The sequence below is a fragment of the Opitutus sp. genome (genome assembly GCA_024998815.1).
In the GTDB taxonomy this organism is placed as follows: Bacteria; Verrucomicrobiota; Verrucomicrobiia; order Opitutales; family Opitutaceae; genus Rariglobus.
This window is the reverse complement of sequence record JACEUQ010000002.1, coordinates 803,187-918,529: the sequence shown is the minus strand read 5'-3', so window position 1 is coordinate 918,529 and position 115,343 is coordinate 803,187. Positions and strand designations below refer to the sequence as shown.

Sequence of the window (115,343 nt, the reverse complement as noted above, 5' to 3'; positions counted from 1 at the left end):
ACACCGTCAACCGCGACGCCGAGAAGGAACGCGCCCAGTTCCTCGCCGCCGGCATGACCGCCGAGGCCGCTGAGGTAAAGACCACGACCGTCGATTTTAAGGCCGAGCTGGCCCCCCTGGTTGGCGTCACCCCGGCGTATGTCGAAGCCGCCAACGGCGTGGCTGCCGCGATCAAGGAGTTGCTCCCTTCGCTGCCAAAGCTGCCCGCTTCCACCGCCGACCTCGCCTTGCGCCTGGAGCGCTTCCAAGAGCTTAACCGCCAGTACTTAGCGACGTTCCAAGAAACCCAGAAGAAACTGGAAACCTGGGACTACCAGAAGCCGGTTCCAGCGATCGACACGTTCACCGGGTTTATTTTGGGCAAGGACTGGAAGACCGCGAGTTTTTGGCAGGACTGGTATGGCGTGGTCCCGCTGTTTGTGGGCTCGCTGATGGTGTCGGTCATCGCCCTGTTTTTGGCGGTGCCCCTCGGCGTGGGTGCGGCGATCTATATCAACCAATTTTCCAGCGCCCGCGAGCAGCGCCTGATCAAGCCCGCCATTGAGTTCATCTCGGCGATTCCCTCGGTGGTTTTGGGGTTTTTCGGCATCGCCGTGCTCGGCCAAGCCTTGCGCGCCCTCTCGCAAATCGAAGCGCTGAGCTGGGTTCCGGGATTTCCCTTCTCGGAGCGGCTCAACGCCCTCACTGCCGGGTGTCTGCTGGCGCTGATCGCCGTGCCGACGATTTTCACCCTCGCCGAAGATGCGCTCAACAACGTGCCGCGTGCCTTTAAGGAGGCCTCCTTCTCCCTCGGCGCCTCGCGCATGCAGACCATTTTGCGCATCGTCGTCCCCGCCTCGCTCTCGGGCATCGTTTCGGCGATCCTGCTCGGGCTGGGCCGGGTGATCGGCGAGACGATGGTCGTCTTGCTGTGCGCGGGTAACCGCATCGCCATCCCCGATTTCACCCAAGGGCTCACCGCCTTTGTGCAACCGGTGCACACCATGACCGGCATCATCGCCCAGGAAATGGGCGAAGTGGTGCGCGGCGAAATCCATTACCGTGCGCTCTTTATGGTGGGCCTCGTATTGTTCTTCATCGCCCTGCTCATCAATTTCCTGGCGCAAAAAATCGTGCGCAAGTACCGCGTTTCCATCGGCTGATTTGTGCGTTTACCCATGAGCAATCCAACAAATCTCACCGCGCCCAAGCCGGCCAACCCGTTTGCGCATCGGCCCAGCCGCAGCGGCGCCATCGAAAAGGGCGTGCTCGGCGTGTTCCGTGCCGCCACTTACCTCATCCTCCTGTGCGGCGCCATCGTCTTCGCCGACATCGTCTTTAAAGGCGTGCCCACCGTGGTGAACGGCTTCAAGACCACCGCCAATTTTCCCTACGTCACCAATACCTTCCTGTTCACCGCGCCCGAGTCGCTTTATGTCTTCGATTTCGAGGGTAAAAGCCGCGAAATGGGCGACCAGGAATTCCGCGCTTTTCGGGCTACCGAAGAGGCCAAGGCAACCGCTGCGGGCCAGCCCGTGCCCGCGTTCAAGGCCACCAGTTATGTGTATTCGGCGGGCGGTATCTGGCCGTGCATCGTTGGCACCGTGCTGCTCGTCGTCGGTTCGATGACGATCGCCCTTTTTCTCGGCGTGAGCAGCGCGATTTTTTTAAACGAGTACGCCAAAGACGGCCCCGTGGTGCGTTTTATCCGCCTGGCCATTCTCAATCTCGCCGGCGTGCCCTCCATTGTCTTCGGCCTGTTCGGTTTCGGCATGTTTGTGATTTTCTGCGGCTGGAACGTCTCGCTCCTTTCCGGCTGGTTCACTTTGGCGTTCATGGTGTTACCCGTTGTCATCACCGCCTCCGAAGAAGCCCTCAAGGCCGTTCCCAAGGGGTTCCGCGAGGGCTCGCTGGCCCTCGGGGCAACCAAGTGGCAGACGATCCGCAAAAACGTGGTTCCTTACGCCCTGCCGGGCATCTTGACCTCGTCGATTTTGGGCATCGCCCGCGTGGCCGGCGAGACCGCGCCGATCATGTTCACCGCTGCCTACGTCGTGCGCGACAAGCTCCCTTGGGACGTCGAAAAGGCCAGCGACTTTTTCTTTCAAGGCGTGATGGCCCTGCCGTATCACATCTACGTGGTGTCCTCCAAAATCCCGCAAAACGAGTACACCGCCCGCGTCCAATACGGCACCGCCTTCGTTTTTCTCGGCCTCGTCGCCCTCATTGCCACCGCCTCCATCATTTTGCGTAACAACCTGCGGGGCAGATACAAATGGTAGTCGACCCAGCCGCCACTCAACTTTTCCCGTTCCTCCCGTCCATGGAAACCATCTCGACCTCACCCTCCGCTTCCGCCTCCACCTCCGCCGCCGGCGCCACGCCCGCTTCCCGTGCCTTTAAGGTCGCCGCTGGTCACACCGACTCCCAGGCCGCCGAGACGCTCATCAACATCGAGAACTTCGATTTCTACTACGGCGCCAAGCAGGCCCTTTTTGACATCAACCTGAAGCTCGATGACAAGCGCGTGACCGCCTTCATCGGCCCGTCGGGCTGTGGCAAATCGACGCTCCTGCGCTGCCTCAACCGCATGAACGACCTCATTGACGGCACCAGCGTCAAACGCGGCAAGGTCACCGTGCGCGGCATTGACATCAACGGCACCGACGTTGACCCCATCGAGTTGCGCAAACGGGTCGGCATGGTTTTCCAGAAGTCCAACCCGTTTCCCAAGTCGATCTACGAAAACGTGATCTACGGCCTGCGTATCCAGGGCGAGACCAACAAGGCGCGCCTCGACGAGGTGGTTGAAAAGTCCCTGCGCGGGGCCGCCCTCTGGGACGAGGTCAAGGATCGCCTGCACGAAAGCGGCCTGGGCCTGTCCGGCGGCCAGCAGCAACGCCTGTGCATTGCCCGCACCATCGCCGTGTCGCCCGAGATCATCCTCATGGACGAGCCCTGCTCGGCGCTCGATCCCATTGCCACCGCGAAGGTTGAGGAACTGATTCACGACCTCAAAAAGGAGTTCACCATCATCATCGTCACCCACTCGATGCAGCAGGCGGCGCGCTGCTCCGACAAGACCGCGTTTTTTTACATGGGCAAACTCGTCGAGTACGCCGACACCCGCACGATCTTCATGAACCCCGCCAACCCCCAAACCGAAGCCTACGTCTCGGGACGTTTCGGTTGAGTTACGGCCTATCTACGACACCGATTTTTAACCACGAACTGAATCCACTAACGATATGCGGAGACTCCGGAGGTTGTTTAACTTTCGTGTGTTCCGTGTGTTTCGTGGGCACTCCTCCTCCCCTTTATGAAACGATTTTTTGACACCGAACTCGAAACCTTCCGCTCGCACCTGATGCTCATGGGCGAACTCTCGATCCGCCAAGTGCGTGATTCGTTAAAAGCGCTGGTTGAATCCGACGCGGCGCTGGCCCAACGCGTGATCGACGCCGACGACGAAATCGACCGCCTGGAGATGGAAATCGACGACGAAGCCATTCGTTACATGAACCTGCGTTCGCCGGTGGCCACCGAGTTGCGCCTGGTGATTGTGGGCATGAAGGCCTCGCACGATTTGGAGCGGGTGGGGGACGAGTGCACCACCATTGCCAAGCGTGCCATTCGCCTGGCTGCCGAACCCCCGCTCAAGCCCTACGTCGACATCCCCCGCATGGCCGAAATCGCCATCGAAATGCTGCGTGATGCGCTGGATTGTTTTCTCCATGGCGACACCGACAAAGCGCTTGCGGTGGTGCGGCGCGATGCCGAGGTCGATGCGATCAACAAGCAGCTTTATCGCGAGCTGAGCAGTTACATGATTGAGAATCCGGCGACGACGACGCGGGCGCTGGAGCTCATGTTTATTTCCAAGTCGTTGGAGCGGGTGGCCGACCACGCCTGTAACATTGCCGAGGAGATGGTCTTTTTGGCCAAGGCCCAAGACATCCGCCACCGCGAAGAATTCAAAAAAGGCTGATACCAATGATAGAATTATTTTAGACTTTTCCCCGACATGGGCGAGACGCCCAAGCCACGCGCGGAACTGCTCGACGTGGCACAAACGTCTCGCCTGTGCGATTTAAGTCTAAACGCATTCTGCTGCTGGTATGAGTCTCGCCAAACGCCTGCCGTTCATTGGCAGGCGCTTGGGGGCAGGTCAGTGGTGGGAGGTGGGATTGCGAGGCTGCGTTGACAGGGGTGATGTAGGCGCGGGAAAAGGCTCGGCCCGCGCTGATCCACCCGAAGGCCCGCGTTAAGCGGACGCAACTCGGGTGCGGATCATGCCAATGAGAACCCCCTGGCATTCCAGTCCTGAGGCAGGGATGATGTCGGCGTAGGCTTTGTTTTCCGCGCGCAGGATCCGCTTACCCTGAATCTCAACAAGGCGTTTCAAGGTGACGGTGGTTTCGTTGACCAAGGCGGCAATGATGTCGCCGACGCGGGGTTCCCGCTTCTCAAAGATGCCGATGTCGCCGCTGCAAATCTGGGCGTCGATCATGGAGTCGCCCTTGATTTCGAGGCCCCACAGGAGGTGTTGGCGTGAAGCGCGAACGCCGAAAATGGCGGGATCAATGGGGATGGAGCGCTGGTTTTGTTGCTCCTCGGGAGAGGGGACACCGGCAGGGATTTCGCCGTAGATAGGGAGCGAAAAAAGCGACTGGATTTCGTTGGTTTTGGCACCCCAGGCGCCATCGGCGAGCTGCTCGACTGCACCCTTGAGGGCGAGTCCGGCCAAGTGGCGAACCACCGTGGTTTGGGAGCTAAAGCCGAAGTGCTTTTTGATGATGCGGGTGGAGGGCGGGATTTTTTGTTCGCGTTGATAGTCGCTAACAAAGGCGAGGATCTCTTCTTGGCGTTCAGTGAGTCGCATGGTGTTGGGTACAGATGAACCGAGTTCAGGTGAACGCTATTTTGGTGCTCGCTGCCAGCTTTGTTTTTCTCGGTGTTAAATTTAATTTCAGCACCGCCTCTGTTTAGGTTCCTCGAAGTTTCCAGTGGCACACCGCGGCGGAGCGCGGGCAAAGCAGAAAAGTAACGGCTCGAAAAGTAGCGCAGACTTCCAGTCTGCTCAGGGTTGCCGGGCCGGGATTGCGTCAAAGCCGACTGGAAGTCTGCGCTACTTCCTGCGGCTAAATCCGGAAAACTAAATATTTATAACTTAAGTGTATGGTTTTTATTTATTTTCGTTTTTTTTACTGTTGGGTTAACTTGCTCTGTTCGAAGTGGTTTGGGGGATGTAAAAAGGATGTTAACAGGGGGAGGTAGGTGAACACCTACTCGGCGAGGCATTACGTTTTCTATACAGTGCAGACGAATGACATATCGATGGTTCAGTCACCCCCGAATTTGGTGAATAACCGCATTTTTTCGGATGATCTTATGAAAAAACGCCAGGGTATAGCATTTCCAGGCAGCGCCGATTTTTCGGGTGTTTTCCATCGGCCGACACGGGTGCGTCCGCTGTTTGATGCCGATTACAGGCGCGCGCTAGGCGAGTATCTCGCGCACCGTGACGAGGCGCATTTGGGGGCCGCCTGTGAACTGGGTTTTTTGGCGATGCGTCGGGGGATGAGTATTTTTGATCTGGTTCGTTTGCATGAGGATTCTTGGCCGGTGATGGTTGCTTCAGGTGGGGCGCGCTACGAGGCGACGCAGCAGTGCCGTGCGGCGCGGGAGTTTCTGCTGGATGCGCTGTCGCCGTTTGAAGCAGGCTTGCGTCGCCTGCCGGCCGCCCAGGCGCGAGTGGGGGATTTGGAACTGGCTTTGGCGCGGCGCGGGCAGGAGTTGGCGGATCTCGTGCCCCGGCAGCTTCAACTCGAGGCCGCCTTACGCTGTGGAAAGGCGCGCACTTTGAAGCTTTGCCAGCAGGTGCGTCTCCTCAAAACCGAGATCCTGACCCATCCCGATAAGTTGGTTCAAGTTCACGAGGCGGAGCGCAAGCGGGTGAGCCGTGAGTTACACGATGATATCGGTCAACTGCTTGTCGCTTTAAGCGTTCGCTTGGAGGCTTTAAAGAAGGAAGCTGCGTTGGGGGAGGCGTTGCAGCGTCAAGTCGAGGCGGCGCAGGCGTTGGTCTCGCAAACCATGGAGTCAACGCACCGAATTTGTCGCAACTTACGCGCCGACGCGCTGGACCGCCTGGGGTTGCGCGGGGCGATCGCTGACTACGTTCGTACGTTTGCCGAACGGGCGGGGATCAAGGGCTTCATGCAGGACACGGCGGATCTCTCCGGGCTGGGTGTCGAGCAGGAGGTTGTGCTCTATCGAATCGCCCAGGAGAGCATCACCAACGTGGTTAAGCATGCGAATGCGACTCGGCTTGACGTGCGTTTTCTGCGCTTACCGAGGGATGTTTGTATGGAAGTGGCCGACAACGGGCGGGCGTTTAACGTCGAGGATACGTTGGTGGAAAAATGCGGCATGCGACTTGGCCTGCTCGGAATGCGGGAACGCGTGCAACTCATGCGCGGAGATTTTACGGTCGAGTCCGTGGTTGGTCGCGGCACAACGGTGCGGGTGCGCTTGCCGCTGGCGGCACGATCGGTTGGACCTTCTGAAGTGCGCAGCCCGAGCCTGCTGGCGAGTGCGCACAGACCTTCTTTTAGTCGAATTCTATTTCATGAAAAAAATAACTATACTTCTTGTTGATGATCATGCCGTACTGCGGCAGGGACTAAGGGCGCTATTATCGATTGAGCCCGACCTTGAGGTTGTGGGCGAAGCGGAAAATGGGCGCATGGCAGTGCAAATGGCCAAAAAGCTCACACCCGATGTTATCGTCATGGACATCGCCATGCCCCAGCTCAACGGCCACGAGGCGACCCATCAGATTTGCAAAGAGGCGCCGAACTCGAAGGTGCTCATCCTGTCGTGTTACGGCGACGACGAGTATGTGCATAAGCTGACGGAGGCGGGCGCGGTGGGTTACTTGATCAAGGATACGGTGGCGAGCGACTTGGTTAAGGCGATCCATGAGGCCTATAAGGGAAATGCTTACTTTAGTCCGCCCATCGCCAAGCGCCTGCTGGACCGCTACCGCGAGACGTTTATCCGGGGTGGCAAGCCGCTCAATATGAAGCCCTCCGTGCGGCTGACATCGCGGGAGCAGGAGGTCTTGCAATTGGTGTCCGAGGGCAAAGGCAACAAGCAGATCGCCTCCGACTTGTGCATCAGCATCAAGACGGTCGAAAAACACCGCCAGCAGGTCATGAACAAACTCAATATTCACGACGTGGCCGGTTTGACCCGCTATGCCATCACGCAGGGTGTCATCGAGATGGCCCCCCGGTTGGTCTGATGGTGTGGCCTGGACTGCGGGGCCAATGCACGATTAGCGATGTGGCTGGGTTAGACTACGGGGCTATTTCGGGCGAGATGCAGGAGGTGTCGCGCCTCGGTGAGCGTGCACAAAAAAGGCCGGCCTAAAAAGGCCAACCTTGAGAGATAGAGCGGACAGGGCGCAATGCCTGGCTCAGAGCTTGTTGATATCGATCTTCTTAAGCATCTGCTTAAGCACCTTGCCGGCTTTGAACTTAACGACGGCGCGTGCGGGGATGACGACCTCGGCTTCGGGCTTGTTGGGATTGCGGCCGATGCGGGACTTACGGCGTTGCACTTCAAGAACGCCGAAGTTGCGCAGCTCGACATTACGTCCCTCGGCCAGAGCCTTTTGGATGATGTCGAGGGTCAGTTGGACCGTGGCGACAACTTCCTTTTGGGGGAACGAGGTCTTTTCGTAAATGGCTAGGACGATTTCGCGTTTGGTGAGGTTGTTGGACATGATTATTTTTTTAATTCAGGTGTTGGTGTTGGGTACTGGGTGTAAGCTACTCGCCGCTCATGGATTACGTCAACTACGGGAGTCGATTATCTCAGGCGAAAACAATTGGATCCAGGGGTGATAATTTATTTAAGTATATGTTTTTAAGGTTTTTACGTTTTAATTATCGCGTTTCTTTTTGTTTTTGGGTTCGAGGTTACGACTTAAGCATTTTCCATGAGTGATGCTAAGTTGCGCCATGCATCGGCACAAAGTGTAGTCCAGTAAAGTGCTTCGGGTACATTTTGTGAAAATAATCGAATTTAAGGTGGTGATAGTTTAAAAAGTGCCCGCGCTCATTCCTGAGTATCGTAGCGACAAGCCCCGTTCTTAGCCCTAGCACTCGTCATCGTCATGCCCGATCCCATTGCTGTTAATTCTATGTTTGCCCGCATCGCCCGTCGTTACGACGTGGCCAATCGTTTGCTCAGCGGGGGCGTTGATGTGTGGTGGCGGAACCGGCTGGTCGCGGTGGTGCGTCGTCAGGCGGTCACCGACGTGCTCGATTTGGCTACCGGCAGCGGCGATGTGGCCTTCGCCTTAAGCAAGGGGCTCTCCGAGACCACCGCCATCACGGGCATGGATTTCTGCCAACCGATGCTGGATGAGGCCGTTATCAAGCAGCAAAGCAGCGGAATGTTTCCCAATGTGGTCTTTCGTCAAGGCGACGGCATGGCACTGCCCTTGGCCGACGCATCATTCGATGTGGTGACTATTTCTTTCGGGTTGAGAAACATGGCAGATCGCCACCGGGCCCTCTCCGAGATGTTCCGCGTGCTCAGGCCTGGCGGAAGGTTGGTTGTGCTGGAGTTTTCCCAGCCCTACGCATGGTTTCGCCCGCTCTATTATTTCTACCTCAAGCGCATTCTACCGTCGATTGCCGCAGTCGTGACGGGCGATCGAGGGGCTTACGAATACCTGTGCGGCTCGATTGAGCGTTATCCCGGGCACACAGCCATGACGGCTGAAATCGTTCAGGCTGGGGGCCGATCCGTTGAGGTGAAGCGCATGACCCTGGGTTCGGTCGCGCTGCACATCGCGGTCAAATAAGCGGTCTGGCCCGCCGCTCACCTCCGACCCTTCTGTGGCAACCAAACTCAGGTTGCCTCATGGGGAGCGCGGGATAGAGGTTAATTAAACGACTTGCCGCAGCCGCAGGTGCTCTGGGCGTTGGGGTTCTTGATCTCGAAGCCCTTGCCGTGGAGTCCGTCGTCAAAATCGATGTTGGAGCCGTCCAGGTAGGCGAGGCTGGTGGGGTCGATGACCAGCGCAATCCCCTCGCTCTCAAAATGCGTGTCATCGGCCTTCGGCGCGTCGAACGACAAGCCGTATTGAAAACCTGAACACCCGCCGGTTTCGATCAGCACCCGCAGCGGTTGCGGCGCGCTTGTTTGAGCGGACTGCATCACACGGACTTGGGCTGCGGCGCGAGGACTGAGCGTAATCATGGGCGCAAACTACCGCTCGGGCCCCGTCGCTGTCAATGGGTGTAGCAATTCTCATGCTAGGGGCGATTTCCCCTCTTGCCAGCGCCAGATGTCTCACATTCTATTCGCCCCCGTGGCTGCCATAAAACACATCTTTAACGAACTCCATTATGAGATGACCCGCACTATCGCAGAAGGCGGTATGGGCGTGGTTTACGAAGCACTCCAGCGCGGTTCTGGGGGCTTTACCAAGGTCGTCGCGGTCAAACTGATTCGCGAGGAATACTCGACGATTCCCGAGTTCCAGAAAAATTTTATTGGGGAGGCCCGGTTGGTCGCCAACCTCATCCACACCAATATCGTCCAGACTTATCACCTCGGCATGATTGGCGGACAGTACTTCATGGTCATGGAGTACGTTTCCGGGGTGAATTTGGAGCAACTCATTGAGCGCCAGACCGCACTGGGGCGGCTGATGCCCGTTGATATCGCCGCCTTCATTATTTCCCGCATCGCCCGCGGGCTGACCTACGCGCACCAAAAGCTCGACAAGGACGGGCGCCCGCTCGGCATCGTGCACCGCGATATCGGCCCGAAGAACGTCATGATCGCCTACGAGGGCGACGTTAAGCTCACCGACTTCGGCATCGCGAAGGCCCTCGACCTCATGCACAACGAGGAGGGCAAGGTTATCGCTGGTAAGGATGATTACCTCTCGCCCGAGCAGGCTAATTTCGCCGTGACCGACGCCCGCGCCGACCTCTTCCCGCTGGGAATCGTGCTCACCGAGCTGCTGTTGGGGCGTAATATATTCCGCGATACAGATCGCTTGGTCTCGCGGCGGAATATCCTCGAGTTGCCGATTCCCGTGTTTTCCGAACTGCGCGCGCAGATCGACCCCAAGTTGGAGCGCATCATCCAGAAGTCGCTGGAGCGTGACCGCGAAAAACGTTACCAGAGCGCCTTCGAAATGCTCCACGACCTTGAGGTCTACCTTTACAGCGACGGCTACGGCCCGACCAACGAGAAACTGGGCGCCTACCTCAAGACCCTCATGGCTGAACCCCTTCCAGCCACCGAAAAAACCTCATGAGCGCCCAGGGCTTCAGTCAGGATATCCGCCAGCGCCAGAACCAATCGCTGGTTCTCGCCCCGCAGCTGCGGCATTCGCTGAAGATTTTGCAGGTCGCGGCGCTCGACCTGCGGTCCGTTATCCAAGAGGAGTTGCAGAGTAATCCGACTCTCGAGGAACTCCCGATGGATGGCGTCAGCCTCGATCAGGAGCAAAAGGACAGTGCCTCCGAAAATAACGAGAGCGGCGAGGGCGCCGACAACCGCGAGGAGATGGATTTCTCCAAGGAATACGACATCCTTAGCAAGCTCGACGACGACTGGAAGGACTACATGTCCCAAGCCGGTGGCGCCCAGCCCTACACCGCCGAGGATGCCGAGCGTCGTCAGCATTTCTTCGACTCACTGGTCACCGAGACCTCGCTCCAGGAGCATCTCATGCGCCAGGCCGAGCTCGCCGACACTCCGGCGGACGTGCTGCAGGCGATGAGCCACCTCGTCGGCAGCCTCGACGACCGCGGTTTCCTCACTCAGAGCCCCGCGGACGTGGCGCTGCAGACCGGCATTGCGCTGGCTTCCGTGCAAGAAGCCGCCCGCCAGATCAAAACCTTCGAGCCCGCCGGCATCGGTGCGGCCAATCTCGGCGAGTGCCTCCTGCTTCAACTCGCCGTCAAGGGCCGTGCAGACTCCCTGGCTGCGCGCATCATTCGTGACCATTTCGCGCTGCTCACCCGGCGCCGGATTCCCGAGCTGGCGCGCAAGCTCGGTATCCACACCGATGATATCCAGGAGGCCATCGAGGAGGTCGGCACGCTTGATCCCGCCCCCGGACGCCGTTTTGCCGATGATAGCAACCGGGTTGTTGTGCCCGATGTGACCGTCGAAAAAGACGGAGACGAGTGGAAGATCCACCTGAACAGCGACTACATCCCGCGTCTGCGCATCTCCAGTACCTACAAGGATCTCATCGCCAAGGGTTCCCTCAACAAGGAGGAGCGTGACTACGTCCGTGAGCGTATCCGCTCCGGCAAGTTCCTGATCAACTCCATCGACCAGCGCCAGCAGACGATCGAGCGCATCACCCGCGAAATCCTCAAGGCACAGCACGAGTTCTTCGAGTCCGGCGTATCCAAACTCCGCCCGCTGACCATGACGCAGATCGCCGACCTGGTTGGCGTCCACGAGACCACCGTCAGCCGCGCCATCGCCAATAAATACATCCAGACCCCCCACGGCGTCTTCGACTTCAAGTTCTTCTTCACTCCCGGTTACCAAGCCGACGGCGGCGCCTCGGTCTCCAACACCAGCGTCAAAGACATGATCAACGACCTAGTTGAGGGCGAGGATCGCAGCCAGCCGTTGAGCGACCAGGAAATCGTGAAAAAACTGCAGGAAAAGGGCATCAACATCGCCCGCCGCACCGTGGCCAAATACCGCGAGGAGCTGGGGCAGTTGCCCAGTAACCTGCGCCGCGAATACCTCTGACGTGAACGCCGCCTGGGACACGCTCAAGCTGCTCTCCGACCCGACCCGCCTGCGCCTGCTCGCGCTGCTGCTTCGCGAGGAGCTTTCGGTGGCCGAACTCCAGGAAATCCTCGGCATGGCCCAGTCGCGCATTTCCTCGCAACTGGCCCAGCTCCGCCAGGCCGACTTGGTGGTTGACCGCCGCGATGGCAAAAAGGCGTTTTATTCGCTTCGCCCCACGCTCGACGCCCGCAGCCTGGCCTTGTTGCACGCCGCCTGCGATTCGGTGGCCGAATTGCCCGAGCTCGCCGAGGACCGCTCCAACCTTGCGCGCATCCTCAAAAAACGCCGCGACCACCAGGAGCAGTATTTTAACCTGATTGCCGGCAAGTTGGGGAAAAACTACTGCCCCGGACGCTCCTGGGAGGCGATCGGCCACCTCGCCCTGCGGCTCACGCCGCGGATAGTCATCGCCGACTTGGGCGCGGGCGAGGGGCTGTTTTCCCAGTTGCTTGCCCGCCGAGCCAGCCATGTTTGGTGCATCGACAACGCCCCTCGCATGGTCGAAGTCGGCACCGAGCTGGCCGCCAAAAACGGGCTCGCCAATCTCACCTATAAACTGGGCGACATCGAAAACGTTCCCCTACCTGCGCAGTCCGTGGATTTGGCCATCCTCAGCCAGGCCCTCCACCACGCGCTGCACCCTGAATCTGCGGTTAAGGAGGCCTACCGCATTCTCAAACCCGGAGGCCAAGTCCTGATCCTCGACCTCAAGGAGCATACCTTCGAAAAAGCGCACGAGCTCTACGCCGACGAATGGCTTGGATTTAAGGAAAGCGCCCTGCACGGCTTTTTGAAAAAGGCCGGGTTTGTGCAGGTCGACGTGTCCACGGTCGCCCGCGAGGAAAAAGAGCCCAAGTTCGAGACCCTTTTGGCCAGCGGCATCAAACCGGAATCCCGAGGGTAAACGAGGCATTGGGCCTAGCCCTTGGTGTTACGCCACCAATCGAGCTGCGTAACCTCCGTCGCTGCGGAGTGATTGGATCGACTGAGGGAGGTAAAAAACCGACGACTTTCGTCTCCCCTCGTTTGACATGGGGTGAAAACTTACGACCAATCTTGGCCACATGTCCAAGCGCGCTGTCCTTCTCGTTAATCTCGGTTCACCTGAGTCCACTTCGGTTCCCCACGTTCGCCGTTACCTGCGCGAGTTTCTAGGCGACGAGCGGGTCATCGACATCAAGCCGCGTTGGCTGGCCAAGCTGCTCGTCAACTGCGTGATCACGCCCACGCGCGCGCCGAAATCCTCCAAGGCGTACCAGGAAATCTGGACCGCCGAGGGTTCGCCGCTGGTGGTCACCTCGAAGCGTGTTCGCGAAAAACTCTCCGCCGAACTCGGCAGCGAGGCCCCGGTTTACCTGGCGATGCGTTACGACCAGCCCTCCATCGCCTCCGTCCTCGCGCAGATGGTCGCCGACGGCGTGACTGACGTGCTGCTGTTCCCCCAATATCCCCACTACGCGATGTCGTCGTGGGAGACCGTGGTGGTTAAAGTTCAAGAGGAAGCCGCCAAGCTCGCGCGTCCCCTTGTCATCGCCACCGTCCAGCCGTTTTACGAGGACGCCGATTACATCGAGGCGCTTTACCAAGTTTCCGCCCCCTATTTGGCGATGCCCCACGACATGCTGCTGGTGAGCTACCACGGCATCCCGGTGCGCCACCTGCGCAAGGGCGACTCCTCCAATGCCCACTGCACGCTGGTCAACGATTGCTGCAACACGTGCAGCCCCGCCCACGCCACCTGCTACAAGGCTCAGGTGCTTAAAACCACCCAGGCTTTCGTTAAACGTGCCGGCATCACCGCCGAAAAGCACACGGTGTCGTTCCAGTCCCGCTTGGCCGGCGAACCGTGGCTGACCCCGTACACCGACTTCGAACTGGAGCGCCTGCCCAAGGAGGGCAAAAAACGCCTTCTGGTCATGACGCCGGCCTTTGTCACCGATTGCTTGGAAACCCTTGAGGAGATCGCCGGCGAGGGTAAAGAAGAGTTCCTGCACGCCGGCGGCGAATGGTTCCAGCATGTGCCCTGCTTGAACGACCAGGCGCCCTACATCGACTTTCTCGCGGGCCGCGTCCGCGCCTGGCTCGGTGGGCGCACTCCGGTGTCGGTCCAAGCCGGCCAGCGCGCGCAGACCCTGGTTCCCGTGGTTTGAAGCCCCTCGTATGCCTGGCCTGCGTTAGCCGCAGGCTATGGGCATCGGAACGAGGCCAAGTAGGATAAAGAGAACGAGAACGATCCGGAATTCAGCGGTGCCACGGGCAGGCTGATTGGTGGAAGGGGGGCGAATCGTTCTTGATCTTCAGTTGAACGCTTGGCTGTGGTAACCAAGCTCGGCAAACACAACGCCGACCGTTTTTCGACTCACTCTGCACGCTTGCCCGTGCGTGCAAATGACGGCAGATCTTTGCGTTTCATGCCGTGGATCGCCGCCAGTTTATTATCCGCTTTGTTCCTTGGGTTATATGATCTGAGCACCAAGCACGCGGTGCGCGACAACGCTGTGCTCCCCGTGCTGTTTTTGGCCAATGTGTGCAGTTCGCTGGTCTGGCTCACACTGCTTGCGCTCGATGCGTCCGCTTTCGCCGGACTGACCGCCGCGCTCAAGGTTGATCCGCTTACAGGAGCACAACACCTGCTACTATTCCTCAAATCGCTCCTCGTGGCCGCGTCGTGGTTGTGCAGCTACTTTGCGCTCAAGCACCTGCCTCTGTCGCTAGCCGCACCGGTGCGAGCTACCGGGCCCATGTGGATGTGAGCGGCGAGCGGGAAAGCGTCTATTTCTGGCGGTTAGGAATGCACTTCTTCTTCGGTGGATCTTCTTCCCCTTAAAAAGAGTAATACTCTTCTTCCGTGGGTGGGTTTTCTTCCCTGTCCGGCTGGGGATATGAGGGGTGCGAATGGGTGGAGATTGAACCGGCGGGACGCTTGGCGGATGCACAGCGATGCATCCAACCGGTTCACGCAAGTGTTTGCACTGTGCCGATTTCTTTCTGCCCGACGCGCATAACCGCGAGCGTCAGCGCTACTGCGGGAAGCCGGGATGCCGACGGGCGAGCCGGGCGGCCAGTCAGGCCAAATGGTTGGCGAAGCCGGAGAACCTCGACCACTGGAAAGGCCCAGAAAATGTCCAACGGGTGCAGGAGTGGCGGAAGGCCAATCCGGGGTACTCAAGGCGGAGGGGGCCGCGACGGCGGGTGGCGTTACAAGACATCCCAACTACGCAATCCGTTGTGCGCCAGCCTAAAGCCGAGCCGGTCGCCGAGGTGGCGTTACCGAATCCCTGCGTGCCGTTACAAGACAGATGGGAGTCGCAAAACCCTGTGCTCGTGGGGCTTATCGCGCAGTTCGCCGGAGTGACGTTACAAGAGGACCTCGAACCCATGCTGCGACACCTGCAATCCCGGGGGCGGGTGATCCTGGGCATCGACGTCCAGCCGCCCGATTATGCAAAAACAACCGATCGATCGCGAACAACTCCGGCGCACGCCGGCCCAGTTTAGCTGGCTGGACCACCGGCTGGTGCGGGGCAATTACCTGGGGCGGGCCAGTGCCCCCGCCTGGGGCCTCTATCTGGTCCTGGTCACCGTGGGCGACGCCGACGGGCTGAGTTACTACGCCACGCGCACCCTGGCCCGGCTGCTCACGCTCAGCGAGGACGGCCTGGTCGAGGCGCGCCGGCAGTTAATCGAGGCCGGGGTGATCGCCTACGCCGCGCCACTTTACCAGGTGCTCTCCTTGGACCGGGGCAGGCCAACGCACACGCTGGCGGCAACGCCGCCGCCGAGCCGGGAGGTGGGCGCGTGATCGATTACGAACTGTATTGCCGGATAAAACAGGCGGAGGCGGCCGGTCACAGTGCGCCGCAAATCGCCCGCTCGCTCCAGTTGCACGTGCAGACGGTGAGGCGCTGGCAGGCGCAGGAAAAGTACGTGCGCAGCCAGGCCGCGCAGGTGCCTAGGCCAAGCAAGCTCGACGTGCACAAGCCGGCGATCGCGCGGTGGCTGGAGGCCCATCCGTTCACCGCCATGCAGCTCTGGCAAAAGGTGCGCGAGCGGGGGTACACGGGCGGGTATTCAATTTTGAAAGACTACGTGCGGCGGGTGCGGCCGAGGAACCTGGAGGCGTTTCTTACCCTCAAGTTTGCCCCCGGCCAGACCGCGCAGGTGGACTGGGGCAGTTTTGGCGCGGTGGAGGTGGACGGCACCCGGCGGGCTTTAAGTTTTTTCGTCATGGTTTTGGGGTACAGCCGGTTCCTGCATGTGGAATTTACCCTCGGGCAGGGCCAGGAGTGGTGGCTGGGCTGTCACCGGCGCGCCTTTGAAAAACTCGGCGGGGTGCCGCGCGAGGTGATGGTGGACAACTGCAAGACGGCCGTCCTCTCGCATGTGCCCGGGACCGACCCGGTGTACAACGCCCAGTACCTGGACTTTGCCCGGCACTACGGGTTTACGATAAAAGCGTGCGGGCCGGGGCATCCGCAGTCCAAGGGCATGGTGGAAAACGCGGTGGGTTACGTGAAAAAAAGCTTCCTTGGCGGGAGGCAGATGAATGGGTTTACCGAGCTGGGGCCGGCCGCCAGCTTGTGGCTGGAAACGGTGGCCAACGTGCGCGTTCACGCTGAAACCCAGGGCCGGCCGGTGGACCGGCTGCCCGAGGAGCGCGCTGCGCTCCTGCCGCTTAACCCGGTGGCCAGTCCGGCGGTGCGCACCTTAAGCGTGCGGGCGTCGCGGCGGTGCCGGGTGAGTATCGAAACGAACCGCTACTCGGTGCCCACGAAGTTTGCCGGGGCGCTACTCACCGCGCAGATCGAGGGGGCGCAGGTGAGGTTTTATGCGGACCGCACCCTGGTGGCCGAGCACGCCCGCAGTTTTGCCCGCCGCGCCGATGTGGAAAACCCCGAGCACGTGCGCGAACTCGAAGAGCGCAAACGGCAGGGAGCGCGGCAGCGCCTGCGGCTACGGTTTTTGGAACTGAGCCCGGCGGCACCCGCCTACCAACGGGGGCTGGAGGAGCGCCGGCTCAACGCGGGACACCACCTGGCGACTATCGTGGGTTTGGTGGCCCTGTATGGAACGGAGGCAGTCGGCCGGGCGATCGAAAGCGCCCATGAACTCGGCGCCTACTCCAGCGATTACATCCTCAACTTGCTCGAACAACGCGCGCGGGCCTTGCCGCAAGCCGGGCCGATCCACCTCACCCGCGCCGACGCGGTGGCCGCGTTGGAACTCGAACTGTGTCCCCCGGATTTAAGCCCCTACACTCTATGAAAACAGAACCCGAAAAACCCGATTTATTAAAAGACCAGCTTAAGTATCTGAAACTCGGTTACCTGTTGCGTCACCACGGCGAACTGACCGCCGAGGCGGCCAAGGCGCGCTGTTCGCACGCCGAATTTTTACGCCGACTGGTGCAGGCCGAGACCCAGGACCGCCAGATCCGGGCGCTGGAGCGGCGCATCCAGGCAGCGCGCTTCCCGGTCAAGAAAACCGTCGACCAGTTCCAGTGGGACTGGCCCAAGGAGTTGAACGAAGCGCAGGTACGCCACCTCTTCGAACTGGGTTTTGTGAAGGAGCGCACCAACGTGGTGTTTTGCGGTGGTGTGGGGCTTGGGAAGACACATCTCGCGAGCGCGTTGGGCTACGCGGCCTGCCAGGCGGGTTACACGGTGCTGTTTACGACGGCGGTGGACGCGATCAACGCCCTGGTCACCGCCCAGTCCCTGCACCGGTTGCAAGCCGAGTTGAAGCGTTACATGACCCCTGCGGTGCTCGTGCTCGATGAGGTCGGCTACCTGCCGCTCGACAAGTCGGGGGCCGACCTGCTCTTCCAGATCGTCAGCCAACGCTACGAACGCGGCTCGCTGATCGTCACCACCAACAAGGCCTACAAACACTGGGCAGGGATCTTTAACAACGACGCTGGCATCACCGCGGCGATCCTGGACCGCCTGCTGCACCGCGCTCAGACCGTCGTCATCGAGGGCAAATCCTACCGCATGAAAGACCGCCTAGCCGACGAACCTGCAAGCTGACCGGGCCTGATGATCGGCCCCTGGCGGGGCCGGTCATCGGCTTTTACGACAGGTGATTTTGTAACCGCCAGAAATAGACGGTGTTCGCGCCGCCGCTCACAGCGGTCAGCAGGCGTGGATCAGCTGGCATGCTTTTGGGCGCGGGCGCTGGTGCTGGAGAGCTTGTCTCGAAGTGAAATCAATGCGTTGAGGTCACCGTCTTCCCATTTTCTGGCGTAGACTGCGGCTGCAGGCTCAATCGCAAGCAGTCGTTTGATCTGTTCGATCAGAAATTCCCGGGTATCCTCGATACTGACTTTAGAGGTTGCAGCACGAGTAACCGTAGCGAGGCGCTCACGTCGCGCAGTTTCCAATTTCAATCGACCTCCAGCAGCATCCAGCAGCTTTTTGGTTTTCTGCCATGCGGCCTCGGGATCAATGCCTGATTCACGCAATTCCTGTTTTAGTTCCTGCTCGGTCTTGGGTAAATCGATGTCTTCTTCTCCGGTAATGAGCTTAATGGCTGAATCCGAGAATCTGATACGCTTTTTACCTGGTGTTGTGTTATCAACGCTCATTTCAATTTTTTTCGGATTGGATGAATCGACGCCCTGCAGACAGCATTCTCTTTTTAGCAATGTAGATGTCATTTACGGTTACGTCCAGCCGGTCTGCAACGGCCTCGGCCGGTTTGTAAATATCTTCGTCTCGAGCTAGAATGATCATTGCATGGACAAGAGGGTCATCGGCAACGAAGTCCAAGAAACGATCAATTCGCTCGGCCATAGCCGACCGAGATTCGTGTTCGATCTTCTCAGTTTTATCCCTGAACAGGGCGTCGGAATCAAAAACCGAATTGGCAAAACTTTCTTCAGATTCGTCCTTAGCCAAGTCTGTTTCGCGTCGCAGAGTGCGATTTTCTCTCGATTCAAACAGGGCGCTGAGCTTGCTGCGAATTTGCATGCGCAGAGCTTTCCCGATTTCGACATCTTCCGGTAACCTGCGTCTTGTCGGGGACTTAATGTCCTCTTCCAGGAGCTGTGCCACCAGCTCTTGAACAACATCCGAAGGCAGATTTGCCATCGGCATGGACAGGCTTCGAGAGGCGAACCAGTTGTATCTTGATGCCAAATTCGTGGTGTGGCGCAGCAGGTGAAAGTAGTTTTTCGTGTCCGCGAAATGTTCGTGAATCCGAGTGATTTGGTGGAATACCTCGTCGTCCATAAAGGGAAATCAGGGATTGACCCTCGCCTGAAAAGTGAGGGCGGCGATGTTTTCGTAATCAGTTCCATGTACTCCTGATACCGTTTGGGTGGGTGAATTATCCATTGATTCTGTTTTTTTGAAGATTTTTTCCGATAAGGGTTTTGTGGGGATTTCTGCTGTCGTTATGGCTTCTTCCCCGAGCCAAAAGGAGGTTTCTAAAAATATGCCGTAGTTATGAGTTAGGGCATTTTCAGGCGAAAATTTAAGGCTAAATTTACAATTTTGAACCTTCGAGGGATTTTCCTGTAAATTCAGCCCTATGCCAAGCTGTAAAATGGTAGTGATGGGAGTAGGCTTTTTATTTTATATTTTATTCATGAATATTGGTTTATGGTGTTAATGGGTGTCGCTTCTGTCGTTATGGCTTGGGGTTGGTCGTTATGACTTCTGCCGTCTTACACGTCTTACAGGTATCATTACCGGTTTTGTATTAAATTTAGTGAAGTTATCTTGACCGGCGTGGGGGTTAGTGGGTTGAAATGGGGTGTAATGGGGGGCTTTCCCTTTCATGGCTTCATGGCTCAATCCGGCAACTCTTACACTGGCCTTTTTAGGCACACCCTCGACGACAAGAATCGGGTCACGATTCCGTCGGGGTGGCGTGCTGCCCATGCAGAGGGAGAGCAGTTTTTGGCGACCCCGCACCCTGATGGGTACATTGCGGTATTGCCGCCGGAAGAAATTGCCAAGTTGCGCACCAAAATTGAGGCGATCGCTTTGTCCGACGGTTCCGGCCAGGATTTTGCCGCCCGGTTTTTTGCGCAAACGCAGACCCTCGGCTTCGATAAGCAGGGGCGCATCATGCTCAATGCTGAGTTGTTGACGCATGCCGGTATCGCCAAGGACGCCGTTCTGGTGGGATCGCTCACCAAATTCAGCCTCTACAGCCCCGACCGCTGGACCCGTGTGGAGCAGCGGACCGCCGGCGAGAATTTCGGCGATCTCATGCGCCGACTCGGTATATAATTTTATGACAACGCGCCGTCTCCCTCTTCCGATCCGCTCGCTGGAAATTCCGGCCCGACTCGGACGCCGCCAGCGTTTGGTCGCTTCCGTGGGCTCCTCCACGGCAGCTTGCGTCCGATTTGTTAAGAGCAACCTTGCCGCCGCCCACGCAGCACGACCGGTCTGGTTGGGCGGCCCGCTCTTCTTGCACCCCACGTTACGCGCGGTGGTCGCTGACGCGCGCTAGGCAGTGTGAATCAATTTTCGATACCATGCTGTCCGGCCACAATCCTGTCTTGTTAAGCGAGACCCTCGAGGCTTTAGCGCCTCGGGCCGGCGGCCGCTATCTGGACGCGACCTTCGGTGGTGGTGGCCACACCCGGGCGATTTTGGAGTCCGCTTTGGAGGTCAATGTGGTCGCGCTTGATCGTGACCCCGCCGCCCAACCTCGCGCCGAGGTGCTGCGTCTTGAGTTTGAGGGCCGTTTCTCGCTCATCGACCGTGATTTTGGGCATCTCGCTGAATTACCACTTGGGAAGTTCGACGGTATCCTCTTCGACTTCGGGGTTTCTTCCTTTCAACTCGATGAAGTCGAGCGGGGCTTTTCGTTCCGTAATGATGCGCCCGCCGACATGCGCATGGATCCGCGTTCGGGCGTGCCTGCCTCGGTTTGGTTGGAGACTGTGCCCGAGGAGGTACTCGTTCAAGCCATCCGCGGTTATGGTGAGGAAAAGAACTGGCGCCACGTGGTGCGGGCATTGGTCGCCGCACGTGGCACGGGGCAGTTGGCGCGCACCGCTCAATTGGCGACACTCATAGCGGAAGCCATTCCGCCGCGCGATCGGTTCACCTCTAAAATTCATCCCGCTACGCGGTCCTTTCAGGGCATTCGTATCGCTGTCAACGACGAGCTCGGCGCCATTGAGCGCGCGCTGCCGGCCGCCTTTGAGCGCCTGGCCCCGGGCGGCGTCCTGTGTGCGATTAGCTTTCACTCGCTGGAGGATCGGATCGCCAAAAACTTTTTCCGCCACCTCGCCGGCCTGCCCGAAGGCGAGGACGACCACCGTCCGCAGGACTTGCGGGTTAAACACGCCGACCTGCTTTTCCGTCGCCCGGTCACTCCTTCCGCAGAAGAGATCGTCGCCAATCCCCGCAGCCGCTCCTCCAAGCTGCGCGCCCTTCGTAAACTCTAGTCCAAACACCTTTTCAGAATGAAGAAGAATTCCTCCCAGGCTTTCGTGAACCAGCTTCTTGTTTATACGCTGGTTATGATCTGCTTCAGCGGCTCTATCGGCCTCGGCACGGTATGGCTGCGTCACCAGATTTCGCTTACAGCCAATAATACCAAGCAGCTCGAACAGCGTATCATCGAGTCCGAGCGGCATCTCGCCGAGCTCAATACCCAGATCACCGCCGAGCAGTCGATCGACGTGCTCGCACGGCGCAACAGCGAGTGGAAACTGGGTTTGGTACTGCCCAAGGAGCCCCAGGTGGTTCGGGTGAGTGAATCCCCTGAGCGTCTTCTAGCCTCGCGTAACAACGCCGAGGTTTTTTCGCCGGAAGCGGTCGTTAGCGGTACCGTGGCCCCGGTGCGTTTCAGGGTGGTGAACAACTATCGTTGATCGCTGGAAAATTAACCCCATGTCGAAAGGCTTCGCCTCCAATTATCGCATCGTTTTACTCGGAGTCGGCGTAGTTGCCTGCTTTGGGTGCATCGCCGTGCGCTTGTTGGATCTGCATGTTTTCGAGCGTGAGCGGTTGATGGGTTACGTTGACCGTGCGCGTCGCCAAATCACTGTGGAGCCCGCTAAACGTGGCGATATTCTCGATGACAAGGGCGATCGTTTGGCGACGTCTCGTTCGCTGATCGTTCTAGGCGTTGACCCGCAGGCTTTGCTTAAAGCGGACGAGTCCAAGTGGCCTGAATTGGCCAAGCTGCTCAACTTGCCTCAGTCCGAAGTGCGTCGAATTCTTACGACCAAATCACGCACTGCTCCATTGGCAAAACCCGTTGCAGTCCAAATGTCTGTCGCGGCCGCTTCGGCGACGCCCGAGGATAGTACCGCAGACGAGACGTTACCCTCCGGTGAAAAATTGATCCGTTGGGCCAAACTCAGCGACACCGTTGAGGAGTCGACCTATGACCAGATCAGACGCCTCAATATCAAGGGCGTCTACGGCAACCGCACCTACACGCGTGCCTACCCGCATAATCAACTGGCCGCCCACCTGATTGGTTTCGTCAACAAAGCCGGTGAGCCCGCCGCTGGACTCGAGGCGTTTGCGGATTTTTATCTGCGCGGCCAGGATGGTTGGCGCGAATCTGAAAAAGACGGCCTTCGCCGTGAACTTGCCCAGTTTCGCAATCGTGAGGTGAGTCCGACCGCCGGATACACGGTGCGGCTCTCCATCGATGCCGCCATCCAACACATCGTTGAGCAGGAGATCGATGAAATCGTCAAAAAGTTCAACCCCGCCAAGGTCACTGTGATTGTCAGTGAGCCGCACAGCGGCTTCGTGCTGGCACTGGGAAATTACCCCACGTTCAACCTCAACGAATATAACGAACTCTCGAAAGAGGCGATGGGCACGATGCGCAACCTCGCCATCACGGATGTCCTCGATCCGGGCTCGACCTTCAAAATCGTAGCGGCCTCCGGTGCCATTAATGATAAATTAGTCACGCCTGCCTCGCGGTTTGATTGTTCGATCGACTCTATTGAATACAAAGGAAAGCCGCGCCGTTTCATGAAGGATGATCACCGCTTCGATCACCCGTTGACCGTCGCCGAGATCATCAGCCATTCGAGTAATGTGGGTGCGGCGCAGCTCGGCATGAAGCTCGGGGAAGAGACGCTCTACCGTTATGCCCGTGCCTTTGGTTTCGGTGAGAAAAGTGGGTTTCCCTTTGGTGGCGAAGTTTCGGGATTCCTTAATCCAGCGGCCAAATGGAGCGGCGTGGATATCACCCGCATTTCCGCAGGCTACAGCATATCGGCCACTCCAATGCAGATTCATTACGCCATGGCGACGATCGCCAGTGGCGGCGCGTTGATGCGCCCGCAGGTGATTCGCCAAGTGGCCGATAATAACGGTGAGGCTGTGTATAATTTTACGGGTTCGGTTCGCCGGCAGGTTCTTTCAACGAAGACGGCTGAGCAGATGGCCCGCATGCTTGAAGGCGTGGCATCCAAGGAGGGAACTGCGCCGATGGCCGCCATTCCAAGCTTCGAGGTCGCAGGCAAAACCGGGACCGCACAAAAGCTCATTAACGGTCACTATTCCGACCGTAATCACGTGGGTTCGTTTGTTGGCTTTTTCCCGGCTAGCCGCCCTCGTGTGGTCATTAGTGTCATCGTCGACGATGCTAGGGTTCCCAGTGGTCGTATCGCCTATGGTTCCACCGTGGCAGCCCCTAGTTTTAAGCATATCGCCGAGCAACTTATCCAGTATCTGGATATCAAGCCCGTGATTGTTCCAGGTCGGAACTTGCTGGTCATGGAGGGCGGCCATCGATGATCGGCTATCTCACACAGAATCACGCCTTGATTCATGCGTTTAGACAACCGCGTCAAGCGGCGACCCCGCGTCACTCCACTGATTCAACCACCAACCGCGTCTTCAAAATGGCCCCCCAACTCTCCGATTGTTTCAGTGAGAAAGAGGCGATCGCCGTCAAGGGATCGCTCGATCGCCCCATTTCGGGTTTGGTCATGGACAGTCGGCGTGTCGTTCCCGGCACACTCTTTTTTGCTTTACCAGGTCTGCGTGCGGATGGCGCTTCCTACATCGATGAAGCCGTCAACCGGGGCGCGGTTGCGGTGGTGACCCAAAAGATCCCGACCCCAACGCCGGCAAAAGTGACGTTTATCCAAGTCGCCGATGCTCGGGCCACGCTCGCACGCGTAGCCCAGCGGTTCTATAAATTCCCCGATCGTGATCTTCAGGTTGTTGGTGTCACAGGTACAAATGGTAAGACCACCGTGACGCATCTGGTTAAACATCTCCTCAATGACGGGCCGCGCGTGGGTTTGATCGGCACGATTAACTACGACCTTGGTGCTCGCACCGTGCCGTCTTACAAGACTACACCTGAGTCGCTGGACATCTTTGGCATGCTCGCGCAAATGCGCGATGCGGGTTGCAAGCAAGCCGTGATGGAAGTCAGTTCGCACGGTATCGACCAACAGCGCGTGCTGGGACTTAATTTTGGTGCCGCCATTTTCACCAATCTCACACGCGACCATCTCGATTATCACAAGACGATGGAGGCTTATTTTGAGGTGAAGACGCGTCTCTTCACCGGGCACACCGGAGCAGAACCCAAGGTTGCCATTGTCAACACCGACGATCCTTACGGCGTGCGCTTGGTCGATTATATCCACACCAGTGTGCCGGGGGCAAAGGTGGTTACCTACGGTGAAAACGCCACGGCGCAGGTGCGGGCGGAGCAGGTGTCACTTAACTTCAAAAACACCACCTTCAAGCTGGTCTGGCCCACAGGGGAAGCGCTGGTCGATTCACCTCTGATTGGTCGCTACAATGTGAGCAATCTGTTGGCCGCCTTCGCCACTGCCTGGGGCTTGGGACGCGATCCCAGTATGTTAATTGCACGCCTGCGCAATTTTTCCGGTGTGCCGGGTCGCATGGAGCGCATCGAGGAAGGTCAGTCTTTCAATGTTCTGGTGGACTACGCCCACACCGATGACGCTTTGAGCAACGCGCTCGGGATGCTGCGCACGATCACGCCCGGCCGTCTGTTGGTCGTGTTTGGTTGCGGCGGAAACCGCGACCGCGCTAAGCGCCCAATGATGGTCAAAGCAGTCCAAGACTACGCGGACTTTGCCCTCGCCACCGCCGACAACCCGCGTGGCGAGCCGCTCACGCAAATTTTCAATGACATGCAGGCCGGCGTAACGGCACCGCTCAAGATGACCTGGATCGAGGACCGACGCCGCGCCATCAGCCTTGCTCTCGACATGGCCAAGCCCGGGGACTGCCTGCTGATCGCCGGCAAAGGCCATGAAACGTATCAGGAGTTTGCTGACACCGTGAGCCCTTTCGACGATCGCCAGGTCGTACGTGAGCTCATCGAGATTAAAAAAATTAAACGCTCAGTTTGATTCACCGTGCCTGATTTTTCTCCAGATAAAATTGCTGCCTGGGCATCCGGCAAATGGACGAGCCTTCCGGGGGCACCACTCACCAGCTTCACCACGGATACGCGCCAGTTGCGCAACGGGCAGGTGTTTGTCGCACTGCGCACAGAGAAAAGGGATGGCCATGATTATTTGCTGGCGGCTCAGAATGCGGGTGCCAGTGCCGCGATTGTCACTCGGGCTAATCCTGATTTGGGATTGGCTCAGCTTGTCGTCGCCGATCCTTTGGTTGCGTTTCAGTGCATTGCCCGTGCGCATCGGCGGGCATTTCGCGGGCCGGTGATTGGTATTTCCGGAAGCGCCGGAAAGACCTCCACCAAGAACCTTCTTGCGCTTTTATTGGGTGGCGAACGCGGCGGTGTGCTTTCGACTGAAGGTAATCTTAATAACCACCTCGGTGTCCCCCTCACGCTTACCCGGCTGGATCCATTACGGCACAAATTTGCGGTAATTGAGGCGGGGATCAGCGGACCGGGCGAAATGGAAGTTCTGGCCGGAATGATTGAGCCGGATTTCGCCATTATCACCTTTGTGGGGCCTGCTCATTTGCAGGAGTTAGGCGGGCTTGAAGGGGTTGCCGCAGCCAAGGCGGCGTTACCTGCTGCGGTCCGCACCGGAGGCGCGGCGCTGTTTCCTCAATCCTGCTGCCAATTCGCCGCGTTTCGTGACCTTCGCGTAAATGCTTGGCGGCTGGGACGTGCGGATTTACCCATCCCGGCAGACCAGCCGCTGGCGAATACATTTTTCACGTTAATCCAATGTGCGGATGAGACGCTCATTGCCATGCGTGATTCAGTCTCGGGCAAAGCGTTGAATTTTGTCCTTCGCCGGGTGTCGGATGGCATGGCGCAAAACGCAGCACTCGCGATTCGAGCTGCGTTGTTGCTTGGGGTGAAGGCCGAAACAATTCGCGAGCGTCTGGTGAGTTGGCAGCCTGCCGCGTTGCGCGGTGAACTTCGGCGCGAGGAAGGCCGCATGCTTTATATCGACTGCTACAATGCCAACCCCGCTGCCATGGGGGATGCGTTGGATGCGTTTTATGCGGTCGCCCCAGAAAGCGACCCTCGATTATTGGTGATTGGTTGCATGGAGGAGCTTGGGGTTGAATCCCCGATGTACCATCGCGCACTGGGCCGTTCGATTCGCTTGCGCCGTCAAGATCAGCTCATGGTGATCGGCGATGCCGCCGAATCCGTTCGGGAGGGGGCGCTCGGCCATTTGGCAGTGGCTTCACAGGTCGAGGTTGTCGCAACCCTCGATCCGGTCCGTGAACGACTCGCAGCATTTCGGGGTGCGGTTTTCATCAAGGGAAGCCGCCGTTATAAACTGGAAACCATTTTAAGCGGTACGGCTGCAACCGACGCGCACTAATCCAACGATGTTCAGCTATCTGGCCGACTACGAAAATGTATGGGGACCGCTGCGTGTGCTGCGGTTCATCACGCTGCGCACCCTAATGGCGGCGGGCACGGCCACGTTGATCGGCTTTGTGATTGGGCCCTGGCTCATCCGTAAGCTGGGCGCACTCAAGTTTGGGCAACATTACGACGATGATCGCACCGGTGATCTTGCGCAGAAATTCGACAAGAAAAACACCCCGACTATGGGTGGGTTGCTCATTTTTTTTTCCGTCTTCTTCAGCACGGTTCTCTGGGCCCAACCGAATATCTGGGTCCTGGTATCGCTCTTTGTTTACACCGCGCTGACTGGGGTTGGATTTCGCGATGACTACCTCAAGGTGGTCAAAAAAAACCGGGACGGCATCTCCTCGCGCGAGAAAATGGGCTGGCAGACGCTCATCACCATCATCGCCTTGGCGGCCTTGGTGCTGCATCCGACCAGCTCGGATAAAATCCGCGAGTTATGGGTCCCGTTTATTAAGTATCCGATTCTCACTGCTATGCCGGTGGCAGTGCTATTTGTATTAGTCTTTTTTTGGGTGGTTGGGTTCAGCAACGCGATCAACCTCACCGACGGGCTCGATGGTCTGGCGATTGGTTGCACCATCACCGTCGCGTTGGTTTACGGCATCATGGCGTATGCGGCCGGCAACGTGAAGATTGCCGAATACCTGCTCATTAGCCACGTGCCGGGGACCGGCGAACTCGCGGTGATCTGCGGCGCGCTGGTCGGCGCGGGTATGGCGTTTTTATGGTACAACTCCTATCCGGCTGAGTTGTTCATGGGCGACACGGGCTCCCTGGCGCTGGGTGGGCTCATCGGGATGATCGCCTTCATGGTGCAACAACCCCTTACGCTCGTCATCGTGGGAGGTGTTTTTGTGGTCGAGGCGATCTCGGTCATGATTCAGGTCGGTTTCTTTAAGTATACACGCCGCCGCTACGGTGAGGGCCGCCGGTTCTTTCGCATGGCACCCATTCATCACCACTTTCAAAAAGCCGGTTGGCCGGAGACAAAAGTCGTGCTGCGTTTTTGGGTTATCTCACTCATGTGCGCCCTTGCCGGTCTAGGAACGTTGAAAATCCGTTGATGAACCTCGTCGTACCTGAATTCATCCAGCCCTTATTGGCTCATCCGGTCGCTGTTTTTGGCGGCGGTGTGAGTGGACGGGCCGTGTGCAACCTGATCGAAAAAATCGGCGGCACTGCCGTGATATTTGACCAAGGCGGCAAGGCTGGCGCGCTGAGTGAGTTCCGGGGCGCAGCTGCAACCGCGCACCAACTGGTGATTTATTCACCTGGATTTCAGCCGACTCATCCCTGGATAGCTGAGGCGCTCGCGGCGGGCTCAGTGTGTTTGGCCGAGCTCGACTTTGCCTCGCTGTTTTGGCGTGGTTCACTGGTTTCCATTACAGGGACAAATGGGAAAACCACGTTGACCGAATTCCTCACGCATGCCCTGCGTTCGGTCGGTCGCGACGCGTATTCAACCGGCAATATCGGCTTTTCATTTTCACAGTTGGTGGTTGATCGCGACGGCGGGGCGCCTGATTCGATCGCGGTGTGCGAGGTCAGTTCATTCCAAGCGGAAACACTTAGGCATTTCCGGGCCGATGCGGCACTTTGGACCAATTTTGCCGAGGATCACTTGGAGCGGCACGGCACCATGGAATCCTATTTCCATGCCAAGTGGCGCTTGTTTGAGCGCAGCGTGGGCGGGTATGTTTTTGCAGGAAGCAGCGTGCAGAGTTACGCGGTGAAATTGCGCCAGACTTTGCCCGCCGAGGCGCAGGTGGAAACCGAAGGCCAGCCCGGCGACGTGTTGTTGCGCGGCACGGTTTTCGCCCACTATCCGCAGCAGGAAAACTTCATTCTCGCGGCTGCCTGGTGGCGTAGTCAGGGACTGCTGGAGACTGATTTGTATGCCGCCGCGCAGAGCTTTCAGCTGGGCGCGCACCGGCTTGCGCGGGTAGCAGTTAAGGACGGAGTGACGTGGTGGAATGATTCCAAGGCCACCAATTTCCACGCCGTCGAGGCGGCGGTTGCTGGATTTGGTACGCCGGTGATTTTGATAGCAGGCGGGAAGTCAAAAGGCGGCGACGTGGCTGCCTTTGTCCGCAGGTTGGTGCCGCAGGTGAAACATTCGTTTTTGATCGGGGAGACCCGTAATGTGATGGCGACGTTTGCCGGAGTCGCCGGTATGCCGCACACCGTCTGCGTTGATCTCGCCGAAGCGGCCCGCCGAGCGGCCGAGATGGCCGTAGCAGGTGACAATATTTTACTCAGTCCCGGGTTTGCTAGTTTTGATCAGTTTAAAAACTATGAGGATCGGGGACTGCAGTTCATCGCGCTGGTGAATAACTGCTCAGGCGCTTTCGTTAGCTAAGACGGATCCTCACCATTCAATTTCCGAATCCATCCATCATCCTATGAAACTTGTTAAAATCTTCGGCGTAGTCATGGGCGTCCATGCTGCCGTTTTTGTGTGTATCTTCGCTGTTCCGGGCTGCCGTTCTACCGGTAAAAAAACCGTTGCCGGCGCGCCTGTTGCCGGTGCCGCTACCGATTCTCCAGTTGCTGCAACCGAGATGAATTCACCTGTAGGCGCCACCACGGAAGCCCCTGCTGCCGACGTCGCCGCAGTGCGCTTTAGCCCTACTCGCCCTGGTTCTCCCGTTGCTGTTGAGGCGACCGCGCCTGCCGCAACGGCTCCGGCCACCTACTCGGTCGCCAAGGGGGATAACCTTTGGACCATCGCCAAGAAAAATGGCGTCACCGTCAAGCAACTCACCGCAGCCAACAACCTCCGCGCCGATTCGCGCCTGAGTTTGGGGCAGAAATTGGTGATCCCAGGTAAGGCCTCATCGCCAGCCGCCGCCCCCGCGGGTGTTGAGGTGAAACCCGTGGTTCCTGCCGCCGCAGCCCCCGCTGCCGTTCCGACTGCAGCGACCGTTCATGTCGTTAAGTCAGGAGAGTCGCTCGGCACCATCGCTAAAAAATACCAGGTAAAGGTCGGTGATATCGCCACCGCCAACAACATTGCCGACCCCACCAAGCTGCGTGTGGGCCAGTCGTTGAAGATCCCCGGCAGCCACAGCGCCGCTACCAAGTCCGCGACTTCTACGGTCAAGCCCGCTACGACCACGGCCAAACCCGCACCCAAGGCTGCCGCCCCCGCACCTGCACCCGCGCAAGCGCCCGCCCCCGCGACGGCACCCGCCGTCGCCCCGGTCTTCACTTCACCCGTGCTGGACACTGCGCCCGCCGCAGCACCGGCAGCAGGCGAGTCGCCTTTTATTGCACCGGCTTCGTCGACCACCGATGCCCCGGTCATTCGGGTAGAGGAGTCGGGTGCCGCCAAGGCCCAGTAAGTGTTGTTCCGTCTTTAAGCTAACGGAGTAATCCACGAATTCCTGGAAGCCACCTCGATGGTTAATGATGTCCCTGCCCCAGATCTCCATCGAGGGCGCTTCACGTTAAACGCAGCGTCGATCATCGTCGTGTGCGCCATCGGGTTGGCCATGCTCGGATTGTCGATTCTGTTCAGCGCGACGGTCTCCTTCAAGGGCGGTCCGTATTCATATCTTAATAAGCAGATTGTCGGTGTTGGACTCGCGGCGTTTGTCGCTTTCGTGGTCAGTCGCGTCGACTTGGAATACGCACGCCGGCACGTGTGGATTGTGGGCGGTGTAGCCGCTTTCTTGCTCCTCCTGGTGGCCATTCCAGGGATCGGGATTTCGGTAAAAGGCAGCCGTCGCTGGCTCGGGTTTGGGCCTATTCGCTTTCAGGTCTCCGAGCTGGGTAAAGTCGCGATGATGTTCTGCCTCGCGCATTATCTGGCTATTAACCAGATGCGTATCGCGGAGTTTAAACGGGGTTTTATTATGCCCTTGGCCCTCATCATGGCCTTCGTCGGACTTATCCTTCTTGAACCTGATTTTGGTACTTCTGCACTGGTTTTGGTGGTGGGATTAATCCTGCTGTTTCTCGCGGGTGCACGCTGGCGCTACATTTTGCCTTCGCTGGGACTGGCGGTGGCTGGTTTCACTGTGCTGGTGCTGCATAACGAAAACCGACTTCGTAGGTTTCTCGCCTTCCTGGATGTGGAGGGCAACAAGCAGGCCGGCACTTATCAACTTTGGCAGTCGCTGCTGGCCTTTGCCGTCGGTGGCACCGATGGCGTGGGGTTGGGGCAGGGGCGTCAGCAGCTCAACTTCCTACCTGAAGCGCACACGGATTTCATTTTTGCGGTGATCGGTGAAGAGCTGGGTTTGGGCTTCACTCTCGGAGTGGTGAGCGTGTTCACCATCATGTTTATCGCCGGATTTTTGCATCTGCGGCGTGCGCCCAATCTCTTTCAATACCTGCTGGTGGCGGGCACGATTTTGATGATTTGCCTGCAGGCGATTATCAATCTCGGCGTCGTGACTGGTCGCTTACCGACCAAGGGCATGTCGCTTCCGTTTATCAGCGCGGGCTTATCCAATCTTCTGCTCATGGGTGGGCTGATCGGCATTATTATTAATACCCAGCGCACCTGGTCGCGTACCGGGTTACAACGTGAAGGCCGCTCGCTTCAGGAAATCGCATGAGTAACTACATTATTTCTTGTGGTGGCACTGGCGGACATCTCTCCCCAGGTATCGCATTGGCTGAGGGCCTCGCTGAACGCGGGCATAGCGCCACGCTTCTGATTAGTCAGAAGCGGGTGGACGCCCGCCTGATCGAAAAATATCCGCACCTGCGCTTTGTACCGATTCCCGGGACGCCGTTCACCTGCGCCCCGGTGGGTTTGGTGCGTTTCCTCGTCTCGCAGACCAAGGGCTTTTTTGTGAGCATGAGGCTCGTGAAAACCCTGCGGCCCGCCTGCATTTTTGGCTTTGGAGGGTTTACCACCGCCGCGATCATTCTGGCGGGTAAATTACGCGGCGTACCGGTGGCGTTGCACGAGGCCAATCGCGTGCCCGGTCGGGCAATCCGCACACTCAGTCGCTTCGCCAATCGGGTTTATCTGCCTCCCGGCATCGATTTGCCCGGAATAGCCAAAGAGGTGATTCGGCATGCGGGTCTGCCTGTGCGCCGCGAGATCGCTCGTATGCCGCGTGACGAGGCTTGCCGGAAACTGGGACTCGATCCCGCTCGTAAAGTTTTGGCGATTTTTGGCGGCAGCCAGGGTGCAACCGTGCTCAACGATTGGGCCCGTCGTGAACTCCCCCAATTGGCCAATGCGGGCATACAACTTTATTGCGTGACTGGCCTAGGCAAAGGCGTGGCGGAAGTTATGAATTTAACAGCGGCCGACCGCTCGCCTGTCGCCGCTGTTTTTATCCCTTTTTGTGATCAGGTGGCGGTGTTGCTCTCCGCAGCCGATCTGGTGATAGGGCGTGCCGGTGCCGGTTCGATTGCCGAGCTCATTCGCTGTGAAACCGCGGCGATCCTGCTTCCGTATCCACATGCTGCGGACGATCACCAGCGGGCCAATGCCGCTTGGTTTGAGCAGCAGGGCGCCGGCCTGGTTATCGACCAAAATAAAACCGTCGAGTTGAGCCGCGAGGTCTTTGAGTTGCTTGGGGATGATGCCAGGCGCCAAAGCATTCGGGCGCATCTGCACCGCTTGGATCACTCGGCTACGCTTAAATGCATACTCGACGATTTGCAGTCTCTGACTTCTCCGCGCAGCGCATGAGTAATGTCCTTCCCAAACTATTTGGACGCGAGGTCACTGCGGTGCATTGCGCCGGAGTGGGTGGCATGGGCGTGGGCCCGCTTGCCATTTATCTGGTTCAACGCGGCTTTAGCGTAAGTGGTGAAGATGATTCGATGAGCGATGCCATGCGCAGCCAGTTGGTGCGTGTCGGCGTCGTCATCACTGCGCCGGGGGTAATTCCAGCGGGATGCCAATTGGTCGCCTTTTCCTCTGCTATTTCGCCGCAGCATCCTGCGCGCGTGACGGCTCTGGCGCGTGGTTTACCGATGGTGCGACGTGGCGAATTACTCGCCGAGGCTACCCGCGACCGCAAGTTGGTTGCCGTGTGCGGTTCGCATGGAAAAACCACGACTACTGCGATGCTGGTTTCAGCCCTGCTTTCGGCGGGTTTCCCTGCCGGTTACGTGTTGGGCGGACTTTTTAATTCAGAGGCGCTGCCGCCAGCTTCCGCAGGTGGAAATGAATGGGTGGTCGCCGAAATCGATGAAAGCGACGGTACGATAGGCCAGTTTTCGCCGACGATTACCTTAGCGGTGAATCTCGATTGGGATCACCCTGACCATTACCGCACAGCGGAGGAATTGGAGGCGACGTTCCGCGCATTGTTTGGGCGCACGCAGCAGGCGGTATTGGTTAACAGTGGTTGCGAGGTTTCAACGCGCATCGCTGCCGCGCTTTCCCGTCCGGCGCTGACCTTTGGTTCGGCTGGGGATTATCGCGGTTCAATCACCACCGAGCTCGGCGCAACTACGCATCTCGCCCTCGGGGGTTTGTTTGGTTTTTCCACGGCCGAAGTGCGCGCGGTGGGTGGCTTTAACGCCATCAACGCCATGGCCGCGCTCGCTGCGGCTCAGTTGATGGGCGTGGGGCAACTGGCCAGCCATTCGCTCGCCGGATATCCCGGGGTTCGGCGCCGCCAGGCGGTGTTATATACTGCGGGGGATTTAACCGTGATCGAAGATTACGCGCATCACCCCGCGGAGATTCGTGAGTTGCTCGGTAGCCTTCGAGTTCGCGCGCGTGGCCGGTTGATTGCCGTGTTCCAGCCGCACCGCTACAGCCGTACCGCCCAGTTCAAAGTCGAGTTCGCCGCGTCCTTGGCGCAGGCCGATGCTGTTTATCTGATCGATGTTTATGGCGCTGGCGAAGCGTCCATTGCCGGTGGAACAACTGCGGATGTGCAGGCCGAGTTATGCCGACAGGCTGCGACGCTCCCCGTGGTTTATCATGCGGATTTGGCCGCTGCTTCACTGGCCGAGTTAACGCGTGATTTACGCTCCGATGACTTGGTCGTTTTTGTGGGTGCCGGTGATATCGATGCGCTGGCGCGCGAATGGATCACCGCGTTAACCATCCAGAAATGGGATACGGCGGCCGCGTTGTTGCGTGGTGTGGTTTCGGCTGCGACTGCGGTTAAGCGGGAAGAGTCGCTGGCGGCCAAAACCACCATGCGTTTGGGCGGGGCCGCGCGTCTCTATGCTGAGCCGTCATCCATCGAAGATTTACAGGCGCTCGTTCGTGCGGCGAAAACCGCCAAGCTTCCGGTGATCGTTTTGGGGCGCGGTTCGAATCTGATCGTGCCCGACGAAGGCGTGGACGGTCTTGTCATCAGTTTGCGCCAGCCAGCGTGGGAGAATTTTGCGCCGCAGGCCGATGGCCGAGTCTGGGCGGGGGCAGGGTTGAGGTTGAAAAACCTGTGCGGTCTCGCCGCCAAGGCCGGTTTGGTCGGCTTCGAGTTTTTGGAGGGAATTCCCGGTAATCTCGGTGGGGCGCTGCGCATGAACGCCGGGGCGATGGGTGGTTGGATGTTCGACGTGGTCGAGGAAGTGAAACTCATGACGTTGGACGGCGAGCTCCGCACGTTGAAAAAAAGCGAGATGCACGTGGACTACCGGCATTGCGCGGAGTTGCACGAAGCGGTTGCCCTTGGCGCGTTACTCAAACCGGCTTCGCAGTCCGAGGCCGCCTCGATCGCCCAGCAGATCGATGCTTATAAGGAAAAGCGCCAGAAGTCGCAGCCGCGTGAGCCGAGCGCGGGTTGTATTTTCAAAAATCCGCCCAACGACTCTGCGGGGCGTTTGATCGATGTGAGCGGACTCAAGGGTGAGCGGGTGGGGGACGCAGAAGTGTCGACGGTGCATGCCAATTTTATTGTTAATCGCGGCAACGCCACGTCTGCGGATGTGATTGCTCTGGTCCGTCGTGTTCGCGCCCGAGTTGAACAAAGCCAGGGAGTGAAACTGGAGCCCGAGGTGCTGCTATATGGAAAACTGTGGAAGGACGTTTTATGAAAAATTGTGACCCAATCATCGCCGTTCTTTGTGGCGGTACTTCGTCGGAGCGTGAAGTTTCAATCGGCTCGGGCGCAGCCTCCGCATTGGCGCTTGCCCGCGTGTTTCCCACGCGCCTGTTCACGGTGGATGCCGATGAAATCCCGGCTGGCCTCGACCCCAGTCGGCATGTGATTTTTTCGACGTTACATGGAACGTTTGGTGAGGACGGTGGCATGCAGCGTTTGCTCGATGCCGCTGGAGTGACCTATGCGGGCTGTGATGCGGCCGGCAGTGCGCTCGCCATGGATAAGGCTGCGACTAAAGCCGCATCCGCCGCGTGCGGTATCACGGTGGCGGCCGGGCTGAGCTTCGCCGCCGCGCAAAAGCCCACGGCGGACGAGGTGATCGCCGCCCTTGGCGTTCAAGTGGTTGTTAAGCCCAATGACCAGGGCAGCAGCGTGGGGTTAACCATTGCCACCGATCGGGCGATTTTGGCGCAGGCGCTCGCTGCAATAACTGATGGTAACTGGCTGATTGAACAACGTCTTGTGGGGCGTGAGCTGTCCGTCGGCGTGGTGCAGGGAAAGGCTATGGGCGTGGTGGAAATTAAGCCGAAATCCGGAGTTTATGATTTCGCGAGTAAATACACGAAAGGGGCGACCCAGTACTTTGCGCCTGCACCGCTCAGCGAAGAGCTCGCGTTGGCCGCTCAAAAAGCCGCCGAAATCGCCTATGCCGCCTGCGGTTGCCGGGATTACGCCCGGGTCGATTTCATCCTGTGTGAGCAAAATGTGAATAACCCCCTTTATTTACTGGAAATCAACACGCTCCCGGGCATGAAAGAAACCAGTCTTTTGCCCATGAGCGCACGCTGTGTCGGGCTGGATTTTACCGAGTTGGTCCGCGAGTTGGTGAATCCGGCGGTGCAGCGTTTTCGTTTAAGGGCAGCAGCCGACCCTATTTGAGATGAGCGAGTCCAATCCACACAACGTGAGCACGCGCAGCTGGAGAGATATTCCCCAGCAGGTGAAACCGCGCACGATGGGGAGGGAGGGCAAGAAGCGTTTGGTTCTGGGTGTCGGCAACATCGTGGGTATCTTGCTGCTGGTCGCCGCATCGGCTTGGGGTGTTTACGAGCTCGTTCACTTGTGGGACACCAATCCTGCGCGTATCACCTCGCCCACCAAGGGCGTTCCGGTACGTGATTTCACAGTGCGCACCGACGGTGTGCTGGATAAAACCTGGGTTCAGCGGACGTTGGATTTGTCCAAGTCGGCCAGCCTGATGGAGCTCGATTTGATCAAGCTCAAGGGGCGGCTGGAGGAGAGTGGACAGGTGAGTAAAGCCGTCATCGAGCGCCGCTTCCCCGACATCCTAGTGGTGACCCTGCAGGAGCGCACCCCGGTGGCGCGTATCATGGCGCGGATTGGCGACGCCAGCCCCGTGGTTTTTGTCGTCTCACGAGACGGAGCGGTGTATTCAGGTTTCGGTTATAATGTGGAAATGACTGATGCGTTACCCTTCATCGACGGGGTGAAGCTGGTTCGCGAGGGTGCGGGCTTTACGCGTATTGAGGGAATGGATGTGGTGGCCGACTTGCTTGGCACCGCGCAGGTTTCGGCCCCCGTGTTGTACCGTTCATTCAAGGTCGTTTCACTGGCGCGGTTCGGGCTCGATCGCACGCTCATGATCAAGTCGGCCGAGGTCGAGGCCATTACGTTTGGCTCATCGCAGGACAGCTTTTACAAGCAGTTGGCTCGCCTTGATTATATCATCGCAGAGACGCGCCGGCAGAACGCACCGGGGCAGCTCAAATCAGTTAACCTTTCCATCGGCGACAAGCAGGTGCCGATTTCCTTTGAACCCCCCACGCCCGTGAATGAACCGAAGCGGGGCTCGGGTCTTAACTTTTTTAGAAACGCTGCGCCCACCAGCACTCCCTCTTTTTTCGCTCCTTCCCGTAATTCTTCTCCTTCGAAACGTGAGTTCTAGAACCAAATTCATCGGTGCCGTGGAAATCGGCACATCCAAAGTCAGCGTTCTTATCGGTGAGCTTACCCAAGGCTCCCTGCACATCATTGGTGTCGGTGAATGTCAGTCGCGTGGGGTGATCAAGGGCGCGGTGGTGGATTTCCGCGCGGCCAGCGAGGCCACCCACACTGCACTGATGGCTGCTGAGCAAAAGGCCGGCACGCGCATCGACGAGGTATATCTCGCTCAGACCGGCGGCCACCTCGAGGGCTTTTACAACGAAGCCTCGGTGAACGTCTCCTCCGCGGACAATCTCGTAAGCGCCCCCGACATCGATACGGTTTGCCGTCTGGCGAAGGCGAAAAAACTACCCGATGGCCGTTTGGTTGTTCACCACCTGCGCCGTCCGTTCCGCTTGGATGGTCGCAATGTCCCCGACCCCGAGCACTTGGTTGGCCAGCGTCTTGAGGCGGGTTATTGGACCGTGCACGGCGTTGAGAGCATGATCGCCGCCCAGCTCCATGTCATTCGCGGCTTCAACGTCCGCGTCGCCGAGTTGATTCTCTCCAGCTTGGCATCGGGGGCCATGCTCGCAACGGCCGAGGAAAAGCAGAACGGCGTATTGGTGATCGATGTCGGTGCAGGCACCACGGATTTTGTGCTCTACCGCGACGGCTGCGCCCAGATCACCGGTGTGGTTCCGGTTGCCGGCAGTCATTTGACCAACGATCTGAGCCTCGGGCTGCGTGTCACCGATGGCCAAGCCGAAAAGCTTAAACTGCGTTTTGGCCGGGGCACGGTGACCAACAAGGATCGCACCGAGAAGGTCTGGCTCAATGGCGATTTCGCCATCGGCGATCGCCAGTTTTCTCGGCACTCAATCGAGCAGATCACGGCGGCTCGCACGACCGAACTTTTTGAGGTGGTGCGCAAGAAACTCGGGCCGGCCTTTTCCCCAGAGAAGACTGCCGCAGGGATCATCCTCACCGGTGGTACGGCCAACTTACCCGGGCTGGATGAGGCGGCGGCGCGCGTCTTTGGTGTTCAAGTCCGGTTGGGCGAGGCGCCGAGTTGGGTGACCGAAAATCTTCGCGATCCATCCTTCACCAGCGTGTTGGGACTTTTGCACTACGGAATCGGTTCTCGCACCGAATTGTCCGCTCCTCGCCGTCGTTCCCGGACTCCGGGTTGGGTGCAAAAACTGTTCGCTTCCGCTTAAACCTTCGCTGTGGACCAAGCCATGACTCCTTCCGAACTTCCCCTTGCTCACGGTATCCTCACCGATCGTACGATTGCGATTAAAGTGATTGGTGTTGGTGGTGCTGGATCCAATGCCGTGGACCGCCTCAAGATGGAGAATCTCGACCGGCTCCAGATGGCGGTGATCAACACCGACCATCAGGCGTTATCCAACTCCCCGGTGCAGGATAAGATTTTTATCGGTTCGACGGTGACCCGCGGTTTGGGGGCCGGTGGCGACCCTGATCTTGGCCATGATGCGGCAGAGGCAGACCGCGAAAAGATCACGGCGGTCGTTAAGGGTTGTGACGTGGTTTTTCTGGTCGCTGGAATGGGCGGTGGCACGGGGAGCGGTGCGGCTCCAACGGTTGCCGAAATTGCCGCCGAGTCCGGTGCGCTGGTCATCGCCTTTGTGACCTTGCCCTTCACTTTCGAGGGCGGCCGTCGCGCCAAGCAGGCCGAAGAAGGTTTAGCCGCTCTTCGCAAGGTGTGTGATGCCGTTATCCCGCTGCCCAATGACATCCTTCTTCAGCAGGCTGTGGATGGTGAAACCGCACTGGACTCCTTTGCGCGCGCCGATGAGTGGATCGGGCGCGGCGTTAAATCGATTTGGTCGATGCTCTTCCTCACCGGGCTGATCAACCTGGATTTTGCCACCCTCCGCCAGGCCTTCCACACACGGGGCGGGAAAACTCTTTTTGGCCTCGGTGCCGGCACAGGCGAGAACGCGGTTTCCCAAGCAATTGAGGCCGTGAAGTCGTGTCCCTTGCGCGCCACCCCTGAGTTTGCCCGCAAGGCAGACCGGCTTCTCGTTAACATCGTGGGTGGAACCGATCTCACATTGCCCAAGGTGAACGAGATTATGACTGCGGTGACCGAGGAGTTCGGTCGTGACGCCCATGTCATCATGGGCGCCGTTATCGATGAAGACATGCAGGGGAAGCTTGAGATTGTTGTGTTGGGAACGAGTGATATCGGTGGCCGTTCTGGCGGGGTGCGCCGCACCACTTCCGTGGCCCGTGCCCCGCGTGTCAGCAGTCCTGCTGCGCCCCGGCCGACCAATGAGCTCGCGCTGGAAACGGATCCCACGGTCGATACGGCTGCCCCGTCGCCAACGACAGTCGCGCCCGTTCCTGTTGGCGAAGTTGTCAAAGGTCCGGCGGCAGTTCCACCGGCGTCGGTCGCTCAATCGGTTTTCACGTTTAGCGAGGTCGAAAGCCGTGGGCACTTTGACAAAACGGATCGTAATCTCTTCGAGGGCCAGGACCTCGATGTACCGACGTATTTACGCAAGGGCATCCGCCTAGGATCGTGAGACGGCGACGCGCGCCGGGGCAGGGCCGAGCCACAATTCCGTCCCACTAACGTCATTGATTATCAATGGTGCGTGTTACGATGGCTCAGTTTTTTGGCACGCGTATCAGTCAGGGCGAGGTAACGCATCAGGTTATTCAGCCTGCCCTCGGTCTTCTATGTCGTGATGAATCGGGCGGCAGCCCAAGATCGCTTTTCGCAGTGCGGTAAGCCGCTTCGGTCTGACGAGCTTGCTTTGGCAAAGTAGCGTGTCGCACTCACAGGTTGTTGAGTTCTTCGCCGATGAGCCCCTGCATGGACAATACACGCTATGGCACGGACCGCTTACGGGGAGGGCTTGGACGTCATGAACTGCACTGAAACCAATCCAAAAAAAGGAGCAGCCGTGTGCGAGAATAACACTCGAACGGTTTGATGGAGGGAAAGGATGGCAGGACACCGTTTTCGCTGATCCCTAATCTGCTGCCCTAGCTGGGTGCCTGGATTACTCGTATTGAACTACTTATGTAGAGCCTGTCCCAAATTTCCGGATTTTTAAAAAGTGCGCAGAGGTCCATTGGGATTGCGGGCGAACGAGGTGGCACGAATCACCCCAGCGACGTTAAACGGCGGCCCGAATCGATTTTTCCCGCCCCCAAGCGCGGTAGTAAGGTACGGCAAAGCCGGGGCGAGCCCCAGGGTTATTCACATTTTTGCCGGAAAATTGAATTAAGCGGCCAGCGGAAGTGTTATTTCCTCGGCAAGGATTCGTGACACCAGCCAGAGGTTGTGACCGAGTACACTCCAACCCACCGAACGGTAGCGGTTGGCAAACCCTTTACAGCGCAAGCGTCCGCCGAGGCGTTGTTTGAGGATCGCAATGCGCGCTTCGGTCGCCGAACGGCGCCGCTGCAATTGGGCGAAGCGTTTTTCGCTCAAACGCTCCTTGAGCGCGTGCGGATCACGCGGGCATACCGCATCGTAAACGTCTTGTTGCTTGAGCATTGCGGAAGTTTTTTTGGTGGCGAAGCCGCGGTCGGTGCCGACCGCGCTAATCGGCGCACTCAGGTCAAAGCGGTTCTGCCGCGCCAGGCTTTCCTCGAGTTGGCACCATTCTGCCGGAGCCGCGCCCTGGTAGAGTTGCCAGTCGGTGATTAAACCGGAGAGCGCCTCGCTCAACAGCAACGAGTTGCCAAACTCGACTTGGCTCCCTGCTTTGCCGCGAACCAGTACGTTCACATCAAGTTCATGCACGCTGAGGATCTTTTGGTCGTTGGGCACCGGGCGTCCGCCGATGATGCGCTCGTGGGCCTGCTTGATGACGGCGGGCAGTTGGCCGAGCATAGCGTCGATGCGGGTGGTTATCCGCTTGGTTTGGCGTTGGCTGTAATGGGTTTGGCTATACTTCTGCGCCAACAGGTCGCGGTGGCGGCGGGCATGTTCTCCGATCGTGCGTAACAGCGTCTTCATCTTGCGCAGGATCTGTTTACGCGCGCGCTTGGCGTCGTTGCGGCGGCCTGCGTGGGTCATTGACATGCACAACTTGTTCATCTGCTTGGCAAAGCACTCCGGCTCTTCAGGCATACGGTGGAGCAGTCCAGCGCGGCGGATTAAAATCATGGCCTTGAGCAAAGTCTTGGACACATCACGCAACAGCACCCAGTCCACCGGGAAGTGGATGTTGGTCTCCAAGCACGTGCCGTCGATGAGGCAAACATCCATGTCCAGCGGCGCGCTCAACCCGAGTTCAGTGGCGCGATCCTTCTCGCCGCACATCTCCACCAACACTTGCCCCATCCAGCGCACCTGTTCGGCGGTGAAAAACTTCGAGGCCCGCTCCAGCACACTTTTGGACGCCCCCTTGATTCCCTCAAGCGTGCGAACACCGCAAAAATCCGCCAGTAAATCACTTGAGGCAATGCTACGGGAAAGCTCGCGAAAGGATATGTTGCCCAAATGCACCCGCAACACTTCAAAGCGTAACGCTTTGAGCGCAAACTCCATACGCTGGCGTAGTTGTGCGACACTGGCTTGGCCTGCCCCCGCCTTGGCAAAGTCCATCGCCATCGTCTCCAAGTGGCTGCCACGCAACAACGCGTCGAGTCCTTCCAATTGCTGGCGAAACTCGGCGTAATCTTTATTGGCACCGACTGGCGTTAGCGCCGGACGCAACCAGCGTTGCAGGGCAATGGCCGAGGTGGCGGATACGGGTTTTGACTTCATGGCCGATTATAGCGGCTTTTTTTTGACCAAAACCAGGGAATTACCCCTCTTTAGGCATCATTAAACTTATGCTAATAGTTCACTGCTAGGTTTTTATGCTTTCGGGACAGGCTCTAGCTACATAAAAATTGACGGCTACATACTCCGCACAAGGGGTGACATTGCCCCACAACTGTTTGATTCAGAGGCATTTGATATGGCAATCGAGATTGAGTGTGAGCGGCGAGCGGGAAAGCGTCTATTTCTGGCGGTTAGGAATGCACTTCTTCTTCGGTGGATCTTCTTCCCCTTAAAAAGAGTAATACTCTTCTTCCGTGGGTGGGTTTTCTTCCCTGTCCGGCTGGGGATATGAGGGGTGCGAATGGGTGGAGATTGAACCGGCGGGACGCTTGGCGGATGCACAGCGATGCATCCAACCGGTTCACGCAAGTGTTTGCACTGTGCCGATTTCTTTCTGCCCGACGCGCATAACCGCGAGCGTCAGCGCTACTGCGGGAAGCCGGGATGCCGACGGGCGAGCCGGGCGGCCAGTCAGGCCAAATGGTTGGCGAAGCCGGAGAACCTCGACCACTGGAAAGGCCCAGAAAATGTCCAACGGGTGCAGGAGTGGCGGAAGGCCAATCCGGGGTACTCACGGCGGAGGGGGCCGCGACGGCGGGTGGCGTTACAAGACATCCCAACTACGCAATCCGTTGTGCACCAGCCTAAAGCCGAGCCGGTCGCCGAGGTGGCGTTACCGAATCCCTGCGCGGCGTTACAAGACAGATGGGAGTCGCAAAACCCTGTGCTCGTGGGGCTTATCGCGCAGTTCGCCGGAGTGACGTTACAAGAGGACCTCGAACCCATGCTGCGACACCTGCAATCCCGGGGGCGGGTGATCCTGGGCATCGACGTCCAGCCGCCCGATTATGCAAAAACAACCGATCGATCGCGAACAACTCCGGCGCACGCCGGCCCAGTTTAGCTGGCTGGACCACCGGCTGGTGCGGGGCAATTACCTGGGGCGGGCCAGTGCCCCCGCCTGGGGACTTTATCTGGTCCTGGTAACCGTGGGTGACGCCGACGGGCTGAGTTACTACGCCACGCGCACCCTGGCCCGGCTGCTCACGCTCAGCGAGGACGGCCTGGTCGAGGCGCGTCGGCAGTTAATCGAGGCCGGGGTGATCGCCTACGCCGCGCCACTTTACCAGGTGCTCTCCTTGGACCGGGGCAGGCCAACGCACACGCTGGCGGCAACGCCGCCGCCGAGCCGGGAGGTGGGCGCGTGATCGATTACGAACTGTATTGCCGGATAAAACAGGCGGAGGCGGCCGGTCACAGTGCGCCGCAAATCGCCCGCTCGCTCCAGTTGCACGTGCAGACGGTGAGGCGCTGGCAGGCGCAGGAAAAGTACGTGCGCAGCCAGGCCGCGCAGGTGCCTAGGCCAAGCAAGCTCGACGTGCACAAGCCGGCGATCGCGCGCTGGCTGGAGGCCCATCCGTTCACCGCCATGCAGCTCTGGCAAAAGGTGCGCGAGCGGGGGTACACGGGCGGGTATTCAATTTTGAAAGACTACGTGCGGCGGGTGCGGCCGAGGAACCTGGAGGCGTTTCTTACCCTCAAGTTTGCCCCCGGCCAGACCGCGCAGGTGGACTGGGGCAGTTTTGGCGCGGTGGAGGTGGACGGCACCCGGCGGGCTTTAAGTTTTTTCGTCATGGTTTTGGGGTACAGCCGGTTCCTGCATGTGGAATTTACCCTCGGGCAGGGCCAGGAGTGGTGGCTGGGCTGTCACCGGCGCGCCTTTGAAAAACTCGGCGGGGTGCCGCGCGAGGTGATGGTGGACAACTGCAAGACGGCCGTCCTCTCGCATGTGCCCGGGACCGACCCGGTGTACAACGCCCAGTACCTGGACTTTGCCCGGCACTACGGGTTTACGATAAAAGCGTGCGGGCCGGGGCATCCGCAGTCCAAGGGCATGGTGGAAAACGCGGTGGGTTACGTGAAAAAAGCTTCCTTGGCGGGCGGCAGATGAACGGGTTTACCGAGCTGGGGCCGGCCGCCAGCTTGTGGCTGGAAACGGTGGCCAACGTGCGCGTGCACGCTGAAACCCAGGGCCGGCCGGTGGACCGGCTGCCCGAGGAGCGCGCTGCGCTCCTGCCGCTTAACCCGGTGGCCAGTCCGGCGGTGCGCACCTTAAGCGTGCGGGCGTCGCGGCGGTGCCGGGTGAGTATCGAAACGAACCGCTACTCGGTGCCCACGAAGTTTGCCGGGGCGCTACTCACCGCGCAGATCGAGGGGGCGCAGGTGAGGTTTTTTGCGGAACGCACCCTGGTGGCCGAGCACGCCCGCAGTTTTGCCCGCCGCGCCGATGTGGAAAACCCCGAGCATGTGCGCGAACTCGAGGAGCGCAAACGGCAGGGGGCGCGGCAGCGCCTGCGGCTACGGTTTTTGGAACTGAGCCCGGCGGCGCCCGCCTACCAACGCGGGCTGGAGGAGCGCCGGCTCAACGCGGGCCATCACGTGGCGACTATCGTGGGTTTGGTGGCCCTGTATGGAACGGAGGCAGTCGGCCGGGCGATCGAAAGCGCCCATGAACTCGGCGCCTACTCCAGCGATTACATCCTCAACTTGCTCGAACAACGCGCGCGGGCCTTGCCGCAAGCCGGGCCGATCCACCTCACCCGCGCCGACGCGTTGGCCGCGTTGGAACTCGAACTGTGTCCCCCGGATTTAAGCCCCTATACCCAATGAAAACAGAACCCGAAAAACCCGATTTATTAAAAGACCAGCTCAAGTATCTGAAACTCGGTTACCTGTTGCGTCACCACGGCGAACTGACCGCCGAGGCGGCCAAGGCGCGCTGTTCGCACGCCGAATTTTTACGCCGACTGGTGCAGGCCGAGACCCAGGACCGCCAGATCCGGGCGCTGGAGCGGCGTATCCAGGCGGCGCGCTTCCCGGTCAAGAAAACCGTCGACCAGTTCCAGTGGGACTGGCCCAAGGAGTTGAACGAAGCGCAGGTGCGGCACCTCTTCGAACTGGGCTTTGTCAAGGAGCGCACCAACGCGGTGTTTTGCGGTGGTGTGGGGCTCGGTAAAACACACCTCGCGAGCGCGTTGGGCTACGCGGCCTGCCAGGCGGGTTACACGGTGCTGTTTACGACGGCGGTGGACGCGATCAACGCCCTGGTCACCGCCCAGTCCCTGCACCGGTTGCAAGCCGAGTTGAAGCGTTACATGACCCCTGCGGTGCTCGTCCTCGATGAAGTCGGCTACCTGCCGCTCGACAAGGCGGGGGCCGACCTGCTCTTCCAGATCGTCAGCCAACGCTACGAACGCGGCTCGCTGATCGTCACCACCAACAAGGCCTACAAGCACTGGGCGGGGATTTTTAATAACGACGCTGGCATCACTGCGGCGATCCTGGACCGCCTGCTGCACCGCGCTCAGACCGTCGTCATCGAGGGCAAATCCTACCGCATGAAAGACCGCCTGACCGACGAACCCGCAAGCTGACCGGGCCCTGAAGGCCGGCCCCTGGCGGGGCCGGTCATCGGCTTTTACGACAGGTGATTTTGTAACCGCCAGAAATAGACGGTGTTCGCGCCGCCGCTCACAGCACATCGGGATAATAATCTAAAGTGGTGGCAACGAGGTAGGCGACGGGTCCTTTTTGGATCAGTCCGAGCGGATGCAGGATTGAGTCATTGTACTCGGTTCTATCTGGGCTGTCGTAGCGTACGGCAAGTTGAAGCCCCTTGAGCAGTCCTTCGTGCACGCCCTTGCGAACACCTTCTGAAACCGTAGGAGGCAAAAACGGGAGCGAGGGCGGGAGGTAACGGACGTTGTCAGCCCACTGCGCGAAGCGGTTTTTGGACTGGTTGGCTTCGAGCACGCGTTGCGCCTGCTCAAACTTAGGTTTTAATGTCTCAGCGAGTGTGGCCGGTAATAGCTGGTGGACAATATCCTTCGCCAAGGTAGCGGCGACCGCATCGGCAATTTCCAATCCGGGCAAACCCACCCCCTTAGAATTTAACCATTTCCACCGGTAGGGTTTCGACTGCACATCGACTTGTATCGGCCAACCACCCCCACGAGGATTGGCAAGATAACACAAGTCACGCTCGACGGTGCGTTTGGTGACCTCAATCCCCTGGGAGCTCAATAAATCCTTCAGTTCATTTATGGTGAGACCAACGCCGTACGTGGGGATTTTTCTGAGCAGGTGCCACTGGCGGGTGAGGGCTAGGCGATCTGAGGATTTAGGCATGGTTGGTGAGGGCGGATTGAGCCGCATGATAGCGACAGTTGCGACAAGATAGGTCGCGGCATCGCACATCGTAGAGTACGGGCCAAGTGGGCGGGCCTTCAGTACTCGAAAGTTGAAGTGAGGTAACCCAAAGGTGGCCCTCAGATTACTGACCAGAATAGAAGTACCACACTTCGTCCGCCCAAATTATTTGTCAGCGATTTGCCAGCAAGGGTGTTTCTGGCTTCACTTAGGCGCAGTTAGGATTAGTTTCCTTCCTGTCTCAAAACACTAAATACCAACATAAAGCACACTAAACGAAGGCTTTTCGCTATTTACTTGGGAGTGGTTCGAATCCCCGTGGGGACGCCAGTTTTTTAAAGCCCGTAAATCGAAGGATTTACGGGCTATTTTTCTGGCGAGGCGAAACGGTTAACAGAACTGGCAATAGCTTGATCGTTCGCTTGGGGCCTTAAGTTAACCGGATTACCGCATGGCAGCGTGAGGTGATGCGCCTTGAATTGCTGGATGCCACTTATTGGACCGATGACAGGGCCATCGGGAAGATCACTTTTTCGAGTGAGAACCAACAAACTATCCTGCATGTCTTGTCCCGGCTAAAGGCCGCGCTCTGGCCTGAGGGTCCCGCTTAGATTAAAAGGTAAACTACCAGCTCGATACCTCTGCCGGCCTGCATTCGGGCCGCGTCTAAGATTCAGTTTGAAGCGGCGTGTGCATGCACATCCCAAGTTCAATTGCCGTTCGTCCGGTTATACAACCGCTCGTTGTGATCCGGGGGCGCGCTTCGCCGGATTCAGGCAACGTGTCGTCGCATGAAAACAACCGTTCTCACCGCCGCCCTGGCGCCCTTGTTCACCGTCAGCCTGCTCACGACCTCCCGCGCCGCCGACGCGCAGCCGGATCCGTTTAAACTCAACCTGCCCGGCTTTTCCGCGCGCGCCGGTGCCACAACCACGGGCAAATCCGACCTAAAGGCAGGCGGTAGCGTAAGCTCCACCGCCTACGACTTGGGCGTGTCGCAGACGATTCCGTTCGGCGAAAAGGTCTCGTTCGATGTCGGCTTGAGCTACGGCGAAATTTCGCTCGATCAGTCCACGCCCAACGCCCGCACGCCACTCCCTAAGGAGCTGCGCAGCGTTTCCCTAGATTTGGGGTACTCGCAGGAGATCAACGACACCTGGTCGCTCGCCGCCGGCATCAGCCCCGGCGTGCACTCCGCGGGTAGCGGTTTTTCCAGCAAGGGCTTCGGCGTGAATGGCTACGCGCTCGCTACCTATAACTACTCCCCGCATCTCTCGTTTTCCGGCGGCCTGAGCGTCAACTCTCTCGGCAAGGACCTGATCGGGCCGGCCTTCGGAGTGACCTGGACGATCAACGACCAATGGAGCGCCTCCGTCGGCTACCCCACGACCGCAATCACCTACACGTTGTCTAAAACTTGGCAGTTCTCCATGCTAGCCGATGGCACGGGCGGCAGCTACTACGTCGAAAGGGATCCTCTGCCGGGTGCGGCCGGACGGCCTTCGCTCAAGGGCTCCACGCTCGATTACAGCGAATTTCGCCTCGGTCTCTCGGTGAACTATCAAGTCTCGACATCGGTCGGCGTGACGCTCGCCTCCGGCGTGGTCGTCGATCAGCAATTCGAATATCATGATCCTCACTACAAGGTGAAGTCCGACGCCGGAGCCGGCTACGCCTCGATTGCCGTCAACGTCGCGTTCTGAGCTTTTCGCCAATGATTTCGCTCGCTCGCACCACCCTACGCCGCGACTGGCGCCGCTTCGTCCCGGCGGTGTTTGCCGTGGGCTTCGCCGGCCTACTGGTCATCATGCAGCTGGCGCTGATGCTCGGTATTTTCCGCACGGTATCGGTGACGATCGACCAGTCCACCGCCGACCTGTGGGTAGGCTATCCCGATACACCGAGTGTGGATCTGGCACGACCCATGACGGCCAAGAACGAGGTATTCCTGCGCGGGCATGCGGACGTGACCGCCGTCGAATCCTTCCAGTGGCGCGCGGGCTCAGTGCGCCGGGCTGACGGCTCGGCGGCCAACGGCGTGATCATCGGCCTGAGCACGCGGGCAGACGCCATGATGCTGGCGCGAGTTCTCACCACCGAACAGCGCCGCCTGCTCGACGAACCCGATACCGTGCTCATCGACGCCAGCAACGCCGACAACCTCGGCGCCCGCCTCGGCGGCTGGTTGGAGATCAACGGTCGCCGCGCCAAGGTCGTCGGCCTCACCCAGGGCCTCGGCGCCATCGGCGGACCCAACATCGTGAGCTCGCTCGACACCGCACGCGTGCTCGATCCGTCGGGCAGCGACGAAGAGGTCTCCTATTATCTCGTGCGACTCCGCGATCCCGCCCGGTCCGATCAAGTGCGAGTCGAGCTCTCGCCCACCGGCCCGACGCGGCATTACCAGGTCTGGACGGCCCAAGAGCTGTCGGTTCGTTCGCAGCTGTATTGGCTGTTGGAGACGGGCATGGGCCTCGGGTTCATTTTTTCGGGTATGCTCGGGCTGATCATCGGCGTGGTCATCACCAGCCAGACGCTCAAGGCCGTGATCAACTCCTCCCTGCGCGAATATGCCACGCTGCGCGCGCTCGGCGTATCACTGCGTTCGCTTCGGCTCGTCGTGGTGGAACAGGCCGGCTGGGTCGGCCTGGCTGGCGCAGCCACCACCTTGGCGGTGGGCGCAACCCTCGTCGAACTAGGACGCGCCGGCCATGTTCTCATCGTTGCACCGTGGTGGGCCCATGTCGGCACCCTGGTGTTCGTGATCGTGATAGCCTTGGTCTCCGGCCTCCTCGCCTTGGGCACCCTCACCCGCGCAGAGCCAGCCTCTCTCCTTCGTTAATTTACACCATGTCATCTATCACCATCGAATCCGAGGGTATCACCAAGAGTTACGGTCCGGCTAACAACCGCATCCAAGTGCTCAAAGACCTTTCGCTGTCCGTGCACCCGGGAGAACTCACGCTCTGCGTCGGTCCCTCCGGCTCCGGCAAGAGCACACTCGTCTCCGCTCTGAGCGGCCTCCTCAGCCCCGACACCGGCCGCGTGCGGCTGCTCGGCGAAGACCTCTGGGCCATGGACGACCACGAGCGCGACGAGTTCCGCCTGCGTAACTGCGGCTTCGTGTTTCAAGGCTTCAATCTCTTCGCCGCCCTCACCGCCCTGGAAAACGTGCTGCTGCCGCTCTCGTTCATGGGCATCCCCGCCGCCGAAGCCCGCGAACGGGCCCACGTCGCGCTCGAAGAAGTCGGGCTTGCCGCTCGCGGGCACCTGCTCCCGGCCGCGCTCTCCGGTGGCGAAAAACAACGCACCGCCATCGCCCGCGCCGTCGCCAAAAACCCGCGATTAATCTTCGCCGACGAGCCGACCAGCGCCCTCGACAAAGAAAATGGCCAGCGCGTCGTGGACATCCTGCACCGCTTCGCCCGCACCCACGGCGCCACGATCCTCGGCGTCACCCACGACCCGCGCCTGCTCAGTCACGCCGACCGCGTGATCCATCTTGAAGACGGCCTGATCCTGCGCGACACGCGCAACACCCAAACCTCTCTCGCTCACTCATGAAACACTCCGCTTTCCCTCGCCTCCTCACCGCTCTCATCTCCGGCCTCGTGCTCATCGGCGCGACCGCGTTCCTCTCCGGTTGCTCCGACAACGCCCACGCGCAGGCAACCGCCGCCCCCGTCTCGCAGACCGCCTACGCACGCGGCCGCGTGGACATCGAAGGCGGCTTGATCCGCCTAGCCAGCAGCAACGACGGGCTCATCCAGTCGGTCCACGTCGAGGAAGGCGACCGCGTGCAGGCCGGCCAGGTTCTCGCCGTGATCGATGATCGCCAGGCCCGCCTCGCGCTCGCCATCAGCGCCGCCTCTCTCGCCGAGGCCAAGGCCGCCGCGCAAACCCTACACGTGCGCCTCGCCGCCGCCACTCGCGAAGCCGAGCGCATCCAACCACTCGCCGACGCCCAAGCCACTCCGCGCCGCGAAGCCGATCAAGCCCGCGACCTCGTCGAACAGTTGCAAGCCGAGCTCGCCTCCGCGCAAGCCGCCGTCGTCACGGCCGAGGCTCGCTTGAAGGCCGATGAATACCAAGTCGATCAGCGCTCCATCCGCGCTCCGCTCGCCGGTCGCATCGTCAAGCGCACCGTCCGGCCCGGCGACGGCGTGAGCACGCTCAACGTCACCCCGCTATTCGTCTTCGCCCCGGACATGTCGCGCATCGTGCGCGCCGATCTCGACGAACGCTTCGTCGATCGCGTCAAGGTCGGCCAGACCGCCGAAGTGGTCATCGACAACGACGGCACACGCACCCTATCCGCACGCATCCTCCGCGTCGGCGACGTCTTCGGAGTAAAGACTCCGACCGGCGAACCCGGCGAACGCCTGGACCTGCGTGTCGTCGAATGCGTCTTGTCCATCGACGACCAAACCGTGCGCCTCGGCCAACGTGTGCTCGTGAAAATCATCCCATGAAACGCCTGCTCCTCACCCTTACCCTCGCGCTTTGCCTTCCGCTGGCTGCACACGCCGAACCGGCGCCGGCTGAATGGCGCCTGCTGGACGATCCGCAGCTCGACGGGCTCATCGCCGAGGCCCTCGCCGCCAATCCCGACGTGCGCACCGCCGCCGCGCGCCTCACGCTCGCCGAAGCCGAGTTCGACTCCACGCGCGCCGCTCGCCGCCCCGAACTGAGCCTTAACGCCGGCGGCGAACGCCGCTCCTACTCACGCCAAGAGCGCCGCGATGATCCTTCACTCAAAAGCCCGGCGAGCACTCTCACCCTGGGAGCGGCTGCGAGCTACGAGGTCGATCTCTGGGGCCGCCTCGCGAAGGCCGCCGAAGCAGGTCGCGCCGAGACACTCGCCTCCGCCGCCGACCTCGACGCGGCCCGCCTAAGCATCGCCGCCGAGGTGGCGACCGCGTGGTTTTCGCTCCGGGGTGAACTCGTCAAGACCGACCTGCTCGCTCGCCGCCAAGCCGCCGCACGCCAGCAACTCGCCTTGCTCCAACAACGCCAAATCGCCGGCCTGATCGGGGCCGACGAAATCGCGGCACACCGTTCCACCCTCGCCCAGCTCGACGCCGAGCAAGCCGAACACACCCGCCTCATCGCTGCTTGGCGGCATCGCCTCGCCGCCTTGCTCGGTCAATCAACCGCCACCGAACCGCTAAAGGTGGAAACCACCACTTGGCCGGAATTGTCCGCATCCGCCTCGCTCACCACCGAGCTGATCGGGCAACGCCCCGATGTGCGGGCGGCCTACGCCCGGGTCGCCGCCCACCAAGCTCGCGTCGGCTCGGCCAAGGCCGCCCGCCTGCCATCGCTGAACCTCACGGCCAACGGGCTCTTTTCGAGCAACTCGTTGCGCGATCTCTTGAACAGCGGCTCGCTCGCCGGCTGGCTTGCCGGCCAGATCAATCTGCCGCTGTTCGACGGCGGTCGCCGCAAAGCCCGCGTGCGCACCGCCGAGGCCGAACTCTCCGTGGGCATGGCCGATTACACCGCGACGACCGTGCGCGCGTTTCAGGAAACCGCCGACGCATTGACCTCAGTGGAAACCGCGCACGACCGGCTGATCGCCGCGCAGGCCGATGTCGCCGCCCGCCGCCAGCGCCTCTCGTTGGCCCAGGCACGGCTCGATGCTGGCGTTTCCGACCGAATCGCGCTGCTCGATGCAGCGATCGCACAGATCGAAGCCGAGCGCGACGTCGCGCGAGCCCGACTCAACCAGACCCTCGCTGGCATCGGCCTCGGGCGAGCACTCGCCACCGGCTTCGGCCTAGACAACTCATCACCCGTAATCGCCCAAAATGAAATCGCCGCCATCGGTCATGGCCGACCCTCCGTGGACGCCCGCTAAATGGCGCTGGCGGACCAAGCCCAGGCTCGTGCAATCTAACGGCCAAGCTCGTCCCCTCATGGCATCCGTCATTCATCTGCCGTCCACGACCGTCACGCACCCGCTGCGACACCGTTGGCTAGGCACCCGTGCTTATTGGCTGTGTCAGTTCGCCGGCTGGGGCGGGTTGCTGGTGATTTGTTTAACACCGATGCCGTTTAGCGCCGGCGGCACGCTGGCCGAGGTCGTTTTTTACGCATTTCAAAGCGCGACAGGACTGGCGCTGTCGCATCTCCTGCGCGTTGCCATCCTCGGGCAACTCAGGGAAACGCGCTCATGGGTGAGCCTGACCCTGCGTCTGGTTCCCTGGGTGCTGGCCGCCGCGATCGCGCACATCGGACTCTTGTTGAGGCTGACGATGGACCTCGTGCAGCCGGATGCGCTGGGCTTCGACTCGTCGGCCGAATCCGAATCCTTTACCGCTGCCTACCTGAATAACCTCACGTTATCGCTGTCGTTCTTCGTCATCTGGACCGGCTTTTATCTCGGCCTGCGCTATTACCGCCAATACCAGCTCGCTCTCATCGAGCGCCTGCAACTGGCGGCAGCGGTCAAGGACGCCGACCTGCGCGCGCTGAAGGCCCAGCTCAACCCCCACTTCCTCTTCAACAGCCTCAACACCCTGCGCGCCCTCATTCCGCCCGAGCTGGAGCGGCCGCGCGAAGCCGTCACCCAGCTCTCCGAATTGCTGCGAGCCTCCCTCACGCTGGGCCAGGACGAGACCGTGCCGCTCTCCTGCGAACTCGCCTCAGTGGACAACTACCTCGCGCTCGAACGCCTGCGGTTCGAAGACCGCCTGCGCTTGCGCCGCGCCATCCAACCGGCCGCGCTCAACCGCCACGTGCCCCCCTTCCTCGTGCAGACGCTGGTGGAAAACGCCCTCAAATACGGTCTCGCACCCCGCGAGCAAGGCGCCGACATCACCCTCGAAGCCTTTCTGCGCGGCGACACGCTGCGTATCCGTGTGACCAATCCCGGCACGCTCGCCCCGCTCGTCGCAGGCACCGGCCTCGGCCTCAAAAACAGCCGCGCACGGCTCGCGTTGCTCTTCGGGCCGGACGCGTCTCTCAACCTTCGCCAAGCTGGTGACGATATCGTCGAAGCCGAGGCGATCCTGCCGCCGCCGCTGCCACGTGCCCTAGCACCATGAAAGCCCTGCTCATCGACGACGAACGCCTCGCCCGCGCCGAATTGCGCACCCTGCTCGCAGCATTTCCCGACATCGAAATCGCGGGCGAAGCCGCCAACGCCACCGAGGCGCTCAAGCTCATCCCCAAGCTCGCGCCCGACCTGCTCTTCCTTGACATCGAGATGCCCGGCCGCACCGGCTTCGACCTGCTCGACGCCCTGCCCGGACCGCATCCGCACATCGTCTTTGTGACTGCCTATAACGAATTCGCCCTGCGCGCCTTCGAGGTCAACGCACTCGCCTACCTCATGAAACCGGTCAACCCCGCGCGTCTCTCCGCCGCGCTTGAGCGAGTGCGCACCCGCGTCGCCGCCACGCCCGCGCCGACGGACACGGAGACCGAACCGCCCGGTGCTCCGCTGCGCGAAGATGACCAAGTATTCGTGCGCGACGGCGACCGCTGCTGGTTCATCCCCGTGCGCGAAATCAGCCTGCTCGAAGCTGAGGGTAACCACACGCGTCTCCATTTCCGCGACCAGCGCGCCTTGCTCTACCGCACGCTCGGTTCGATGGAAGAGCGCCTGCCCGCCTCGCTCTTCGTGCGCGCCAATCGAGGGCAACTCATCAACCGCACCTTCGTGGACAAGATCGAACCCTGGTTCAGCGGCGGGCTGAAAGCCTCTCTTCGCGGCGGCAGCGAGGTGGAGTTCTCGCGGCGACAGGCACAGGTTTTCCGCGAACGGCTCGGTCTTTGAGGGCACCTTTATGAGGCTCCATCGAACTAAGCCACAGTCGTGGCAGCCCTCAACGCCACCGAAACCCAAGTCGGTTCCGCCCTCAAATCCCTGCGGCTAGTGGCGACCGTCGAACTCGATCAGCGCACGCACCCGGACTCCCTCCGCTCCGGCCCAAGCCCTTTGGAATCGCAAAAAAAACGCGCCGGCATGCCGAGGTGTTCGGCTTACCGGCGCGGTTTTGACGGATTCCCGCTCAGTAGATTTTAACGTACGCGTTGCGGCGCAGGCGTTCGAGCCAGCGGGCTTCGGATTCACGTGAAATTTGATTACCCAGGATGCGTTCGATCTGCTCGCGCACTTCGGCTAGGGGCTGCAAGCCGGCGAATTTACGATCTTCCACGTACAGAAGGTAAACCGCCTCGGGGGCGAGAATCGGGTCGGTAGCCTGCCCTTTGGTTAACTCAAAGAGGGGTTTGCTGAACTCGGCCTTGAGGTCGGCGCGGGGCTGCCAACCCCAGTCGCCGCCTTTGGTGCGTTTGGCGTCCTGGCTGAGTTCGCGGGCCAGGTCCTCGAACTTCTCGCCGGCCTTGAAGCGGTCGACGATTTTTTGCGCGCGGGCCAGCAGGGATTCGTCGGTTTCACCGGCCTGGCGGGTCAGTGAGAGTAGGCGCATGTGAACCTGATCTTCCTGCTGAAAGCGGTCCTTGTTTTCGCTGTAAAAGGATTCGACGCGGGCCGGGCTGACCACGTTGCTGCTCTTGCGCTGCTGGCTGCGCATGTAGTCGTAGATCATGTCGTCTTCGACCTTCTTGCGGTAATCGCGGTAGGTCATGCCGGAGTTGCGCAGGTAGGCGAGGAACTTGGTGCGGTCGCTCTCGAAACGGCGGATCTGCTCCTCGGCGATGGCGTTGTTAATGTAACTGGCAGGGACCTTGCGCTTATCGTCCTTCTTGAAGTCCTTCACGATGAGGATGCGGTCGATCATCTCTTGGATGATTTCGTCCTGAAGGGATTCTAGCTTTTCGTTGAATTCCTTCTCGTTGCGAGCGGAGCGCTGCAGGGCCGGCACGCGCGGGCCGATTTCGCGGCGCAGGTCGTCGACGGTGATCACCTTGTCCTCGGCCACCGCGACAACGCCGTTGGCGAAGCGTTGGGAGAGGTTGTCGGAATGTACTGGAGCCAGTTGTGGGTCAAGTGGTTGTGCCAATACGGCAAGTGGGGCTAGAACGGTAAGGGCAGTGAGAGTACAGAGCCGACGGAACATCATGGAATGGGCGGATTGGGCAAACACGGAGGGAATACTGGAGTTAACCTAGGAGCCTGTCGGACTTGGAAAAATAAACGCATTAAATATTTGTATTATATTGACTACCAATTAAAAGCGTAACTAAGTAGTTCCATGGCAACCAAGTTCGTTATAATTGATCGGCGCACTCCGTTACTGCTGCCGCCCGACCTGCGGGATTGGGTGAAGCCGGATCACTTGGTGCATTTTATCATCGATGCGGTTGACTTGATCGACGTCAGTTCGGTGTCCGTAAATCAGCGTGGGAGCGGCAGTGCGCAATACCCGCCGTCGATGCTCCTGAGTTTACTGACTTACAGTTACGCGACGGGAGTTTTTTCCAGCCGCCAAATTGAGCGCACGACCTATGAAAACGTGGCAGTGCGCCTGCTCTGTGCCGACACGCACCCCGACCACGATACGATTTGCACGTTCCGCCGGGAGAACCGGGAATTGGTGCAAAAAGCTTTTGCTCAATTACTTCAGATGTCTGCGGCGTGCGGAGTGTTAAAGATCGGCAACGTCACGGTGGCCGTCGATGGCACCAAAATACTTGCCAACGCCAGCAAGCACTCGGCGGTGAGTTATGCCCATGCGGTTAAGACGATGGAAGTCCTTGATCTGGAAATCGCTGAACTGTTGCGCAAAGCCGACGCTGCGGACGCGATCCCGCTGCAAGACGGGTTGACGATCCCCGCAGAGATCCAGCGGCGCGAGGAGCGCAAGGCGACGTTGGCCAAGGCCAAGGCGGAAATCGAGGCCCGGGCGCATCTGCGGTTTCAGGCGGAACAAGCTGAGTATGAAGCTAAAATGGCAAAACGCTCCGCGTCCGAAGCCGACACGGGTAAAAAACCGCGTGGCCCAGTTCCCGTTCAGCCCGACCCCACTCCGGGCACGAAAGACCAGGTCAACCTGACCGATGAAGTCAGCCGGATTATGAAAACGGGCAACGGCTTCCAGCAGTGTTATAATGCACAAGCCGGGGCCGACACCGACTCGCGCCTGATCGTCGGTGCGCGGGTCTGTAATGCGCCCAATGATAAACAGCAGCTTGAGCCAAACCTGGCGGCCATCGCGCAACATATTGAGGTGGCGAACGTACTGATTGACAGTGGTTTTGTGAGTGAAGCGGCGGTGACAAAGGCCGAGTCCGCACCGGACGCAACCACAACGGGCGTAACTGTATATGCAGCGATGAAACGGGAGCCGCATGGCCGCACGATCGCCCAACTCGAACAGCACGAAGACCCGCCGCAACCGGGCCCCGAGGCGAGCTTCGCCGAACGCATGATCCACCGCACCGCTACGGCCGCCGGACGAGCGTTATATAAACTACGGCAAGAAACCATTGAACCGATTTTTGGTATTATAAAAGAGGCGCTCGGCTTCCGACGTTTTTTAATGCGCGGACTGGAAAAAGTATCCCTCGAATGGGAGCTGGTGTGCCTGGCCTACAACTTTAAGCGTCTTCATCGCCTCAACGCCAAACTGCGGCCGGCCTAACCTCGCCAACGCAGGAAAACCAACCCTCAAACACCAAAAAAATCCGGACGCGCCATTGATTAACCGCCCTAATCCAACGGGCCACAGCCCGAAGGAGTATTTTAGGCCCCAAAATCTATCCGCCACACTCAAAGTTGGCGCGCGGGCCGGGGACTTGGCCCGAACCCGCTTTTTTCAGTCCGACGGGCTGCTAGTGCTTACTTGCAATAATAAGTGATATTGTATCCGCTTTGTAGATGGGACGAAAAGCCGTGCGAATCACTTGTAGCGAGGGGGATCAGCAATCCCTAGAAAAACGGGCAACCAGCCGGATTGAGTCGAGGCAGCGAGTTGAGCGCGCCCGGATGATCCTTGGGTGCGTGAGTGGCGAGCAGGTGCAAGAGGTGGCGCGCCGCTGCAACACCAGGCCGAACACCGTAATAAAGTGGAGGGATCGCTTTGTGCTGCTTGGCATGAAGGGGCTGGATGATGCGGCACGGCCGGGCGCGAAGCGCACCTACGGTGAGGACTTTCGAGATCGGGTGCTGGCTTTATTGGAAGGGCCACCCCCTCCGGGGCAGGCGCGCTGGGATGGTCCAGCGGTGGCCCGTGTGCTCGGCGGCTCGGTGCACGCGGTCTGGCGAGTGCTGCGCAAGGAGGGCATTTGCCTGCAGCGCCAGCGCTCGTGGTGCGTGAGCACTGACAAGCAGTTCGCAGCCAAGGCAGCCGATATCGTCGGGCTCTACCTGAGCCCACCGGAAAAGGCATTGGTGATAAGTGTGGATGAAAAGCCTGGCATCCAAGCCCTAGAGCGCGCCACCGGTTACGTGGAGACCGACAATGGTAAAATCGTCCAGGGACTCAAAAGCACCTACAAGCGCCACGGTACACTCAACTTGTTCGCTGCCCTTGATGTGGCCACGGGCTTGATCAAGACGCAGAAAACCACCCTTAAGCGCCGGGAGGAGTTCCTGCTGTTCATGGACCAAGTGGTGGCGGATCACCCGCCCGAGAGAGAACTCCACGTGATTTTGGATAATTATTGCACCCACAAAAAGTGCGACGCTTGGCTCGCTCGGCACCCCAATGTCCACTTCCACTTTACCCCAACCTCGGCGAGTTGGCTCAATCAAGTTGAAATCTGGTTCGGCATACTAACAAGGAAGGCGCTACGGGGCGCGAACTTCAGAAGCGTCGCCGAACTTAGTCAGGCCATTGACGCTTTCGTCGCCGCCTACCTGCCCAATGCCAAGCCGTTCAAGTGGCGCAAGCGCGAGGTCAAGGGAAGCCAACTCAGAAATACTATCATTAATCTACGCAATTAAGCACTAGGAAGGATCCGCCAGAAGCATTCGTTGCGGCTGATCCGCGGGATCCTGACGCGTGGCGGGAACGTTTCGCCATGCATCCGGTGACGCGGACTCACATGAACCGTGGCCATGCAGAGGCGGTCCATGTTGGGGATGTTGAGGATCCGGTCTCCCGGTCACGCATGCTTAGAAATGCACAGCTCAAGACCCTGCGGTTGCTTTACTTCATGCAGCAGGTGCTTGGTAAGACGGATTGGAGCGTGGCAGACGATGAGGGCTTCGACACGCCACATCACCGGGCAGAAGTGGACTCGTGGATTTTCGACGATCCCGAGATCGCTCCTTTCCGAGAGATTCTCTACCATTTCCCTCCGCAACCCTATGTCCGCGAGAGCAGGCGAATCATCGGCTTGCACACGCTGACCGCAAAGGAAATCGAGCGTCGGCCGGGGGCTCCCGTGCGCTTCGAGGATGTCGTTGCCATCGGCGATTACATGGTGGATCTGCACCAGCAAGTGACTCCTTCGGTTCTTGAAGCGGACCTGGATTCGCAAAACGATGCCCCTGCATTTAATGGCGATCGAGGCTATGGTCCCTTCGCCATACCTTTCCGTTGTTTCATTCCCGAGCAAGTGGATGGCCTGCTGGCGGCGGAAAAGAACATCTCGCAGTCCCGCCTGGCCAACGGAGCGACCCGTGTCCAACCCTGCGCCATGCTCACCGGGCAGGCAGCCGGTGCCATCGCCGCCCTGGGTATCCGCCATGGCGTGCCGCCACGCATCCTTGCGCCGGTGCTTGTGCAGTGGGAGCTGCTTTCCTCGGGTTGCCCCCTCACCATCGCCCCGCTGCGGGATCTGGCGACTGATAGTCCAGAGTGGAAATCCGCGCAGCTTGCCGCAGCGTGCGGTTTTATGGAACTGGACAACGGCTGGTTTCACCCCTGTGCTCGTCTCGACACCGCCGCCCTGAGTCAGAGCGCCGAGAGGCTTTCGGTAGCACCTCCTGAAAGCGACGGCGCGATCACCCGCCAGTCTCTGGCGACCGTTCTGGGTCTGGCGGCAAAGCATTCACAGGTCACTTTGGACTATCGTTTGGCTGATGGTTTCGGGGACGAGCCTGTCACCCGTTCGGAGACCGCTCAAGTTCTCGCCGACCTCTTGGTTGCACGCGGGCTCGCGCTCGTGACCGGAGAAGGGCAAGTCGTCCGTTGGATCGAGCCGCGCCCGGTCACTCCCCCCCTCTGTTTACAAGACCTGAGTAGTGCGCTGTTCCCTCCCAGCGAACGTTGGTGGATGGAATCTCACAGCGACTTCCGCCACTGGTTCGATCTTTTGCAAAGGAGCTGAAAACCAGGGCCATCCCTCGCCAAAAGCAACGCGTTTCCGAACTGCTCTTGTCGGGACTGTTTTTCCTCTTAGGTTTAACATTTCAGTTTAAAAAGAATTCGTTTTCGATGATGAGGCAGAGGGTGTGGTAAATCGGGAGATGGAATTCCTGAACCTCCAGCGTTCGCCTGGCTGGGACGCGGAGGCAGAGGTCGCAGAGCGGCGCGAGTTTCCCGCCGCCCTCACCGGTCAGTCCGAGCACCTTGAGCCCCTTCGCCCTCGCGACCTCGGCGGCGGCGCAGACATTCTCTGCGTTGCCGGAGGTCGAGAGACCCACGAAGAGGCTGCCGGGGCGGCCGAGAGCCATGACGAGCTGGGCGAATTCCAGGGTCGGGTCGATATCGTTGGCGACGGCGGTGCGGAGCGCCGGAAAGCCGGTGAGCGGGATGCAGGGCACGGCCTGCTGGAGCTTGTCGGCAAGCTCGGGGCGCAGACCCGCGCGCTGCTCCTGCGTGAGCGGGCGGCGCGACTCGAAGCCTTTCATGAGTTCGCCCGCCCAATGATCCGCATCGGCGGCGCTACCACCGTTGCCGGCGATGAGTGCGTTGCCACCGTTGCGGAAGCATTCGAGAAACAAGTCGGCGGCATTGCGGATATCAGCGGCAAGCGGGGCGAGTTCGGGGCGACGATTCAGCAACTCGGCAAGATGGTCACGGTGCGATGAATTGTTCGGCATGGCGATTTATTGGATTTGATGAATTTGCGGCTCGAGCGCGGCGGCGAGAGCCTGGAGGTCGCCGATGGATTCGCCGAGTTCGGCGGGGACGACGCGGCAGGCGGCGAGAAGTTCGGGCAGTGCTTCGGTATGGAGTTCGCGTAGGAGCGCCGGTTCGAGGTGGCGGCGCGCGCGCGCGCGAAAAGCGAACCGAGCACGACGACCTGCGGGTTGAGGAGATCGACGAGCAGGGCGACGGCGCGGCCGAGTTTGCCCCCGGCTTTTTCCAAAAGCGCGATGGCGCGTGGGTCGCCTGCATCGGCGGCGAGCGCGACGTCCTTGGCCGAAGTGTCGGCGGGCCAGCCGGCCGCGCACGCCTGGCGTCCGATGCCGCCGCCTGATGCCCAGCCTTGGACGCTGCCACGTTTGCCGTAACCGAGCGGGCCGTCTTCGGTGAGGCGCACGTGGCCGATCTCGCCCGCGTTGCCCCCGGCTCCGGCGAGGAGGCGTCCGCCTGCGATGATGCCCGCGCCGAGTCCCGTGCCGCAGGTGAGGAAAACGAGGTCGCTTGCTCCTTGACCCGCGCCCCAACGCCACTCGGCGAGCGCGCCGGCGTTGGCGTCGTTGACCAGGGCGACGGGTTTACCGAAGTCGGCGGAAAACCAGGCGACGAGCGGGGCGTGTTCCCAACCGGGCAGGTTGGGCGGGGCAAGCAGACGGCCTTGCGCGAGGTCGAGCGGCCCGCCGCACGCGATGCCCACGCGGTGGAACTAGCGGCCAAAACCCAGCGCGGCCTCGCGGATGAGGCGGCGGGTTTCGTCGGGTGTGGTGGTCGGGAACTGGGCGCGGGCGTGGACCTGGCCGGCGGCGTCGCCGAGCACGACGGCGGTCTTAGTGCCGCCGAGGTCGATGCCGAGGAGGAGATCAGAGGGCTGTTAGCTCATGCATGGAATGGTTGCTCGTGGTGATCTACGCGCTGGGCGCTAAGCTGACGTCAGGTTTTGGGACCAGCCCGACCGCTGCCGAAGATGGCGGCTTGGGCGGCTCGACATTCGGTTCGGGCCGGCGGGCAAATAGGAATGAAATGAACGCCACCCCTGCCATCGCCACGCCGAAGAATACTTGAAAGCGCCACGCATCCAGCCCGACCACCGCGCCGGCCGGTCGCAACACACAGCCCCAGCCCAGGGTCGCGAGCCCGGCCACCAGCGAAGTCAGAGCTCCATAAACTGAAATCATCAAGGTGCGTTGCTCCGGCGGAATGAGCTTCGGCAGGTAGGCGAGGTTGCCCACCGTCCAAGTAGCGCCGCCAAGGCCGAGCGCGATATAAGCCGCAATCAAACCAACGCTCCCGCCGAGACCGGTGCGCACAAAAACCATCCAGTAAGCGGCGAGGCCAAAATAAAGTCCGAACGATAGCAATACGAAGGGACGCGCCCCCATCCCGTCAATGCGCCGACGGATGAGCACCGAGGCAAGGATCACCCCGCCGTAGCGAAAGACCTCGAGCCCCATGATCCAGCTCGGTTCAAGTTCGCGCACGGTTTTCAGGTAATAGGCTAGGAAGGGGGGAATCGGCGCAGTCGTCGCAAAGCAAAGCAGCGATAGCCAAAGGTAACGTCGAAACTCGCTTCTTCGCAGCACGATGTCTGGCAACGTACGAAACACGGTCTCGAGCTTGATCGGCTCGGGCACCGGCCCGTCTGGCAGGCGGCGCAACGCATAGTAGCTCCAAATCGAACCCGCGAGCGAGATGCCGTATTGCACGCCTAGTGCCGGGAAAACCGGCAGCACCGCGAACAAACCCGCGCACACCAGCAGCGTCAGCACACTAGACACCCCGGCCAGCATTGACTCGCTGGAGAAATAACGGCCACGCGCCCCTTGGGGAATGATCGAGTAAAACCACGGCATCATCGCGGCCAGCCCGATGGCTCGAAATAGACAGAAAAAGAAGATCATGCCGACCAGAGCCGAAGCCATCCACGACCGCACCCCGATCGTTGGCGCCAGCACCGCGAGCATGATCGGCACCAGGAGCAGAAGCGAACGAATGAGCCAGCCGCCAAGCATCAACCCTTTGTAGCCGTAGCGTGGCAGCAGCGCGGTGGCCACTATCTGCACTGGCGTGAGCAAAAAAAACATCGATGCGGCCAGACCCACTTTTTCCGGTCCAGCGCCCAGTTGCTCCGCGAAAAGCACCAACGGGGTGCCGATGGCAATCTGCCACCCCATCGCATTAAAAAATGAAAACACCAAACCCGGTCTCAACGGCCCCAGTTCGGGGTCGGTCTTGTTGGAAGGTAGCAGGCGTGAAAGCATGGCTAGAGACGCGGACCCAGCGTGGCGTTCAGGATGAGACATTGCGCGAGGTCGAGCGGTCTGCCGCAGACGATGCCCATACCTTTGAACTCGCGTCCAAACCCAGCGTCGTTGTCGCCGATCACGACGGCGCTCATAAGACCACCGAGGTCGATGCCGGGGAGGAGGTCGTTGGGCGGCTGGCTCATCGCGCGGGCTGGAATTGTTTTTGAGCAAATTCCAGCAGTGCGGGCAGCGCGTCGCTGACCGTGCTCCAGACGTGTCCGCCGGGGATTTCGCGGTAGTCGTGGGCAATGCCGAGCTCCGTGAGGCGGGCGTGGAAGTTGCGGTTCATGGTGAAGTCGAAGGCCTCGACGGGTGCGAGTTGCAGGATGGGGAGGCCGCGCAGGCGCTCGGCTTTCGTGAGGCAGTTGAACTCGGCGTAGCGTGCGGGGTCGGCCATCACGGCCGGGACGCCGTAGTTTTGTTCCTTGGGCAGCGCGGGGTTGGGGAAATCCACCAGCGCCATGGCGATGGCCAGGCCGCCGATGCGTTCGCGGTGGTCTTGCGCGAAACGCACCGCGCCGAAGCCGCCCATGCTCCAGCCGGCGATCACGGTTTTGGCGGGCGCGGCGGAGACGGGAAACTGGCGCGGCACGGCGTCCAACAACTCGCGCAACATCGACTGGTAGTGGCTGCCCGCGACGAGCGGCGAATCGATCCACCAGGCGCGGTCGCCATTCGGGCACAAGACGGCGAAGGGCTGGCGGGCGATCAAGGCCTTGGCGCGGGCGTCGTCGGCCAGGCTGCGGTGGTTGCGCCCGTCGCCGTGCAAGATCACCACGAGCGGCCAACCGCCGGACGGCGCGACGCCGGGCGGCACGAACAGCGAGTAGGCAACGGAGCGACCGAGGGCGCGGCTGTCCAAGGCGTGCGCTTTCAGCACCTCGGGCGAGGCGGTTTGTCCGAGGCCGAGGACGGGCAACGACAGGAGCATGAGAGCGACGGCGAGGCGGAGGGAGTTCATCAGGGGATAGGTTGTTCGTGGTGATCGATGCGCTGGGCGCGGGGCGGGCGTCCGGGCTTGGCCGGGCTGACGGCGTAGCTGGCAATTTCGTGGCCTCGGCGGCGGCGGGGTTGTGCAGGCGCACGATCCAGGCGAAGCCGGTCTAGGCTTTTGAGAATACTACCTCCTGAAGCTTGGCGGCGAACTCGGGCGGAAGCGCGGTCTGCTCGGCGGCGGAGAACGGCTCCAATCACGGTTTTCGGGTTTATAACTTTTTGAGATTAGACGCGGGCTCTCATAGAGTTTTTCAGGGTAGCCGATTTTCCCCTTCATAGCCGATGAGGCAAGGTGCCTGAGACGCAGAGGGAGGTGCGTTGCTCGTGGGCGGCGAAGTCCACTGGCAGGACGCGGTAGAACCACGTCTCGCCGGGGGCGACGTTTTCATCGCGATAGGTCACGTAGAACTCCCGAGCGGGCGGCACCTCGGCAACCAAGGTCTCGGCGGTTGGCATGAAATCGGGCGTTGAGGAGCGGTGGACGCGATAGAGCGCGAGGTCGCGTTCGGCGGAGCGTTGCCAGTAGAGCCAGAGCCGCTTGCTGGGCAAGGGAACCACGCCGACCTCGACCAGCGGGCGTGGCGGAGTCGTGTTGTTGATCCCGGTCGCGGTGCGCAGCGGGGCGCTGGCGGGGCCTTGCCGGTTATCCGCTGCGGCAACGGCCACCCGGTAGGTGTAGTCGGTGCCGGGATTGAGGTCGCGGTCAACAAACTCACGGTCGGTGGTGTAGCCGACCAGGGTTCTTTGCGAGGGCGCCTCGGCGTGGACCTCGCTGCGGAAGATGTGAAAACCCGCAGCGGGACGGTCGTCCACCGTTCGCCAGGCGAGGTGGATGCTGGCATCGGTCGTGCGTTGCACGGAAAGCTCGGCGATGGCGTGTAATGCCTCCGCCGGGCCTTCCAGGCGGATCGTGGCGAAGGCGTAGGCTGCGAGGTCGAACTCCACGGTGTTGCCCTGAACCGGGAGCGGGGAAAGGTCGTTTTCCACCAGGTCGCAGAGCGTGGCTTGGGCGCAGGGAAGTCCGGTCAACCCGAGCCGAACCCGCGTGGTGGGGCGACCCTCGGTTTCGACCAGCCGGACGATGTTGCCGCGTCCCGGTGCGGCGGACCGTTTTAAGACGCTGAGCTGCACATTGGGCGCATCGACGCTGAGCACGGAGAGGCGGTTGGGTGTTTCCGCAGCGCAGGCCGAAACCAGCGCTGGCAGGGCTTGGCGCCAGCCGAAATCGGCGGCTTGACCCGCTCTCCAATCGCCCGCGTGGGCACGGAGCGAGTAGCTCAGGGTCGCTTGATAAGAGCCCGCCGAGAGGTGGGTCAGGCCCGCCATGCGATTTGACCAGACGTAGTTGAACAGATGGGAGTTGGTCGCTTTGAACTTAGGACCGAACTGGTTGTAGTTGATCTGCCCGCAGTGGAAGCAGGCCGCCTCGCGCGGGGAGAGAGTGATGCCGAAGTCGGCATTGGCGACATCGATCCAGCGGTTGGCCATCACGAAGTCGGTGTTGGAACCGGGAGCCAGATCCTTGGCCGGGTCCAGCGTTCCCGGTCCCTGCTCAACCCGGAATGAGGCTGCGGGCACGGCGAATGGGAAGGCCACAAAAACATTCTCACGATAACGGTCGGCCTTGGTCGTGTGCAGGAATCCCATGCGGCGGACGTCGTTAATCACCTCCAGGCGATCCTCCTCGGCAAAGAGGCGCAGCGTAGTGACGATCTCGACGTCCAACTCGTTGTCCTTGGTTATGATCTCAACGGCGGCGGAGATCGGTCCCTGATCTTGCACACGCACAGTGGAATGCCCGATCCGCTTCAAGGTGAGATCGGCCGAGAAAAGTGCCGGTGCATGGCAGCGGATGAAGGTGTTGAATGAGAACTGAGCCTTCACATCCAACAACTCACGATCCAAAACCAGACTACGCAGGGAGCGAACCGCGCCGTCGGCTCGACTGACTTCCAGGCGATACCAACGGTTGTGCAGGATGACAGCGAGTTCATCTTCCCGAGCGACGACCTCGAAAGCGGAGGGCAACGAAACCGAGCCGAGCGCCAAGCGATACACGGCGTAACCCAGCGCCGGAACATCGGCGTGGAAACGCAGCTTGCCCTCCGGAGTGTATTCCGCCGGGACGATTGTTCCCGTGGTTTCCTCTACGATATGGTAGGCCCTTTGGTTTAAAGCCTGAACCGGCAGTGGATACTCGGCTATGCCGCTGCGAGGATGCGCCAGCGAGTTCCAGACGGCGAGGCGCTCCGGCACGGATGCGGGGTATTCATTTTTCCCCAGCAAAGTTTGCTCGGCTCGCGCGATAGCTTGGTCGACGAAGGCGCGAGCGCGGCCAAGACCATGCTGTTTTACGACCACGGTGTTGAAGACGTTTTGATCATTCACCGAGAGCATCGTGGGCCAGCAGTGCTCATCGAACTCTACCAAAGTCTGGTAGGCTTCCTCGAAACCCCACGTGAGCGGGGCGAAGATTTCCGGATCCCGGCTGGCGGCCAGAACGTGCAGCGACTCGGCAAAGGCGAGCAGTCGGGTGGTCTCGCGTTTTTCGCCTTGGGCCTTCGGATCAATGCTGCTGTAGTCGGCGGAATTGTTGGCGGTATCTCCCCGGATTTCAGGAATGACTGCTCCGTATTTTTCTTCGAGATAGGCGAGCGCCCCAAAAGCATTTTCGAACTGAATTTTGGGGTAATCAAATTTCTCGCGCCAAGAGGCGATGGCGCGCTCCGCTTCATGCGGCACTTCCCAATCAACATAGTTGGAAATGATCACGGCATCGTAAGGGTAGGGTCCGCGAACCTCGCCACGAGCCAGTTGCTCCAGATAGTTCGTAGCATCAAGCGCGGCGGAATCGATAAAGGCGGCTCCATAACCGCCGCCGCTGCCCAGATTGAATTGTTCGCTATAACTGCCATGGAAGCTGGTGAGGATGCGACTGGTTTGATCGGGACCGGTCATCCAAGCGATGGGTGGCAAGCCCAGTTGAAACGGGTTGCGCGGGCTTTGGGCAATGCGTCCCGGGCCGCGAAAATACGTTTTTTGCTTGATCAGGTGCCTGAAACCGCCCTGCGCGAGAATCTGGTAGCCGGGCCAAGAGACGCTGGGGTTGTCGGGCACGGCGATGCCGGTGACATCCAAACCGAAGCGGTCGCGCAGATGTCGGCGGGCGGGATAGGGCAGGCGGGCGAGTTGCTCGTAATCCATCCAGTGAAAATGCGGGCCGCTGGGGTTGCCCATCAGCGTCATTTTGCCGGTTTTGAGATAGCCTTCGACAAACGCGACCAGAGCCTGCGGCCCTCGCTCGCGTTCATAGGCACGCAGAAACCCCAAGTGCTCAATGTGATAGTGCCAGTCGTGATATTGGTCGTGGTCGGTGCAGAGGCGTCTGGCTAGGTCCAGGTAATCGGCGGCATCGCGCTGCATGACGTCGATGCGCCCGTCGTAGCCGAGATCGTAGTGAGAGGCCTTGAGCAAATACACCTTCCACTGGCGCGCCGGTTGCCACTCGCCACGCCAGACCAGCGGCGCGGTTTCGCCTTCGAAGCGCATCTCGACCGCCAGCTCGGTCGGCGTGGAGACGGCGGGCAGCAACAGCTCCAAGCGCGACTCGCCGGGAACCAAGGTCACCGGAAGAGACGGTAAAGCGCGCCCCCCTAAATTGACATCAAGCGTCCCCGCAACGGCGGCGGGCGCGATGCTGGCCACGCGCAACCAGGCGAGTTGGCGGAGTTGCCCATCCTTTTGTTTAGGGAATAGGGCCGTGGGTTGGACGTCGAGGAGGCGGAAGGGTGTGGACATGGTATTCATTAAAAAGGTTGGAGAGAGGCGGGATCAGTTTCCCGGGGTGCGGACGAGGCGGCGGAGTTCGCGGAGGCAGCGGCGGGCTTGGTCCCAGGCGGGCGGGAAAACACTGAGGTTGTAGCCGTGGGGGGTGGCCGGGCCGATTTCAGGGACGATCCAGAGGGGCTCGGCGTCGGGGAGGCGGGGCTGAAGCAGGGGGGTGATGAAGCGCCGCCAAGTCTGGAACTCGGGGGTGAGGCGACCGGTGGAGTTCATGACGGGCACTTGGGCGTGCTGGCCGTTGAAGGGCCGGAGGTGGAGGATGTGGACGAGGGTGCGGGGACCGGAAAGGGCGCGGTGAAAATGCTCGGGGCGGAGATGTTTGACGAGGGCATGGTGAGAGGGGTCGAGCGTCACGGGCAGGGGTTCGCCCGTGCGATGGGCGTAGGCGGCGGCGAGGGTGGCGAGGCGTTCGGGCGTCTCGGTCGCGGTGTTGCGGTGGGTTTCGAGGGCCCAGCGGGCTTGGCGTCGCTCGGCGGCGGTGTGGAGGCGGAGGCAGGCGCGGAGCGCGGTTTAGGCGCACGGATCGAAGGCCACGGTTGTACCGGTGATGGGGCTTTGATAAACGGGCGGAAGTTCGCGGGCGGTGAGCAGCATCGAGATTTCGCTCCAGGTGCTCATGCTCGCGGTGTGACCGATGGGGCGCATGCCATCCATCGTCATGAGTCGCTCGCTGATGCAACCGTCGGGCCGTCCCGGCCAGACCGACTCGTCGCCGGGGCGCAAGATCATTTGCGAGATGCAGCCGACGATATCGACGAGCATGTGAAGGAATCGGTCCTCACCCGTCGCCTCATGGAGCAGGAGCAACGCCTCGCAGGAAGATGTGCAGACACCCGGCGCGCCGTGTTGATTCTGGGTGTTGGCAAAGACGGCGCCGCGCGCCTGGATGCCGATGCGACCGAGTGGCGAATCCGCCGGCAACTTCGCGTCGTAGCGCAGGACCCAGGTGGCGAAGAGATCGGCGGCTTGCACGGCACGCTCGAGCCAGCGCGCTTCGCCGGTGGCGCGGTGAAGATGCACAAGCCCGGCCAGCAGCGCGTAGTTGCTCTCGGAATCCGCCGCCATCAGCGCATCCCCGACCCCGCCGCAGGTGTAACCGCGATCGATGAAATGCGTGCCGTAGTAATCCGCCAGCTTTCGCGCGATCTCGAGGTAGCGGGGCTCCTTGAACCATGCCGCGCCGCGCACCAGCGGCTCGATGCCGAAGCTGCCGCAGGCGCTGTCGCCCCAGAGCACCTCGCCGGTGTCGAAATCGACCGTGTAACCAAGATGACCAAATCGCTCCGCGGTGCTGACCATCGCCTCGAGGTTACCCTTCGCAGCGGCTTCCCAAACGGGCTCGATTTTCTCACCTCGCGAGCGCAGGAGTTCGAGCACTTTCAAAACATCGCGTGTGCACTCGAGCGGTCGGCGGATGAGCGAAAAGGCGCGGCATCCGAGACGCTTGCCTCCGAAGCTCAACCAGCGCTCGCCATTGTGCAGGCCGTGGAAATAACCACTCGGCGTCACCGCATTGCGGCAGAGGGTGTCGAGCATGCGCACCGCACGGCGACGGCGCTCGGGATTTTCCGACATCGCCATCGCGACCATGGTCACACCGCCGCCGACCCAGCCGGTCTGAAGGAGCCAGCCCTTATCTCCCATCTGACTCTGATAATAGCCGTTCCGCTCATTCCAGTTGTGGGCGTCCTGCTTGGCCTCGATCCGCTCCGCTGCATCGGCAAAGGATAGGGATCGCGGACGCGGCGCGCTTCCCACGCAGGTCTCGCCATGGAGGGCCACCCGATGAATGAAGGCGGGAATCGTCTCGGCGGGCACCGGCATGAGGCGCGCATGGAAAATCACGGGCTTGCCCGGCTCGAGGTCCATGCCCGGCTCGTTGGTGACATCCACCCAATCACAGAAACGATAACGGCGCTTGCGCATGACAGGCAGGCAGAGTTCCACTCTCACCGCTTCACCCGGCAGTGTGACGAGATTCACGCCGCTCACACCCCAGTCTCCGTCGATGTCGAAGCCGACCAGACATCCCATCCGCTGCTGCGGATCAAACACGCCGGCGGCGGGAATGGCAAAGGCATTGGCGGCCAACTCGGTGCGGTAGCCGGTATCGGCGCTTAGGCGCGGGATGTCCGACACCACGATCGGGCCGTCGGGCGTCACGCCTTCGGTCAGCAGATAAGGCGCGTAAGGCTGCGGCGAAACCACAAAGCGGTTGCCATTGTAGATCACACCCGGCGCGATGACATAGCTCTTCCACCCCAAACCAAGCTCAAGCGGCAGCACCAACTGCACGCCACTCAGGGCCACGGGCGACTCGACGCAAACTTCCAATGCCACGCCGTCGGCGGATTCGCCCGGAGTGAAAGAAACTCGCAGCCCCGCCGCCGCGGAGCCTGAAGGAGCGGAGAAATGAAGACCATCGCCCGCGGGCTCAAGTGTGACGGTGGCAGCATTCTCGCCGGAAAAGATCACCTGTGGCGCGGCAAGACGCACAGCGGGACTGTGACCGTTTTGCTCTTCAAGGAGTGGAGTGGTGGATGTCCTCATTTGGTTGTTTTGGATGTGAGTTTAGGAAAGGCATCATCTTTTTGGGAAATAGCTTCGAAGTAAATGGGGGAAATTCATGGCGCGCAATCCACGCGAGTCCGTGCCTTCCAATCCCGATAAAGTCTCCAGAGGAAGAAGAGGGCGACTGCGCTCCAGCAGAGGCTCCAGACGGGGATGTAGCGGTAGGCGTAGTCGCTGCCATGGTGGAGGCGTTTCATGAGGTCGAGAAACAGCCCCCCAAAGCCCCCACCGATGATGGATCCTAAGGAGCGGACCAAAGCATTGGCCGAGCAGAACTGGCCGTAGCGGTCGTGCGGTAGCAACCGCATGTTCATCGGCTGCATCATTGCCTCGGTGAGGACGGCGAAGGGTAGATTGATGGCGCTGATCGAGATCGCGATGTTGAACGCGGTGGCGGGGGCAAAATCGAAGAACAACCAGACCAGGCCTAGCGGCATGAAAAACAGATTTATCAGCTTTACCCACACCAGAACTCGCAAGGGATGGAAGCGGTCGCCCAGTGCTCCGGCGGGGTAGGTTAGAGCCTGTCCCGAAAGCATAAAAACCTAGCAGTGAACTATTAGCATAAGTTTAATGATGCCTAAAGAGGGGTAATTCCCTGGTTTTGGTCAAAAAAAAGCCGCTATAATCGGCCATGAAGTCAAAACCCGTATCCGCCACCTCGGCCATTGCCCTGCAACGCTGGTTGCGTCCGGCGCTAACGCCAGTCGGTGCCAATAAAGATTACGCCGAGTTTCGCCAGCAATTGGAAGGACTCGACGCGTTGTTGCGTGGCAGCCACTTGGAGACGATGGCGATGGACTTTGCCAAGGCGGGGGCAGGCCAAGCCAGTGTCGCACAACTACGCCAGCGTATGGAGTTTGCGCTCAAAGCGTTACGCTTTGAAGTGTTGCGGGTGCATTTGGGCAACATATCCTTTCGCGAGCTTTCCCGTAGCATTGCCTCAAGTGATTTACTGGCGGATTTTTGCGGTGTTCGCACGCTTGAGGGAATCAAGGGGGCGTCCAAAAGTGTGCTGGAGCGGGCCTCGAAGTTTTTCACCGCCGAACAGGTGCGCTGGATGGGGCAAGTGTTGGTGGAGATGTGCGGCGAGAAGGATCGCGCCACTGAACTCGGGTTGAGCGCGCCGCTGGACATGGATGTTTGCCTCATCGACGGCACGTGCTTGGAGACCAACATCCACTTCCCGGTGGACTGGGTGCTGTTGCGTGATGTGTCCAAGACTTTGCTCAAGGCCATGATTTTAATCCGCCGCGCTGGACTGCTCCACCGTATGCCTGAAGAGCCGGAGTGCTTTGCCAAGCAGATGAACAAGTTGTGCATGTCAATGACCCACGCAGGCCGCCGCAACGACGCCAAGCGCGCGCGTAAACAGATCCTGCGCAAGATGAAGACGCTGTTACGCACGATCGGAGAACATGCCCGCCGCCACCGCGACCTGTTGGCGCAGAAGTATAGCCAAACCCATTACAGCCAACGCCAAACCAAGCGGATAACCACCCGCATCGACGCTATGCTCGGCCAACTGCCCGCCGTCATCAAGCAGGCCCACGAGCGCATCATCGGCGGACGCCCGGTGCCCAACGACCAAAAGATCCTCAGCGTGCATGAACTTGATGTGAACGTACTGGTTCGCGGCAAAGCAGGGAGCCAAGTCGAGTTTGGCAACTCGTTGCTGTTGAGCGAGGCGCTCTCCGGTTTAATCACCGACTGGCAACTCTACCAGGGCGCGGCTCCGGCAGAATGGTGCCAACTCGAGGAAAGCCTGGCGCGGCAGAACCGCTTTGACCTGAGTGCGCCGATTAGCGCGGTCGGCACCGACCGCGGCTTCGCCACCAAAAAAACTTCCGCAATGCTCAAGCAACAAGACGTTTACGATGCGGTATGCCCGCGTGATCCGCACGCGCTCAAGGAGCGTTTGAGCGAAAAACGCTTCGCCCAATTGCAGCGGCGCCGTTCGGCGACCGAAGCGCGCATTGCGATCCTCAAACAACGCCTCGGCGGACGCTTGCGCTGTAAAGGGTTTGCCAACCGCTACCGTTCGGTGGGTTGGAGTGTACTCGGTCACAACCTCTGGCTGGTGTCACGAATCCTTGCCGAGGAAATAACACTTCCGCTGGCCGCTTAATTCAATTTTCCGGCAAAAATGTGAATAACCCTGGGGCTCGCCCCGGCTTTGCCGTACCTTACTACCGCGCTTGGGGGCGGGAAAAATCGATTCGGGCCGCCGTTTAACGTCGCTGGGGTGATTCGTGCCACCTCGTTCGCCCGCAATCCCAATGGACCTCTGCGCACTTTTTAAAAATCCGGAAATTTGGGACAGGCTCTAGGTTAACAGCATGTTCATGAAGCTCACAGTGCCGCTGATCATGCCGATCTGCGCTAGATCGAGGCCGATGGATTTTTGCAGGAAGACATTGAAAACCCCGAGCGTGCCCGCGATTGCCCAACAGGCAGTGCACAGGAATAGATTCCAGTAGTAGCGATCGGTATAGCACTCGGTGACGTAGAGTTTTACTTGGGTAAAAAAACCGCTTCCGGCCTTGTCAGTTTCGGGCGGCGGCGGGTATTCGCCCTCCTTTACCTTCCAGCACATAAGGCCCATGCCGACGGCATAAAGGAGCGCGGCGCTAACGTAGATTTCAGTCATGTGGGTTTCCGCGTGCTTAAAAATGAAGAACCCAAAAATCATCGACTCCAAGTGGGCGACGATTCGAAAGATGCCAAGGAAACGGCCGAGGAATTCTTGCGGAACGACGTCGTTGAACAAATACCAGAAAACCGAGTTCACGAACATGTCGAAGAACTTGAAGGCCACCATAAAGACGCCGATGCAGGCGATGGTGACGGTGGAGTGCGACAGGCCCCAAGAGACAGGCAGGAGGCCGTGCAGAACATGCCCGATCTGCTCGGAGAAGCCGAGAAGCAGGAGGCAGCCGGTCAAAAACGGCAGCGTGTAGAGAATGAAAGGAATCCGGCGCCCCATCGGTCCGCGGTGGCGGTCGCTCTTGAAGCTCACCCATGGGCACACCGTCGTGTTCAGCATACCGGGGAGCGTCGTCATGATCAGTGCGATGGCCCAGTTCGGCGCGTCCAGACTGCGCAGCTTGAGGGGCACGATCGCCGGGTTGAGGGACTCCATGACCTGAAAACAAAAGTCTCCCCAGAGCAGCCATCCAAACAACGCCACCAGCCCCATCTTGGTATAAGTGAGGGTGCCTACGCTGTAGGTTTTTGGAGGCGATGCGGGCCGGGGCGATGCGGGGGTGGGGTCGTTCACGTAAACGGAACTCTATCAGGTTGGAGTCCAAAGCTCAAAACGCCGTTTATGTTAGTCGTCGCAACCCTGCCCGCCCGGCCCTCCTCATTCCTTCCCCAGGCGGCAGCTCTTGCCTTCCCGGAAGCGGCTCTCAACGCGGAAGGTTTGCGGCATCGCGGGCAGGCCATGTTCGTAGTGCCGCAACTGAGCCGCCATCAGATCCACCGCTGCGGAGCCGATCAGGGCTCCGGGATAAATGAGACCGGTGAGATTCGGGCTGCGGGGGGCAGGGGGACTGGAAGGAATGCGCCTCTCGGTTGATAATGGGCCATCGAGATCGAGCAGGAAAAGGTCCGGTGGGGTGGGGCGGGTCTGCGGCAATGCCTCGTGCCAACGGACGACTTCGCCCAGCGCGGTCACCACCACGTCCGGACGGAATTCGCGGCACCAGCGGCGGAACTCCCGCTCCGCGTCTGGGCCGCCCAAGCGCAATGCGGGAACCTGCTCCTTCACCGGCAACCATAACTGGCGTTCAAGGAAGGTGCCCATCCATTGGCGGGCGCGGGCGTCGGGGTCCACCGAACCGACCATGCCCGGCCGCGCATAGCCCGCCGCAAGCAGCCGCGAGAAGACGCGCTGCATCCCGTCGTAATGGTTCTGGGTCGCCCGGTGAAACCCGGTGAGAGGTTGGCAATAATCCGCAGCCGCAACCGCCAGATTATCAAAGGGCATCTCGATGGGAGCGCATTGCGCCGACAAGGGACCGAGCACCACGCCGTTCACCCCTCGGGCTTCGAGGATGCCGCCGATGCGTTTCCATCCTGGATTTCCCGATGTCACATGGAAGTAATCCACCATGAGTCCCAAAGCCTCCGCCCGCTCCCGCACTCCCTGCCAGATCGCGGCCATCCATGGCCGGCTCTTCAAGCGCTCTGCCGGTTCGCCGCAGAGAAAGATGATAGACGGCTGGGAGGCGACCCGGTCGCCGCGCCTGCTGACGTGCCAGGCCTCATGAAACGGATTCCGCCGGTAGCCCTGCTTTTGCAGAACCTCCAGCACCCGGTCCCGGGTTTCTTTCGCGACCGTGGGATGGTTGTGGATCACCCGCGACACGGTCATGATCGAGACTCCGGCCTCTTGGGCCACTGAAATGGTGGTCGCCTTCATGCCTGGATCATCTCCTTTTGGGGCGCACGCAACGTCCGCCCCTCCACGAACGAGTTGGCGAAACTCTGCAGAATATCGGCCCGCGCAGGCAGTCCGGTTTCGCCGTGGTAGAGCATCACGGCAAGCGCATCCACTGCGCTGCGCCCCAGTTCCCCGCCCGGTTGCGGAATCCCGGCAGCATGCCGGATCACCGGAAAATCCTTGCGCAGGCCGAGGTGGAAATAGCCGACTTCCTCCGGGATTCGCAGCCCCTCCTCGTGCAGCCATGCCAGATACTCGGTGATGCCGCCGCTCACGATCACATCCGGGCGATATTTCCGGAACCACCGCAAATACGCGGCCCTGCACGGGGCGAGGTCGCCATCCATCAACAGCCGCAGCGGCGGCACCTCGAGCGCTTCTGGAAACGATTCGCGACAGGCCAAAAAATCCGCGGTGTGCCGGCTGCCGCCGATTTTTTCGGTGACCAGGCTGCCGACATAGCCGGGCCGCCGGTAGCCGCGCTGGCGCAGGTCCTCCATGGCGTGGCGGATCGTTTCAAAGCCGTGTGAGGCCACCGTGTGCACCGGCGGGTGCGATGCGGTAAAGCCGATGGCCACCACCGAGAGCTCGTCCCAAGGCAGCGTGACTGGTGGCGAGCCCGGAGGGAAGCGCGCGATGATGACCCCGCGGATGCCGCGCTTGCGGATTTGGTCCGCCGTGCGCTCCCATCCATCGGTGCGCTGGTGGGCATAGAAAATCTCGATCGAGAATCCGAGCTCGCGCGCCCGTCGCCGCGCCGAACGCCAGGCTTCGGCGAGAAAAAAACTCTTCGCATACTCTGCGCGGCTGTGGCCGGCCAGATAGAGCAGCGGCTGGCGGGAAAGCCCGGCCTCGGGGTTGCGCACGCGAGCCATCCACTCGCCCACCAGGGGATTAAGCCGGAAACCGATTTGCTGCGCCGCAACCTGAATCTTCTCCCGGGTCGCAGTGCTCACCAAGGGGCTGCCCTTTAATGCGCGGTAAATCGTCGCTCGGGAGCAGCCGGTCATGGACGTCACTTTCTGGAGTAACTTGGCGGACATGTGCGTGGAAAATTAACCTGAATCGAATATCGGCGCCACAAAATACGACGATTATCAGAGCCTGAGCCTCCTCGAAAAGGTTTTTGGTTTTTTCTAGTAAAAACAACTTATGTGATTTAAGTTTACTGTAAAAGTGCCGTATTATACTGCATGAAAACAGGAAACAAAATAAGTAGCGGCGTTAAATTATCAAGTAACGAATCGATCGTTTATCCCTCCGGCGACTTCTTTTCAACCCCGGCGCGCAGTGATTTTGGTGATTTCTTACTGCAATTACAGCGCTTTTGGCGGTCCCACCCCGAAATCGAAGTGGCCATGACCGCCGATCTCGACGCCCACGCCATGGCGGAAAAGCGCGAACGGCGGAAGGACCGGGAGTTCGAACTGGCGCAGACCGAGGCGTTGTTCGCCGTGCCGGCGTCAGGCACGGCGGAAAAAACGCAAGCCGAGTTCCTCGCCGCAGGGCGTCCGCGCACCCCCGCTGTTGTGGTTTTTATCACGGCCATGGCCACCGGTTACTTGGGGTCGCAATACAGTGCCTGCCCCCGGATGGTGCTGCTTGAATCGGCATCGTTGCGCACCTTGCTCGATGATTTGGGGTACACGCTGCCTGCACCTAATACCGTTGGCCCCCTGATAAATCGCCTGAGTGAGAGTACTCTCGCCCTGATCCACCGGGCCCAATTGGCCGATATTTTGGCCGAAGGGCTCGATTCGTTTACCGATATCACCCTGGACAGCACGGCGATCAAGGCATCCAGTTGCTGGCCAACAGACTCCGGTATCATTTACCGCCTCTTTGAGCGAGCCTACCGCATGGGCGGCAAGCTCGACCAGGTCGGGCTTAACTCGCTGCAGGATGGCTTCAAAGACCACTGGCTGGAGGAGTTGCGAAAGAGCGCCCGCGCCATCGCCCTGCTGGGTGGTGGTCCCCGCCGAGCCCAAAAACTCCGGCTGCTCTACGACCAGTTTTACCAAATCGCCTGCAAGTTGGGCGGCAAGTTGCTCACCCAAGTAGAAGCCGCAGAGGCCGAAGCAAATGTTAAACTGGCCAAGCTGCGGCCCTCCAAGCGCCGGATCGCGGAAGACCTACTGGACTGCATCCACGGGGACGTGGTCGCGGTGATTACGACGATCCAGCAAAGCATTGCGCGGGTGCATGATGGGGTGAAGACCAAGTCGAGGGAAAGGGTCCTCAGCCTGGCCGATCGCAGTGCTGCTTTTATTGAAAAAGGCGGGCGGGAACCGGTGATTGGCTACAAGCCGCAATTGGCCCGCAGCCGCGGCGGTTTTGTCACCGCGCTGATTCTCGACGCGGGCAACGTGGCTGATTGCAAGCAACTGGTGCCCCTGCTGATCCAGAATATCGCCAACACGGGCCTGGTGCCGGCGAGCGCGAACGTCGACGACGGCTACTCCAGCGCCGAAGGGCTGGCGCAGGCATACGAGCTGAAGGTGGCCAAGGTGAGCATCTCCGGCGCCAAGGGGCGCGCCTTGCTCGGCGAGGAACTGTGGAACCACCAGGATTATATCACGCTTCGCGCCGAGCGCAGCGCGATCGAGTCGCTGATGTTTACGCTCAAGTTCAACCACGGGTTCGGCCGGCCGGGTCGTCGCGGGTTGGCGGCGGTGCGCAGCGAACTGACCCTGAAGATCCTCGCGCACAACTTTGACCGGATGATTTTGGTGCGCGCGAGGAAGTCTCAGGAAAAGCCGCTGCCCTTGGCGGCCTGAGTCGCTTCGCTCGTCGCGGCTAACCCAAATCGGTTCAATTAGTTCGGTGCAAAAGCCCCGGAGCGAACCGCCGTGGACTTCGCCGTTGGAAAAGCGACCTTGGTGATGGGGCCGGGGCTGTTTTTAGGCCGCCGCCCCTTCGTGAACACGTAAACCGAGTCCGTTCAGGGCTGTTTGCGCCCCCAGTGGCCGGCCGGGGCGGGAATACGCCCGTTGCGAAAGGCTTTTCGAGGAGGCTCTAGCCAACTGATCGGCATACAACCAGATTGTCCTGCTGTCCGGCACCGAGTCGCCCAGCCCAAGTTGCACGAAGCGAAGGAACGACAGTCGGTCCCGCAGTTGATACTCCACCTGCTCGTCGGAAAGATTATACAGCCGCTTGAGCACCAAAATCCGCAGCATCACTTCCGTCGCCCATGGCTTTGGACCGCAGGACGCCTTCTTGTCGGCACCCGCGCGCCAAATCTTTTCAACCACAGCCACCAACCGCGGCCATTGGATATGACGATCCAGCTCCACCAAGCGGTCTCCGTGCTGCGTCAATGACTCCAGCGCCGCATGATCACCAAAGAACGTGTATTGATTATTGCTCATTGAGATACAGCCTATGCACAACTCATGCCATTGCTGATCAATTAGATGCTAATTTTAGGAGTCCCCTTAAGGATGGGGTTGAATCGAGCAGCTACAGTTGCGGCCATATATAATACTCGCCGAACGCGAACGCGGCCGCCGCGTATGGTTCGACGACCACGCAGTTGGCCGCTGTCGCGATTATACGGAGCCAGCCCCGCAAGCGCTCCCACTTCATTGCGGCTGAGCGTTCCCAATTCGGGCATCTCAGCTAGCAAGGTCGATGCAGTCACTTTGCCGATGCCTTTCACCTCTTGCATACGTTCGCTCTGCTGCTTGAGGGTCGGATCTTCATCGATTTGATTCTCTATCAAATCCTCGATCTGCTTAATCTGGGCCCTAAGTTCTTTGATCAATCGTTCGCACAACTTGCACACCTGCTTGTGGCGCGCTTGCGTCAAACGCTGTTCCTCCATGAGCAGTATATTTACCAGCTGCTCTCTTCTTTGGACTAAATCGGCGAGCTGTTGCCGCTCCGGAGCAGGAGCTTCAATTATCTCGGGATTAAGGAGTTCACCAAAGTGGCGCAGCACGGTTGCGTCGATTTTATCGGTCTTTGCTAAGAGGCCTTGTGCACGCGCAAAGGCGCGTACCCTAGCCGCGTTTACTAGGCTTACTTCTATGCTCGCTGCCCACAATTCTTCCAGCAATCCGCGCTCGTATCCCCCGCTTGGCTCACAGATCACGCGCGCTGACCTGGGTAGCGATTTGAGTGCTTTTATCAATGCGGTTATGCCTGCCACTGTATTGGCGTATTGAGCCGGTTTTTGGCCAGCCACCGCTACATCCAATGTGTCTTTACTGATGTCTATTCCAGCGTAAGCCGGCTTGTCTTCGGTTAATGTTTTCATAGGGGCTCAGTCTTGCGATTCGAGCTATCGGCTGTTGGCCATGCTCATCCAACGGTTCGAGTTTTATGAAGTGCCCCGGAGCGACCCTGCTGACCCACGAAATCGCGTTCACGTTTCTAGGGCGAATCGGTCTGCTCCGGGGAAGTTGTCCGCCTCCCGACGGTCTGGTTGCGGCTTCCTCCGACGAGCTAAATGCCCATTCTCGGAATCCGCAACCAGACCTTCATTGCTCAAGATACAAGGGCTTCAGTATTCGAGGGGAATGCCAAAGGGGGCAGGGCGTTTTTTGTCACTTTTTAGGTTTGAGTGAGACGGTGAGTGAACCCATTGGAGAGACATGCCAAGACGAGTGCGGATGGAGCAGTCTGGAGGGTTATATCACGTGATTAACCGAGGGAACTACCGTCGGGATCTGTTTGAGACGGCGGGTTCGGCCGAGGCTTTTTTGGCAGCGTTGTTTGAGGCGGCGGATAGGTGCCGGTGGCGAGTACACGGCTATGTGTTAATGAGGAACCACTTTCACTTAGCGATCGAGACGTTGGAACCGACCCTGGGAGAGGGCATGCACTGGTTGCAGAGCACGCTGGCGACAAGATTCAACCGCTTTCGCTCGGAGAGCGGGCACTTGTTTCAAGGCAGATATAAGGCGATGCCGATTGAAGATGCGTCGGCGTTGGCCCGAGTGGTTGATTATATTCATCTCAACCCGGTGAGGGCCAAGGTGGTTTTGCCGGAGCACCTGGTTGGATATCGGTGGAGTAGTTTAAAGAATTTGCTCAAGGGGCCACGGCCGAGGTGTTTGTGTGCGGAGGTCTGGCTGTCGGCCCGGGGCGGCTGGGCGGACGATACGAACGGGTGGAGCGCATATGCCGAGTATCTTACGAGTCTGGCCAAAGACGAAGAGACATGGGCGCAGGCAGGGCTTGTCGGACTGGCGAAAGGATGGATTATCGGGACCGCAGGGTGGAGAAAATCGCTCGCCAAAGAGCACACGCAACTGCGCCTGCAGTCGGCAATGGCGGCGCAGGAACGCAAGGAACTGCGGGAGGCGGCTTGGCAGGCCGGATTGGAAGAAGCGCTTCGAGAAATCGGTAAATCCGAGGTCGAATTGGTGACCAAGCCGCACAAACAGGCGTGGAAGCTAGCGCTTGCCGTGAAGCTGCGGGATGAACGGGGCGCAGGGATAGCCTGGCTTGCGCAGGCCCTTCGATTGGGAAAGCCAACGACCGTGCGCAATTATCTGCATATTTGGAAAAAGGTTAAAAAGTGACAAAAAACGCCCTGGCCCGAATGGCACTAAGTTAGGCAGAGGCAGAGCAGGAAAAGTTGCCCGGAAATATTACGTAAACCATTGATTATCAATTGATTTTACATGGGTTAATGCTTTTGTAAGCCCATGCGCAACAACACTTTGTTTTTACCGGGGTTTTCGCACCGTTTGATGGGAAGTCGGGGGCGCACCCAAGCCCTGCACCTTGGAGAGGAGTCGCTTGACGGACTGGCCAAGGTGATCACTCGGTTCATCCCGCAGCGGTGGTTTACAGGCGAGGGCAAGCGGCAAAGAGTCTATACCCCCTTTGTGACGTTTTGCGCGTTTTTGGGGCAGGTCTTGCAACGTGATGCGAGTTGCCGTGAGGCGGTGCGACGTGTGCAGGCATGGTGCCATGCGCTTGATCTGCCCGAACCCGACGACAGCACCTCGGGATATTGCCAGGCGCGTTTGCGCCTGAGCCTGAAGTGCCTGAGTAAGGTGCATGAATCGCTGGTGCAAAAGCTGTCGCGCCGGGTCGGCGAGGCGGATTTGTGGCGGGGTCGCTGCGTGAAGGTGATCGACGGCTGCGGCATCTCGATGCCCGACACCGATGCGAATCGTCAGGTCTATCCGTATGCGGGAGGACAAAAACCGGGCTGTGGTTTTCCGACTGGCAAGTTGGTGGGGTTGTTTTCCCTGTCCGGCGGTCACTTGATCCGTTTTGTGCAGGCTTCGTGGAAAACCCATGAGCTGAAGTTGGCCCGGCAGTTGGTCGGTTGGTTGCGGCCCCGCGAGGTCTTGCTCGGCGACCGGGGCTTTTGCGGTTGGGGGTTCATCGCTTTGCTCAAAACCAAGGGCGTTGATGTGGTCCTGCGCCTGCACCAATGCCGGCCCAGTGGCCACGGGCGCACCTGCTGGCGTCGGCCTCAACGACTCGCGGGCTGGACAGAGGAGTTTTGGGCGACTTTACCTGAGCAAATCGAGGTCAGGTTGGTGACCTTCCAGGTGGCCAATGCCGGCTTCCGCACCCGCACGGTCACGCTGGCCACCACGCTTCTGGATGAAACGGCATATCCAGACGAAGCGTTGATCGCTTTGTATCGCCGCCGCTGGGAGGTCGAGAACGACTTCCGTGATCTGAAAGCTACCCTCGGTCTGGATGTGCTGCGCACGCGCACCCCAGAGATGATCGAGCGCGAGGTGCTCATGCAGGCCATCGCCTATAATCTGGTCTGCGCGATCTTGCAGGACAGTGCCCGCACGAACGGCGTCCCGCTAGACCGGCTCTCGTTCAAAGGCACCCTGTCCGCTCTGCGACATTGGGCTCCTCTGCTCATGAAAGCCTCCCCGCGCCGTCAGCGCATCATCTATGAAAGCATCCTGCTCACCCTCGCCGCCGACTTGGTTCCGCTTCGCCCGGATCGCTCCGAACCCCGCGCCGTCAAACGCCGTCCCAAGGTTTATCAACTCCTCACCAAGCCCCGTCGACAGATGGTCGTCTCCGCTTCCCGCGACCTCAAAAAGTGACGACAACACCCCTTAACTTAGTGCCATTCCGCCCTGGCCCCTTGTGGGCCATCCTCGATCAAAACCATCCTGCCAGCGCCGACACCAATCCCGGCACGAAACAACGCCCGCTGAAAACCTTCAAAGCCGCTTTGGAAAAAGCCCAGGCACTGCTGCGTAAGGGCACCCCCGCCCGCATCCGCATCGCCCCCGGCACCTATCGCGAGGGGCGCATGGATTCCGCCGGCAAAAGTTACCCCCTGTTTGACGGCATCGCAGACCCCGCCCTGCGCAAAGCCCCGCTGGCCATCATCGGTGATGAACCCGGCAAGGTCATCTTCTCCGGCGCCAAGGCCGACGAATGGGCGCCCTCCACTTGGGGACCTTCCGACGACACCTTTTATCCGCCCGAGGACGCCATTGCTTAGCGGTGGGAGACGATCTTCGTCAACGGCCAGCGCCTCAAACAACGCATCCTTGAGCCGTGGCAATATACCAAAGGCGAAGACGTTAAATGGGCCGTCGGCATGGCTCATCGCCTGCCAGGCACCTGGAAACTCGGCACCTACCTCGGACCTGACGTGCTCCAACCCGGCGAGTTCGGCGTCTCCGAATTTGGCCCCGGCGTGAAGATCAAAGGCGCGGAGTATGACGGGCACCCCGATCCCAACACCCTCTGGGTGCGCCTGCCCCAGGGACAAACTCTCGCCGGGGCGAGCATCGAAGTGCCGCACTACCTCGGGACGACGGTCTTTCGCAACATGGGCCGCATCTGGCTCAAAAACCTCGTTATGGAGAAATTCCGTGGTTCCGGCCTCAACGCCACCGCCGGACCAGCCGACAACACCGGCACCCGCTTCTACAACGAGGATCATCTCTACGAATCCCTCTGGGCTCAGGACAATGGCAACGGTTCCATTTTGGCCGCGCAGCAGTTCTTCACCCTGCGCGACTGCCGGTTTGACCGAAGCTGGCGCGGCGATGGGCGCTTTCATGGCACCCAAGGTTTAAGTATGTCCTGGGTGCGCCACGGAGTGGTGGAGCGGACCCGTTTCAACGACAACGCCGCCAAAGGATTCTGGTTCGCCGGTAACAACCTGCGCTTCAGCGATTGCGAATGGCTACGCAATAAAGGAAAAGGTTTTTGGATGGATCACTACGCCGAGCATGTCCGCTTCGAACGTTGTAAGATCAACGACAACCATGATCGCGGAGCGACCTTCGAGATCGCGCGCGGACCGGTGAGCCTGATCGAGTGCGAGATCAGAAATAATGCCAGCAATGGCCTCTGGTTCGCCACCAGCAGCGGGGTGGTGATCGACCGTTGCCGGATCATCAACAACGCCCAACAAGCCCCAGGCCCGTTGCCAGCGGAAAACCTGCGCGCGAATAACTACTGGTGGCACGGACGCGCCGCCGGCCAAATCGTGGTGTCCACCAACCCCCGCGAGGCGCACCTCGGGCTTGTAATGAACCGGGCCAATCTCCCCATCGCCTACCCCTACTCCCTGAACTACACGATCCGCAACAGCGTCATCGCGGGCCGCACGCCGGGCACGAGCCTCATCAGCCAATACTGGCACACGGAGCCCCGCAGCCAGATGCCCGCCTATGTGGACTGGTATAAAACCCAGCTCACCGCCAGCGGTAACACCTACTGGCACGCCACCAACCCCACGCCCTTCCACCTCGACGCCGAGCTGGACCCCGCCAAACAGAACAACGCCGACCTCGCCGGCTGTCAGCAAGCCAGCGGGCAGGATCGTGATTCGATATGGAAAGAGCCTGCGCCGAGCCGGTGATGTTGGAAAAACCGACCATCGATTGTCCGCTGCAATCGATTGGTCGGTGCGGTCACTTCTTCGCCTCGTTCGCCAGCCGGGTCTTGGCGCGGAAACGTGCCGGGGGGAGCCCAAAGCTTTGCCGGAAGGTGCGCGAAAAGTAATAAACGTCCTCGATGCCGCAGCGCTCCGCGATTTCTTTGATCGGGAGTTCACCCCGCCGCAGGAGCGAGGCCGCCAGCGCCATCCGTTCTTGGCGGCAAAACTGCCAGAAAGGCAGGCCCGCCTCGGCGCGAAACAAGCGCCGAAAATGGGGCGCGGAAAACCCACAGGTTTGAGCCGCGTCAGCCTCGGCCCAAGCAGCGCCCGGCTGCTCTCGAATCTCCGCGAGCAGTGCCCGGAGGCGGCCCGCTGAAACGTCGCCCTGGGGTGAAGCCGATTGCTCCTCGCGCAGCGTTTTCAGGAGTTCCAAAAGCAAGATCCAAGCATCATCCTCGCGACTCCCTTCCAACGCTGTGAGCAGGGCATCCATTTTGCGGCAAAAGACCGCCGGGTTGGTGATGCCGCTGATCGCCGTAGCCGCCCGGCTGGGGAACCACCCGAGTTCGAGCAGCGCCTCCACCCATGGGCCGCGCAAGGTCACATAGCGGTGATCCCAGCCCGGCTCATCCTTCCAGCCGTAGGTAAAATATTGCCCCGGCCAAGTCCACCAGGCCACCGGCGCGGTGAACTCTCGTAGCGGCTCGCCGTTGACCGACCAGTGGATGCGCCCGCCATGGGCATAGTTCAGCGCATAAACGCCCTCGAAACGCTTATCGATCCAAGCCCGGCAGGTTGGAAGATGGTTGAAATGCAAGAATTGGAAGGGGGTGTCCATGCTTCAAAAAACTTAAAGTAAAAATGATCAAATTCTACAAAACAATAAACATGGGCTCCATTTTTATAGGGTATTAATTTGGGGTAAGCTGTTTCCGCAATGAGTAAATTTAACCAAAACCTCGAAATTTCATCCCCTCCCCTGCGCCTCGGTGTCATTGGCACCGGGCGGATTTCTCAGATCGTGCTTCCGCAATTGCCCGCCTGGCAGGTCGTCGTCGCTGGCTTGGCCGATGTCCAGGTGACCGCCGCCCATGCCTTGGCCGAAAAGTTGGGCCACGGACAGGTCTACGAAAGCCCCGCAGCCCTATTGGCTTGCCCCGAAATTGAAGCCGTTTACCTCGCGACCCCTCCTGTCACGCACCGTGATCTGGTCAAAGAGGCTTTGGCCGCAGGCAAGCATGTGCTCTGTGAAAAGCCCTGGACCTTAAACGCCGCCGAAGCCCGCGCTCTGCTCGAAACCGTCCAGCAGTTTCCCGCGCTGAAAGTGGGATGTTGTTCCTCCCGGTTTTGTTATTCCCCCGCCACCGCATCTGCACGCGAGGTCTTGCGCCAGGGCACCTTGGGTAAACTTATCCGCGTGCGCCTTCACGCCACCGGCGGTCTGCCCGCATCCATCGACCATCTGCCGGAGTGGAAACGCAACGCCGCCACCGCCGGAGGAGGTCTCACCGTGGACTGGTGCGTTTATGAACTTGAGTGGCTGCGCAGCGTTTTGGGTGATGCCTTTGCGCCGCTGGATGTCATGGCCAACTTTGGTTTTTGGCGCCGGGAAGGCACCAGTTTGGAAAGCAGTTATTACGCCGTCATCCGCTGCGCCGGGGGGCTTGAGATCGTCGTAAGTCGGCAGCCCGAAATCGGTCCTCGCCGTCATGCCATCGAACTCCGGGGCGAGACGGGCGGCCTCGACCTCCCCTTTGCGCCCGATCACCCCCAGCGCGTCGCCCGACTGTTTACGTTGGAGGCGGACGGCAAAACCTTAAACAGCGCCGAACGGGGCGAGCCGACGACGGATTGGGGCGGCATTCTTTACGGGCCGCTCACCGATCTGGCCGACGCCATCCGCAACGATACCGCCCCCTCCGCCACGGCTGAAGGCCAGATCACAGTCCATGCCGTGCTTGACGCCATTTACACCTCCGCCCGCGAACACCGGGTCGTCCCGGTCGCCCTCTAACTCATGACCAAAACCATGCAACCCGCTCCTCATGCCCTGTGGCCTATCTACGCCTTCGACAACTACTTCACCAACGCCGCCCGCCCTTACACGTCGACTGAGCGATGGGACTTGTTAAAAGCCGCCGGCTACCGCGCCGGTTATGTGGGGGTTAACCGGGATAACCCAGCTTCGAGGGCGACCTTGCTCGACGCTCATGCCCAGAGCAAACGCACCGGCTTGAGTCTCGCCGCCATCTATTGCGTGCTCGACCTGACCAACCCGCAGCCGGAGGGGCACCACTCGGTCGCAGAAATCATTGAGCAGCTCCAGCCCGGCGATGTTTTGGAACTCGGTCTGACCGTTGGTTGGAAAAAAAAGGTTTCCGATCCCGGTGTGGATGACACCGCCATCGCCCAGCTCACGCCGCTACTCGCGCTGGCCAAAACCCGCAATGTCGTCATCGCCCTCTACCACCACCTGGGGTTTTACCTCGAACGCATCGAAGACTGCGTCCGTCTCGCGGAAAAGATAAACGACCCTGCCCTCGGTGTCGTCTTTTGCGGTTACCACTGGTATGCGGTGGATCGCACTGAACTTACCGCCAAGCTCCGGCTCGCCGCTCCCTGGCTAAAGCGAGCCAATCTCTGCGGCTCCCGACCTTCGCCCAACAACGACTTCGCCGGGGCGCTCCCCGCCACCATCGAATGTGTGGGCGAGGGGGAGTTCCCGCTCTCAGAATTTGTGCAGGCGTTGAAGGCCATCGACTACAGAGGCCCCGTCGGTTTCCAAGGCTACAAGATTGAAGGCAAACCGGAGGAAAATCTGGGGAAATCGATTCAGGCGTTCCAGAAAGCACTTTGATCCCGCGCCGCTCCCTTTGCTCTGAGTGCACGAAAGCTTATGTCAAAATAATGCGCAAAATGCTCATCAAAAGACTTTTAAGTATCGCCAAAAATGTTGTATGAATTACGCTTCACCCTTTCGACGGAACTCCACTGGCGGGCAGCCGTGGTGACGTTTGAACCACTGGGTGAACTGCGCGGCGTGGCGGAAACCGAGGTGCGAGGCCACGGCTTTGACGGCGGTCTCGCCTGCGCCGAGCATCAACCGGGCGGCTTCCACCCGGCGCAACGCCGATTCATAGCGGGAAGATTACTGAGGTAAGGGCGCGGAGCGTGCGACGGTCATGATTTTCGGACATGTGGGCGATAAAGTCAGAGGTATGAAGGTGGCGTTTTTGGGTTCGTTGGCCGCGCCAGTGCATGAAAAGGCTATTGGCCCAGCGGTTGAACATACCGTGGATATGAACCGCGTTCGGGCGGCGTAATCGGCAGCGATCATCCTGGCGCGAGGCGTCGAGGCGGGCATGCAAACCGGTTTCGATTCCCCAGTGCGCAATGTTGACCTCCAGCAATTGGGCGGGAGTCAACTCGGCGGCGGGGCGACTGGTGATCAGCGCCACGGTCGCGGGGGGCTTGCCGTGGCGTTTTCGGCAGATTCTCGCGGCTTGCGCCACCAGGGGGAAGCAGGCGCTTTCCGCGCTCGACTCGCGCGCCACCAGGGTGCGCGTCACGGGGTGCTTCTTTTCCTGGGTGGTACGTTGCTCGGCAGCGGGATCTTTTAACGGGTCAAAAAAGGAACACCCGGATCGGGCACTTGCGCTGCTACGATTTTCTGCAGGCCGGGCTGATTGCCTTTGACGGTGAACAGGTAGTCGCCGCCATGCTCCAGTACGATCGCCCGCGCGGTGTCCGCCTGGGTATGCAGGGCATCAAGGCTCACGAGTTTATCGACCAAATCGAGCCTCTCACACAGGGCGCGGGCGGCGGGAATCTCGTTACTTTTTTCGGCGACGACCTCGCTGCCGAGATAGAACAGGCCCGGCGAGGTCACTGCGGTTACCACGTTTTGCCCGCCGCTGTGCTTGGGGACTTTGCCGTCGATGACCACGAACTCGGTGGCGGGAGGCTCGCCTCGCACCTGGCGTTGGTGGGCGAGTAAAACCTCCTCGATGCGCGCGGCCTGCACACGGGCGAACAGACGGCTGAAGGTGGGCTGGCTGGGAGCGCCGTATTTGCCGCGGCGGCGGATCACCCCGAGGGCTTGGCGTTGGACCGGGGAGAGCCGGCGGGCGAAAGCGGCCAGGTCACGTTGGCCGCGGGGTGCTCCGGCCAGATAGGCCGCCGCCGTGATCGCCAGCAGCGCGTGCAAGGGATAGGCCCCGATGTAGGCGCGGTATTCAGGCACTTGCCGGAAGGCCTCCGCCAGGCTGATTAAATCGGGGGCCTTCAGGGTACTTCGCACCGGAACTTTCGCCTCCACCGCAGCCAGCGAGGGTTTGATCTGCCCTGCCTGAAGAGCTCTCCGGGCCCGGGGCTCCAGCTCGCGCACAAACAAGCGCTTGGGCTTGGCGTGGTGCTCGTAGTAATCGCGCGACTTACGCGTGTTGCCCTTGGTCAGGCCCAACTCGGTCCACCCGGATGCCTTGTATACACTTCCCGTAAAACGCTCGGGGTCGACGAAGGTTTCCACGACGAGCACGGGGTGCTCGTAACGCGACTGCCAGTCGGCACTGAGCCGGCCGAGCACCCGGCTCAAAACCGCCGAGCCCAAGTTGGGCACCGCCGGCTTGGGCAGCAGCAGGAACCGCACGTTGTTGACCACCAGCGCCAATCGGCGTCGGCGCTGTTCGCCACTCCAGCCAATCCACGCCTCCCGGCCGCGCAGGTGCAGCGCCGCCGCCGCAAACACCAGCACCGCCACCCAGGTGCCCTGCGCATCGCTCACCGCGTACAGCAGCCGCTCGCCCACCGGTTTCACCGCGCCCAGATAGTGATGCTCCTCAAGCAGCCCCTGCGCTCGGGCGTTTAACTCGGGGCTGTCTAGCACCTGCACCTGCAAGTGGCGCAGCGAAATCACCTCCCCTTGGGGGTTCGACGGGTTCGTTTCGGCCGGCATCATTCACCCAGCCAAAATGAATTCCTGGGGCTTGTCCCGCTTATTCCGCTCCTTTGTTAGTATTCAGGTGTTTAGCTGTTCAATGAATCGGCGGTGGCATATTCGGTCTTTTGCGCAGGGAGATGACAGTCGCGCGGAACTCGCCGGTTAGGTCGAGTTGCACGGACTTGCCTTTCAGGTTTGCCGGGATGCCATGCTTTTTGGGCCAAGTTTCCTCCACTTCCCATCCGGCATCCGGCAGAGGGATCTCGACGGATTTCGGAAAGGACCTTCCAAAGGTGTGGGCGACGAGCAGGGCGCGCTTGCCGTTTTTTGCGGTGCGCAGCACGGCCTGCCAGCCCTTTGGGTGACGCCAGCTTTTGCCGGTTTCGCCGTGGAAGGTGGAATGACCGTCGCGGATGATCGGATAGACGCGGCGGTAAAGTTCCATAGCCGAAACGGTGAGCTTCCACTGTGCCGGTGAAAGGTCGTGGACCTCGCCGGAAAGGCACATGCGGCCGAGGAGGGTGGCTGCGAGAGAGTAGGCAAGGCGCTGTGCGCTGTCGTTCTTGCGCAGAACGGCCCAGACCTGCGACTGGCGTGGCAGGATGAGGCGATGGAGGTTGGCGGCGATGATCGGGATCTCGCGCGTCTCGTGCGCATCGGAAAACGATCCCATCGCGCAGAGGCCCATCATCGAGGGTTCGAGGCGGTGCCCGCCGGACGAGCAGTTCTCGATGACGAGGTCGGGAATCTCCTCGCGCAGCTTGCGGAAGAATTTTTGAACGCCCTCCAGATGCTGCCGCAGGCCCTCGCCGGGCGACTCGGCACCATCGACGCCGAAGCCGATGGTTTCGTTGTAATCGACCTTCAGGTAACCGAATCCATTGTCGCGCAGGAGATGGATCAGCTTTTGAGTGAGATAATCGGAGGTGAAGGGATCGCGGAAATCCCAGTAGCGGCGGCCGCCGACCTGAAGAACGCGACCATCGCGCTGGAGATGGTGATCGGTGAGATCGAAGGCCTTTGATCCCGGGTTGCAGACCTCGAACTCGAACCAGATGCCAGGGATGAGTCCGTGGTCGCGTAGCGCTTGGCAGGTCGCAGCGAGGCCGTCGGGAAATGCCGTTCGGTTGATGATCCAGTCGCCGTTCTGCTGGATACCTCCGCCGGGCCGCTCGGCCCAGCCATCGTCGATGACGAGATACTTTGCCGGGGTTCCGTGGAGACGCTTGGCCAGCGCCAGCAGATTTTCCTGTGTCGGATTTCCCCAGCTCGTGCACCACTCATTCACCACAATGGGCAGCTCGTTTTCTATCTTGGACAACTTTGTAAGAGAGCGCTCCTGTGCGGAACTGAGGCGCTGCGCGAGTTGATCGATATCACCTTTTATGCAGCCGATCGTAGCGACGGGCGTGTCGTAGGTTTCGCCTGCCTTTAATGTTTTAAACCAATGCCCAAACTCGCGGTCGGCCTGGCCGCCGGAGAGCGCGACGAAGTCATCCTTGCGGAATACCTCCATCTGCCAAGATCCGGGACATGCAAGTTGCGCGCCCCAGAGCACGCCGGCCTCACGATCTTCCAGCGCAACGAAGGGGAAAAATCCTCGCACCGGCATCGAGCCGACCTGGCCGAAGCGTTCGCTGGAGATGCCGTGTCCGATCCACGAACGCTCGAGTTGCAGGTCCTCGATGCCTTGCGTGTCGAGGCGGCCTTCGGCGCTCCAAGTAGAACGATAGCGATGCACCAGCAATCGATTCGGCGCATCGTCATGGGCGTAAGGCGTCATGCCACCGAGCGAGAAGCTGCTGAGCATTTCAAGGGGCACCGGTTTCTTGCCGGCGTTGCGCACACTCACCCGGCTGGAAAAAACCGGCACATTCCCCTGCCAGGAAAGTTGATGTTCGCAGCGCAGTCCCGAGGGGTGCTGGAGCGTGGTGACGACGCTGGTGCCGCCGTTCATTTTCTGAACCTTCTGACCAATGAATTCGAGAACGGCCGTCGAGTGTCCTGAGCGCATCGTCCGACCTTGAGAAAAGGATCCACCGTAGATGTCTTCCATGCACTTGAGCTGCACGAGGGAGTCCAGTGCCCACGCGCGCCTTGGTTGCCACTTGGCCGGCAGGCCTACGATCTCGACATCTGGCGGTAGAAACTCGCGGTGCTTCCCCGGCGCGAGCGATTTGGGATGAAGCGACAGTTGCGGCGCGCCCTTGCCTTCAGCAGGGGCGTCAAAACGGACGACGGTGTCGCCGACGGTGAATTTCGAAAGAAGTTTGGTCATGATTGCCTGCTGGCTGTGATCAATAACACCGGATCTCGAAGACTCGGGCCTCGGGCACGCCGTGGGTGGCGAGGATTTCCAATTCGACGAGACGGGAGGTTTGCGGTGTCGGAAGGCGGTGGATGCGTTTGCGCAGATAGTTGAATGACTCCTCGCCGACGAGCTTGCCGTCGATGAGCAGTCGGTAGTGTTTTGCCGTCTCGGGTTGCGGGCCGCGGAGGGTTTTCTTTGAGCACTTGTCGCTGCCACTGAGCATCAGTTCGCGCTCCAGGCCGGTGTCGAAAGTGAGGTGCACTTCGCTGAGTGTGGCAGGCTGAGCGAATTCCAGGCGAAGCGTGGCGGGAAGCGTCTGCGATTTCCAAGAGTGGGTTTCATCGGCGGACCACGGTCCCCATTGTGCTTTGAGGTGACGGGAAGTGCCATCGGTCACGCATGAGGCAGATCCTTCGGATGATTCCGAACTGGCGCTGATGCGGGCGCTCGAAGCGAGATCGGCGGCATCTTCGTGGCGAACTCCGGGAATGAACGCATCGTCGCGAAGGAGGCGCTGCCTCAGTGCCTGCAAGCCTTCCGGCGTCGCGAGTTCCGAGCTGGATCGCGCCTTTTGCGAAGTGAGCAATGCCACAGCGGTGCCGATGGCCTGACCGCCGATCGCGCAAGTGGCCATGACTCGGGTGCTGCCGAAGGCGATGTGGGTGGCGCTGATGTTGCGTCCGGCAAAGAAGAGGTTTTCCACATTGCGCGAGCAGTAGCAGCCATAGGGAATGCTGTAGAGGTGCTTGAAGCCATGATGCACGCAGGCCGGCTTTTCCGGATCGTCGACGCCCTCGACCGGATGGAGATCGATTGGCCATCCACCATAGGCCACGGCATCGGGCCGTGTTTCGGGATTGAAAATGTCCTTATCCGAAAGCACATGGCGACCGAGAAAACGGCGGCTCTCGCGTTTGCCGGGGATCGCCGCCACCCAGTCGAGGGCATAGTTGGCCGAACCGGGATGATCACCGGAGTTTTTCACATAATCCCAGACGCCCAGGGCGATGCGCAGCAGTTCGTGACGGATGGTTTCGTTGTCCTTGATCGTGTCGAGATGACCACCCCACTCGAACCACCAGTAGCCGTATTCGTAGCTGAAGATATCGCGATGACCCTTGAAGTCCTCCTTCGTGAACTTGCGGATCCAGTTGGGCGGAATGAAAACTTGAGGGGTGGCATGCTCGCGCGACATGAACATGATCGAGCTGCCGAGGCGGTTGTTGTCGGCTTGCTCAGGCGCGAGCGGTTCACCATGGGTTGCGCGCGCCTCGCGGCCTTCGGTGAAATCGGCACCCGCTTCCGCGCCGAGGCGGCCGTCGCCACTGCAGTCGGCAAACCATTTTGCCTCGATAAGAAATTCGTCGTCCGTCGAATTGCGCAAGGCACGGATCGCCGTGATGCGGCGTTCGCCGCTGGCATTGGCGGCGACCTCGGCGCTCACGCAGGTGGTGTCGAGAAGAAGCGTGATGTTGGCTTCAGCTTTGACCTTCTCGTAAAGCAGCAGATCCCACTGCGAGTAGCTGCGGTGAGGGTTGCGCACGGCGTCCTCGAGTCGCAATTCCTCAAGGATGCCGGTTTCGCGGCAGCCGGGCTTTCCGCCATGGGAATCGGCGCCGACAATGTGCATGCGGATCTCGCTGGAGGCGTTGCCTCCAAGGACCGAGCGGTCCTGCACGAGGATGACACTCGCCCCGTTGCGGGCTGCGGCGATTGCGGCGATGGTCCCTGCCATGCCACCTCCAATCACGACGAAGTCAGCCGTGAGCCGGTTGGCTTTCAGGCAGCGGGTTTGGGATGTGTTTTGTGTGGTCATGATTTGAAACGGGTGTTGAGGATGCGCGACTAATCCAAGAGTTCGGCAGGAAGTTCATTGGCAGCAGTCATGGGGACATTCCCGAAGGTATCGATCGGCTGGGTGTGGCCGTTCGGCTCGAGTCCATCCATGGTCATGAGACGCTCGCTTATCGAACCGACCGGAAGATCTCCCCAGACATCTTCCTGACCGGGCTTGACCACCATCTGCGGGATGCAGCCCGTGATTTCGCGGAGCAGTTCCAAAAACCGATTGTCTCCCGTGTGGCGCGCCAGGGTGGCCAGTTCGATGCCGGAGGCGACATAGATGCCCGGAGCGCCATGCTGGTTCTGGATGTTTGCGAAATACGCCCCGCGCGGCTCGATGCCGAGACGCCGGAGCGGAGTGCCCTCGGGAAACTGCGCGTCGTAGAGGAGCGTCCAGGTCTGCACCAGATCGGCGGCCTCGACCGCCCACTCGAGGTGAATCGGATCGAGTGTGATTTCATGGAGATGAACCAGGCCCGCCATGAGCGCGTAATTGCTCTCGCTGTCGACCGCCATGAGCGCGTCGCCCACTCCGCCGCAGGTGAATCCTCGAAGCAAAAAGTGTTCGCGGTAATAGGCCGCCAGCCGCTTGGCGGTTTGAAGGTAGCACGGGGATCCGAAGCGCCGGTAGCCGTGGGCGAGCGCTTCCAACGCAAAGGCCCCTCCCGTGCTGTCACCCCACAAGACATCGCCGGTTTCCGGATCGAGACTGTAACCCAGGTGTCCGAAACGCCGCTCCGTGCTCACCACGGCGTCCAGAAAACGGCGCGCCGTCTCGATCCAGAGGGGCTCAAGCGCCTCGCCGCGCGCCTCCAGCACATTCATTGCATGGAGGATGTCGCGACCCAGTTCCAGCGGACGCCGAACCAGAGTGAAGGCGCGGCAGCCCGGGCGCTTGGCATTGAAGCTCAGCCAGCGTTTGCCATTCCATACGCCGTGAAAATACCCGCTTGGTGTCGCCGCCGTGCAGAGGAAAGAAAGCATCCGCTTCGCCCGCTCGCGACGCGTGGCATCGGGCGACTGGATCAGCGCGCGCATCGTGACCCCGCCACCCGACCAACCGCTCTGCATGACAAATGGGGAATTCGTTTGCGGGAGCGTTGAGCGGTAAAATCCATCGCTCTCGACCCAGTTGATGCGGTCGAATTTCGCCTCCACGAGGTCGGCCGCCTCGCGCAGTTTCTTGCCAAGATTCCTGCGCGATTCGAGCGGGCCTTTGTCGCGGGCCTCGAAACTGTGAAGGGCCAACTGGTGCACAAAAGCGGGAATGTTTTTGGCACAAACCGGGATGATGCGCAAGCGGGCCTCGATCGACTGGCCTGCGGCGAGATCCATGCCGGGTTCGTCGGCCGCAACCCAATCACAGAAGCGGTAGCGCCGCAGGCGATGCACTGGCAGCGTGAATGTGACGCGGACCGGTTGATCGGGCAATGTCGTGAAAGAGACTCCGCTTACCCCCCAATCGCCGTAGATTTGAATTTCCACCAGCACGCCGGTTTTGCTGATCGGATCGTAGATGCCGACGAAAGGGGGCGTGAGGGCATTGCCGGCCAGTTCGAGGTGATAGCCGGTCGCAGAGGCAAGCCGTGGGACATCAACAATGAGGATCGGGCCGTCGGCCGACACGCCTTCCGTTGGAAAATACGGACAGTATGGCTGGGGAGAGACCAAAAGGCGATTGCCGTCGTAAACGACGCCCGGAGCGATCACATAACTGCTCGAGGAAAGCGAGAAATCCACGCTCTGGCGCAGAGAGATGCCGTGAAAGTCGCCGGTCGCATCGGCACGCATGTCGAGGATCAAGGATCCTGTTTCGATGCGCTGACTGCGCTTCATGGTGAGACCACGCGCCTCGTCATGACCGACGCAGAGACCATCCCCGGCATTCACCGTGAATGGGGTTTCGAGCATTTTGCCGTCCTTCCTGAAACCCATTGCGGGCGGGTTTAGCCAGGCTTGGAGATTGGCATCCGATTCAGGCGAGAGACTCAACTTCGTGCCGTTCGTGGAAATGAAAGTATTCATGACAATTCAACCCTACGATATTCACGGAATTTTGGGAATGGACGGAGGGCGTTAATATTTGCACTCTAAACGGGATAAATGAAAAGACTGCGCGTATTACCGGATACTTTTTTCAGTCACTTGCTGAATGAAAATAATACGCTCCTTTTCGAACTGAGCGCGACGCCGATGGATTTTCGTCCGCGGGAGGGGTGGTTGGCTGAAGCGTCCGGTATTCCTCACCATCTTTTTTACTTCTGCAAAAAAGGAAGCATGAAGGCCGAAGTCGGAGGTCACATGGTTGACCTGAAAGCAGGCGATGCAATTTGGATCGGGCCCGAGGTCCCGTTCCGTCTGGAGTCGGGTGAACCGGTGGTGACTTCCCTGGCCAGATTCCGTCTGCGCGTGGAAAAATCGAGATCTTTCAACTTTGCACTGAAAAATGATTTTATCGTGGCTCGAAATGCCCAGCTGAGCACAGCCTGGCGGGAAGCGGTCCGCCAAGAATCCTACCTGCCGACCTTGCGCCCGTCGCGGTCCCTGCGCTGCGCCGTGGCAGGTCTGCTCTCCATCACCTTTTTCCAACATCCGACCTCCCCTTCTCAATCAGAGAGCGAACGAAAATTAAGCCCGACCCAGATTCGAATCCTCAACGAGTGGGCGCAAAAACTCCCCGCCGCAGTTCACCCCGACACCTCCGAAATGGCACGGCAGCTCCAACTTTCGCGCGACTACATGAACCGACTCTGCCGCGCGACCTTTGACATCTCCGCTGAACGCTGGCTCATCAACCAACGCATCCGCTCCGCCGCGCAGCGCCTCACTGAATCAAACCTGAATGTCAGCCAGATCGCCGAAGAATACGGCTATGCCAGCCTCTATTTTTTCAGCCGTCAATTCCGGCAAGTGATGGGCTGCAGTCCCACCGAATGGAAGCGCCGCGGCGTGAGATGAGATGCGGTGGGATGCCGATTGGGGGCTTAGGTTTTTTTATTTCTCTGCATCTCTGCGCGAGCGGCCTAGAGAATGCTTCATGCGCTCTGCCATGCCTTGATCGAACGGGCCGGCGTCTCGGGCGGGTGCCCGCCGATCTTGTAACACTGGAATCCTACCGGGCCGGAGTAGCCGACATCAGTGAGTGCCTGGACAAATTCCGCCAACGGAAAATCTCCTTCCCCGACCGACTCGATGGTTTTTGGTAGGCAGCCGGCGAACTTCGCATCGACCGGTGCGGATCGGCTGCCGCAGAGGTTGGCGATACGCATCCACGGCGCGGCCAGCTTGACCTTGGCGGTGAGTTCGCGGCCAGTTCGTAGATGTCCTTGCGCGAGACGCTGGGGTTAAACCGCCAGTCAAAATCCTCCAGCGTTTTGAGCGACTTGAACTCGGCCACCCGGGTGCGGCTTTCCAGTCGTTTTTGCTCCCGTAAGTTGATCTCGTCCTGGAAGATCAGCTCCAAGAACTCCAGGTGGCTGAGCCGACTGGCGGCAGCCTCCTGTAAACGTAGGTCCAGCGTGCGTCCCAGGCCGGAGAGTTTGAGTTGTTTTAGTGTTGTTGTGAGTTGGCTCATGGTTGGGTAAAAGCTTCTATCCTGTAGGCATTTAAGTCGCGGATCAGTTCGTGCTCCTGAAGGAAGTCGATCTGCACGACCGTCTCGCCCTGATCGATCAGGCACCGCAGATCCCGCAGCCGGTAACTGCCGTGGCGGCAGGCCTTTTGGCTGGCCGACTCGAGTTGTCCTGCCGGGTGTTTTCGGGCCAGCTGTAGCAGGCCCTGCAACACCCGGGTGCCGATCGGCCCTCGGTTCACGCACATCGCCTCGGCCCACGCCCCGGTGTGCGGACCGATCAGTTTGCAGCGGTCCAGAAGGTACTCCGAGCCCCGTTCCACCGCGTTGCGTTTATGCGGATGGATATGGGCCTGGTCGGTGGCAAAACGTCCGGAATCGACCAACAGGTGCACCGCAATCTGGCGCATGAGCAGGGTGTAAATATGAAGCAACTTCGAGTCGCCCCGCACCCAGACCTCGCGCCCCACGTACTCAGGCGGCACCGAGTAATAGGCCTTTTTATACTCCACGTAGCCGTCCCGGTGGACCCTGCGTTGGGCCTCGTGGAAACTCGGAAACAAATCGGCCGGCAGAGCCTGCAAGGCGGCCCGCTCCTGGGCTTCGAACAGGGTGTGGACTTGCTGGCGAACGGTGCCGTGGATGCGTTTGTCGGCCACATTCAGTTCCCATTGGTCAAGAAACTGGTTCTGTTCGCCCAAGCTCGCAAAGTTCCGCCCCTTGAGGGCGTTGTTTTGGGTAAACTTCACCCCGGCCTCGATCTTGCCCTTGTGCTGCGGGGTGCGCGGCTTGGTCGGCAAAACCACCGTGCCGTAGTGCCGGGCAAAACTAGCCAGCTTAGGGTTGAGTTCCGGATCGAACCAATCCGCCTGCAACACCGCCGCCTTGAGGTTATCGGGGATGATCGTCTTGGGCTCCCCGCCGAAGCGCCGGAAGGCGTTTTCCAGGCAGCGAAGGAAGCTCTCGGTATCCTGCCGCCAGACCACCTCGCTGTAGCTCTTACTGGAAAAACTTAAGGTCGCCCGGAACAGGTGCGGCCGTCGCTTTTTGCCGGACTCGACCACCGGGGCACCCTGGCCGAAGTCCACCTGCATCTGCTCGCCCGGGGCGGTTTCCATCCGCCGGAACGGCAGCGGCGTCACCGCCGCCAGCGCCCGCACGAAGCGCTTCACCGATTCGTAGCCGCCGGTGTAGGCGTGGTCGGTTTGCAGATCTTGGCTGGATGAAAATGATCACAGCGGATTTGGTGGTGGACGAAACTAAGCGGGATTCAAAGGGGCGCAGGATTACGCCGAAAGCGCGGCGACAGGAATTGCTCGCAGCCTATGAGCAAAGCGGGCTGACGCAGGCGGCGTTTGCCCGGCGCGAGGGCGTCAAGTATCAGACGTTTGCCTCGTGGGTGTCGGAGGGCAGGCGACGCGACGGCGCAGTCGGCCCGAGTAAATCGGTTGTACCGGTGAGATTTGCCGAGGTGAATCTGCCGCCTCCGAAGCCGAGCGAGTTGAGCGCGAGCGCCGAGGCACTGAGGGTGACGCTGCCCGACGGAGTGGTCGTACGCGGGGCCGAGGCGGCGGCGGTGGCAGCGCTGGTCAAAGCCTTGCGGGCCTAACCACCATGCTCGGTTTTCCCTCAGCACTAGTGCTTAATTGCGTAGATTAATGATAGTATTTCTGAGTTGGCTTCCCTTGACCTCGCGCTTGCGCCACTTGAACGGCTTGGCATTGGGCAGGTAGGCGGCGACGAAAGCGTCAATGGCCTGACTAAGTTCGGCGACGCTTCTGAAGTTCGCGCCCCGTAGCGCCTTCCTTGTTAGTATGCCGAACCAGATTTCAACTTGATTGAGCCAACTCGCCGAGGTTGGGGTAAAGTGGAAGTGGACATTGGGGTGCCGAGCGAGCCAAGCGTCGCACTTTTTGTGGGTGCAATAATTATCCAAAATCACGTGGAGTTCTCTCTCGGGCGGGTGATCCGCCACCACTTGGTCCATGAACAGCAGGAACTCCTCCCGGCGCTTAAGGGTGGTTTTCTGCGTCTTGATCAAGCCCGTGGCCACATCAAGGGCAGCGAACAAGTTGAGTGTACCGTGGCGCTTGTAGGTGCTTTTGAGTCCCTGGACGATTTTACCATTGTCGGTCTCCACGTAACCGGTGGCGCGCTCTAGGGCTTGGATGCCAGGCTTTTCATCCACACTTATCACCAATGCCTTTTCCGGTGGGCTCAGGTAGAGCCCGACGATATCGGCTGCCTTGGCTGCGAACTGCTTGTCAGTGCTCACGCACCACGAGCGCTGGCGCTGCAGGCAAATGCCCTCCTTGCGCAGCACTCGCCAGACCGCGTGCACCGAGCCGCCGAGCACACGGGCCACCGCTGGACCATCCCAGCGCGCCTGCCCCGGAGGGGGTGGCCCTTCCAATAAAGCCAGCACCCGATCTCGAAAGTCCTCACCGTAGGTGCGCTTCGCGCCCGGCCGTGCCGCATCATCCAGCCCCTTCATGCCAAGCAGCACAAAGCGATCCCTCCACTTTATTACGGTGTTCGGCCTGGTGTTGCAGCGGCGCGCCACCTCTTGCACCTGCTCGCCACTCACGCACCCAAGGATCATCCGGGCGCGCTCAACTCGCTGCCTCGACTCAATCCGGCTGGTTGCCCGTTTTTCTAGGGATTGCTGATCCCCCTCGCTACAAGTGATTCGCACGGCTTTTCGTCCCATCTACAAAGCGGATACAATATCACTTATTATTGCAAGTAAGCACTAGAATGATCATGGCATGGACAAGAGGGTCATCGGCAACGAAGTCCAAGAAACGATCAATTCGCTCGGCCATAGCCGACCGAGATTCGTGTTCGATCTTCTCAGTTTTATCCCTGAACAGGGCGTCGGAATCAAAAACCGAATTGGCAAAACTTTCTTCAGATTCGTCCTTAGCCAAGTCTGTTTCGCGTCGCAGAGTGCGATTTTCTCTCGATTCAAACAGGGCGCTGAGCTTGCTGCGAATTTGCATGCGCAGTGTTCAACGACAATCTGATTTCGACACTGACGACAATCAGACTTCGACACACGTAAGCCGAAGGGAGGAGGGGGTGTAGGGGAGGAGTCCGCTCCTCCCCACCCGATTGATCTTCTTCCGTCTCAATAAGAAAATATAGGGAGGGGTGCAGGGGAGGGAGCTTGGCTCCCTCCCCGCACTGACTGCCGCCGAAGGCGGCCCTGGAGTTTGGCCCCTGACTAGTCGAACGCAGATCAGCCGAATCCTTGAGCTCACGCTCAAGGCCACACTCTTCGCGAACACACTCCTTGTGGCCTTGAGCGTGAGCTCAAGGATTCGGCGCACCGCAGCCAGAAAAAACACCTCGTGCTCACGCACGAAGCCACACCGAGCCAAAGCCACCCAGGCAAAGGCACACTCCAGGCCGCACCCGCCCGAACGTGGCCTTGAGCGTGAGCTCAAGGTCTGGAGTTTGGCCTCTGACTAGTTGGCCCGGAGAAGGCCGTAGAGATAAATGGGGCGTCGGGCCCATGGGAAAAAGCGTGGCCATGAACGATGGTGTCGGACCATGAGCACCACCACCAAAGTTCAGCGCATCATCCGCAAAAACAGTGAGCAGTGGTATGTGACATTACCCGCTTCCATCGCCCAGACGATGGGGTTCGCCAAGTCGGAGGCCGTCGAGTGGACCGTCACCGACGCGCATCATTTGGTCCTCTCACGCAGTCTGGTCGCGCCCGTTATGCCGGTCACGCCCGAGCTGGTGGACGTAGGCGTTAAAAAAAAGTCCAGTTGGGTTTATCCGATCGGCTGGGACGACTTATGAAACGGGCTTGTGCTGCGGCTTGCGCCGCCCCCGAGTGCGCCCGGAGACTGCAGGGGCATCTCATGGCGGCACTGGTTTCACCGTGCCGGGGGACTCTTACCAACCTGATTTGTCTGTGCGGGCGTGCCCAGCAGGACTGGACGGCCGACTACCGGTTGTATTCGCGTGACCGGGTGAAGCCGGCGGGGCTTTTCCGCACGGTCCTCCATGAGCTTGAGGTAAACCTGCCGGCGCTTACCCCGTTGGTGGCCGCCATCGATGACACCCTGGTACGCAAAACCGGGGTCAAGATCGACGGCGTCGGCTGGAAACGCGATCCGCTCGGCCCCGCGTTCCAAACCAACCTGGTGCGCGGCCAGCGCTATGTGCAACTCTCTGCGGCCTGGCCTGGTTCCGACGGACACGCCCGGATGATTCCGGTGGATTTCACCCACGCGCCGACGCCGCCAAAGCCGGGTAAAAAAGCCACTACCGACGAGGTTCAGCAGTACACGGAGAAGAAAAAACAGCAGCGGCTTAATGTCGTCGCGCTCGCCCGCATCCAGCAGCTTCGCCAGGCGCTGCCAGACACGCGCAAACTGGTGGTCGCCGGCGATGGCAGTTACACCAATGCGGTCGTACTCAAGGGCCTGCCCGCCAAGACCGTTTATATCGGCCGGATCCGCCGGGACGCCGTGCTCAACGCCCTGCCTGGACCACCCGCGGCCACCGGTCGCCCGCCGGTCTATGGCGCGCCGGTCCAGACCCCGGAAGAGCTGCGCACCGACGACACCGTGGCCTGGCAAAGCGTCGAGGCTTATGCGGCCGGAAAAAAGCACACCTTTAAAATCAAGACCCTCGGGCCGGTGCTGTGGCGTAAAGCCGGGGCGACGCTCCCGTTGCAAGTCATGGTGATCGCCCCGGTGGGCTACCGATTGCGCGCAGGCTCGAAGCTGCTCTATCGCCAGCCTGCCTTCTTGGTTTGCACCGACCCGGATATGCCCGTGGGTGACCAACTCCAGTATTACCTCTGGCGTTGGGGCATCGAGGGAAACTTCCGGGATGAGAAAACCCTGATCGGCACCGGCCAGGCACAACTGCGCACCGCCGCCTCCAACCGCAACCAACCCGCCGCCACCGTCGCCGCCTATGCGCTGTTGTTAATCGCCGCCCTGCTCTTCGGCGATCCTGCGGGGCAAACCCCTGATCCGCCGCCGCATCTTCGCCCGCCCAAATGGCGCACGCACTCTTCGGGCGCCTCGCCTGCGACCAGTTCCACGGGGGACCTCTTGCGCACCCTGCGCAGCGAATGCTGGGCCGACCAGATCGCCCCAGAGAGTTTCTCCGACTTCACGTCGACCGACCCTCCCTCCACGAACTCATCAAAAGCGCCACCCTTCTTGGCTGAAGCACTCTTCCGCGCTGCGTAACCGGGCCTCCGGCCGCTTCGCATCCACCTGCTTTTGGGGCCAAACTCCAGTGCCGCCGAAGGCGGCCCTGGAGTTTGGCCTCTGACTAGTTGGCCCGGAGAAGGCCGTAGAGATAAATGGGGCGTCGGGCCCATGGGAAAAAGCGTGGCCATGAACGATGGTGTCGGACCATGAGCACCACCACCAAAGTTCAGCGCATCATCCGCAAAAACAGTGAGCAGTGGTATGTGACATTACCCGCTTCCATCGCCCAGACGATGGGGTTCGCCAAGTCGGAGGCCGTCGAGTGGACCGTCACCGACGCGCATCATTTGGTCCTCTCACGCAGTCTGGTCGCGCCCGTTATGCCGGTCACGCCCGAGCTGGTGGACGTAGGCGTTAAAAAAAAGTCCAGTTGGGTTTATCCGATCGGCTGGGACGACTTATGAAACGGGCTTGTGCTGCGGCTTGCGCCGCCCCCGAGTGCGCCCGGAGACTGCAGGGGCATCTCATGGCGGCACTGGTTTCACCGTGCCGGGGGACTCTTACCAACCTGATTTGTCTGTGCGGGCGTGCCCAGCAGGACTGGACGGCCGACTACCGGTTGTATTCGCGTGACCGGGTGAAGCCGGCGGGGCTTTTCCGCACGGTCCTCCATGAGCTTGAGGTAAACCTGCCGGCGCTTACCCCGTTGGTGGCCGCCATCGATGACACCCTGGTACGCAAAACCGGGGTCAAGATCGACGGCGTCGGCTGGAAACGCGATCCGCTCGGCCCCGCGTTCCAAACCAACCTGGTGCGCGGCCAGCGCTATGTGCAACTCTCTGCGGCCTGGCCTGGTTCCGACGGACACGCCCGGATGATTCCGGTGGATTTCACCCACGCGCCGACGCCGCCAAAGCCGGGTAAAAAAGCCACTACCGACGAGGTTCAGCAGTACACGGAGAAGAAAAAACAGCAGCGGCTTAATGTCGTCGCGCTCGCCCGCATCCAGCAGCTTCGCCAGGCGCTGCCAGACACGCGCAAACTGGTGGTCGCCGGCGATGGCAGTTACACCAATGCGGTCGTACTCAAGGGCCTGCCCGCCAAGACCGTTTATATCGGCCGGATCCGCCGGGACGCCGTGCTCAACGCCCTGCCTGGACCACCCGCGGCCACCGGTCGCCCGCCGGTCTATGGCGCGCCGGTCCAGACCCCGGAAGAGCTGCGCACCGACGACACCGTGGCCTGGCAAAGCGTCGAGGCTTATGCGGCCGGAAAAAAGCACACCTTTAAAATCAAGACCCTCGGGCCGGTGCTGTGGCGTAAAGCCGGGGCGACGCTCCCGTTGCAAGTCATGGTGATCGCCCCGGTGGGCTACCGATTGCGCGCAGGCTCGAAGCTGCTCTATCGCCAGCCTGCCTTCTTGGTTTGCACCGACCCGGATATGCCCGTGGGTGACCAACTCCAGTATTACCTCTGGCGTTGGGGCATCGAGGGAAACTTCCGGGATGAGAAAACCCTGATCGGCACCGGCCAGGCACAACTGCGCACCGCCGCCTCCAACCGCAACCAACCCGCCGCCACCGTCGCCGCCTATGCGCTGTTGTTAATCGCCGCCCTGCTCTTCGGCGATCCTGCGGGGCAAACCCCTGATCCGCCGCCGCATCTTCGCCCGCCCAAATGGCGCACGCACTCTTCGGGCGCCTCGCCTGCGACCAGTTCCACGGGGGACCTCTTGCGCACCCTGCGCAGCGAATGCTGGGCCGACCAGATCGCCCCAGAGAGTTTCTCCGACTTCACGTCGACCGACCCTCCCTCCACGAACTCATCAAAAGCGCCACCCTTCTTGGCTGAAGCACTCTTCCGCGCTGCGTAACCGGGCCTCCGGCCGCTTCGCATCCACCTGCTTTTGGGGCCAAACTCCAGTGCCGCCGAAGGCGGCCGGTTTGGCTCTCGCCCGCTTTTGGCTCGTGCGCCCTTGTCGGTCGTCGGCTCCGGTGTCGTTGAACGACCACCGGCACCCACCGGCACCCGCCGGGCTCAGCGTTTAGGACTCTTTGCAGCCGCCTGGAGTCGCTGGCTTTCACCGGTAAACTCCAGGATGACCGCATGATGCACCAGCCGGTCTACGGCGGCCATGGTGGTCATCGGATCTTTGAAGATCTGATCCCATTGGCTGAACACCAGGTTCGAGGTGATCACCACCGTGCGCTTTTCGTAGCGTTCAGCCAGGAAGGTGAAGAGCACGTCGGTCTCCTCCCGGCCCTGTGGGACGTAGCCGAGGTCATCAAGGATGACCGCGTCGTAGTGGGCCAGCTTGGCCAGCGCCGAGGGCAACCGCAGGTCGCGCTTGGCCACCAGCAACTGCCCGACCAGTTTGAAGGTCGGCATAAACAAGACCTTCAGCTGGTGTCGCTGGATCCATTCGCGTCCGAGCGCGGCGGCCAGGTGACTTTTGCCGCGGCCGGGCAGACCGAAGCACAGCAGGTTGTCGCCACGGCGCACCAGTTCACCGTCGAGCAAGCTGGGCAGTTGTCGGCGTACCTTTTCGGGCAACCGCGCTTCGTCGAGGGTGCCGAGGGTCTTGCCGCCGGGTAGGCCCGATTCTTTGAGGAGGCGCTCGATGCGGCCGCGCAACCGCTCGCCCGCCTCCGTCTCCAGCAAGTAGAGCAGGAAGCGGCGGTAGCCCCAGTTCTCGGCCTCGGCCCGGGCGAGCGCCCCGGCGTGTTCGCGGGCCATCGTCGGCAGCTTGAGCGCGCGCAAGAGGATCGGCAGCGCATCGGTAGGGTCGGTGCTCATGCGGCCACCTCCCCGCTCAGCAGCCGGTCGTAGGCCCCGAGCTCGGGCGCCAGCACCGGCATCGAGGGGGCTGGCACCACGGTGGCGCGCAGCCTCGGCTCCACCCAGTCCGGGGTCGGCAGTTCGCCGCTTCGCAGGGCCACACCGATGACCGCGCAGACCTCGTTTTCGCCGTGCGCGGCAGCCAGGACCAGCAGAGCGAGGTAATGGCGGTCCGCCCAGCCCGTCGTGTTGGCGGGCGCCGCGCTGAGTAGGGCATCGTAGGCCTGGCGTAGCGCCGTGCCGGGGAACAGTTCCTCGCGGTACTTGTAGCCAGCAAAGGCCCCGGGTTTGCGCACCAGCGAGGCGATCACGTGGCGGTAGTCGATTCGCGCGCCGCCGTGGCTCGAGCGTGGGCAACGCAGCACCTCCTCGCGCTCGAAGCGCACCACCACGGTTTGCTCATCGAGTTCGACTCCGACCATCGAGCCGATCAGCTGCGAGGGCACCGAGTAGGCGTGGTTTTTAACCCGGATCGTACTAAAACTCGACACCCGTACGGCGCTCTCCTCGGCCTGCGGATAACGGGTTGCGGGCAACGCTCGCAGGGTGGCGCTTTCCTCGGTAAAGCGCACCGTGCGCTGGAGATTGGCGCCCCTGCAAACGTTGGCCACGAAGGCCGCGTAATCGGCCACGCTGGCAAAATCGCGCGAGCCACGCAGCGCCAGGTGACTTTTGAGCCGCCGCTTCAAGTGCCCGTTGGCCGACTCGATGTCGCCGTTTTCCTGCGGACAGGCCTTGTTGATCGTGCGCGGCTTGAGCCCCAGGTGGGCGCACAGGGCGAGGTACTCGGTGTTAAACCCCCGGGCCGCCTCGCCACGTTTGAGCTGATGGGTGGCGGTGGAACTCTGGTCGGTTTGGAGCCCCACCGGCACCCCGCCGAAGGCCCACAGGGCGTCCTGCAACCCGACCTTGAGCGAGAGCAGCGACTCCGACTGGCACGGCACCGCCCACTGCACGTTGCTAAACGGGAGAACAGCGTGGCAGAGCAAGTGGTTGAAAACCTCGCCCGCCACCGTGACCCCGAGCTCGGCGGCGTGGGTCCAGTCGACCTGGACAAACTCGCCGGGGTTAAGCACCTGCGGAAAAAAGACCTCCTTGGGCGGACCGTGATGGCGGCGCCACGCCTGCACTCGGCGCTGGAACGTGCGCAGGGCGCGCGCGGGCAAGCTGACGTGTTCGGGCCCGAGTTTGGCCAGCAGATGCGAGAAGAGCGCCTTGGCTTCCAACTCGGGAGTTCCTTCGAGGAACCGCTTGGCCTCGGGCCAGAGCTCGGTCACCGGATCGGCCCGGCGCGAACTGCGTGGCTCTGTGGGTTTACGCGGGCCGTGGCCCTGTTTGATGTACTTGGTGGCCGTATGCCGGTGCATGCCCGCCTTCATGGCTGCCTTCCGCACGTTGGGCGGGTCTTTTTGAGTCTTCATTAGTCGCTGATACTGGTGCTCGGTAATCATTGGGCCTGCTTAAGGCCCCGAGCCTCTCCTCAGCGCAGACCAGCGCCGTTCTAATCACCGACTTCCGTGTCGATTTTTGATTGTCGCTGATGTCGACGTTTGGTTGTCGTTCGACACACAGGGTTTTAGAAATCGGTATGTACCAATAACGAATAATTTCAACATGCCATCTTTCCCTGTTGATGCGACAACTCCGCTATCGGAACTATCCCACTTACGACTGTCTTCAACGCTCACAAACAGAGTGTTAATATCCGGTTTAATTTGAATATCACCGGGGACTTTCACAATTGCCACTTTTGTGGTTATGGAATTGGCGCTCTCAGCTGCTTGAATAACAATGTCTTGGAGGTAAGAGGCGCCATCCGTCTTCCACAGTTCCACACGGGTATAGCCGAATTCACTTTGCCCAGTCCATGCCATCAAAGGTCCAGTTTGCCGAACTTTCGGGTTAGTGGCACGGGTGTAAATTGCGATGCTCGTAACGGTAAGTAGGACGACTACGCCCAAAGTTATCAATGCAGGCCAATAATAGGGCAATTTCCTGATTTCATCTAATGGTGTCATAATGACACCCATTGAGATGCGGTCTTTGTTATGGTCAAGGTGTCACTTTGGCACCGAAACACAAAATTCCAGCAACTCGCAGAGGGCATAATATCATTGGCCTTCGAATTCGCGCTGCGCGTGAAAGACTCGATCCTGCGGTAAGCCAGCGCGAATTTGCTGCTCGGTTAGCTGTTCGTGGTCTCGATCTTGATCGACCGACCGTAACCCGAATCGAAAACGGAAAACGCTTTCTTCGTGACTACGAAATCAAAGCGATTGCCGGTGTCCTAAAAGTCAGTGTCGCGTGGCTATTCGGTGAGTAACACAAGCAGGCCTGCAAGTTGCTTGACGCTCATTAACCGCAGCTGCCTGCTCGGTTGTCCCAGTAACCCACTTATCTCCGCAAAGGTGTATGGGAAACGTATCGGTCCAAGATGCGCATCTGTAATTTTAGCCAGTGAGGTGCTTCCAGAGTGCAAATCGCCTTAAAAATCTTGGGCAGGAGAATCTGGTCAACTTATGCTTCATGCGGGTGGCAATGCATTGTTCACCCAACAGTGCTAGTCGTTCGAGGTAATTGAAAAACCGCGAACAAAACGATCCATTGAATTATCCAGCAGGGACGTTTTATTTATCCCAAACTCGGGCTTATTGAATTATCCGAGCCTAATTCCGCCCCTAGGAACGAGGTGACGTCTTGAATTATCCGTCACCAGTTAGGCTCGGCGGAGGTACGACCTCCGTGTCGTCCGTGTTCGAGAAGTAGCGCAGACTTCCAGTCTGCTCCGGCAAGCGCCCAAGGCAGACAGGGAAGTCTGCGCTACTTTTTTCGGCCGCCCGAGCTAGGCCACACGGAGGTGGACCCTCCCTCGGCTCGTTTTCGAGGCGCGACCCATCGGCGTCGCGCCTTTTTGTGGCCTCACCGTTGGACCTCCCATTCGTCCCGTTGTAACCTCCGATGTCTTCGCCTGCCATGAACCCGCCTCTTACGATTTGGTGTAACGCCGCGCTCTCCACCCCCGCAGAACAACGCCTCGCCTTCGGGCTTGCCGAACACCGGCTGGTTTTCGCCCAAAAGCGCTCCGCTTCTGTGCTCGTCGCCGGCCCCTCCGACGCCGGGTTTTTGGAGGCCGATGTGGTGCTGGGTCAGCCCGACGCGGGCGATTGTCTGCGGAACCCAAAAGTCCGCTGGCTGGCGGTGACTAGCGCGGGTTACGGTCGCTACGACACCCCCGATTTTTTGGAATCCTTTCGCGCCCGAGGTTCGGTGTTCACCAGCAGTTCGAGCGTCTTTGCCGAGCCCTGCGCCCAACACGTACTCGGGATGATGCTCGCCCTCGGCCGTCAACTGCTCGCCTCGCACGCCGAGCAACTCGGGGAGCGCCGCTGGCAGTTTTTCGAGCGTCGCGCAGCCTCGGTGCTGCTCAACGGCCAGACCGTTCTCCTGCTTGGTTACGGCACGATCGCGCGGCGGTTAACCGAACTGCTCGCCCCCTTCGGGATGAAAATTTACGCCGTGCGCCGTAAAACCCACAGTGAGCGCGGCGTTCACGTCATCTCCGAAGAGCGCGTTTCTTCGGTGCTGGGCGAGGCCGACCATATCATCAACCTGCTGCCCGACAACGAGGCCACCGCCAACTATGTCAACGCCCGCCGACTGAGCGCGTGCAAGCCGGGGGCGCGGTTTTATAACATCGGGCGCGGCTCCACGGTGGACGAACGTGCGCTGGTGCAGGCGCTGGAAAACGGGCGGCTTGGGGCGGCTTATTTGGACGTTTTCGCCGAGGAGCCGCTGCCGCCGTCGAGCCCCTTGTGGACGGCGCCGAATTGTTTTCTCACGCCGCATACCGCCGGTGTACGCAGCGACCAGGACCAGGCTCTGGTAGCCCATTTTTTGAAAAACTTCGCCGCGTTTGTCGCGGGCGGTGCGGCGATGGCGGACCGAGTGGTGTGAAGGTAATTCAGGTTTAAGGTGAGCCGAATTGGCCGGGACGGCCAACGCTACACAGAATCCGGCGATGTAGGGTTGGCCGTCCCGGCCAATTCAGCGCACTTTCAAGACGAATTGTTGTAGTTTATTAGAGTAGATTGAGAAAGGGCTCGGTGGTGCCAGGGGTAACCTGCATCAAAAGCGCGAATGACGGTTCGTGCCGGGCCGAATCTCGTTAGGGTTTCGGGGTTGGGTGTGGGCGTTTGCAGCTTTGCGCGGAAGTTCCCTTCTTTTGGTTTGGCGCGGACGAATTCTGTCCCCACGGTTTACCTGTCGTTAGCATTTCGTTGAACCCCATTGATCGCTCGCCATGGCCGATGACTTTTTGAACCCCGTTTCCCCCTCTCGCCCCGCGCAGCTGACGATGGCTTTGGAGCTTGAGGCGGCGGAGAAGGAGTTTTCGGTAAAGGTGCATCTTGCCCGCGAGCTCACCGAGTCGGCGCTGTCGCGCAAAGCCCTGCAAGCGCTACTTGAGGATCAGAAGCGCGTGGAAGCGGCGTTGCGGGCCACCGAGCGGCGTTACCGTACACTGTTTGAAGGTGCCCCGGATCCGGTTTTTTTGCTCTCAATCGAGCCGGCGAATTCAGGCCGAATCCTGGATGTAAACGAGTCGGCGTGCCGGGTTTATGGATACAAGCGCGAGGAGCTGCTATCCATGCTTATTACGGATTTGAACACGGCAAAATCGGGCGCGACGGCGGCGGCGCGCATCAAGCGTATGTTGGCAGGCGACGGCTTGGCGTTTGAGTTCATTCACCGCCGCAAGAATCAGTCTGAGTTTCCGGTGGAGGTGAATGCCAGCTTGGTGGAGCTGGACGGGCGGGTGTGCATGCTGGCGTTTGGCCGTGACATCACTGCGCACAAACGCGCCGAGGCTGCACTCGCGTTAAAAGAAAACCGCTTCCGCGCGATCATCGAGGTGTCGCCGGTGCCGATGGTGCTCAACGACGACCGCGGCGTGATCACGTTCCTGAACCCGGCGTTCACCCAGATTTTTGGTTATTCGCGGGAGGAGATTCCCACGCTCGCGGAGTGGTGGACCAAGGCTTATCCCGATGCGGCATATCGCCATTGGGCGAGCGGTATTTGGCAGGTAGAGTTGGAGCGCTCAAAACGCTCCGGCACCCCGTTTACGCCGATGGAGTTCACCCTCACGTGTAGAAATGGGATGCGTAAGACGGTACTGGCCAATGCAGCGCCCAGTTCAGCGGCCTACGAGACCGATCATCTGGTGGTGTTGTACGACATCACTGACCGCAAAGAGGCTGAGGCGGCCTTGTGCGAGTCGGAGGCCCGTTGGCGTTTCGCCATGGATGGTTCCGGCGATGGCATGTGGGATTGGCGTGTCGATACCGGTATGGTGTTTTACTCCAAGCGGTGGAAATCGATGCTCGGTTACGCCGAGGATGAGTTGAGCAACATGGTCAAGGAGTGGGAGCAACTGGTGCATCCGGACGATTTGCCGCGGGCGCTGGACTCGGCGGCGGACCATTTTCGCGGCCAGTCCGAGCACCATGTCGTCGAGCAGCGCATGCGTTGCAAGGATGGTTCGTGGAAGTGGATTCTTGCGCGTGGGCGGGTGATTGAATGGTCCGCGCCGGGCAAACCACGGCGCATGATCGGCACCTACACCGATATCGATTTGGAGAAGCGTCGCGAGGAGACCCAGCAGGCGCTGGTGCGGCGGCTCGATTTGGTGATGCGTGCCTCGAACCTCGGGGTGTGGGAGTATGATTTGCAGACCGGTTACCTCGACTGGGACGATGCCATGCACTCGCTCTTCGGTTGGAGTCGTGAGGAGGCGGGTGGCTCTCTTGAGGCTTTTCGCAGTAGCGTCCATCCTGACGATCTGGCGCGCATGGACCAGACGATCGTGGACATGCGCGGCGGGCGGGTTTTTCAATCCTTCGAGTTTCGCATTATCCGCCGCTCCGACGGGGCATTGCGCACGATCGAGGGCAACGGGTACCTGTTGCGCGACGGGGATGGGTTGCCGCAGCGCTTGCTGGGCATGAACCGCGACATTACGGATAAAAAGGAGGCGGAGTTGAGTCGGCGGCAGTTGGAAATCCAGTTTGGGCAGGCGCAGAAGATGGAGACGCTCGGCACGCTGGCAGGAGGCATTGCGCATGACTTTAATAATTTGTTGGCCGGCATGATTGGATGCCTCGAACTGGCGCTGCCGTTGTTGCCCGAAGCGCATCCCGCGGGCGATTGGATGGGGCGGGCACGGGGCGCGGGTCTGCGTGCGCGCGATTTGGTCAAGCGCCTGATGTTGTTCTCGCGGCGCACTCCCAGCGTTGGGCGCAAATCAATGCAGATTAAGCAGTTAATGGATGAAACGCTGCCGATTCTAAACGCCAGCTTGCCGTCCTCGATCGTAATCCGCACCCAGAAAAACCCCGCATTGAGCGAAGTTTTGGGCGATTACGGCCAACTCCAGCAGGTTCTCATGAACCTGTGCTTGAATGCAGCCCACGCCATTGGGGCCAAACAAGGCCAGATCACGCTGGATGTACGTCCCGCCGAGGAATTGTCGGTCGATGGCCGGATGAATCCGGCGGGCGCACAGGTGTGTTTGTCGGTGGCCGATGATGGCTGCGGCATGGATCAGGAGACGCAGGCGCGAATCTTCGACCCATTTTTCACCACCAAACCCGAAGGCCAGGGAACGGGGCTGGGGCTGTCGATTGTGCACGGCATCGTGCATGATCATGGGGGGACGATTCGCCTGCGCAGTGCGCCCGGACAGGGGACCTGCTTCGAGGTTTATCTTCCGGTTATTCAGAAGACACCGGTGGTGGTTGAGTCGCCTTGCGCGCCGGTGGCGGTGTTGGCGGGGGGCGGCCGTAAGGTGTTGCTGGTCGATGACGAGGAAGTGCTGCGCACGTTTGTGGCCGCCGTGCTCACCATGGCCGGCTTCGAAGTCGTCGCGGCGGATAACGGGCTCAATGGCGCCGCTGTTTTCGCCGCCACCCCGGATGCGTTTTCGTTCGCTATCGTGGATCTCTCGATGCCCGGCCGCAACGGGTTCGAACTGATCGGGGATATGCGGGCGCTGCGCCCTGGTCTGCCGGTGATCTTGATGAGCGGTGACCACAACCGGTACGGAGGGGCAGGGGGGAACCTAGGCGCAGATAGCTATATTCGCCTATCTAAGCCATTTGCTATTGCTGAGTTGAATGCGGTAATTGCACCGCTTCTGGAGGCTAAACCCAGCCTCTTAGCGTAGACTTTGCGGAACACTCCGCACCGGTTGCCGTGAGATTGACTGAGTGAATTTGGTAGATTCCGATTGTTTTTATGGACACCCAATCATGGCTGCATCCGCGTGACGAACTGGTGGCAACGATGGATCGTATCTATCGCTACCACATGACGACGACCTCGGGAGGTAACCTCTCGATCCTTGATCCCGATGGGAGCATTTGGATCACCCCTTCCCGTGTAGATAAAGGCTCGCTGCGATCTACCGACATCGTGCGGGTCAAGGCGGATGGTTCCCGCGAGGGGCTGCACCCGCCTTCCTCGGAATTCCCCTTTCACCGGGAAATTTACCGTGTTCGCCCCGACATCAAGGCGATCGTGCACGCCCATCCCGGAGCTCTGGTGGCGTTCAGTATCGTACGCCGTTTGCCCGAGACTCGCGTGCAAACCCACGCCTACAACCTGTGCGGCAAGATCGCTTATGCGCCTTATGCCTGCCCAGGCAGTCAGGAACTAGGTGACAAAATCGCGGCTGCCTTTGCCGGGGGCGCGGACTGCGTGATGCTGGAAAACCACGGCGTGGTCATCGGTGGGCGGGATTTGGCTGAAGCGTTCCAGCGTTTTGAGACCCTAGAGTTCGTGGCGCAGACGGTGATCCGCGCGTCGGCGTTGGGCGAATTGCGCACGTTGCCCAATGACATGCTCACCGGCCATGCCGTGCCGGATTACACCCCATTGGTTTCGCAGGTGCCCACCAATCATGAAAAGGAGTTGCGCACCGAAGTGTGTGCGTTTGCCCAGCGCGCTTACCGCCAGAAGCTGATGATTAGCACCGCCGGAGCCATTTCGGCGCGGTTGGACGCGCAGCAGTTTGTGATCACACCGCGCCGCCGGGATCGGCTCGATTTGAATCCATCCAGCCTTGTTCGCGCGACCAAGGATTCGATGGAGATGGGTAAACGTGGCAGCCGCACAAGCCGTTTGCATGGCCTCATTTACGCGGCGAATCCAGAAATCGGAGTGATCATCAATGCCCAGCCGATGTGCGCCAGTGCGTTTTGTATGACCGATGTCGAGTTTAGTTCGCGCACCATCCCGGAGAGTTACTTGGTGCTCGGCGATGCCCCCAAGGTGCCCTTTGCCTGTGTGGTCAACGACGCCGAGGCGCTGGCTGCAAGGATGTCTCTTAAAAAATGTCCCGTTCTGCTGATTGAGAATGAAGGAGCGCTCATCGTGGGCCGTACCCTGCTGGAGGCGTTTGACCGGCTCGAAGTTCTGGAGGCCACCGCGGAAGCGCTGCAGTTGAGCCGACCGCTCGGGCCGTTGGTGCCAATGCCCGAGAGCGCCTTGGCAGAGCTCCGCAAGGCATTCGGAATGGACTGAGCCAGAGACTGGAACGCCCAAGGTGAATCCAGTGGATTGATCATGCGTGGTCTAGGTGAGGTAAATTACCAAAGAATGCAGCTTGCTTGCAGTCGTTAGTTTATGGAGGGACGACCTCCGTGTCGTCCGTGTTCGAGCCAGCCCACACGGAGGTGGGCCCTCCCTAGATCAGCGGCATGTAATCATGCCGCCAACCCCTCGTCGAATTAGCCTCATTTTGAGCGCGAATGAGGATCCGCAGCCGCCTCGGCTCAAGCGCAGGCAATGCCACTGCGTCCGTGGGCAATGCGGCCCGATTCGAAGAAGTCGCCCGGTACGGATTCAGGGCCAAACTCCGGGGCGCATTCTGCCAGGAGTTTACGTAAGTTTTCGCGGGCACGGGCGATGCGGCTTTTGACCGTGCCGACATTAATGCGCAGGGCCACCGCGATGTCCTCGTAGGGCAACTCGATGACGTTGCGCATGGTCAGGATCTCGCGGTGAGATGGTTCTAACTTGTCCATACACAGAGAAATCAGCGTTACGAATTCATGGGTGGCGGTTTCTTGGGCGGGATTGGCGTCGTCGGAGGCAATCATGTCGGCGAATGTGATGTTGGAGTCCTCGGACGGGGGGCGCTCCAGGGAGAGGGAGTCCTGCCTGCGGCGGCGGAAAAAGTACCAGTAGCGGTTGCGCGACAAGTTGAGCGCGATGCGATAAAGCCAGGTCGCCAGCGAGGAATCGCCGCGGAAGTTGGCCAGGCCGCGATGCGCGCGGATGAACGCGTCTTGGACGATTTCCTCGGCATCGGCGGCGTTGCGTAGCAGGTTGTGGGCGAGGCTGAAGAGGCGCGCGTGGTAGCGCTGCATGATCTCGATAAAGGCGGTCTCGTCGCCGGCGTTGAAGCGCTGGACAAGAAGTGAATCGTAAGCGGCCTCGGTTTTAGCCTCGGGCTTGGCGAGGGTGACCGTGCGACCTGAACGTGCGTGCTGAATCATGATTGGGCTCCGGTGAATGGGTTGGGATGGCGCTGGTGGTACCAGACGAGTCCCAGACTACCTTGGGGCGTCCGGATCGAATATGGGTTCGTTAACCCAAATGTGGGCCGAGGAGGGAACCTTTCACCCCATAGGGTGGGTCTAAGGCCGAGTTTTGGCCCCTTTCGCTCCCCGTGTCCTCGTATTCCTCCCCTACGTGTGCCGGCCCTCCCGCCACCGAGCGGGGTGACGCCCGCGCCTGGAAAAGGTGGAGAAAATCCCGCTCTGCGGTTTTTTTTAAAAACCCCTTGGCAGGCGCGACCCGACACCTTTTCGTCCTTTTTTAAATGTCCACGTTCAAACCTGCAGTCCTCGCCCTCGAAGATGGTTCCGTGTTTCGCGGCCGCGCCTTTGGCGCCGATGCCACGATCGCGGGCGAATGCGTGTTCAACACGTCCATGACCGGCTATCAGGAGATCATCACCGATCCCTCATATTACGGCCAAATCGTCACCATGACCTCGCCGATGATCGGTAACTACGGGGTCAACGACGAGGACACCGAGGCCTCCGTGCCCCGCGCCAGCGGCTTGGTCGTGCGCGAACTCTCCCCCATCGTCAGCAACTGGCGCAGCCAGTCCTCCCTCGACGCCTACCTGCGCAAGTACGGCATCCCCGGCATCAGCGAGGTCGACACCCGCGCCCTCACCAAAAAGCTCCGCGTCGATGGCGCGATGAAGTGCTGCCTTTCCACCCTCGCGCTCACCGACGCCGAGGCGGTCGCCCGCGCCAAGGCCTGGCACGACATGGCTGGCAGCGACTACGTTAAGGACACCACCTGCAAAGAGCCTTACCTGTGGCGCGCCGATGATGCTGCCAACCACAACGCCGTTTACGTGCCCGCCGGCACCACCTTCGGCCTGCCCCACACGCCCGCCAAGCGCTTCACCATCGCGGCCTTCGATTTCGGCGCCAAGCACTCCATTTTCCGCAAGCTGGTCAACCACGGCTTCGACGTAAAAGTGTTCCCCGCCACTGCCACCGCCGAGCAGATCAAAGAGCACGCGCCCGACGGCGTTTTCCTCTCCAACGGTCCCGGCGACCCATCCGCGCTCGGTTACATCCACCGCACCGTCACGGGCCTGCTGCCGCATTACCCGATTTTCGGCATCTGCCTAGGCCATCAGATGATCACCCACGCGGTGGGCGGCACCACCTTTAAGCTCAAGTTCGGCCATCGCGGCGGCAACCAGCCGGTGAAAAACCTCGAAACGGGAAAAGTCTCCATCACCGCGCAAAACCACGGCTTCGCCACCGATCCGCTGTCGTTGGCCAAGGGCGGCGCGATCGTCACGGAGATCAATCTTAACGACAACACGGTCGAGGGCCTGCGCCACAAGGAGCTGCCCGTCTTTTCGGTGCAGTATCACCCCGAAGCCGCACCCGGCCCGAACGACGCTGACCCGCTGTTCACCGACTTCTACAACCTGATTGAGAAGCGCAAGGCCGGTAAAATCTAAGCGCTTGATTAAAGCCGCCCCACCGCCGGGCGGCTTTTTTGTGCGCGCCCGAGCCCGCCCCCTCGCCGAGCCCCTAGCTCCGAAAAGTAGCGCAGACTTCCAGTCTGCTAGGGGGCCAATGCAGACTGGAAGTCTGCGCTACGCCGCGACTTCGCTTCACATGAAAAAACTCCTGGTCTTCTCCCTTCTCGCGTTCGCCGCTTGGTTTTACTGGCACGAACCGGAGGCGAAGTGGCGCGGCATGCCTGCGGCGCACGACCCCGTCCAATCCGACGTCGCGCTGCCTCGGCCCTTTAACCACGGCGACAACACGATCACCCCGCTGGCCTATTATCCTAAATCCGGCAATAGAAACTAGCCAAAAATCACGCAGGTGATTGTTTGGCTGTCATATGCCGCCGTTTTTACCGCCGGAAAAAGCTCACCCCGAGGGTGAGTCAGAAAACCCTGATCACAAGGCAACGCCAAGCGATGCCGCCGAGGTGTTGATTGTGGATACACCCGGAGGACGTTTTCGTGCGCAGTTCGCCCCAGAGTTGCCGGTGAGCCCCTTGGGGGCACTGGTGTTTTTCACGCAGTACTTGTGTGCGACAGGAGGCTTCGAGGCACTGGTTGCGGACACGCCGCTTTGTTACAGCAGCAACCGCGCACACCGCCCTCGCGACGTGATTGGAACCCTGCTTTTGGGGATGCTCTCCGGGCACTATCGCTACGCGCACCTCGCGGCCCTGCGCGGCGACGACATTGCCCCGAGCCTGCTCGGACTTAAGTCGATTGTCAGCGAGGATTGTGTGCGCCGGGCGCTGGCTCGCATCGGTGCCGAGCAGGGGCAGGACTGGTTGCGGCGTCACCTCGACCAAACCTGTCATGGGTTTTTGGATAACCAGTGGATCCTCGACATCGATGTCACCATCAAGCCCATCTATGGACGTCAGGAAGGTGCCAGCATCGGCTATAACCCGCAAAAGCCCGGACGCCCCAGCCACGCCTACCACACCTACTGGATCGCCACCTTGCGCCTGTGTCTGGACGTGGAGGTGCACCCCGGCGATCAATCCGCCGCCGGA

At 60.2% G+C, this 115,343-nt stretch carries 101 protein-coding genes and 3 pseudogenes (2 of these 104 cut by a window edge); 66 read left to right on the top strand and 38 right to left on the bottom strand.

Features of this window, described 5'->3' with window-relative positions:
• The 4 genes from pstC to phoU all read left to right on the top strand — a co-directional run.
• Window positions 1-1,142: the 3' portion of a phosphate ABC transporter permease subunit PstC gene (gene pstC, locus H2170_11780; protein ID MCS6300758.1), read on the top strand. The gene continues 472 nt to the left of window position 1, outside the view; the window shows 1,142 of its 1,614 coding nt (coding positions 473-1,614); its start codon lies beyond the left edge, outside the window; the stop codon is at window positions 1,140-1,142.
• 15 nt (window positions 1,143-1,157) lie between these two features.
• Complete coding sequence (pstA, locus tag H2170_11775) at window positions 1,158-2,261, top strand: phosphate ABC transporter permease PstA (GenBank protein ID MCS6300757.1); 1,104 nt, start codon at window positions 1,158-1,160, stop codon at window positions 2,259-2,261.
• A 41-nt stretch (window positions 2,262-2,302) separates the two neighbouring features.
• Window positions 2,303-3,172, top strand: coding sequence for a phosphate ABC transporter ATP-binding protein (locus H2170_11770; protein MCS6300756.1), 870 nt, complete (start codon window positions 2,303-2,305; stop codon window positions 3,170-3,172).
• 126 nt (window positions 3,173-3,298) lie between these two features.
• A complete protein-coding gene (gene phoU, locus H2170_11765) occupies window positions 3,299-3,967 on the top strand; it encodes a phosphate signaling complex protein PhoU (GenBank protein MCS6300755.1) in 669 nt (222 codons plus the stop codon).
• A gap of 276 nt (window positions 3,968-4,243) precedes the next feature.
• Here the strand turns inward: phoU and H2170_11760 are convergent, their stop codons facing one another.
• A complete protein-coding gene (locus H2170_11760; GenBank protein ID MCS6300754.1) occupies window positions 4,244-4,861 on the bottom strand; it encodes a repressor LexA in 618 nt (205 codons plus the stop codon).
• A gap of 434 nt (window positions 4,862-5,295) precedes the next feature.
• Between H2170_11760 and H2170_11755 the strand changes: the two genes are divergently transcribed.
• Both H2170_11755 and H2170_11750 read left to right on the top strand, forming a co-directional pair.
• Window positions 5,296-6,639, top strand: coding sequence for a hypothetical protein (locus tag H2170_11755; protein ID MCS6300753.1), 1,344 nt, complete (start codon window positions 5,296-5,298; stop codon window positions 6,637-6,639).
• Window positions 6,611-7,288, top strand: a complete 678-nt coding sequence (locus H2170_11750; protein MCS6300752.1) for a response regulator transcription factor — start codon at window positions 6,611-6,613, stop codon at window positions 7,286-7,288. Before H2170_11755 ends, H2170_11750 begins: the two co-directional genes overlap by 29 nt.
• A 174-nt stretch (window positions 7,289-7,462) precedes the next feature.
• On the opposite strand, the gene H2170_11745 is transcribed toward H2170_11750, so the two are convergent.
• Entirely contained in the window at window positions 7,463-7,771 is a 309-nt protein-coding gene (locus H2170_11745; protein ID MCS6300751.1) for an integration host factor subunit beta, read from the bottom strand.
• A 393-nt stretch (window positions 7,772-8,164) separates the two neighbouring features.
• Between H2170_11745 and ubiE the strand changes: the two genes are divergently transcribed.
• Window positions 8,165-8,860, top strand: coding sequence for a bifunctional demethylmenaquinone methyltransferase/2-methoxy-6-polyprenyl-1,4-benzoquinol methylase UbiE (ubiE, locus tag H2170_11740; GenBank protein MCS6300750.1), 696 nt, complete (start codon window positions 8,165-8,167; stop codon window positions 8,858-8,860).
• Window positions 8,861-8,940: 80 nt separating this feature from the next.
• On the opposite strand, the gene H2170_11735 is transcribed toward ubiE, so the two are convergent.
• Window positions 8,941-9,258, bottom strand: a complete 318-nt coding sequence (locus tag H2170_11735; GenBank protein ID MCS6300749.1) for an iron-sulfur cluster assembly accessory protein — start codon at window positions 9,256-9,258, stop codon at window positions 8,941-8,943.
• 154 nt (window positions 9,259-9,412) lie between these two features.
• Here H2170_11735 and H2170_11730 point away from each other — a divergent pair, with 154 nt between their 5' ends.
• The 8 genes from H2170_11730 to H2170_11695 all read left to right on the top strand — a co-directional run bounded on the left by H2170_11730 (window position 9,413) and on the right by H2170_11695 (window position 17,864).
• Window positions 9,413-10,330 (top strand): serine/threonine protein kinase, encoded by a 918-nt coding sequence (locus tag H2170_11730; GenBank protein MCS6300748.1) that lies wholly within the window; start codon window positions 9,413-9,415, stop codon window positions 10,328-10,330.
• The gene (gene rpoN, locus H2170_11725) at window positions 10,327-11,793 is read left to right on the top strand and encodes an RNA polymerase factor sigma-54 (GenBank protein MCS6300747.1); all 1,467 of its coding nucleotides are present in this window, start codon (window positions 10,327-10,329) and stop codon (window positions 11,791-11,793) included. The genes H2170_11730 and rpoN overlap by 4 nt, the downstream gene beginning before the upstream one ends.
• Before the next feature lies 1 nt (window position 11,794).
• Window positions 11,795-12,739, top strand: coding sequence for a metalloregulator ArsR/SmtB family transcription factor (locus H2170_11720; protein MCS6300746.1), 945 nt, complete (start codon window positions 11,795-11,797; stop codon window positions 12,737-12,739).
• A 160-nt stretch (window positions 12,740-12,899) separates the two neighbouring features.
• Window positions 12,900-13,985, top strand: a complete 1,086-nt coding sequence (hemH, locus tag H2170_11715) for a ferrochelatase (GenBank protein MCS6300745.1) — start codon at window positions 12,900-12,902, stop codon at window positions 13,983-13,985.
• Between the two features lie 261 nt (window positions 13,986-14,246).
• Window positions 14,247-14,588: a hypothetical protein gene (locus tag H2170_11710; GenBank protein MCS6300744.1), complete on the top strand. Its 342-nt coding sequence runs from the start codon at window positions 14,247-14,249 to the stop codon at window positions 14,586-14,588.
• A gap of 689 nt (window positions 14,589-15,277) precedes the next feature.
• Window positions 15,278-15,637, top strand: coding sequence for a hypothetical protein (locus H2170_11705; GenBank protein MCS6300743.1), 360 nt, complete (start codon window positions 15,278-15,280; stop codon window positions 15,635-15,637).
• A complete protein-coding gene (locus tag H2170_11700; GenBank protein MCS6300742.1) occupies window positions 15,634-17,100 on the top strand; it encodes an IS21 family transposase in 1,467 nt (488 codons plus the stop codon). Before H2170_11705 ends, H2170_11700 begins: the two co-directional genes overlap by 4 nt.
• A complete protein-coding gene (locus H2170_11695; GenBank protein MCS6300741.1) occupies window positions 17,097-17,864 on the top strand; it encodes an ATP-binding protein in 768 nt (255 codons plus the stop codon). The genes H2170_11700 and H2170_11695 overlap by 4 nt, the downstream gene beginning before the upstream one ends.
• A 119-nt stretch (window positions 17,865-17,983) precedes the next feature.
• Here H2170_11695 and H2170_11690 read toward each other — a convergent pair whose 3' ends face one another.
• Both H2170_11690 and H2170_11685 read right to left on the bottom strand, forming a co-directional pair.
• Window positions 17,984-18,421 (bottom strand): hypothetical protein, encoded by a 438-nt coding sequence (locus H2170_11690; protein ID MCS6300740.1) that lies wholly within the window; start codon window positions 18,419-18,421, stop codon window positions 17,984-17,986.
• Window position 18,422: 1 nt separating this feature from the next.
• Entirely contained in the window at window positions 18,423-19,067 is a 645-nt protein-coding gene (locus tag H2170_11685) for a hypothetical protein (protein ID MCS6300739.1), read from the bottom strand.
• Window positions 19,068-19,625: 558 nt separating this feature from the next.
• Between H2170_11685 and H2170_11680 the strand changes: the two genes are divergently transcribed.
• The 17 genes from H2170_11680 to ftsZ are packed head-to-tail and all read left to right on the top strand — an operon-like array spanning window position 19,626 to window position 39,118.
• Entirely contained in the window at window positions 19,626-20,075 is a 450-nt protein-coding gene (locus H2170_11680; GenBank protein MCS6300738.1) for a mraZ, read from the top strand.
• A 4-nt stretch (window positions 20,076-20,079) separates the two neighbouring features.
• On the top strand, window positions 20,080-20,301 hold the full coding sequence (locus H2170_11675; GenBank protein ID MCS6300737.1) for a hypothetical protein: 222 nt from the start codon (window positions 20,080-20,082) through the stop codon (window positions 20,299-20,301).
• Window positions 20,302-20,326: 25 nt separating this feature from the next.
• Window positions 20,327-21,247: a 16S rRNA (cytosine(1402)-N(4))-methyltransferase RsmH gene (gene rsmH, locus H2170_11670; protein MCS6300736.1), complete on the top strand. Its 921-nt coding sequence runs from the start codon at window positions 20,327-20,329 to the stop codon at window positions 21,245-21,247.
• Between the two features lie 18 nt (window positions 21,248-21,265).
• Complete coding sequence (locus tag H2170_11665) at window positions 21,266-21,676, top strand: hypothetical protein (GenBank protein MCS6300735.1); 411 nt, start codon at window positions 21,266-21,268, stop codon at window positions 21,674-21,676.
• Between the two features lie 19 nt (window positions 21,677-21,695).
• A complete protein-coding gene (locus H2170_11660) occupies window positions 21,696-23,573 on the top strand; it encodes a penicillin-binding protein 2 (GenBank protein ID MCS6300734.1) in 1,878 nt (625 codons plus the stop codon).
• Entirely contained in the window at window positions 23,570-25,177 is a 1,608-nt protein-coding gene (locus H2170_11655) for a UDP-N-acetylmuramoyl-L-alanyl-D-glutamate--2,6-diaminopimelate ligase (GenBank protein ID MCS6300733.1), read from the top strand. Before H2170_11660 ends, H2170_11655 begins: the two co-directional genes overlap by 4 nt.
• A gap of 6 nt (window positions 25,178-25,183) precedes the next feature.
• A complete protein-coding gene (gene murF, locus H2170_11650) occupies window positions 25,184-26,584 on the top strand; it encodes a UDP-N-acetylmuramoyl-tripeptide--D-alanyl-D-alanine ligase (GenBank protein ID MCS6300732.1) in 1,401 nt (466 codons plus the stop codon).
• 7 nt (window positions 26,585-26,591) lie between these two features.
• Window positions 26,592-27,704, top strand: coding sequence for a phospho-N-acetylmuramoyl-pentapeptide-transferase (mraY, locus tag H2170_11645; GenBank protein ID MCS6300731.1), 1,113 nt, complete (start codon window positions 26,592-26,594; stop codon window positions 27,702-27,704).
• Window positions 27,704-28,999 carry a UDP-N-acetylmuramoyl-L-alanine--D-glutamate ligase gene (gene murD, locus H2170_11640; GenBank protein ID MCS6300730.1) on the top strand — a complete coding sequence of 432 codons (1,296 nt, stop codon included), beginning with the start codon at window positions 27,704-27,706 and terminating at the stop codon, window positions 28,997-28,999. Before mraY ends, murD begins: the two co-directional genes overlap by 1 nt.
• A gap of 43 nt (window positions 29,000-29,042) precedes the next feature.
• Window positions 29,043-29,984, top strand: coding sequence for a LysM peptidoglycan-binding domain-containing protein (locus tag H2170_11635; protein MCS6300729.1), 942 nt, complete (start codon window positions 29,043-29,045; stop codon window positions 29,982-29,984).
• A gap of 57 nt (window positions 29,985-30,041) precedes the next feature.
• Entirely contained in the window at window positions 30,042-31,205 is a 1,164-nt protein-coding gene (locus H2170_11630; protein ID MCS6300728.1) for a cell division protein FtsW, read from the top strand.
• Window positions 31,202-32,299 (top strand): UDP-N-acetylglucosamine--N-acetylmuramyl-(pentapeptide) pyrophosphoryl-undecaprenol N-acetylglucosamine transferase, encoded by a 1,098-nt coding sequence (locus H2170_11625; protein ID MCS6300727.1) that lies wholly within the window; start codon window positions 31,202-31,204, stop codon window positions 32,297-32,299. Before H2170_11630 ends, H2170_11625 begins: the two co-directional genes overlap by 4 nt.
• Window positions 32,296-34,611, top strand: coding sequence for a UDP-N-acetylmuramate dehydrogenase (murB, locus tag H2170_11620; GenBank protein ID MCS6300726.1), 2,316 nt, complete (start codon window positions 32,296-32,298; stop codon window positions 34,609-34,611). The genes H2170_11625 and murB overlap by 4 nt, the downstream gene beginning before the upstream one ends.
• Window positions 34,608-35,558 carry a D-alanine--D-alanine ligase gene (locus tag H2170_11615; GenBank protein MCS6300725.1) on the top strand — a complete coding sequence of 317 codons (951 nt, stop codon included), beginning with the start codon at window positions 34,608-34,610 and terminating at the stop codon, window positions 35,556-35,558. Before murB ends, H2170_11615 begins: the two co-directional genes overlap by 4 nt.
• A 1-nt stretch (window position 35,559) precedes the next feature.
• Window positions 35,560-36,585, top strand: coding sequence for an FtsQ-type POTRA domain-containing protein (locus H2170_11610; protein ID MCS6300724.1), 1,026 nt, complete (start codon window positions 35,560-35,562; stop codon window positions 36,583-36,585).
• Complete coding sequence (ftsA, locus tag H2170_11605; protein ID MCS6300723.1) at window positions 36,473-37,783, top strand: cell division protein FtsA; 1,311 nt, start codon at window positions 36,473-36,475, stop codon at window positions 37,781-37,783. Before H2170_11610 ends, ftsA begins: the two co-directional genes overlap by 113 nt.
• 21 nt (window positions 37,784-37,804) lie before the next feature.
• Window positions 37,805-39,118 carry a cell division protein FtsZ gene (gene ftsZ / locus H2170_11600; protein ID MCS6300722.1) on the top strand — a complete coding sequence of 438 codons (1,314 nt, stop codon included), beginning with the start codon at window positions 37,805-37,807 and terminating at the stop codon, window positions 39,116-39,118.
• Window positions 39,119-39,825: 707 nt separating this feature from the next.
• On the opposite strand, the gene H2170_11595 is transcribed toward ftsZ, so the two are convergent.
• Window positions 39,826-41,319, bottom strand: a complete 1,494-nt coding sequence (locus tag H2170_11595) for a hypothetical protein (GenBank protein MCS6300721.1) — start codon at window positions 41,317-41,319, stop codon at window positions 39,826-39,828.
• A gap of 908 nt (window positions 41,320-42,227) precedes the next feature.
• On the opposite strand from H2170_11595, the gene H2170_11590 reads away from it, so the two are divergent.
• From H2170_11590 to H2170_11580, 3 genes and pseudogenes are all read left to right on the top strand, one after another.
• Window positions 42,228-42,587, top strand: a complete 360-nt coding sequence (locus H2170_11590; GenBank protein ID MCS6300720.1) for a hypothetical protein — start codon at window positions 42,228-42,230, stop codon at window positions 42,585-42,587.
• Window positions 42,584-44,049: pseudogene (locus H2170_11585) on the top strand (IS21 family transposase). Before H2170_11590 ends, H2170_11585 begins: the two are co-directional and overlap by 4 nt.
• On the top strand, window positions 44,046-44,813 hold the full coding sequence (locus H2170_11580; protein MCS6300719.1) for an ATP-binding protein: 768 nt from the start codon (window positions 44,046-44,048) through the stop codon (window positions 44,811-44,813). Before H2170_11585 ends, H2170_11580 begins: the two are co-directional and overlap by 4 nt.
• Before the next feature lie 97 nt (window positions 44,814-44,910).
• Here H2170_11580 and H2170_11575 read toward each other — a convergent pair whose 3' ends face one another.
• Window positions 44,911-45,567 carry a hypothetical protein gene (locus H2170_11575; protein ID MCS6300718.1) on the bottom strand — a complete coding sequence of 219 codons (657 nt, stop codon included), beginning with the start codon at window positions 45,565-45,567 and terminating at the stop codon, window positions 44,911-44,913.
• Window positions 45,568-46,379: 812 nt separating this feature from the next.
• Here H2170_11575 and H2170_11570 point away from each other — a divergent pair.
• The 7 genes from H2170_11570 to H2170_11540 are packed head-to-tail and all read left to right on the top strand — an operon-like array spanning window position 46,380 to window position 53,371.
• A complete protein-coding gene (locus H2170_11570) occupies window positions 46,380-47,291 on the top strand; it encodes a hypothetical protein (GenBank protein ID MCS6300717.1) in 912 nt (303 codons plus the stop codon).
• Window positions 47,292-47,302: 11 nt separating this feature from the next.
• Window positions 47,303-48,430, top strand: coding sequence for a hypothetical protein (locus H2170_11565; GenBank protein MCS6300716.1), 1,128 nt, complete (start codon window positions 47,303-47,305; stop codon window positions 48,428-48,430).
• A gap of 8 nt (window positions 48,431-48,438) precedes the next feature.
• Window positions 48,439-49,152, top strand: coding sequence for an ABC transporter ATP-binding protein (locus H2170_11560; GenBank protein ID MCS6300715.1), 714 nt, complete (start codon window positions 48,439-48,441; stop codon window positions 49,150-49,152).
• On the top strand, window positions 49,149-50,060 hold the full coding sequence (locus H2170_11555; protein ID MCS6300714.1) for an HlyD family efflux transporter periplasmic adaptor subunit: 912 nt from the start codon (window positions 49,149-49,151) through the stop codon (window positions 50,058-50,060). Before H2170_11560 ends, H2170_11555 begins: the two co-directional genes overlap by 4 nt.
• Entirely contained in the window at window positions 50,057-51,448 is a 1,392-nt protein-coding gene (locus H2170_11550; protein ID MCS6300713.1) for an efflux transporter outer membrane subunit, read from the top strand. The genes H2170_11555 and H2170_11550 overlap by 4 nt, the downstream gene beginning before the upstream one ends.
• A 58-nt stretch (window positions 51,449-51,506) precedes the next feature.
• Entirely contained in the window at window positions 51,507-52,637 is a 1,131-nt protein-coding gene (locus H2170_11545) for a histidine kinase (protein ID MCS6300712.1), read from the top strand.
• Window positions 52,634-53,371 carry a response regulator transcription factor gene (locus H2170_11540; GenBank protein MCS6300711.1) on the top strand — a complete coding sequence of 246 codons (738 nt, stop codon included), beginning with the start codon at window positions 52,634-52,636 and terminating at the stop codon, window positions 53,369-53,371. Before H2170_11545 ends, H2170_11540 begins: the two co-directional genes overlap by 4 nt.
• 235 nt (window positions 53,372-53,606) lie before the next feature.
• Here H2170_11540 and H2170_11535 read toward each other — a convergent pair whose 3' ends face one another.
• Window positions 53,607-54,620 carry a peptidyl-prolyl cis-trans isomerase gene (locus H2170_11535; GenBank protein MCS6300710.1) on the bottom strand — a complete coding sequence of 338 codons (1,014 nt, stop codon included), beginning with the start codon at window positions 54,618-54,620 and terminating at the stop codon, window positions 53,607-53,609.
• Window positions 54,621-54,752: 132 nt separating this feature from the next.
• Here H2170_11535 and H2170_11530 point away from each other — a divergent pair, with 132 nt between their 5' ends.
• The 3 genes from H2170_11530 (at window position 54,753) to H2170_11520 (ending at window position 58,776) form a co-directional block, all read left to right on the top strand.
• Window positions 54,753-56,141 carry a transposase gene (locus H2170_11530; GenBank protein MCS6300709.1) on the top strand — a complete coding sequence of 463 codons (1,389 nt, stop codon included), beginning with the start codon at window positions 54,753-54,755 and terminating at the stop codon, window positions 56,139-56,141.
• Between the two features lie 236 nt (window positions 56,142-56,377).
• On the top strand, window positions 56,378-57,445 hold the full coding sequence (locus H2170_11525) for an IS630 family transposase (protein ID MCS6300708.1): 1,068 nt from the start codon (window positions 56,378-56,380) through the stop codon (window positions 57,443-57,445).
• A gap of 77 nt (window positions 57,446-57,522) precedes the next feature.
• The gene (locus tag H2170_11520) at window positions 57,523-58,776 is read left to right on the top strand and encodes an FAD-dependent oxidoreductase (GenBank protein MCS6300707.1); all 1,254 of its coding nucleotides are present in this window, start codon (window positions 57,523-57,525) and stop codon (window positions 58,774-58,776) included.
• An 82-nt stretch (window positions 58,777-58,858) separates the two neighbouring features.
• On the opposite strand, the gene H2170_11515 is transcribed toward H2170_11520, so the two are convergent.
• The 10 genes and pseudogenes from H2170_11515 to H2170_11470 form a co-directional block, all read right to left on the bottom strand.
• Complete coding sequence (locus H2170_11515; GenBank protein ID MCS6300706.1) at window positions 58,859-59,491, bottom strand: SIS domain-containing protein; 633 nt, start codon at window positions 59,489-59,491, stop codon at window positions 58,859-58,861.
• Window positions 59,492-59,497: 6 nt separating this feature from the next.
• Window positions 59,498-60,381: pseudogene (locus H2170_11510) on the bottom strand (ROK family protein).
• Between the two features lie 58 nt (window positions 60,382-60,439).
• Window positions 60,440-61,792, bottom strand: a complete 1,353-nt coding sequence (locus H2170_11505; GenBank protein MCS6300705.1) for an MFS transporter — start codon at window positions 61,790-61,792, stop codon at window positions 60,440-60,442.
• A gap of 2 nt (window positions 61,793-61,794) precedes the next feature.
• Window positions 61,795-61,980, bottom strand: coding sequence for a hypothetical protein (locus H2170_11500; GenBank protein MCS6300704.1), 186 nt, complete (start codon window positions 61,978-61,980; stop codon window positions 61,795-61,797).
• Window positions 61,977-62,798, bottom strand: coding sequence for a hypothetical protein (locus H2170_11495; protein ID MCS6300703.1), 822 nt, complete (start codon window positions 62,796-62,798; stop codon window positions 61,977-61,979). Before H2170_11495 ends, H2170_11500 begins: the two co-directional genes overlap by 4 nt.
• A complete protein-coding gene (locus H2170_11490) occupies window positions 62,798-63,031 on the bottom strand; it encodes a hypothetical protein (GenBank protein ID MCS6300702.1) in 234 nt (77 codons plus the stop codon). Before H2170_11490 ends, H2170_11495 begins: the two co-directional genes overlap by 1 nt.
• Window positions 63,032-63,106: 75 nt before the next feature.
• Window positions 63,107-66,631 (bottom strand): fibronectin type III domain-containing protein, encoded by a 3,525-nt coding sequence (locus tag H2170_11485; GenBank protein ID MCS6300701.1) that lies wholly within the window; start codon window positions 66,629-66,631, stop codon window positions 63,107-63,109.
• Window positions 66,632-66,664: 33 nt separating this feature from the next.
• Window positions 66,665-67,030, bottom strand: a complete 366-nt coding sequence (locus tag H2170_11480; protein ID MCS6300700.1) for a hypothetical protein — start codon at window positions 67,028-67,030, stop codon at window positions 66,665-66,667.
• A gap of 156 nt (window positions 67,031-67,186) precedes the next feature.
• Window positions 67,187-69,226 carry a hypothetical protein gene (locus H2170_11475; GenBank protein ID MCS6300699.1) on the bottom strand — a complete coding sequence of 680 codons (2,040 nt, stop codon included), beginning with the start codon at window positions 69,224-69,226 and terminating at the stop codon, window positions 67,187-67,189.
• A gap of 74 nt (window positions 69,227-69,300) precedes the next feature.
• Window positions 69,301-69,786: a hypothetical protein gene (locus H2170_11470; GenBank protein MCS6300698.1), complete on the bottom strand. Its 486-nt coding sequence runs from the start codon at window positions 69,784-69,786 to the stop codon at window positions 69,301-69,303.
• A 95-nt stretch (window positions 69,787-69,881) separates the two neighbouring features.
• Here H2170_11470 and H2170_11465 point away from each other — a divergent pair, with 95 nt between their 5' ends.
• Window positions 69,882-71,375 (top strand): hypothetical protein, encoded by a 1,494-nt coding sequence (locus H2170_11465; protein MCS6300697.1) that lies wholly within the window; start codon window positions 69,882-69,884, stop codon window positions 71,373-71,375.
• A gap of 198 nt (window positions 71,376-71,573) precedes the next feature.
• On the opposite strand, the gene H2170_11460 is transcribed toward H2170_11465, so the two are convergent.
• The 3 genes from H2170_11460 to H2170_11450 all read right to left on the bottom strand — a co-directional run bounded on the left by H2170_11460 (window position 71,574) and on the right by H2170_11450 (window position 74,737).
• Window positions 71,574-72,527, bottom strand: coding sequence for a hypothetical protein (locus tag H2170_11460; protein MCS6300696.1), 954 nt, complete (start codon window positions 72,525-72,527; stop codon window positions 71,574-71,576).
• Between the two features lie 84 nt (window positions 72,528-72,611).
• A complete protein-coding gene (locus H2170_11455) occupies window positions 72,612-73,673 on the bottom strand; it encodes a LacI family DNA-binding transcriptional regulator (GenBank protein MCS6300695.1) in 1,062 nt (353 codons plus the stop codon).
• Window positions 73,670-74,737: a LacI family DNA-binding transcriptional regulator gene (locus H2170_11450; GenBank protein ID MCS6300694.1), complete on the bottom strand. Its 1,068-nt coding sequence runs from the start codon at window positions 74,735-74,737 to the stop codon at window positions 73,670-73,672. Before H2170_11450 ends, H2170_11455 begins: the two co-directional genes overlap by 4 nt.
• Window positions 74,738-74,887: 150 nt before the next feature.
• Here H2170_11450 and H2170_11445 point away from each other — a divergent pair, with 150 nt between their 5' ends.
• Complete coding sequence (locus H2170_11445) at window positions 74,888-76,471, top strand: transposase (protein MCS6300693.1); 1,584 nt, start codon at window positions 74,888-74,890, stop codon at window positions 76,469-76,471.
• 123 nt (window positions 76,472-76,594) lie between these two features.
• On the opposite strand, the gene H2170_11440 is transcribed toward H2170_11445, so the two are convergent.
• Together H2170_11440 and H2170_11435 are read right to left on the bottom strand one after the other, a co-directional pair.
• Complete coding sequence (locus H2170_11440; GenBank protein ID MCS6300692.1) at window positions 76,595-77,065, bottom strand: transposase; 471 nt, start codon at window positions 77,063-77,065, stop codon at window positions 76,595-76,597.
• A 41-nt stretch (window positions 77,066-77,106) separates the two neighbouring features.
• Entirely contained in the window at window positions 77,107-77,955 is an 849-nt protein-coding gene (locus H2170_11435) for an IS110 family transposase (protein ID MCS6300691.1), read from the bottom strand.
• 337 nt (window positions 77,956-78,292) lie between these two features.
• On the opposite strand from H2170_11435, the gene H2170_11430 reads away from it, so the two are divergent.
• The 4 genes from H2170_11430 (at window position 78,293) to H2170_11415 (ending at window position 82,515) form a co-directional block, all read left to right on the top strand.
• Window positions 78,293-79,225 carry a transposase gene (locus H2170_11430; protein ID MCS6300690.1) on the top strand — a complete coding sequence of 311 codons (933 nt, stop codon included), beginning with the start codon at window positions 78,293-78,295 and terminating at the stop codon, window positions 79,223-79,225.
• Window positions 79,226-79,351: 126 nt separating this feature from the next.
• Window positions 79,352-80,734 carry an IS4 family transposase gene (locus H2170_11425; protein MCS6300689.1) on the top strand — a complete coding sequence of 461 codons (1,383 nt, stop codon included), beginning with the start codon at window positions 79,352-79,354 and terminating at the stop codon, window positions 80,732-80,734.
• A 41-nt stretch (window positions 80,735-80,775) separates the two neighbouring features.
• Window positions 80,776-81,141 carry a DUF1565 domain-containing protein gene (locus tag H2170_11420; protein MCS6300688.1) on the top strand — a complete coding sequence of 122 codons (366 nt, stop codon included), beginning with the start codon at window positions 80,776-80,778 and terminating at the stop codon, window positions 81,139-81,141.
• 99 nt (window positions 81,142-81,240) lie between these two features.
• Complete coding sequence (locus tag H2170_11415) at window positions 81,241-82,515, top strand: right-handed parallel beta-helix repeat-containing protein (protein ID MCS6300687.1); 1,275 nt, start codon at window positions 81,241-81,243, stop codon at window positions 82,513-82,515.
• Between the two features lie 52 nt (window positions 82,516-82,567).
• Here the strand turns inward: H2170_11415 and H2170_11410 are convergent, their stop codons facing one another.
• Complete coding sequence (locus tag H2170_11410; GenBank protein MCS6300686.1) at window positions 82,568-83,371, bottom strand: helix-turn-helix transcriptional regulator; 804 nt, start codon at window positions 83,369-83,371, stop codon at window positions 82,568-82,570.
• 99 nt (window positions 83,372-83,470) lie between these two features.
• Here H2170_11410 and H2170_11405 point away from each other — a divergent pair, with 99 nt between their 5' ends.
• Together H2170_11405 and H2170_11400 are read left to right on the top strand one after the other, a co-directional pair.
• Window positions 83,471-84,547, top strand: a complete 1,077-nt coding sequence (locus H2170_11405) for a Gfo/Idh/MocA family oxidoreductase (protein ID MCS6300685.1) — start codon at window positions 83,471-83,473, stop codon at window positions 84,545-84,547.
• Window positions 84,548-84,550: 3 nt separating this feature from the next.
• Complete coding sequence (locus tag H2170_11400) at window positions 84,551-85,390, top strand: sugar phosphate isomerase/epimerase (GenBank protein ID MCS6300684.1); 840 nt, start codon at window positions 84,551-84,553, stop codon at window positions 85,388-85,390.
• A gap of 105 nt (window positions 85,391-85,495) precedes the next feature.
• Here the strand turns inward: H2170_11400 and H2170_11395 are convergent, their stop codons facing one another.
• The 6 genes from H2170_11395 to H2170_11370 form a co-directional block, all read right to left on the bottom strand.
• A complete protein-coding gene (locus H2170_11395) occupies window positions 85,496-85,660 on the bottom strand; it encodes a helix-turn-helix domain-containing protein (GenBank protein ID MCS6300683.1) in 165 nt (54 codons plus the stop codon).
• Window positions 85,661-85,667: 7 nt separating this feature from the next.
• Entirely contained in the window at window positions 85,668-86,102 is a 435-nt protein-coding gene (locus tag H2170_11390) for a hypothetical protein (GenBank protein MCS6300682.1), read from the bottom strand.
• Window positions 86,103-86,149: 47 nt separating this feature from the next.
• Window positions 86,150-87,490, bottom strand: coding sequence for an ISAs1 family transposase (locus H2170_11385; GenBank protein ID MCS6300681.1), 1,341 nt, complete (start codon window positions 87,488-87,490; stop codon window positions 86,150-86,152).
• A gap of 76 nt (window positions 87,491-87,566) precedes the next feature.
• Window positions 87,567-89,750, bottom strand: coding sequence for an alpha-galactosidase (locus tag H2170_11380; protein ID MCS6300680.1), 2,184 nt, complete (start codon window positions 89,748-89,750; stop codon window positions 87,567-87,569).
• A gap of 19 nt (window positions 89,751-89,769) precedes the next feature.
• Entirely contained in the window at window positions 89,770-91,599 is a 1,830-nt protein-coding gene (locus tag H2170_11375; protein MCS6300679.1) for an FAD-dependent oxidoreductase, read from the bottom strand.
• A gap of 29 nt (window positions 91,600-91,628) precedes the next feature.
• Window positions 91,629-93,650, bottom strand: a complete 2,022-nt coding sequence (locus H2170_11370) for a hypothetical protein (protein MCS6300678.1) — start codon at window positions 93,648-93,650, stop codon at window positions 91,629-91,631.
• A gap of 78 nt (window positions 93,651-93,728) precedes the next feature.
• On the opposite strand from H2170_11370, the gene H2170_11365 reads away from it, so the two are divergent.
• Window positions 93,729-94,583, top strand: a complete 855-nt coding sequence (locus H2170_11365; protein MCS6300677.1) for a helix-turn-helix transcriptional regulator — start codon at window positions 93,729-93,731, stop codon at window positions 94,581-94,583.
• A 154-nt stretch (window positions 94,584-94,737) separates the two neighbouring features.
• On the opposite strand, the gene H2170_11360 is transcribed toward H2170_11365, so the two are convergent.
• Together H2170_11360 and H2170_11355 are read right to left on the bottom strand one after the other, a co-directional pair.
• Window positions 94,738-95,199 carry a hypothetical protein gene (locus H2170_11360; protein ID MCS6300676.1) on the bottom strand — a complete coding sequence of 154 codons (462 nt, stop codon included), beginning with the start codon at window positions 95,197-95,199 and terminating at the stop codon, window positions 94,738-94,740.
• 563 nt (window positions 95,200-95,762) lie between these two features.
• Window positions 95,763-96,407: pseudogene (locus tag H2170_11355) on the bottom strand (IS21 family transposase).
• An 11-nt stretch (window positions 96,408-96,418) separates the two neighbouring features.
• Between H2170_11355 and H2170_11350 the strand changes: the two are divergent.
• Complete coding sequence (locus H2170_11350) at window positions 96,419-96,805, top strand: hypothetical protein (protein ID MCS6300675.1); 387 nt, start codon at window positions 96,419-96,421, stop codon at window positions 96,803-96,805.
• 33 nt (window positions 96,806-96,838) lie between these two features.
• On the opposite strand, the gene H2170_11345 is transcribed toward H2170_11350, so the two are convergent.
• The gene (locus H2170_11345; GenBank protein MCS6300674.1) at window positions 96,839-97,906 is read right to left on the bottom strand and encodes an IS630 family transposase; all 1,068 of its coding nucleotides are present in this window, start codon (window positions 97,904-97,906) and stop codon (window positions 96,839-96,841) included.
• A gap of 19 nt (window positions 97,907-97,925) precedes the next feature.
• On the bottom strand, window positions 97,926-98,198 hold the full coding sequence (locus H2170_11340) for a hypothetical protein (GenBank protein MCS6300673.1): 273 nt from the start codon (window positions 98,196-98,198) through the stop codon (window positions 97,926-97,928).
• 553 nt (window positions 98,199-98,751) lie between these two features.
• Here H2170_11340 and H2170_11335 point away from each other — a divergent pair.
• From H2170_11335 to H2170_11320, 4 genes are all read left to right on the top strand, one after another.
• On the top strand, window positions 98,752-99,009 hold the full coding sequence (locus tag H2170_11335; GenBank protein MCS6300672.1) for a hypothetical protein: 258 nt from the start codon (window positions 98,752-98,754) through the stop codon (window positions 99,007-99,009).
• 62 nt (window positions 99,010-99,071) lie between these two features.
• The gene (locus tag H2170_11330; protein ID MCS6300671.1) at window positions 99,072-100,418 is read left to right on the top strand and encodes a transposase; all 1,347 of its coding nucleotides are present in this window, start codon (window positions 99,072-99,074) and stop codon (window positions 100,416-100,418) included.
• Between the two features lie 170 nt (window positions 100,419-100,588).
• Window positions 100,589-100,846, top strand: a complete 258-nt coding sequence (locus H2170_11325) for a hypothetical protein (GenBank protein ID MCS6300670.1) — start codon at window positions 100,589-100,591, stop codon at window positions 100,844-100,846.
• 62 nt (window positions 100,847-100,908) lie between these two features.
• Entirely contained in the window at window positions 100,909-102,255 is a 1,347-nt protein-coding gene (locus tag H2170_11320) for a transposase (protein MCS6300669.1), read from the top strand.
• 164 nt (window positions 102,256-102,419) lie between these two features.
• On the opposite strand, the gene H2170_11315 is transcribed toward H2170_11320, so the two are convergent.
• The 3 genes from H2170_11315 to H2170_11305 all read right to left on the bottom strand — a co-directional run bounded on the left by H2170_11315 (window position 102,420) and on the right by H2170_11305 (window position 105,238).
• Window positions 102,420-103,178 (bottom strand): ATP-binding protein, encoded by a 759-nt coding sequence (locus tag H2170_11315; GenBank protein MCS6300668.1) that lies wholly within the window; start codon window positions 103,176-103,178, stop codon window positions 102,420-102,422.
• Entirely contained in the window at window positions 103,175-104,641 is a 1,467-nt protein-coding gene (locus H2170_11310; protein ID MCS6300667.1) for an IS21 family transposase, read from the bottom strand. The genes H2170_11315 and H2170_11310 overlap by 4 nt, the downstream gene beginning before the upstream one ends.
• Window positions 104,642-104,725: 84 nt before the next feature.
• Entirely contained in the window at window positions 104,726-105,238 is a 513-nt protein-coding gene (locus tag H2170_11305; GenBank protein ID MCS6300666.1) for a hypothetical protein, read from the bottom strand.
• 65 nt (window positions 105,239-105,303) lie between these two features.
• Here H2170_11305 and H2170_11300 point away from each other — a divergent pair, with 65 nt between their 5' ends.
• The 4 genes from H2170_11300 (at window position 105,304) to H2170_11285 (ending at window position 111,800) form a co-directional block, all read left to right on the top strand.
• Window positions 105,304-105,543, top strand: coding sequence for a helix-turn-helix transcriptional regulator (locus H2170_11300; protein MCS6300665.1), 240 nt, complete (start codon window positions 105,304-105,306; stop codon window positions 105,541-105,543).
• 650 nt (window positions 105,544-106,193) lie between these two features.
• Entirely contained in the window at window positions 106,194-107,174 is a 981-nt protein-coding gene (locus H2170_11295) for a D-2-hydroxyacid dehydrogenase (GenBank protein MCS6300664.1), read from the top strand.
• 346 nt (window positions 107,175-107,520) lie between these two features.
• Window positions 107,521-110,442 carry a PAS domain S-box protein gene (locus H2170_11290; protein MCS6300663.1) on the top strand — a complete coding sequence of 974 codons (2,922 nt, stop codon included), beginning with the start codon at window positions 107,521-107,523 and terminating at the stop codon, window positions 110,440-110,442.
• Window positions 110,443-110,513: 71 nt separating this feature from the next.
• The gene (locus H2170_11285; GenBank protein MCS6300662.1) at window positions 110,514-111,800 is read left to right on the top strand and encodes a class II aldolase/adducin family protein; all 1,287 of its coding nucleotides are present in this window, start codon (window positions 110,514-110,516) and stop codon (window positions 111,798-111,800) included.
• Between the two features lie 251 nt (window positions 111,801-112,051).
• Here the strand turns inward: H2170_11285 and H2170_11280 are convergent, their stop codons facing one another.
• A complete protein-coding gene (locus H2170_11280; GenBank protein MCS6300661.1) occupies window positions 112,052-112,777 on the bottom strand; it encodes a sigma-70 family RNA polymerase sigma factor in 726 nt (241 codons plus the stop codon).
• A 326-nt stretch (window positions 112,778-113,103) separates the two neighbouring features.
• On the opposite strand from H2170_11280, the gene carA reads away from it, so the two are divergent.
• The 3 genes from carA to H2170_11265 form a co-directional block, all read left to right on the top strand.
• A complete protein-coding gene (carA, locus tag H2170_11275) occupies window positions 113,104-114,276 on the top strand; it encodes a glutamine-hydrolyzing carbamoyl-phosphate synthase small subunit (GenBank protein MCS6300660.1) in 1,173 nt (390 codons plus the stop codon).
• Between the two features lie 160 nt (window positions 114,277-114,436).
• Window positions 114,437-114,634: a hypothetical protein gene (locus tag H2170_11270; protein MCS6300659.1), complete on the top strand. Its 198-nt coding sequence runs from the start codon at window positions 114,437-114,439 to the stop codon at window positions 114,632-114,634.
• Window positions 114,635-114,668: 34 nt separating this feature from the next.
• Window positions 114,669-115,343: the beginning of a transposase gene (locus H2170_11265; GenBank protein ID MCS6300658.1), read on the top strand. 915 nt of this gene lie beyond the right edge of the window; 675 of the gene's 1,590 nt are visible here — the first part of the coding sequence; its start codon is at window positions 114,669-114,671; the stop codon falls past the right edge of the window.

What these genes read in the sequence shown, in the direction of transcription:
- pstA (MCS6300757.1), top strand. Translation starts at nt 1,158, where the DNA reads ATGAGCAATCCAACAAATCTCACCGCGCCCAAGCCGGCCAACCCGTTT.
- H2170_11770 (MCS6300756.1), top strand. Translation starts at nt 2,303, where the DNA reads ATGGAAACCATCTCGACCTCACCCTCCGCTTCCGCCTCCACCTCCGCC.
- phoU (MCS6300755.1), top strand. Translation starts at nt 3,299, where the DNA reads ATGAAACGATTTTTTGACACCGAACTCGAAACCTTCCGCTCGCACCTG.
- H2170_11760 (MCS6300754.1), bottom strand. Translation starts at nt 4,861, where the DNA reads ATGCGACTCACTGAACGCCAAGAAGAGATCCTCGCCTTTGTTAGCGAC.
- H2170_11750 (MCS6300752.1), top strand. Translation starts at nt 6,611, where the DNA reads ATGAAAAAAATAACTATACTTCTTGTTGATGATCATGCCGTACTGCGG.
- H2170_11745 (MCS6300751.1), bottom strand. Translation starts at nt 7,771, where the DNA reads ATGTCCAACAACCTCACCAAACGCGAAATCGTCCTAGCCATTTACGAA.
- ubiE (MCS6300750.1), top strand. Translation starts at nt 8,165, where the DNA reads ATGCCCGATCCCATTGCTGTTAATTCTATGTTTGCCCGCATCGCCCGT.
- H2170_11735 (MCS6300749.1), bottom strand. Translation starts at nt 9,258, where the DNA reads ATGATTACGCTCAGTCCTCGCGCCGCAGCCCAAGTCCGTGTGATGCAG.
- H2170_11730 (MCS6300748.1), top strand. Translation starts at nt 9,413, where the DNA reads ATGACCCGCACTATCGCAGAAGGCGGTATGGGCGTGGTTTACGAAGCA.
- rpoN (MCS6300747.1), top strand. Translation starts at nt 10,327, where the DNA reads ATGAGCGCCCAGGGCTTCAGTCAGGATATCCGCCAGCGCCAGAACCAA.
- hemH (MCS6300745.1), top strand. Translation starts at nt 12,900, where the DNA reads ATGTCCAAGCGCGCTGTCCTTCTCGTTAATCTCGGTTCACCTGAGTCC.
- H2170_11710 (MCS6300744.1), top strand. Translation starts at nt 14,247, where the DNA reads ATGCCGTGGATCGCCGCCAGTTTATTATCCGCTTTGTTCCTTGGGTTA.
- H2170_11705 (MCS6300743.1), top strand. Translation starts at nt 15,278, where the DNA reads ATGCAAAAACAACCGATCGATCGCGAACAACTCCGGCGCACGCCGGCC.
- H2170_11695 (MCS6300741.1), top strand. Translation starts at nt 17,097, where the DNA reads ATGAAAACAGAACCCGAAAAACCCGATTTATTAAAAGACCAGCTTAAG.
- H2170_11690 (MCS6300740.1), bottom strand. Translation starts at nt 18,421, where the DNA reads ATGAGCGTTGATAACACAACACCAGGTAAAAAGCGTATCAGATTCTCG.
- H2170_11685 (MCS6300739.1), bottom strand. Translation starts at nt 19,067, where the DNA reads ATGGACGACGAGGTATTCCACCAAATCACTCGGATTCACGAACATTTC.
- H2170_11680 (MCS6300738.1), top strand. Translation starts at nt 19,626, where the DNA reads ATGGCTCAATCCGGCAACTCTTACACTGGCCTTTTTAGGCACACCCTC.
- H2170_11675 (MCS6300737.1), top strand. Translation starts at nt 20,080, where the DNA reads ATGACAACGCGCCGTCTCCCTCTTCCGATCCGCTCGCTGGAAATTCCG.
- rsmH (MCS6300736.1), top strand. Translation starts at nt 20,327, where the DNA reads ATGCTGTCCGGCCACAATCCTGTCTTGTTAAGCGAGACCCTCGAGGCT.
- H2170_11665 (MCS6300735.1), top strand. Translation starts at nt 21,266, where the DNA reads ATGAAGAAGAATTCCTCCCAGGCTTTCGTGAACCAGCTTCTTGTTTAT.
- H2170_11660 (MCS6300734.1), top strand. Translation starts at nt 21,696, where the DNA reads ATGTCGAAAGGCTTCGCCTCCAATTATCGCATCGTTTTACTCGGAGTC.
- H2170_11655 (MCS6300733.1), top strand. Translation starts at nt 23,570, where the DNA reads ATGATCGGCTATCTCACACAGAATCACGCCTTGATTCATGCGTTTAGA.
- mraY (MCS6300731.1), top strand. Translation starts at nt 26,592, where the DNA reads ATGTTCAGCTATCTGGCCGACTACGAAAATGTATGGGGACCGCTGCGT.
- murD (MCS6300730.1), top strand. Translation starts at nt 27,704, where the DNA reads ATGAACCTCGTCGTACCTGAATTCATCCAGCCCTTATTGGCTCATCCG.
- H2170_11635 (MCS6300729.1), top strand. Translation starts at nt 29,043, where the DNA reads ATGAAACTTGTTAAAATCTTCGGCGTAGTCATGGGCGTCCATGCTGCC.
- H2170_11630 (MCS6300728.1), top strand. Translation starts at nt 30,042, where the DNA reads ATGGTTAATGATGTCCCTGCCCCAGATCTCCATCGAGGGCGCTTCACG.
- H2170_11625 (MCS6300727.1), top strand. Translation starts at nt 31,202, where the DNA reads ATGAGTAACTACATTATTTCTTGTGGTGGCACTGGCGGACATCTCTCC.
- murB (MCS6300726.1), top strand. Translation starts at nt 32,296, where the DNA reads ATGAGTAATGTCCTTCCCAAACTATTTGGACGCGAGGTCACTGCGGTG.
- H2170_11615 (MCS6300725.1), top strand. Translation starts at nt 34,608, where the DNA reads ATGAAAAATTGTGACCCAATCATCGCCGTTCTTTGTGGCGGTACTTCG.
- H2170_11610 (MCS6300724.1), top strand. Translation starts at nt 35,560, where the DNA reads ATGAGCGAGTCCAATCCACACAACGTGAGCACGCGCAGCTGGAGAGAT.
- ftsA (MCS6300723.1), top strand. Translation starts at nt 36,473, where the DNA reads ATGAACCGAAGCGGGGCTCGGGTCTTAACTTTTTTAGAAACGCTGCGC.
- ftsZ (MCS6300722.1), top strand. Translation starts at nt 37,805, where the DNA reads ATGACTCCTTCCGAACTTCCCCTTGCTCACGGTATCCTCACCGATCGT.
- H2170_11595 (MCS6300721.1), bottom strand. Translation starts at nt 41,319, where the DNA reads ATGAAGTCAAAACCCGTATCCGCCACCTCGGCCATTGCCCTGCAACGC.
- H2170_11590 (MCS6300720.1), top strand. Translation starts at nt 42,228, where the DNA reads ATGCAAAAACAACCGATCGATCGCGAACAACTCCGGCGCACGCCGGCC.
- H2170_11580 (MCS6300719.1), top strand. Translation starts at nt 44,046, where the DNA reads ATGAAAACAGAACCCGAAAAACCCGATTTATTAAAAGACCAGCTCAAG.
- H2170_11575 (MCS6300718.1), bottom strand. Translation starts at nt 45,567, where the DNA reads ATGCCTAAATCCTCAGATCGCCTAGCCCTCACCCGCCAGTGGCACCTG.
- H2170_11570 (MCS6300717.1), top strand. Translation starts at nt 46,380, where the DNA reads ATGAAAACAACCGTTCTCACCGCCGCCCTGGCGCCCTTGTTCACCGTC.
- H2170_11565 (MCS6300716.1), top strand. Translation starts at nt 47,303, where the DNA reads ATGATTTCGCTCGCTCGCACCACCCTACGCCGCGACTGGCGCCGCTTC.
- H2170_11560 (MCS6300715.1), top strand. Translation starts at nt 48,439, where the DNA reads ATGTCATCTATCACCATCGAATCCGAGGGTATCACCAAGAGTTACGGT.
- H2170_11555 (MCS6300714.1), top strand. Translation starts at nt 49,149, where the DNA reads ATGAAACACTCCGCTTTCCCTCGCCTCCTCACCGCTCTCATCTCCGGC.
- H2170_11550 (MCS6300713.1), top strand. Translation starts at nt 50,057, where the DNA reads ATGAAACGCCTGCTCCTCACCCTTACCCTCGCGCTTTGCCTTCCGCTG.
- H2170_11545 (MCS6300712.1), top strand. Translation starts at nt 51,507, where the DNA reads ATGGCATCCGTCATTCATCTGCCGTCCACGACCGTCACGCACCCGCTG.
- H2170_11540 (MCS6300711.1), top strand. Translation starts at nt 52,634, where the DNA reads ATGAAAGCCCTGCTCATCGACGACGAACGCCTCGCCCGCGCCGAATTG.
- H2170_11535 (MCS6300710.1), bottom strand. Translation starts at nt 54,620, where the DNA reads ATGATGTTCCGTCGGCTCTGTACTCTCACTGCCCTTACCGTTCTAGCC.
- H2170_11530 (MCS6300709.1), top strand. Translation starts at nt 54,753, where the DNA reads ATGGCAACCAAGTTCGTTATAATTGATCGGCGCACTCCGTTACTGCTG.
- H2170_11525 (MCS6300708.1), top strand. Translation starts at nt 56,378, where the DNA reads ATGGGACGAAAAGCCGTGCGAATCACTTGTAGCGAGGGGGATCAGCAA.
- H2170_11520 (MCS6300707.1), top strand. Translation starts at nt 57,523, where the DNA reads ATGCATCCGGTGACGCGGACTCACATGAACCGTGGCCATGCAGAGGCG.
- H2170_11515 (MCS6300706.1), bottom strand. Translation starts at nt 59,491, where the DNA reads ATGCCGAACAATTCATCGCACCGTGACCATCTTGCCGAGTTGCTGAAT.
- H2170_11505 (MCS6300705.1), bottom strand. Translation starts at nt 61,792, where the DNA reads ATGCTTTCACGCCTGCTACCTTCCAACAAGACCGACCCCGAACTGGGG.
- H2170_11500 (MCS6300704.1), bottom strand. Translation starts at nt 61,980, where the DNA reads ATGAGCCAGCCGCCCAACGACCTCCTCCCCGGCATCGACCTCGGTGGT.
- H2170_11495 (MCS6300703.1), bottom strand. Translation starts at nt 62,798, where the DNA reads ATGAACTCCCTCCGCCTCGCCGTCGCTCTCATGCTCCTGTCGTTGCCC.
- H2170_11485 (MCS6300701.1), bottom strand. Translation starts at nt 66,631, where the DNA reads ATGTCCACACCCTTCCGCCTCCTCGACGTCCAACCCACGGCCCTATTC.
- H2170_11475 (MCS6300699.1), bottom strand. Translation starts at nt 69,226, where the DNA reads ATGAGGACATCCACCACTCCACTCCTTGAAGAGCAAAACGGTCACAGT.
- H2170_11470 (MCS6300698.1), bottom strand. Translation starts at nt 69,786, where the DNA reads ATGCTTTCGGGACAGGCTCTAACCTACCCCGCCGGAGCACTGGGCGAC.
- H2170_11465 (MCS6300697.1), top strand. Translation starts at nt 69,882, where the DNA reads ATGAAGTCAAAACCCGTATCCGCCACCTCGGCCATTGCCCTGCAACGC.
- H2170_11455 (MCS6300695.1), bottom strand. Translation starts at nt 73,673, where the DNA reads ATGAAGGCGACCACCATTTCAGTGGCCCAAGAGGCCGGAGTCTCGATC.
- H2170_11450 (MCS6300694.1), bottom strand. Translation starts at nt 74,737, where the DNA reads ATGTCCGCCAAGTTACTCCAGAAAGTGACGTCCATGACCGGCTGCTCC.
- H2170_11445 (MCS6300693.1), top strand. Translation starts at nt 74,888, where the DNA reads ATGAAAACAGGAAACAAAATAAGTAGCGGCGTTAAATTATCAAGTAAC.
- H2170_11440 (MCS6300692.1), bottom strand. Translation starts at nt 77,065, where the DNA reads ATGAGCAATAATCAATACACGTTCTTTGGTGATCATGCGGCGCTGGAG.
- H2170_11435 (MCS6300691.1), bottom strand. Translation starts at nt 77,955, where the DNA reads ATGAAAACATTAACCGAAGACAAGCCGGCTTACGCTGGAATAGACATC.
- H2170_11430 (MCS6300690.1), top strand. Translation starts at nt 78,293, where the DNA reads ATGCCAAGACGAGTGCGGATGGAGCAGTCTGGAGGGTTATATCACGTG.
- H2170_11425 (MCS6300689.1), top strand. Translation starts at nt 79,352, where the DNA reads ATGCGCAACAACACTTTGTTTTTACCGGGGTTTTCGCACCGTTTGATG.
- H2170_11415 (MCS6300687.1), top strand. Translation starts at nt 81,241, where the DNA reads ATGGCTCATCGCCTGCCAGGCACCTGGAAACTCGGCACCTACCTCGGA.
- H2170_11410 (MCS6300686.1), bottom strand. Translation starts at nt 83,371, where the DNA reads ATGGACACCCCCTTCCAATTCTTGCATTTCAACCATCTTCCAACCTGC.
- H2170_11405 (MCS6300685.1), top strand. Translation starts at nt 83,471, where the DNA reads ATGAGTAAATTTAACCAAAACCTCGAAATTTCATCCCCTCCCCTGCGC.
- H2170_11400 (MCS6300684.1), top strand. Translation starts at nt 84,551, where the DNA reads ATGACCAAAACCATGCAACCCGCTCCTCATGCCCTGTGGCCTATCTAC.
- H2170_11385 (MCS6300681.1), bottom strand. Translation starts at nt 87,490, where the DNA reads ATGATGCCGGCCGAAACGAACCCGTCGAACCCCCAAGGGGAGGTGATT.
- H2170_11380 (MCS6300680.1), bottom strand. Translation starts at nt 89,750, where the DNA reads ATGACCAAACTTCTTTCGAAATTCACCGTCGGCGACACCGTCGTCCGT.
- H2170_11375 (MCS6300679.1), bottom strand. Translation starts at nt 91,599, where the DNA reads ATGACCACACAAAACACATCCCAAACCCGCTGCCTGAAAGCCAACCGG.
- H2170_11370 (MCS6300678.1), bottom strand. Translation starts at nt 93,650, where the DNA reads ATGAATACTTTCATTTCCACGAACGGCACGAAGTTGAGTCTCTCGCCT.
- H2170_11365 (MCS6300677.1), top strand. Translation starts at nt 93,729, where the DNA reads ATGAAAAGACTGCGCGTATTACCGGATACTTTTTTCAGTCACTTGCTG.
- H2170_11360 (MCS6300676.1), bottom strand. Translation starts at nt 95,199, where the DNA reads ATGAGCCAACTCACAACAACACTAAAACAACTCAAACTCTCCGGCCTG.
- H2170_11350 (MCS6300675.1), top strand. Translation starts at nt 96,419, where the DNA reads ATGAAAATGATCACAGCGGATTTGGTGGTGGACGAAACTAAGCGGGAT.
- H2170_11345 (MCS6300674.1), bottom strand. Translation starts at nt 97,906, where the DNA reads ATGGGACGAAAAGCCGTGCGAATCACTTGTAGCGAGGGGGATCAGCAA.
- H2170_11340 (MCS6300673.1), bottom strand. Translation starts at nt 98,198, where the DNA reads ATGCAAATTCGCAGCAAGCTCAGCGCCCTGTTTGAATCGAGAGAAAAT.
- H2170_11335 (MCS6300672.1), top strand. Translation starts at nt 98,752, where the DNA reads ATGAGCACCACCACCAAAGTTCAGCGCATCATCCGCAAAAACAGTGAG.
- H2170_11330 (MCS6300671.1), top strand. Translation starts at nt 99,072, where the DNA reads ATGGCGGCACTGGTTTCACCGTGCCGGGGGACTCTTACCAACCTGATT.
- H2170_11325 (MCS6300670.1), top strand. Translation starts at nt 100,589, where the DNA reads ATGAGCACCACCACCAAAGTTCAGCGCATCATCCGCAAAAACAGTGAG.
- H2170_11320 (MCS6300669.1), top strand. Translation starts at nt 100,909, where the DNA reads ATGGCGGCACTGGTTTCACCGTGCCGGGGGACTCTTACCAACCTGATT.
- H2170_11315 (MCS6300668.1), bottom strand. Translation starts at nt 103,178, where the DNA reads ATGAGCACCGACCCTACCGATGCGCTGCCGATCCTCTTGCGCGCGCTC.
- H2170_11310 (MCS6300667.1), bottom strand. Translation starts at nt 104,641, where the DNA reads ATGAAGACTCAAAAAGACCCGCCCAACGTGCGGAAGGCAGCCATGAAG.
- H2170_11305 (MCS6300666.1), bottom strand. Translation starts at nt 105,238, where the DNA reads ATGACACCATTAGATGAAATCAGGAAATTGCCCTATTATTGGCCTGCA.
- H2170_11295 (MCS6300664.1), top strand. Translation starts at nt 106,194, where the DNA reads ATGAACCCGCCTCTTACGATTTGGTGTAACGCCGCGCTCTCCACCCCC.
- H2170_11290 (MCS6300663.1), top strand. Translation starts at nt 107,521, where the DNA reads ATGGCCGATGACTTTTTGAACCCCGTTTCCCCCTCTCGCCCCGCGCAG.
- H2170_11285 (MCS6300662.1), top strand. Translation starts at nt 110,514, where the DNA reads ATGGACACCCAATCATGGCTGCATCCGCGTGACGAACTGGTGGCAACG.
- H2170_11280 (MCS6300661.1), bottom strand. Translation starts at nt 112,777, where the DNA reads ATGATTCAGCACGCACGTTCAGGTCGCACGGTCACCCTCGCCAAGCCC.
- carA (MCS6300660.1), top strand. Translation starts at nt 113,104, where the DNA reads ATGTCCACGTTCAAACCTGCAGTCCTCGCCCTCGAAGATGGTTCCGTG.
- H2170_11270 (MCS6300659.1), top strand. Translation starts at nt 114,437, where the DNA reads ATGAAAAAACTCCTGGTCTTCTCCCTTCTCGCGTTCGCCGCTTGGTTT.